General features: G+C 42.8%; 101 protein-coding genes, 1 tRNA gene and 1 pseudogene (2 of these 103 cut by a window edge). 60 read left to right on the top strand and 43 right to left on the bottom strand.

Annotated elements, in window-relative coordinates; translation table 11 throughout:
- From FQV37_RS08905 to FQV37_RS08875, 7 genes and pseudogenes are all read left to right on the top strand, one after another.
- A protein-coding gene (locus FQV37_RS08905) for a chemotaxis protein CheW (RefSeq protein ID WP_160022438.1) crosses the window boundary here: on the top strand, positions 1-452 show its 3' portion. The gene continues 79 nt to the left of window position 1, outside the view; 452 of the gene's 531 nt are visible here — the last part of the coding sequence; its start codon lies off the left edge, out of view; the stop codon is at positions 450-452.
- A gap of 303 nt (positions 453-755) precedes the next feature.
- Positions 756-2,042, top strand: a pseudogene (locus tag FQV37_RS08900) (methyl-accepting chemotaxis protein); the annotation flags it as partial.
- A 185-nt stretch (positions 2,043-2,227) separates the two neighbouring features.
- Positions 2,228-3,085: a CheR family methyltransferase gene (locus FQV37_RS08895; RefSeq protein ID WP_160022434.1), complete on the top strand. Its 858-nt coding sequence runs from the start codon at positions 2,228-2,230 to the stop codon at positions 3,083-3,085.
- A 30-nt stretch (positions 3,086-3,115) separates the two neighbouring features.
- Positions 3,116-9,991 carry an Hpt domain-containing protein gene (locus FQV37_RS08890; protein ID WP_160022432.1) on the top strand — a complete coding sequence of 2,292 codons (6,876 nt, stop codon included), beginning with the start codon at positions 3,116-3,118 and terminating at the stop codon, positions 9,989-9,991.
- On the top strand, positions 9,981-10,976 hold the full coding sequence (locus FQV37_RS08885; RefSeq protein WP_160022430.1) for a chemotaxis protein CheB: 996 nt from the start codon (positions 9,981-9,983) through the stop codon (positions 10,974-10,976). The genes FQV37_RS08890 and FQV37_RS08885 overlap by 11 nt, the downstream gene beginning before the upstream one ends.
- A gap of 17 nt (positions 10,977-10,993) precedes the next feature.
- Complete coding sequence (locus FQV37_RS08880) at positions 10,994-11,491, top strand: hypothetical protein (RefSeq protein ID WP_160022428.1); 498 nt, start codon at positions 10,994-10,996, stop codon at positions 11,489-11,491.
- A 138-nt stretch (positions 11,492-11,629) separates the two neighbouring features.
- Positions 11,630-12,157: a cytochrome b gene (locus tag FQV37_RS08875; RefSeq protein ID WP_160022426.1), complete on the top strand. Its 528-nt coding sequence runs from the start codon at positions 11,630-11,632 to the stop codon at positions 12,155-12,157.
- Positions 12,158-12,242: 85 nt separating this feature from the next.
- Here FQV37_RS08875 and minE read toward each other — a convergent pair whose 3' ends face one another.
- The 5 genes from minE to FQV37_RS08850 all read right to left on the bottom strand — a co-directional run bounded on the left by minE (position 12,243) and on the right by FQV37_RS08850 (position 16,975).
- Complete coding sequence (minE, locus tag FQV37_RS08870; RefSeq protein WP_057762631.1) at positions 12,243-12,533, bottom strand: cell division topological specificity factor MinE; 291 nt, start codon at positions 12,531-12,533, stop codon at positions 12,243-12,245.
- Positions 12,534-12,535: 2 nt separating this feature from the next.
- Complete coding sequence (gene minD / locus FQV37_RS08865; protein ID WP_057761560.1) at positions 12,536-13,348, bottom strand: septum site-determining protein MinD; 813 nt, start codon at positions 13,346-13,348, stop codon at positions 12,536-12,538.
- A 289-nt stretch (positions 13,349-13,637) separates the two neighbouring features.
- Complete coding sequence (gene minC, locus FQV37_RS08860) at positions 13,638-14,462, bottom strand: septum site-determining protein MinC (protein WP_160022424.1); 825 nt, start codon at positions 14,460-14,462, stop codon at positions 13,638-13,640.
- A gap of 71 nt (positions 14,463-14,533) precedes the next feature.
- Positions 14,534-15,631 carry a hypothetical protein gene (locus FQV37_RS08855; protein WP_227526578.1) on the bottom strand — a complete coding sequence of 366 codons (1,098 nt, stop codon included), beginning with the start codon at positions 15,629-15,631 and terminating at the stop codon, positions 14,534-14,536.
- A gap of 381 nt (positions 15,632-16,012) precedes the next feature.
- Positions 16,013-16,975 carry an acyltransferase gene (locus FQV37_RS08850; protein ID WP_160022419.1) on the bottom strand — a complete coding sequence of 321 codons (963 nt, stop codon included), beginning with the start codon at positions 16,973-16,975 and terminating at the stop codon, positions 16,013-16,015.
- A gap of 374 nt (positions 16,976-17,349) precedes the next feature.
- On the opposite strand from FQV37_RS08850, the gene FQV37_RS08845 reads away from it, so the two are divergent.
- The 7 genes from FQV37_RS08845 to FQV37_RS08815 all read left to right on the top strand — a co-directional run bounded on the left by FQV37_RS08845 (position 17,350) and on the right by FQV37_RS08815 (position 26,126).
- Positions 17,350-18,006, top strand: a complete 657-nt coding sequence (locus tag FQV37_RS08845; protein ID WP_057761553.1) for a YiaD family glycine zipper/OmpA-like lipoprotein — start codon at positions 17,350-17,352, stop codon at positions 18,004-18,006.
- A gap of 355 nt (positions 18,007-18,361) precedes the next feature.
- Positions 18,362-19,822, top strand: a complete 1,461-nt coding sequence (locus FQV37_RS08840; RefSeq protein ID WP_160022417.1) for an imelysin family protein — start codon at positions 18,362-18,364, stop codon at positions 19,820-19,822.
- Positions 19,823-20,225: 403 nt separating this feature from the next.
- Positions 20,226-21,782, top strand: coding sequence for a di-heme oxidoreductase family protein (locus tag FQV37_RS08835; protein ID WP_160022462.1), 1,557 nt, complete (start codon positions 20,226-20,228; stop codon positions 21,780-21,782).
- A gap of 69 nt (positions 21,783-21,851) precedes the next feature.
- Positions 21,852-23,003 carry an imelysin family protein gene (locus FQV37_RS08830; protein WP_160022415.1) on the top strand — a complete coding sequence of 384 codons (1,152 nt, stop codon included), beginning with the start codon at positions 21,852-21,854 and terminating at the stop codon, positions 23,001-23,003.
- Between the two features lie 3 nt (positions 23,004-23,006).
- Positions 23,007-24,569, top strand: a complete 1,563-nt coding sequence (locus tag FQV37_RS08825; protein ID WP_160022413.1) for a DUF1513 domain-containing protein — start codon at positions 23,007-23,009, stop codon at positions 24,567-24,569.
- A 96-nt stretch (positions 24,570-24,665) separates the two neighbouring features.
- Positions 24,666-25,319 (top strand): M48 family metallopeptidase, encoded by a 654-nt coding sequence (locus FQV37_RS08820; protein ID WP_160022460.1) that lies wholly within the window; start codon positions 24,666-24,668, stop codon positions 25,317-25,319.
- 204 nt (positions 25,320-25,523) lie between these two features.
- The gene (locus FQV37_RS08815; RefSeq protein WP_160022411.1) at positions 25,524-26,126 is read left to right on the top strand and encodes a methyltransferase domain-containing protein; all 603 of its coding nucleotides are present in this window, start codon (positions 25,524-25,526) and stop codon (positions 26,124-26,126) included.
- Here FQV37_RS08815 and FQV37_RS08810 read toward each other — a convergent pair.
- On the bottom strand, positions 26,104-26,775 hold the full coding sequence (locus FQV37_RS08810; protein ID WP_160022409.1) for an HD domain-containing protein: 672 nt from the start codon (positions 26,773-26,775) through the stop codon (positions 26,104-26,106). The genes FQV37_RS08815 and FQV37_RS08810 overlap by 23 nt on opposite strands.
- 40 nt (positions 26,776-26,815) lie before the next feature.
- Positions 26,816-27,727 carry a hydrogen peroxide-inducible genes activator gene (locus tag FQV37_RS08805; RefSeq protein ID WP_160022407.1) on the bottom strand — a complete coding sequence of 304 codons (912 nt, stop codon included), beginning with the start codon at positions 27,725-27,727 and terminating at the stop codon, positions 26,816-26,818.
- A 268-nt stretch (positions 27,728-27,995) separates the two neighbouring features.
- Between FQV37_RS08805 and ahpC the strand changes: the two genes are divergently transcribed.
- Complete coding sequence (ahpC, locus tag FQV37_RS08800; protein ID WP_057761534.1) at positions 27,996-28,562, top strand: alkyl hydroperoxide reductase subunit C; 567 nt, start codon at positions 27,996-27,998, stop codon at positions 28,560-28,562.
- Positions 28,563-28,731: 169 nt separating this feature from the next.
- Here the strand turns inward: ahpC and FQV37_RS08795 are convergent, their stop codons facing one another.
- Complete coding sequence (locus FQV37_RS08795) at positions 28,732-28,980, bottom strand: HP1242/YdcH family protein (RefSeq protein ID WP_057761532.1); 249 nt, start codon at positions 28,978-28,980, stop codon at positions 28,732-28,734.
- A 439-nt stretch (positions 28,981-29,419) separates the two neighbouring features.
- Here FQV37_RS08795 and ahpF point away from each other — a divergent pair, with 439 nt between their 5' ends.
- Both ahpF and FQV37_RS08785 read left to right on the top strand, forming a co-directional pair.
- Positions 29,420-30,997: an alkyl hydroperoxide reductase subunit F gene (gene ahpF, locus FQV37_RS08790; protein ID WP_102094098.1), complete on the top strand. Its 1,578-nt coding sequence runs from the start codon at positions 29,420-29,422 to the stop codon at positions 30,995-30,997.
- Between the two features lie 258 nt (positions 30,998-31,255).
- Positions 31,256-32,704 carry an alanine/glycine:cation symporter family protein gene (locus FQV37_RS08785; RefSeq protein WP_160022405.1) on the top strand — a complete coding sequence of 483 codons (1,449 nt, stop codon included), beginning with the start codon at positions 31,256-31,258 and terminating at the stop codon, positions 32,702-32,704.
- A gap of 84 nt (positions 32,705-32,788) precedes the next feature.
- On the opposite strand, the gene FQV37_RS08780 is transcribed toward FQV37_RS08785, so the two are convergent.
- From FQV37_RS08780 to FQV37_RS08755, 6 genes are all read right to left on the bottom strand, one after another.
- A complete protein-coding gene (locus tag FQV37_RS08780; protein WP_160022403.1) occupies positions 32,789-33,547 on the bottom strand; it encodes a glutathione S-transferase family protein in 759 nt (252 codons plus the stop codon).
- A gap of 181 nt (positions 33,548-33,728) precedes the next feature.
- Positions 33,729-34,586, bottom strand: a complete 858-nt coding sequence (locus FQV37_RS08775) for a bile acid:sodium symporter family protein (protein ID WP_160022401.1) — start codon at positions 34,584-34,586, stop codon at positions 33,729-33,731.
- 387 nt (positions 34,587-34,973) lie between these two features.
- Positions 34,974-35,306, bottom strand: a complete 333-nt coding sequence (locus tag FQV37_RS08770; protein ID WP_057761521.1) for a protein tyrosine phosphatase family protein — start codon at positions 35,304-35,306, stop codon at positions 34,974-34,976.
- Between the two features lie 63 nt (positions 35,307-35,369).
- Positions 35,370-35,696, bottom strand: a complete 327-nt coding sequence (locus FQV37_RS08765) for a protein tyrosine phosphatase family protein (RefSeq protein WP_057761519.1) — start codon at positions 35,694-35,696, stop codon at positions 35,370-35,372.
- A 236-nt stretch (positions 35,697-35,932) separates the two neighbouring features.
- Positions 35,933-37,636 (bottom strand): SulP family inorganic anion transporter, encoded by a 1,704-nt coding sequence (locus FQV37_RS08760; RefSeq protein WP_160022399.1) that lies wholly within the window; start codon positions 37,634-37,636, stop codon positions 35,933-35,935.
- Positions 37,637-37,682: 46 nt separating this feature from the next.
- Complete coding sequence (locus FQV37_RS08755) at positions 37,683-37,970, bottom strand: ArsR/SmtB family transcription factor (protein ID WP_057761516.1); 288 nt, start codon at positions 37,968-37,970, stop codon at positions 37,683-37,685.
- 378 nt (positions 37,971-38,348) lie between these two features.
- Between FQV37_RS08755 and FQV37_RS08750 the strand changes: the two genes are divergently transcribed.
- The 3 genes from FQV37_RS08750 (at position 38,349) to trxC (ending at position 40,598) form a co-directional block, all read left to right on the top strand.
- A complete protein-coding gene (locus tag FQV37_RS08750; protein ID WP_160022397.1) occupies positions 38,349-39,221 on the top strand; it encodes an MBL fold metallo-hydrolase in 873 nt (290 codons plus the stop codon).
- A 159-nt stretch (positions 39,222-39,380) separates the two neighbouring features.
- Positions 39,381-40,001: a class I SAM-dependent methyltransferase gene (locus tag FQV37_RS08745; protein ID WP_160022395.1), complete on the top strand. Its 621-nt coding sequence runs from the start codon at positions 39,381-39,383 to the stop codon at positions 39,999-40,001.
- 159 nt (positions 40,002-40,160) lie between these two features.
- The gene (gene trxC, locus FQV37_RS08740) at positions 40,161-40,598 is read left to right on the top strand and encodes a thioredoxin TrxC (protein ID WP_160022393.1); all 438 of its coding nucleotides are present in this window, start codon (positions 40,161-40,163) and stop codon (positions 40,596-40,598) included.
- A 207-nt stretch (positions 40,599-40,805) separates the two neighbouring features.
- On the opposite strand, the gene FQV37_RS08735 is transcribed toward trxC, so the two are convergent.
- The 4 genes from FQV37_RS08735 to FQV37_RS08720 form a co-directional block, all read right to left on the bottom strand.
- Complete coding sequence (locus FQV37_RS08735) at positions 40,806-41,201, bottom strand: hypothetical protein (RefSeq protein ID WP_102091853.1); 396 nt, start codon at positions 41,199-41,201, stop codon at positions 40,806-40,808.
- 166 nt (positions 41,202-41,367) lie between these two features.
- Positions 41,368-41,727, bottom strand: a complete 360-nt coding sequence (locus FQV37_RS08730; protein ID WP_102094089.1) for a SirB2 family protein — start codon at positions 41,725-41,727, stop codon at positions 41,368-41,370.
- Positions 41,728-41,801: 74 nt separating this feature from the next.
- Entirely contained in the window at positions 41,802-42,122 is a 321-nt protein-coding gene (locus FQV37_RS08725) for a BolA family protein (RefSeq protein ID WP_160022391.1), read from the bottom strand.
- 274 nt (positions 42,123-42,396) lie between these two features.
- Positions 42,397-43,209: a M48 family metallopeptidase gene (locus FQV37_RS08720; protein WP_160022389.1), complete on the bottom strand. Its 813-nt coding sequence runs from the start codon at positions 43,207-43,209 to the stop codon at positions 42,397-42,399.
- A gap of 529 nt (positions 43,210-43,738) precedes the next feature.
- On the opposite strand from FQV37_RS08720, the gene FQV37_RS08715 reads away from it, so the two are divergent.
- Positions 43,739-43,813, top strand: a tRNA-Gly gene (locus FQV37_RS08715).
- Between the two features lie 210 nt (positions 43,814-44,023).
- On the top strand, positions 44,024-45,430 hold the full coding sequence (locus FQV37_RS08710) for a Na+/H+ antiporter NhaC family protein (RefSeq protein WP_160022387.1): 1,407 nt from the start codon (positions 44,024-44,026) through the stop codon (positions 45,428-45,430).
- Between the two features lie 34 nt (positions 45,431-45,464).
- Here FQV37_RS08710 and FQV37_RS08705 read toward each other — a convergent pair whose 3' ends face one another.
- A complete protein-coding gene (locus FQV37_RS08705) occupies positions 45,465-46,370 on the bottom strand; it encodes a LysR family transcriptional regulator (protein WP_160022385.1) in 906 nt (301 codons plus the stop codon).
- 137 nt (positions 46,371-46,507) lie between these two features.
- Between FQV37_RS08705 and FQV37_RS08700 the strand changes: the two genes are divergently transcribed.
- The 3 genes from FQV37_RS08700 (at position 46,508) to FQV37_RS08690 (ending at position 48,665) form a co-directional block, all read left to right on the top strand.
- Positions 46,508-46,888, top strand: a complete 381-nt coding sequence (locus tag FQV37_RS08700) for a DoxX family protein (protein ID WP_160022383.1) — start codon at positions 46,508-46,510, stop codon at positions 46,886-46,888.
- Positions 46,889-47,234: 346 nt separating this feature from the next.
- Positions 47,235-47,948 carry a pirin family protein gene (locus tag FQV37_RS08695; protein ID WP_160022381.1) on the top strand — a complete coding sequence of 238 codons (714 nt, stop codon included), beginning with the start codon at positions 47,235-47,237 and terminating at the stop codon, positions 47,946-47,948.
- A 105-nt stretch (positions 47,949-48,053) separates the two neighbouring features.
- Entirely contained in the window at positions 48,054-48,665 is a 612-nt protein-coding gene (locus FQV37_RS08690) for a nitroreductase family protein (RefSeq protein WP_160022379.1), read from the top strand.
- A gap of 199 nt (positions 48,666-48,864) precedes the next feature.
- On the opposite strand, the gene FQV37_RS08685 is transcribed toward FQV37_RS08690, so the two are convergent.
- From FQV37_RS08685 to nadR, 3 genes are all read right to left on the bottom strand, one after another.
- The gene (locus FQV37_RS08685) at positions 48,865-49,299 is read right to left on the bottom strand and encodes an Mpo1 family 2-hydroxy fatty acid dioxygenase (RefSeq protein WP_160022377.1); all 435 of its coding nucleotides are present in this window, start codon (positions 49,297-49,299) and stop codon (positions 48,865-48,867) included.
- Positions 49,300-49,520: 221 nt separating this feature from the next.
- The gene (gene pnuC / locus FQV37_RS08680) at positions 49,521-50,252 is read right to left on the bottom strand and encodes a nicotinamide riboside transporter PnuC (RefSeq protein ID WP_160022375.1); all 732 of its coding nucleotides are present in this window, start codon (positions 50,250-50,252) and stop codon (positions 49,521-49,523) included.
- Between the two features lie 108 nt (positions 50,253-50,360).
- Positions 50,361-51,419 (bottom strand): multifunctional transcriptional regulator/nicotinamide-nucleotide adenylyltransferase/ribosylnicotinamide kinase NadR, encoded by a 1,059-nt coding sequence (nadR, locus tag FQV37_RS08675; protein WP_160022373.1) that lies wholly within the window; start codon positions 51,417-51,419, stop codon positions 50,361-50,363.
- A gap of 745 nt (positions 51,420-52,164) precedes the next feature.
- Between nadR and FQV37_RS08670 the strand changes: the two genes are divergently transcribed.
- The 4 genes from FQV37_RS08670 to FQV37_RS08655 all read left to right on the top strand — a co-directional run bounded on the left by FQV37_RS08670 (position 52,165) and on the right by FQV37_RS08655 (position 56,569).
- The gene (locus tag FQV37_RS08670; protein ID WP_160022371.1) at positions 52,165-52,377 is read left to right on the top strand and encodes a PspC domain-containing protein; all 213 of its coding nucleotides are present in this window, start codon (positions 52,165-52,167) and stop codon (positions 52,375-52,377) included.
- Between the two features lie 475 nt (positions 52,378-52,852).
- A complete protein-coding gene (glyQ, locus tag FQV37_RS08665; protein ID WP_160022458.1) occupies positions 52,853-53,854 on the top strand; it encodes a glycine--tRNA ligase subunit alpha in 1,002 nt (333 codons plus the stop codon).
- A 9-nt stretch (positions 53,855-53,863) separates the two neighbouring features.
- Entirely contained in the window at positions 53,864-55,981 is a 2,118-nt protein-coding gene (gene glyS, locus FQV37_RS08660; protein WP_160022369.1) for a glycine--tRNA ligase subunit beta, read from the top strand.
- 297 nt (positions 55,982-56,278) lie between these two features.
- Positions 56,279-56,569 carry a hypothetical protein gene (locus FQV37_RS08655; RefSeq protein ID WP_227526580.1) on the top strand — a complete coding sequence of 97 codons (291 nt, stop codon included), beginning with the start codon at positions 56,279-56,281 and terminating at the stop codon, positions 56,567-56,569.
- A 77-nt stretch (positions 56,570-56,646) separates the two neighbouring features.
- Here the strand turns inward: FQV37_RS08655 and FQV37_RS08650 are convergent, their stop codons facing one another.
- Together FQV37_RS08650 and FQV37_RS08645 are read right to left on the bottom strand one after the other, a co-directional pair.
- A complete protein-coding gene (locus FQV37_RS08650; RefSeq protein ID WP_102091863.1) occupies positions 56,647-57,108 on the bottom strand; it encodes a cell division protein ZapA in 462 nt (153 codons plus the stop codon).
- 108 nt (positions 57,109-57,216) lie between these two features.
- Complete coding sequence (locus FQV37_RS08645) at positions 57,217-57,657, bottom strand: hypothetical protein (RefSeq protein ID WP_057761479.1); 441 nt, start codon at positions 57,655-57,657, stop codon at positions 57,217-57,219.
- 212 nt (positions 57,658-57,869) lie between these two features.
- Between FQV37_RS08645 and FQV37_RS08640 the strand changes: the two genes are divergently transcribed.
- The 3 genes from FQV37_RS08640 (at position 57,870) to FQV37_RS08630 (ending at position 60,769) form a co-directional block, all read left to right on the top strand.
- Positions 57,870-58,523: a UPF0149 family protein gene (locus FQV37_RS08640; RefSeq protein WP_057761477.1), complete on the top strand. Its 654-nt coding sequence runs from the start codon at positions 57,870-57,872 to the stop codon at positions 58,521-58,523.
- A gap of 48 nt (positions 58,524-58,571) precedes the next feature.
- On the top strand, positions 58,572-59,864 hold the full coding sequence (gene argE / locus FQV37_RS08635; RefSeq protein ID WP_240990991.1) for an acetylornithine deacetylase: 1,293 nt from the start codon (positions 58,572-58,574) through the stop codon (positions 59,862-59,864).
- 176 nt (positions 59,865-60,040) lie between these two features.
- Positions 60,041-60,769, top strand: a complete 729-nt coding sequence (locus tag FQV37_RS08630) for a LysE family translocator (protein WP_160022367.1) — start codon at positions 60,041-60,043, stop codon at positions 60,767-60,769.
- A gap of 719 nt (positions 60,770-61,488) precedes the next feature.
- On the opposite strand, the gene FQV37_RS08625 is transcribed toward FQV37_RS08630, so the two are convergent.
- Positions 61,489-62,001, bottom strand: a complete 513-nt coding sequence (locus FQV37_RS08625) for an IS630 family transposase (protein WP_240990993.1) — start codon at positions 61,999-62,001, stop codon at positions 61,489-61,491.
- Positions 61,982-62,329 carry an IS630 transposase-related protein gene (locus FQV37_RS08620; RefSeq protein WP_101204407.1) on the bottom strand — a complete coding sequence of 116 codons (348 nt, stop codon included), beginning with the start codon at positions 62,327-62,329 and terminating at the stop codon, positions 61,982-61,984. Before FQV37_RS08620 ends, FQV37_RS08625 begins: the two co-directional genes overlap by 20 nt.
- Positions 62,330-62,466: 137 nt before the next feature.
- Here FQV37_RS08620 and FQV37_RS08615 point away from each other — a divergent pair, with 137 nt between their 5' ends.
- On the top strand, positions 62,467-63,681 hold the full coding sequence (locus tag FQV37_RS08615) for an RtcB family protein (protein WP_160022365.1): 1,215 nt from the start codon (positions 62,467-62,469) through the stop codon (positions 63,679-63,681).
- A 148-nt stretch (positions 63,682-63,829) separates the two neighbouring features.
- Positions 63,830-64,066, top strand: a complete 237-nt coding sequence (locus FQV37_RS08610; protein WP_240990990.1) for a hypothetical protein — start codon at positions 63,830-63,832, stop codon at positions 64,064-64,066.
- A 95-nt stretch (positions 64,067-64,161) separates the two neighbouring features.
- Here FQV37_RS08610 and miaB read toward each other — a convergent pair whose 3' ends face one another.
- Positions 64,162-65,655 (bottom strand): tRNA (N6-isopentenyl adenosine(37)-C2)-methylthiotransferase MiaB, encoded by a 1,494-nt coding sequence (miaB, locus tag FQV37_RS08605; protein ID WP_160022363.1) that lies wholly within the window; start codon positions 65,653-65,655, stop codon positions 64,162-64,164.
- 347 nt (positions 65,656-66,002) lie between these two features.
- Between miaB and FQV37_RS08600 the strand changes: the two genes are divergently transcribed.
- The 4 genes from FQV37_RS08600 (at position 66,003) to FQV37_RS08585 (ending at position 71,198) form a co-directional block, all read left to right on the top strand.
- Positions 66,003-68,135, top strand: a complete 2,133-nt coding sequence (locus FQV37_RS08600; protein ID WP_160022361.1) for a lytic transglycosylase domain-containing protein — start codon at positions 66,003-66,005, stop codon at positions 68,133-68,135.
- Between the two features lie 488 nt (positions 68,136-68,623).
- Positions 68,624-69,304, top strand: coding sequence for a T2 family ribonuclease (locus tag FQV37_RS14400; RefSeq protein WP_240990989.1), 681 nt, complete (start codon positions 68,624-68,626; stop codon positions 69,302-69,304).
- 370 nt (positions 69,305-69,674) lie between these two features.
- Positions 69,675-70,664 (top strand): malate dehydrogenase, encoded by a 990-nt coding sequence (locus FQV37_RS08590; protein WP_179797575.1) that lies wholly within the window; start codon positions 69,675-69,677, stop codon positions 70,662-70,664.
- 294 nt (positions 70,665-70,958) lie between these two features.
- Complete coding sequence (locus FQV37_RS08585) at positions 70,959-71,198, top strand: DUF2789 domain-containing protein (RefSeq protein WP_160022359.1); 240 nt, start codon at positions 70,959-70,961, stop codon at positions 71,196-71,198.
- 76 nt (positions 71,199-71,274) lie between these two features.
- Here FQV37_RS08585 and ribF read toward each other — a convergent pair whose 3' ends face one another.
- The gene (gene ribF, locus FQV37_RS08580; protein WP_160022357.1) at positions 71,275-72,357 is read right to left on the bottom strand and encodes a riboflavin biosynthesis protein RibF; all 1,083 of its coding nucleotides are present in this window, start codon (positions 72,355-72,357) and stop codon (positions 71,275-71,277) included.
- A 241-nt stretch (positions 72,358-72,598) separates the two neighbouring features.
- On the opposite strand from ribF, the gene FQV37_RS08575 reads away from it, so the two are divergent.
- On the top strand, positions 72,599-73,219 hold the full coding sequence (locus tag FQV37_RS08575; RefSeq protein ID WP_160022355.1) for a GNAT family N-acetyltransferase: 621 nt from the start codon (positions 72,599-72,601) through the stop codon (positions 73,217-73,219).
- Positions 73,220-73,230: 11 nt separating this feature from the next.
- Here the strand turns inward: FQV37_RS08575 and FQV37_RS08570 are convergent, their stop codons facing one another.
- The gene (locus tag FQV37_RS08570; RefSeq protein ID WP_160022353.1) at positions 73,231-73,854 is read right to left on the bottom strand and encodes a nuclear transport factor 2 family protein; all 624 of its coding nucleotides are present in this window, start codon (positions 73,852-73,854) and stop codon (positions 73,231-73,233) included.
- 129 nt (positions 73,855-73,983) lie between these two features.
- A complete protein-coding gene (gene murJ, locus FQV37_RS08565; protein ID WP_160022351.1) occupies positions 73,984-75,534 on the bottom strand; it encodes a murein biosynthesis integral membrane protein MurJ in 1,551 nt (516 codons plus the stop codon).
- A 202-nt stretch (positions 75,535-75,736) separates the two neighbouring features.
- Here murJ and FQV37_RS08560 point away from each other — a divergent pair, with 202 nt between their 5' ends.
- The gene (locus tag FQV37_RS08560; protein WP_160022349.1) at positions 75,737-76,396 is read left to right on the top strand and encodes a hypothetical protein; all 660 of its coding nucleotides are present in this window, start codon (positions 75,737-75,739) and stop codon (positions 76,394-76,396) included.
- Here FQV37_RS08560 and ampD read toward each other — a convergent pair.
- Positions 76,386-76,997, bottom strand: a complete 612-nt coding sequence (gene ampD, locus FQV37_RS08555) for a 1,6-anhydro-N-acetylmuramyl-L-alanine amidase AmpD (protein ID WP_160022347.1) — start codon at positions 76,995-76,997, stop codon at positions 76,386-76,388. The genes FQV37_RS08560 and ampD overlap by 11 nt on opposite strands.
- A 151-nt stretch (positions 76,998-77,148) precedes the next feature.
- Between ampD and FQV37_RS08550 the strand changes: the two genes are divergently transcribed.
- The 12 genes from FQV37_RS08550 to lpxC all read left to right on the top strand — a co-directional run bounded on the left by FQV37_RS08550 (position 77,149) and on the right by lpxC (position 92,437).
- Complete coding sequence (locus tag FQV37_RS08550) at positions 77,149-79,296, top strand: Lnb N-terminal periplasmic domain-containing protein (RefSeq protein ID WP_160022345.1); 2,148 nt, start codon at positions 77,149-77,151, stop codon at positions 79,294-79,296.
- A 125-nt stretch (positions 79,297-79,421) separates the two neighbouring features.
- Positions 79,422-80,261, top strand: a complete 840-nt coding sequence (locus FQV37_RS08545; RefSeq protein WP_160022343.1) for an SDR family oxidoreductase — start codon at positions 79,422-79,424, stop codon at positions 80,259-80,261.
- An 87-nt stretch (positions 80,262-80,348) separates the two neighbouring features.
- The gene (locus FQV37_RS08540) at positions 80,349-81,383 is read left to right on the top strand and encodes a hypothetical protein (RefSeq protein ID WP_160022341.1); all 1,035 of its coding nucleotides are present in this window, start codon (positions 80,349-80,351) and stop codon (positions 81,381-81,383) included.
- 62 nt (positions 81,384-81,445) lie between these two features.
- Positions 81,446-82,159, top strand: a complete 714-nt coding sequence (gene pyrE, locus FQV37_RS08535; RefSeq protein WP_160022339.1) for an orotate phosphoribosyltransferase — start codon at positions 81,446-81,448, stop codon at positions 82,157-82,159.
- A gap of 65 nt (positions 82,160-82,224) precedes the next feature.
- Positions 82,225-83,196, top strand: coding sequence for a glutathione synthase (gene gshB, locus FQV37_RS08530; RefSeq protein WP_160022337.1), 972 nt, complete (start codon positions 82,225-82,227; stop codon positions 83,194-83,196).
- Between the two features lie 296 nt (positions 83,197-83,492).
- On the top strand, positions 83,493-84,578 hold the full coding sequence (gene murG, locus FQV37_RS08525) for an undecaprenyldiphospho-muramoylpentapeptide beta-N-acetylglucosaminyltransferase (RefSeq protein ID WP_160022335.1): 1,086 nt from the start codon (positions 83,493-83,495) through the stop codon (positions 84,576-84,578).
- Positions 84,579-84,644: 66 nt separating this feature from the next.
- A complete protein-coding gene (murC, locus tag FQV37_RS08520; protein ID WP_160022333.1) occupies positions 84,645-86,084 on the top strand; it encodes a UDP-N-acetylmuramate--L-alanine ligase in 1,440 nt (479 codons plus the stop codon).
- A 23-nt stretch (positions 86,085-86,107) separates the two neighbouring features.
- On the top strand, positions 86,108-87,100 hold the full coding sequence (locus FQV37_RS08515) for a D-alanine--D-alanine ligase (RefSeq protein WP_240990988.1): 993 nt from the start codon (positions 86,108-86,110) through the stop codon (positions 87,098-87,100).
- A gap of 377 nt (positions 87,101-87,477) precedes the next feature.
- On the top strand, positions 87,478-88,266 hold the full coding sequence (locus FQV37_RS08510) for a cell division protein FtsQ/DivIB (protein WP_160022331.1): 789 nt from the start codon (positions 87,478-87,480) through the stop codon (positions 88,264-88,266).
- Between the two features lie 164 nt (positions 88,267-88,430).
- A complete protein-coding gene (gene ftsA / locus FQV37_RS08505; RefSeq protein WP_057761435.1) occupies positions 88,431-89,723 on the top strand; it encodes a cell division protein FtsA in 1,293 nt (430 codons plus the stop codon).
- A 265-nt stretch (positions 89,724-89,988) separates the two neighbouring features.
- Positions 89,989-91,194, top strand: coding sequence for a cell division protein FtsZ (gene ftsZ / locus FQV37_RS08500; RefSeq protein ID WP_057761433.1), 1,206 nt, complete (start codon positions 89,989-89,991; stop codon positions 91,192-91,194).
- A 325-nt stretch (positions 91,195-91,519) separates the two neighbouring features.
- Positions 91,520-92,437 carry a UDP-3-O-acyl-N-acetylglucosamine deacetylase gene (gene lpxC, locus FQV37_RS08495; protein WP_167514310.1) on the top strand — a complete coding sequence of 306 codons (918 nt, stop codon included), beginning with the start codon at positions 91,520-91,522 and terminating at the stop codon, positions 92,435-92,437.
- 298 nt (positions 92,438-92,735) lie between these two features.
- On the opposite strand, the gene FQV37_RS08490 is transcribed toward lpxC, so the two are convergent.
- The gene (locus FQV37_RS08490; RefSeq protein WP_160022327.1) at positions 92,736-93,251 is read right to left on the bottom strand and encodes a hypothetical protein; all 516 of its coding nucleotides are present in this window, start codon (positions 93,249-93,251) and stop codon (positions 92,736-92,738) included.
- A 249-nt stretch (positions 93,252-93,500) separates the two neighbouring features.
- Here FQV37_RS08490 and FQV37_RS08485 point away from each other — a divergent pair, with 249 nt between their 5' ends.
- A complete protein-coding gene (locus FQV37_RS08485; RefSeq protein ID WP_160022325.1) occupies positions 93,501-94,229 on the top strand; it encodes a CHAP domain-containing protein in 729 nt (242 codons plus the stop codon).
- Between the two features lie 155 nt (positions 94,230-94,384).
- Here FQV37_RS08485 and FQV37_RS08480 read toward each other — a convergent pair whose 3' ends face one another.
- Both FQV37_RS08480 and FQV37_RS08475 read right to left on the bottom strand, forming a co-directional pair.
- Complete coding sequence (locus FQV37_RS08480; protein WP_160022323.1) at positions 94,385-95,158, bottom strand: DOMON domain-containing protein; 774 nt, start codon at positions 95,156-95,158, stop codon at positions 94,385-94,387.
- Between the two features lie 219 nt (positions 95,159-95,377).
- Positions 95,378-95,689: a YhbY family RNA-binding protein gene (locus FQV37_RS08475; RefSeq protein ID WP_160022321.1), complete on the bottom strand. Its 312-nt coding sequence runs from the start codon at positions 95,687-95,689 to the stop codon at positions 95,378-95,380.
- Positions 95,690-96,023: 334 nt separating this feature from the next.
- On the opposite strand from FQV37_RS08475, the gene FQV37_RS08470 reads away from it, so the two are divergent.
- From FQV37_RS08470 to FQV37_RS08445, 6 genes are all read left to right on the top strand, one after another.
- A complete protein-coding gene (locus tag FQV37_RS08470) occupies positions 96,024-96,656 on the top strand; it encodes an RlmE family RNA methyltransferase (RefSeq protein WP_160022319.1) in 633 nt (210 codons plus the stop codon).
- Positions 96,657-97,057: 401 nt separating this feature from the next.
- The gene (gene ftsH, locus FQV37_RS08465; RefSeq protein ID WP_160022317.1) at positions 97,058-98,953 is read left to right on the top strand and encodes an ATP-dependent zinc metalloprotease FtsH; all 1,896 of its coding nucleotides are present in this window, start codon (positions 97,058-97,060) and stop codon (positions 98,951-98,953) included.
- 456 nt (positions 98,954-99,409) lie between these two features.
- Complete coding sequence (gene folP, locus FQV37_RS08460; protein ID WP_160022315.1) at positions 99,410-100,303, top strand: dihydropteroate synthase; 894 nt, start codon at positions 99,410-99,412, stop codon at positions 100,301-100,303.
- Positions 100,304-100,423: 120 nt separating this feature from the next.
- On the top strand, positions 100,424-100,705 hold the full coding sequence (locus tag FQV37_RS08455; protein WP_160022313.1) for an FAD assembly factor SdhE: 282 nt from the start codon (positions 100,424-100,426) through the stop codon (positions 100,703-100,705).
- A gap of 52 nt (positions 100,706-100,757) precedes the next feature.
- The gene (locus FQV37_RS08450) at positions 100,758-101,216 is read left to right on the top strand and encodes a hypothetical protein (protein WP_160022311.1); all 459 of its coding nucleotides are present in this window, start codon (positions 100,758-100,760) and stop codon (positions 101,214-101,216) included.
- Positions 101,217-101,457: 241 nt separating this feature from the next.
- Positions 101,458-102,171, top strand: a complete 714-nt coding sequence (locus tag FQV37_RS08445) for a YidB family protein (RefSeq protein ID WP_160022309.1) — start codon at positions 101,458-101,460, stop codon at positions 102,169-102,171.
- A gap of 186 nt (positions 102,172-102,357) precedes the next feature.
- On the opposite strand, the gene FQV37_RS08440 is transcribed toward FQV37_RS08445, so the two are convergent.
- From FQV37_RS08440 to trmB, 3 genes are all read right to left on the bottom strand, one after another.
- Complete coding sequence (locus tag FQV37_RS08440) at positions 102,358-103,449, bottom strand: regulatory protein RecX (RefSeq protein ID WP_160022307.1); 1,092 nt, start codon at positions 103,447-103,449, stop codon at positions 102,358-102,360.
- 40 nt (positions 103,450-103,489) lie between these two features.
- Positions 103,490-104,542 (bottom strand): recombinase RecA, encoded by a 1,053-nt coding sequence (gene recA, locus FQV37_RS08435; RefSeq protein WP_101205782.1) that lies wholly within the window; start codon positions 104,540-104,542, stop codon positions 103,490-103,492.
- A 1,058-nt stretch (positions 104,543-105,600) separates the two neighbouring features.
- On the bottom strand, positions 105,601-106,440 hold the full coding sequence (gene trmB, locus FQV37_RS08430) for a tRNA (guanosine(46)-N7)-methyltransferase TrmB (protein ID WP_160022305.1): 840 nt from the start codon (positions 106,438-106,440) through the stop codon (positions 105,601-105,603).
- A gap of 201 nt (positions 106,441-106,641) precedes the next feature.
- Between trmB and FQV37_RS08425 the strand changes: the two genes are divergently transcribed.
- A complete protein-coding gene (locus FQV37_RS08425; protein WP_160022303.1) occupies positions 106,642-107,571 on the top strand; it encodes a DUF2628 domain-containing protein in 930 nt (309 codons plus the stop codon).
- A 58-nt stretch (positions 107,572-107,629) separates the two neighbouring features.
- Here FQV37_RS08425 and FQV37_RS08420 read toward each other — a convergent pair whose 3' ends face one another.
- From FQV37_RS08420 to FQV37_RS08395, 6 genes are all read right to left on the bottom strand, one after another.
- Complete coding sequence (locus tag FQV37_RS08420; RefSeq protein ID WP_102092778.1) at positions 107,630-109,516, bottom strand: monovalent cation:proton antiporter-2 (CPA2) family protein; 1,887 nt, start codon at positions 109,514-109,516, stop codon at positions 107,630-107,632.
- Positions 109,517-109,607: 91 nt separating this feature from the next.
- Positions 109,608-110,312 (bottom strand): hypothetical protein, encoded by a 705-nt coding sequence (locus tag FQV37_RS08415; RefSeq protein ID WP_087815101.1) that lies wholly within the window; start codon positions 110,310-110,312, stop codon positions 109,608-109,610.
- A 307-nt stretch (positions 110,313-110,619) separates the two neighbouring features.
- Positions 110,620-111,801, bottom strand: a complete 1,182-nt coding sequence (locus tag FQV37_RS08410) for a cation diffusion facilitator family transporter (protein WP_160022301.1) — start codon at positions 111,799-111,801, stop codon at positions 110,620-110,622.
- Positions 111,802-112,030: 229 nt separating this feature from the next.
- The gene (locus FQV37_RS08405) at positions 112,031-114,319 is read right to left on the bottom strand and encodes a primosomal protein N' (RefSeq protein ID WP_160022299.1); all 2,289 of its coding nucleotides are present in this window, start codon (positions 114,317-114,319) and stop codon (positions 112,031-112,033) included.
- Positions 114,320-114,480: 161 nt separating this feature from the next.
- Positions 114,481-114,861, bottom strand: a complete 381-nt coding sequence (locus tag FQV37_RS08400) for a RidA family protein (RefSeq protein WP_160022297.1) — start codon at positions 114,859-114,861, stop codon at positions 114,481-114,483.
- Between the two features lie 105 nt (positions 114,862-114,966).
- A protein-coding gene (locus FQV37_RS08395; protein ID WP_160022295.1) for a RelA/SpoT family protein crosses the window boundary here: on the bottom strand, positions 114,967-115,343 show its 3' end. Its footprint extends 1,822 nt past the window's final position; only the last 377 of its 2,199 coding nucleotides appear in the window; its start codon lies beyond the right edge, outside the window — the gene reads right to left on this strand; its stop codon occupies positions 114,967-114,969.

The following is a 115,343-nucleotide window of genomic DNA, read 5'->3' as shown; positions in this document are numbered from 1 at the left end:
AAGAGTTTGATTGGCAAGGTGTGGTATTTGAAATTGGTGGGCAGCGCTTAGTTGCCCCTATGGGTCAGGTATCAGAGGTATTATCTATGCCAGAATATACTAGCCTACCTCTAGTAAAGCCATGGATGCTAGGTATTGCCAACATTCGTGGGCGACTCTTACCTTTAACGGATTTGTCGCATTTTTTGCAAGTCCCTAGTCGCTTGACACAAATGAGCCAACGGAAAGTTATCGTCATTGATTATGACAATAACTTTTCAGGACTGCTGGTGGATCAAGTACTTGGTATCGAACAGTTCACACAAGAACAGTATCGTCCAGAAGCCATAGATCCAGAGTCGCCGTTTGCGCCTTATAACCATGGCAAGTTTTTCAAAAATGACCAAGACTGGTATGTATTTATGCCAAGTTTGCTCGCACAAGATCCTCAGTATTCAGATGCTGCAATATAATTGTCGATAATAGAAGACCTGTCTGTTAAGTAACGACAGAGAAATAGCGACTGACATAATAGGGTTCGATGTCAGCATTTATACAGGCTTTGCTAATCATTGTTTAGATAACAATACGATTGTCAAAGTCAGCCACAATTAGACTTTGATGACTGTTTGAAAGGAAGACGCAAGATGAGTGATGTGATAAAAAAACCTGTAGCTGGTATGGCTAAAACATCAGCAGATGGCAAAGACGCTGATAGTACTTGGAAGCTATTGTTAGGATTTTTTGTTCTATTAAGTTTGGCTTGTCTGATTTGGCTAGTTAACTCGCTATCATCGGTAAGTCAGTATTTCGATAGTTTCAATCAATCCGTTATCTTGCCAGCGGCTGTATTTGCAATCGGCGCATTAGGGATTCTGTTTGCTTTGTACCAGCTACTGAAACACCGTGGTGGATCAGAGCGATCACTTATTGAGAAAGAAACCTTGCGTCGTCGCCAAGAAGCAGAAGCTGAGTCTGAGCGAGCGCGTCAAATCCAAGAAGAAAACGAACGTAACCAGATCGCTATTTTACGTCTACTTGATGAATTGGGTGATTTGGCAGAGGGTGATTTGACCGTCAATGCGACTGTATCAGAAGACTTTACAGGGGCGATTGCTGATTCAGTCAACTTTGCGATTGACCAATTACGACAGTTGGTACTGGTTATTAACAGCACTGCTGACCGTGTATCGCAATCTTCTGATCAAACGCAGATGAATGCTGTTGAACTGGCCGAAGCTTCTGAACACCAAGCACAAGAAATTGCTGGTGTATCAGCCGCTATTAATGAGATGACTGTCTCAATTGATCAGGTTTCAAACAACGCTGCAGAATCTGCAACGGTTGCCCAGCGTTCAGTTGCTATTTCTCATAACGGGGCAGAAGTTGTACAACGCTCTATTGAGGGTATGAACGTTATTCGTGACCAGATTCAAGAAACATCAAAACGTATTAAGCGCCTTGGTGAATCTTCGCAAGAGATTGGTGATATCGTTGGACTAATTAACGATATTGCTGACCAGACCAACGTTTTGGCATTGAACGCCGCTATTCAGGCATCGATGGCAGGGGAAGCGGGCCGAGGCTTCGCGGTTGTTGCTGATGAGGTACAGCGTCTGGCTGAGCGTTCAGCGAACGCTACTAAGCAGATTGAAACATTGGTAAAAACCATTCAGGCCGATACCAACGAAGCAGTTATGTCGATGGAGTCAACAACTTCTGAAGTTGTACGCGGTGCGCGCTTAGCGAAAGATGCGGGTGAAGCACTAGAAGAAGTACAGAGCGTTTCTAATACTTTGGCTGATTTGATTCAAAACATCTCAAATGCTGCTTTACAACAGGCTGAGTCTGCTGGTCACATTTCTCACACCATGAACATCATTCAAGATATTACCTCGCAAACTTCTTCTGGAACGATGGCAACAGCCCGTTCTATTGGTGAGCTAAGTGAAATGGCAGCAGCACTACAGGAATCGGTAACGGGCTTTAAGGTATCGAACGACGACGAGCTAGTAGATTATGAAGTGTTAGATACGGAAGCCCCATTGAAAGAAAGCGTTTAGTGATTAGTTATTCTGTTAGAGCAAGATTGGTAGCATTTGATTGTTCTTTATATTGAACAAAACTGCTGTATCAAGAATGATAGAAAGAAGCCGTAATTATAGTAGACGATTTGTCTGGCATAGATGGTGTTAATTAGTTAAACCATCTGCTTAATACAGTTGATCTGACATTGGGTAATACTTTGATGAAAGTCGACAGTTTGGATGTGCAGCGATGGCAGAATTACATAGAGCAAGAAACTGGATTTGTGCTGCCAGACATACAGCTACAGTGGCTGGCTAATGCAATCGACTGTACGGCGATGTCGAACGGATTGAGCGTTCAACAATTATGGTATCAATTATCGAGAAACAATGAGTTGCGTCAGCAGTTGTTAGACAAAGTGCTCATTCATGAGAGTCGCTTCTTTCGACATAGACCCTCTATCGACTTTGTTACAGAGTATGCATTACAGCATCATAAAGCAGGCAACATTGATAGTTTATTTCGTATTTGGAGTGTTGGCTGCGCAAGTGGACAAGAAGCTTGGTCACTGGCCATGAGCTTGGCCGCACAGCGATGTCAAGACTATGTCATATTAGGGACAGACATCAGTGAAGAGGCTATTAAAAGCGCACGGTTGGGGCAGTATGATAACAGGCAGCAAACTTTAATCCCGCAATCATGTCAGTCGTTTGTTCAGCCGCTGCCATCTAAAGGTAGATTAAACAGATTGAAGCCTAGCACATCAGAAGCGGCTAATAGTATGCAGGAGAATTGGCAGGTAGCACCTGTATTGCAGCCACATGTCAGTTTTTCTGTACATAATATTATTGAACAAAAACCACCCACTACGCATCTTCAGAATGTGATTATTTGCCAAAACATGCTGCTATATTTTCGTAAATTTGATCAGCGTGATATTTTGGCACGGTTATCAGATCAATGCGCGTTAGAGGGATATATTGTATTGGCTCCAGGTGAGGCGTTGTTCTGGCGTCCTTCAAATATGCGCCGCATTGCGCACCCACAGGTTAATGTGTGGCAAAAAATTAGTGCCTAAATTAGTGCATAGACGAGTTAGGATAAACCTATGAAAAACCAGCCCAATGACATAGTGACGTTTCAGTGGTTGCTACCATTATTCAATCAGCAGTTAGCGCAGATATCTGACGGTTGGCAATTAGGTGAATCTAGCATCGATAATGAACAGATGATACCAAGTTATCATCAGATTAGCGGTGCGCTCATCATACTTAAACTACCTTTATTAGCAGATGTTGCTAGTAAGTTGAGTCAACTTGCAGGATTAAGAAATTATGATGATTTTTCTATTAAAGAGCGTCGTATAGGTCAGTTCTCTCATCGATTGTTGCAACGAGAGATCAATCAGTATGCGCGTACAGGGATCTATCATATAGAGCTGATAAACAGGGCAGTTGATGAGCTGACCCAAGCTTTGTCTCAACGAGACATAGAAACTGACATTCCTGTAAAAATTAGTGATATTGAGCATGAATACACGAATGATCATGCGAATAACGAAAATATTATCAATAGTATTGAAGCGGCCGTGCCGACAGAACAAGCTACCGCTAGATTGACAAGTGAACAGTGTCAGCAGTTGCTACTCGTATGGCGTCAGCAAGTACAAGCATTACTGATCACTAATACAAATCAGTCAGCAGCACTCAGTACCTTAGAAAAAGCTAGCCAGTATCTTAGGCAGACAACACAAGATAGTGGTTTACAAAGACTATGGTATTTAACCGAATTACTGCTAAGTGAACTGGCTCAAAATGAGACGCCACTTCCTGAGCGTTATGCACCATTATTAGGTCAGCTTGATCAAGTTATAGAATCTTATGCCCAGTCAAATGAAGTACCTTCAACTATAGTTGTAAGATTGACCACCGCAATCTATGTTGAATTGAGTTATCTAGCGCACAGTAGCAAACGTACTCAGTCTATTTTGGATAAAGTATCTCAAAGTACCACGACAGCGTCTCGTTTTTTACCGCAATTATTAACTCAGATTGATGCGCTTATTTTCAAACTGGATGAGCCAGATAGCTTGGTAGCTCCTTTACAACATATCAGAGAGCAGCTCAAAAACCGAGGCTGGACTTACTACGTGTCTCAGGTGGAATCCATCCTTGCAGATTTGAAACAGTCTCTTGTATCAGAAACAAGTTTTGCGCAAGAGCAGTGGCAAATTGAACGCAAGCTGCAAGAGCTATACAACGCTATTTATAGTACTGAGCAAACCATTTCTCTTAAGATTGGTGATGCGACCTCTTTCGCTACTATGCCTGAAGTGATAAATAGTAACGAGACAGAATTAACAAGTAAACATGACTCTATTCCTACCGATGATGGCCTACGTGAGCTTCGAATTGCAGTAGAAAAGATAAAGCAAAATTTCAACGATTATATACAACATCAAGATATAGGATTATTACCAGCGTCTACTGAGTTTACCAGTATTGGTCAAGCTTTTGACGATATGGAATTGCCAGAAATTCGTCATACTATGGATGATATCGGTAGTCTATTTACACAGTTAACTACTCGTAATATCACTACCCCGAGCTGGAGTTTGGTGCAGGCGTTGGCTGAGAGCTTAACGTCTATTGAGCTATTACTTGATTATCTTGCGCAGCAGGTTTTTGATCAGCAGTTGCTCACTTTAGCAAATGAACATACGGCCAGAGCAACACAGCTTCTTGATACTGATATCAATTCACCAGAAACGCTTAACGAGACTGTATTCGCTCAAGAGTCAACTGCGACGAATGTTGTACGTTATGATGATAGTGGTGAAATTAGCCCTGTTATCAATACAGACGATGCAAATGTAGTTGAACAAGATAATGTGAGTCTGTCCAACAGTACTGAAAGTGCTGCACTAAAGCAAGCTCGTGAACACGTGAAGCCTGATAACTTTGAAACAGATGAAGATGTCCACGATATCTTTATTGAAGAAGTGACTGAAATTATTACTGATCTTGAAGATTTTCTTCCTATCTGGGCGCAAGACTCACAAGACCTAACACCATTGACTGAAGTGCGTAGAGGTTTTCACACTCTAAAAGGCTCAGGTCGTATGGTTGGTGCCTTTAGTATCAGCGAGATAGCATGGTCAATCGAAAACCTACTCAATCGTTTATTAGATAAAACATTGCCAGTAACAGATGATGTTGTAAATCTAGTGGTTGATACCACAAAAATTCTACCAGAATTGGTAGCAGATTTTTCAGCGCAGCGCCCACCAAGCTTTGACCCTGCGATTGCTATCTTACAAAGTAGCAATCTTATGAATCAGCAGCCGGTCAACACTGGACTGACGCTAGCTGAACTTGCTCCTAAAGAGCTTATGTCAGATGATGCAGAATTAGAAAAATCTCTACTAGAGATTGATGATGTTGATAACGATTCTAATAACGATAGTACCGAGTTAGTCACTGACTCGAATAACGAAGACGCAAATATCAACGAATATCTATCTACATTGGATATTCCAGAGAGTCTTGCACCTTTTATTAGAGAGACTAATCAACTACCAGCCGATGCCGACGATGCAGATCCTGATATCAAAGAGATATTTATAGAAGAGGCCAATGAAGTATTGGCAGAAATTGTGCCGTTGTATGAAAGCTGGCAGAAAAATTCGACCGATCTAGAGGGATTAAAAGATATTCGCCGTGGTTTCCATACCTTGAAAGGTTCGGGCCGCATGGTAGGCGCTAACTATACAGCGGAATTGGCATGGTCTATAGAAAACATGCTCAACCGTATTTTGGATAAGAGTGTCGCTATCTCAGCTGATATGTGTCAGTTAATTACAGATGTATTGGCAGCTTATCCTGATATGCTCATAGCATTTGAACAAGGTACTCAAGACTATCCAGCTGTTGTCCCAGTATGGATTGCATGTGCTGATGCGTATAGCAAACAGCAGGGTAATGGATTTAGTTATTCTGCGTTGTTTGCACAATCAGTAGATAGCTCTATAGATGAGATGGAAGAAAAGACGCCATGGTCTGATACGACTGAGACTGGCAATGCTTATGATGACCACAGTAATGAAGCAATAGACTCTACTTTACAGACCTTTCATTCGGTCAATGAAAAAATGGCAGAGGCAACGGTTGTCCTTACCCCTCAAACCGAAGAAGAAAAGGCATTTTGTAAGATATTTATTGATGAAGCAGAAGAGCTGCTTGATTGTATCGAACAGTTTGTCAAAGACAATAGAGAACAGCATCATATAGAAATCACAGATGAAATCGTACGCGCATTTCATACTTTGCGCGGCGCTTCGGGTTCTAATGCTTTGGCTGCTATCAGCGAAGTCAGTGCGACCATCGAGCATAGCTTGGAGTCGTTACAACAACAAGATATAGGCATGAATGCTCAGCACTTAGCAGCATTAGCCCAGTCAGCCACATTAATAGAGGGTTATCTAAATAACTATAAGCAAAATATAGAGCAGCACGATGTATCAACAGAGGACGATGGGTCGCAGAGTCAGCATGATATAGCGTCATTGCAAGCCATGCTCGGTGAGCAATACGTGACTAATGACACTACTGTCATGACCAATAAGAAACCGACGATAGAAGAGTTATTAGACAGTAATATTGATACGTTACTCGATGCTGAGTGGGAATTAGATGATGCGTTGAATCATACTGAGATAGAGCATATTCAAGACTATATAGAGCAGCAAGTTTCACAAATAGCTTCTCTTATGGAAAAAGCGCAAGCATTTCCAAAATTTGTCACAATTTTAGATGAACTGGGTAATGCGTATCGTTATTTAAGTAATCATATCGATATAGCTCAAAATCAAGACATTCAAGCAATATTGCACGCAGGTCATGCTCAGCTGATAGGCTTGTTTGATGCTTTAGCTGGAAGTACCTCCTTAAAAATAGATAAACAAGTCATTGATGATCTACAGAGTATTTATCAAGAAAGGGATGAGAACGAGGACGTTGGCTTCACCGTTAGAGTTGTTCCAGCAACTGAGCTACAGTTTGAAACCATTGACACTGATATTGAGCTATTAGAAATATTTTTAGAAGAAGCACAAGAGCTTGATACTGCACTAGATGAAAGCTTCAATAAGTGGCGTGCCGATATCACCAATATCAATGCGCTGAAAGTTCTACAGCGTCATTTGCACACGATTAAAGGCGGTGCACGGATGGCCGGTATCCGTAGTATTGGTGATTTAACCCACGAAGCAGAAAGCGTCTATGAGTCGTTTGTAGAGAACCGAAGAGCGCCAACCGCGCAGTGGCTTGAAATCATGCAAATGGTGCAAGATACGATGTCACTACAAGTGATGCATATTGTGAGTCATAAGAAATCTTTCTTTACTCCAGAGCTCATTGAGCAGTTGCATCAGCTTGAAAAAGCAAAAACGTTACCAGAGGTAGTCGATCTAGTCATACCAGTACCAAAAAATCACTTTGAACCTACAGAGCGTAGCATTGCTGCCAATGTTGTTGATAGTGATAATGAGGCATTGAGTACCCTAAGTCTGGATAGCATGATTAAGCAATCATGGGCCAATGGATTGCCTGATCCTGATATATTAGCGGTATTTTTAGAAGAAGCAGAAGAGCTTACCAATCGTAATAAGTATCTGCACTTGTTCTTAAAAGATACGAGTAATACCACAGCGTTACAAGCGCTCCAACGTGACTTGCATACCATAAAGGGTGGCGCACGAATGGTTACTGCCTCTGGTATTGCTGATTTGGCGCACGAGATGGAGTCGGTCTATACGGATTTTGTCAGTAATCGACGTCCAGCCACCAAAAAAGTATTAGAGTTGCTGGTTGCAAGTCATGACTGGCTGGCTGATGCAGTATTTATTCTTCAACAACATGTTAATCCACCGACGCCTACGCTGTTAATTGAAGCGTTGGAGCAATTTGGTAGAAACCCTGATAGCCTAAAAACGATACCTAAAGAGTCTCTACAAGCCCAGCGTGAAGCAATCTTGATTGCCAAAGAAAACCAAGATTCGCAGTATCTTGCAAAAGATATCAGTGAAATGCCGTCTATGCTTAGAGATACTCATGAGGAAGATCAGAGCGCTAGTAGCAATGAGATGATTCGTATCTCGGGTGGTTTAATTGAGCACATGATTAATTTATCTGGTGAGTCAGCGATTAACCGTGCTCGTATCGATATGGGTATCAGTAGTCTAACAAACAGTATTGAAGAGATGGGTACGACAGTACAACGTTTGGCAGATCAGCTACGTCGTATGGAGATCGAGCTAGAAGCACAGATTCTATCTCAAATAGATGAGGAACTCATCGATAATGAAGACTTTGACCCTCTAGAGATGGATCAATACTCATCTTTGAATCAGCTGTCTAAATCTTTAACAGAGTCGGCCTCAGATTTGGTTGATATTAATCATACATTATTAGAAAAGACACGTGATAGCGAAAGCCTGCTGCTACAGTTATCTCGTACCCAGACGGAACTGCAAGACGGTTTGATGAATTCACGTATGGTGCCATTTACACGCTTGACACCACGTCTGGAACGTATCGTACGTCAAACAGCTAACGAGCTTAATAAGTCTGTTGAACTGACCATTGTTAATGCTGATGACGAGATGGATAGAGCCATCCTAGAGCGCATTACGTCACCGCTTGAGCATATGTTACGTAATGCTGTCGACCATGGTATTGAAACCACGTCAACCCGTCTGAAGTCAGGCAAAGAGCGTAGCGGTCGTATCACCCTTGAGGTCCGTCGTGAAGGTAGTGAAATCGTCATTCAATTAACAGATGATGGGCGAGGTATTGATGTTGAAGCAGTACGTAGTAAAGCCATCTCTCAGGGTCTAATTGATGCAGATGATAATAGTCTGTCAGACCTTGATATTATGCAATATATTTTCAACGCTGGATTAAGTACTAGTCAGCAAGTGACTCAGATTTCTGGACGCGGCGTTGGTATGGACGTTGTTATTAGTGAAATTCGTCAACTAGGTGGCTCAGTATCCGTCGTTTCAGAGTTGGGTAAAGGCTCTAGTTTCACAATGCGTCTACCATTGACGGTAGCCGTGTCTGACGCGTTGGTTGTTCGTGCTGCAGATCGCTACTATGCGATTCCATTGGTACAGATTGAGCGCGTGGTTCGAGTGAACCCAGAGAAGCTCTATGACTATTATCAATCAAATGATGCCACATTGAATTTTGAAGACACAGAGTATCGAGTACGCTATCTAAATGAAATTTTATCAGGCAATAAGTTAAATGAGTTGGTGGTAAATACCAATACCAGCTTACCGCTTATCATTATTAAAAACCGTACTGGACAGAATATCGCTTTGCAAGTGGATCAGATTGCAGGTTCGCGCATAGAAGTTGTTGTCAAACCTTTAGGCCAACAGTTATCAAATATTCCAGGGGTTTCAGCTGCTACTATTATGGGTGATGGCTCGGTCATGCTCATCTTAGATTTGATTGCCCTTATGCGTAATGCGCAATTGGTCAAGAATATTACGAAAGCTGCTGATGCTAAAAGAGGACGTATAGAGTCTAAATCTACCATTCTAGTCGTCGATGACTCCGTGACGGTACGTAAAGTAACCTCACGTTTCTTAGAGCGCCAAGGGTTCAATGTGGCAGTCGCTAAAGATGGTATTGATGCAATTGAGATATTGCAAGATATGACACCAGACATGATATTGCTTGATATTGAAATGCCTCGTATGGACGGCTTCGAGGTCGCCACTCAAGTCCGACATAATAGTCGTCTAAAGCAAATTCCAATTATTATGATAACGTCACGTACTGGCGAAAAGCATCGTGAGCGTGCCCTAGAGATTGGTGTAAATGACTATATGGGTAAACCATTCCAAGAAAAAGAGCTGCTTGATAAAATGCAAAAATTACTAGGTGAAGGGGTCAGCCTGACTAATGAAGGATAATGCACGTGTTTTAGCGCTGCGAAAAAAAAATAGAAACGATATTAAAGTGATGGTGGTGGCAGAAGACCATCGCCAGCGCATGGCTTTTTCAGATACGGTACGTGGTTTTGGCTTTACGCTGGTCGGCTGTGTATCACGAGCACAGTGGCAGGAAACAGGTGAGCTTTCTAACTCAGCTATCGATATTTGGCTGATAGACAGTGATTATGATGACAGTGTGGCAATAGCGACGGTGGCATCCAAACCAGCAGCAGTACTGGTAGGCTTCAGTCAGGCTCCGTACCTAAACGAATCCCAAGAATATGCAAAATGGCAGCGTAAGTTGAAGCGTAAATTTGCCCAATTGCTTGACTTGCCAATATTGGTAGATGCTCCAGCTTACAAGAGTGCTGATACTGACTGGCATTATGTCGTATTTTTGGGTGCTTCTATGGGTGGTCCTAGCGCGGTCAAAGAGTTTTTAGATAACGTACCAGCCACACTGCCAATTTGTATTTTATTGGCACATCATTTTAATCAGGCTATGATTGGTACGTTGCCCCGCATACTTAATCGTCATAACGACTGGCGCTGTAAGATTATTGCTTCTTCACAGCGGATACGAGCAGGAGAGTGTCTGATAGTACCTATTGATAAGCAGGTTGTCTGTGATTCAACAGGTCGCGTGATACTATTGGATCAAGATTGGCATGGTGAATATAAGCCTGCAATCGGGCAGCTGCTCAAAAATACCAGTGATGTTCATGGTAGCGAGCTTATTAATATTATATTTTCAGGTATGGGTAATGATGGCTCTCAGTATCTAGACTTAATCCAAGACAATAACAGTCAATTATGGGCACAAGATCCGAGCTTGAGTGCATGTCCAAGTCAGCCTCAGGCTATCATTGACTCAGGGTATTGCAATTTTGTTGGTAGCCCTACCGATTTAGCAAAAAAACTAACCGATTACATTGGTGAAAGGGCAGCTAGCCATTCACATTAACTTATTGCGAGTGACGTATGACACAAATTTTAAAACATTCGTTTGAGGCTGTGAGTCTGTTGACTACCAACAACGGTATGCTTGACGTCACTATTGTTCCAGCAGTTAACCAGCCGGACTGGATCATTCCAAGTAGCCTAATTTTGAGTGTGGATGAGTCCCAGCAGCAGGTTTCTAGGTACGACTGGCAACAGCAAGATTTGGCTGTATTTCATTTGCTACTGCAAGATCAAATCCCAGACAAAATGGTTGTTTTGGAAGGTAATACGACTGATCACCGTTTTGCCTTACAGACAGCAGGTGATTTGCGTCAGCTGCAAGCACGAATTTCTGAAGTCAAAGATGTAGAGACACCTGAACAGTTTAGTACTGCCAATGGCGAAGATAGGGAAGAGTACTTTAATAAAAATGACGTCTCATCCTACCTATATCAAACAGTGATGATTGATGACGAGCTATACTTAGTGCCAGATTTGGATAAAATTGCCTATCACCTGATTGATTCGGATAGCTAGATTCTTATCGCTATTTAAGGTATTCTCCGTTCTATAAATAGTAAGCCAGTAATGTTAATGACTTCATCTGTTGAAGAGCATTAGCTGGCTTATAAAATCGATTAGAGATAATTCCTGATAAAGGTAGTAGAGTCACTCATGAATAATGCCAACTCGAATGTATCAAAGTGGTCGGTTAGTAGCCGTATTTTTCATTGGATTAGTGCAGCCTTACTGTTAGTCACATGGCTAATGATACTGCTATATGAGAATTTAGATAGCAATGTGTTTATTGGATACCATAAAGCGTTCGGCGTGAGTCTATTATTTTGGATGATTGCCCGAGTCATCAACCGCATTTTTACCAAGGCACCACCACCGTTAGCCATGCCAAAATGGCAAATGCTCGTATCTCAGCTGTCACATTTTGCTCTCTATGCCATACTGATTGCTATGCCAATGGTTGGCTTATTGATGGCAGTATATGGCGGTCGACCAGTCGATATTTTTGGTACTTTTCAGATACCTGTATTCGTGACCCCAGATAGAAGTTTGGCTCGTTTTTATAATAACTTGCATACTGAGATTATCTGGCCAATGATTATTGGTTTTACGGTCTTGCATATAGCAGCCGCGTTATATCATCAGTTTGTCAAAAAAGACAATCTCATTGCCCGTATGAAATAATCTTTAATCGATAAACATCAAAAAGCCCCAAGTATCAAACTTGGGGCTTTTTTTATTCATTGTAGAAATACGTACTGTTAGAATGCTATTTCTTATGCTCAGGTAAATTGATATTCATCTCTAACACATCTAAGCTGTCTTCAGAACGATGGTTAATATTGACATCATCAATTTGCACACCGTTAACGTATTTGTTCACAACTTCTAAGATTTCACGTTTCATTTTTTCGATACGATCAACCGTTAAGCGATTGTTCAATCTGTTTTCGCTAGCAACGATAACTTTTAAACGCTCAGTTGCTAAATTTGCGCTACCTGCGTTACTGTTGTCGTCAGTACCAAATAGGCTACTCCAAAATCCTTTTTTCTTAGTCATCATTATCCCCCAAACCAGCGCTGTAATAGACTCTTTTTCTTCACGTCAATATGACGTAATGGACGCTCTTCACCCAAGAAACGGGCGACAATGTCTTCATAACATTGACCAGCCACAGAGTCGGTATAATGAATAACTGGTTCGCCATGGTTGGACGCTTCAAGCACAGAATGGCTCTCAGGCACAACCCCAAGTAGTGGAACTTTTAGGATATCATTTGAGATAGTATCAATATCCATCATCTCATTGGCAGCCGCACGTTCAGGATTATAACGAGTAATAATCAAATGCTCGCGAACAGTCCCTTGGTTCTCTTCTACTTTTTTCGTCTGACTTTGCAGAATACCGATGATTCTATCTGAGTCACGCACTGAAGAGATCTCAGGGTTAGTGACAATAATAGCTTCATCTGCATGATACATCGCTAGCTGTGCACCGCGCTCGATACCGGCAGGTGAGTCACAAATGATATAGTCAAACTGTTTAGAGAGTTCAGCCATTACCTCTGATACCCCTTCGTCTGTCAGTGCGTCTTTATCGCGTGTCTGACTGGCGGGCAGGATATATAAGTTTTCAAGCTGTTTGTCTTTGACAAGTGCTTGCGACAAACGCGCGTTTCCAGTGATGACATCAACGAAGTCATAAACAATTCTGTTTTCGCAACCCATGATTAAGTCTAGATTACGTAGACCTACATCAAAGTCGATAACAACTGTTTTATAGCCACGTAACGCCAAACCAGCGGCAAAAGAAGCACTTGTCGTGGTTTTACCCACACCGCCTTTACCTGAAGTGATTACAACTATCTTCGCCACAATGGCACACTCCTATGAATCAATGGGATATCTTTTATATAAATAGCAAAATTACATGTTATTCACCTAACATATATACACTATCTTCGAAGCTAGCCTAGCATAAATAAACAAAAATTTATAGCAGCTCGATACTAAAGCAGAAAAACAACCTATGTATCGCTAAATTAGCCTCTCTGCGTAATATTAGTAGGGTTATAACTATGGTTTTTGGCTTGTCGAATAGAGCAGCTTAACTACCTTAGTTTTCTATAAAGTCACTTCACGGTGTATTATTTTTAATGGCGTTCTAAACTTCATCCATCACAGTAAATACTAAGCCTTCGCCTTCTACAAATTTCACTTGCACCGACTTGTCGATGACATGCTCAGGTAAGTTGTCTCGTAAGCAATAGGTTCCTGCTACTGATACCAATGACGGATTAAAGACTTGGCAGAATATACGGGCATCTTTATCCCCTGTTGCGCCTGCCACCAAACGCCCTTGTGCACGGCCATATACATGCAAGCTATTGTCAGTAATCGCTTCAGCACCACTATTGATACTACTGGTCAAAATCAAGTCGCCACCAACGTGATTGAGGCTTTGTCCTGAACGCAGCATTTGATCATAGATTAAGCTAGTAATATGCTGAGTACTTACCAATGTCTCGGTTGGCATATTAGATAGTGTGGTTTCAGTGGCAGGTTCGCTCGTGGTAGAAGTATCATCGACGTTGTTAGCACTAACTGCTTCGGCGTTATCGTTTTCTACTGCCTTTTGAGTAGGGATGGGAGCTTTTTTACTTGGTAATATACGCTCAATACGCTTACCATCTGCTGGGAATATCGCTAAGCGCTGCTCACGTGCTTGCGCATCAAGCATACCTGTCACCACGCCAATAGGCTGCAATCCCCATGCCCATAACAGCTCTACCAATGCTGATAAATCTTGTTCAACGTCACTATCAATAAGGATAGGGATATTGCTCGATTTATTACTGAGCGTTTCAGTTAGCTGAGCTTCTATAGCTGCTAGATCGCTTGTACTAAACTGTACGCGTGAAAACGTCAGCATCTTGCCATAGAAAGCTAGCGCTGGTGCAGTCTGGTTATCGTTAGCTGAAACTGTCATATACAAACCCTTAAAAATAATTCTGTCACGGTATTATGTCTCTTATTACGTCATGCTATTAGATAGCTAAACTATAGATTTAGTATATCTTGGTGCTTCCATTGCTGCACTTTTACTTGCGCTTCAAACGCAGTCAAACTGTCATCAATGATACTAGAAATTAAGGTATCTAGCGCTGTATTATTGGTATCTATTTGCGCAATACCGCTAGCAATTTCCATCATTAATATATCCAAGCGCTTAGGGTCTAAAAGTCGCTTGTTTAATGCATTTACGACGTTCTCACCGATATTGTGCCCGACGTGATGTAGCTGTGATTCAATAAGGCTGCCCGCGATCGGTATCATGCGTAGATAGCGGCGCAACTCAGGTGTGTTGGCCAATCCTTCTTCAATAGCATTACCCATTTCGCTCGCCAATATACTGCCGCCACCTGATGAGGCAGTCAGTTCCTGCAGCTTTGGTGCAAGCTCTGTACGCAGTACGGACAATACGGCCGCTTCAATCTCATTTCGATTTTTTGCAATCGTCGACTCGATGAATGATTTATGCGTGTCTGAACTGGTTAGCTCTTGTCGAAAGTTTTGTATCGCTGTCAAAATAACGCGATCGGAGAGTTCTTCTAACAGTAGGTCAATGTAGAACTTGATTCGATTGATCCACGCCTGCGGCAGTACTTGATAGCCAAGCTGATATAGACGTCGTCCAATAACGACCGCTCGCAGCAGTCGCAAAGCACGTAGCTGCGGAAAACAGCCTAATACTTCGTACCAATGAACGAATGGGAAAAAGAACCAGCGATAATAGACTTTTTGTTTGATGGCAATCGCCCAACGCAATAGCAACTCAACGACCAAAAAGATAGTAAAAAATCCTCCAGCAGTGCGTAGAGGATCATGTAGGGTTGTTTGATACCAATTGAGCGCTTCACTGATGGTTAGCCATTCTGCAGCATTACTACTAAAATTGCTCATCAAAATAGCGTCGATACTGATCAATAGCAGATCAATACTGATGGCAATAATCATGACAATATCGTAAGTGAGCTTAAAGCGACTCGGCTTTGGATGGTTCGGTTTTGGTGGCTCATCACTTATTGGATAAGGAGGCTGACTCAAAACAGATTCGGTAGCTAACGGCGAGCTAGTAGTAGAGGTGGGCACAGTCATACCTTATAAGTAATAAATGGCACAAAAAATGGGTCAGAATTCGATATTTACTACCATTTACTATCAAAGTAGACATCGAAAATCTATGAGTTCATGATTAGTCACATTATCAATGAATAAGGCTAAAAAACAACCCATCCTTAATTAAAATTTACTTATGATGCATGGCTGTTTTAACAGTAAACATCATAAGTAAGATATGACTATTGTGACATTTGTACCCGTAATTTTGTTGTCCAATAACTTTTTATCTCGTGCTCGATACTTATTACATTAACGTTTGTTACATCGATATTTAGTACTTAGTATGCTTGTATAGACTGTGCTTGGTATTTGATAAGATTTGACGGACAGCCAGTTTAGTATTGCTGAGCGTCTTTGTTAGGCATCTTGCGTTTTAGGATTGGTTTCAAAATCTACCAACATAGTGCTAATACGTTCATCTTTTTGACGCCACACTTGCTCAACCCAGTCGAACATTTGAGCTTTTGTGTCTTCATCATTTTCGTAGCCACCTTGTTTGATACTTTCGAACAACGCATCTGGTATGTCGATGTAGCGCAAATCAACGCCCAAGCGTTTGATATTACCTTTCCAAAGATCCCCATAGCTTGGCACACCATCAGGGTATACGATGGTCATGTCTAATATGCCATCGATATCTTCACCTAGCGCGCTGATAGCCAATGATAATCCGCCTGCACGAGGTTTTAATAAGTGCGTATAAGGCGATTTTTGCTGAGCTTGTTTGGCTTTGGTAAAACGAGTACCTTCCAAATAATTTAATAAGGTAAAAGGTTTGTCTTTTAGTAGGGCGCAGGCACGTTTGGCTTCTTCGATGTCTTTGCCTTTTAGCGCAGGGTTTTTGGCGATGGCTTCTTTTGAGTGTCGGCGCATCATTGGAAAATCTAAAAAGTAAAAAGCTTGACCAACGATAGGGATGTAGATCAGCTCAAACTTGGTAAAAAATCGCGTAAGTGGCAAACGTTTTTCGCCAATATACTGCACGATGCTAGTATCGACCCATGATTGGTGGTTGCTCACTAGCAGGTATTTACCATTGGTATGGATATCGTCCGGTAGGTTGATACGCCAATCTTTACGAGGCAACATGTTATCGATCAAGGCACTGTTGCTACTGATCCAGTGAGTAGCAATTTTTATGACGGCTTTGTCTGCAATAGAGGCGCCAGTAATGACTTTACCGACGCCCATTAGCCATAAAGGAATACTACCACCGAAGCTATTGGCGGCGATGACACCAGTGGCTGTTGCAAGCGACACAGCTTTACCCAATTTAGGCGAACGTTTATGCATTTTTCGAATGGTAGATGTCAATCGCATGCTCAATCCTTTTCAGTCTATCTGATTAATAATAAGCCGTATGCCGCTGAATCTGTCCTAGTCAAGTCAGGAATATTATGAACGTAAAGCTTCAAATCATGACTATTTAAAGCCGACAAATTCAGCAATATAATTTTAGCAGAAACATGTTGTAGTGTACGGTTGTAAACGTGACTAGTGGTAGCAAGGCGCGAAAATTTGACCTATAAAATCATTGAAATATAACCTGCACTTCTCATACATAGGTATGACAAAATATTACACAGAGATAGGTTGTAGTTGCCATAATAATAGGGAATGTAGATAAGTACTTAAAAAAGATTAATGGACAATCTTTATAAAAAGCACGATTTTTAAACTTAAGAGGAAATATTATGCGTAATACTTTAATGATTGCAGCAGTAGCATCAGGTCTAGCACTTAGCGGCTGTACAACAGATCCAAACACTGGACAACAGCGTCTAAACAAAGCTGCTCTAGGTGGTCTAGTTGGTGCAGCAGGCGGTGCAACTATTTCAAAAGCAACAGGCGGCGACAAAACTGGTCGTGATGCGGCTATCGGCGCAGCACTAGGTGCAGGCGTTGGTTACTACATGGAGCGTCAAGCTCGTCAACTTGAGCAGCAAATGGCTGGCACAGGCGTAACTGTTGAGCAGAACCCAACCACTGGTAACATTGATTTGGTTATGCCAGGTAGCATCACGTTCTCATTTGATGATGCAACCCTTAGCTCATCATTCAAGCCAACGCTTGATAAGCTTGCTTCAACGATGAACCAGTATAACCAAAACACAATTACTATCGCTGGTCACACTGATAGCAAGGGTTCTGCATCTTACAACATGGGTCTGTCACGTGATCGTGCTTACTCAGTTGCTAACTACTTAACAGCTCGCGGTGTTGCTTCAAACCGTGTAAACGTTGTTGCTTACGGTGAGTCACGTCCAATCGCAGACAACAACACTGAATACGGCCGTGGTCAAAACCGCCGTGTTGAGCTAACAGTTAATGCACCACAGAGCGTAAACTAATAAATAGCTATAACTAATAAATAGTTATATAGCTATTAAGTATGTGCTAGATATTTGAGCACATATATTTCAAAAAGAGTCAGCGATATGCTGGCTCTTTTTTTATGTTTTCAGTCTGAATAAAACAGTGAGTATTGATAGATATAGTTAATATTAAATTAAATATTGATAATGATTATCAATAACACTATAATTTGTCAGTGTTTGCTATCAATGCAATATTAAACGTCTTATCGTGCGCACTGAGAGTCAATGTGCATGGCTAAGATAGCCTGCTGTAACATGGCTTGATTATCAAAATAATTGAGGCTACTTAACCAAAACGAATTTTTTGCTATATTTCTTGAGGATATGTATGACGATTACCACAGTAACGAGCCGTAAGCTTTTACCAACTACTTTAGCTGTTGCACTTGCAGGATTGTTAATGGTGTCGGGCTGTACAAAGCAAGCCGATGAAGACACCAATGCTGCGACAGAAACGCAAACAGAAGTAGCAAACACAGAGACAACTGATAATACAGAGATGACTGCTGCCGAAAAAGCACATATTGATAGATTGATTATCAGTTATGCAAATATGGCACACGCCGCCTATAAAGACTCGTTGGACACTGCTAAAGCGCTACAAACTGCGGTAGAAACTTACGTGGCCACTCCAACACAAGAGAACCTTGATGCTGCAAAGGCTGCCTATAAAGCAGCACGCCAACCATATTCACAAACTGAGATTTTCCGTTTTGATGAAGGCTTTGTGACTGCCAATGATAAACGTGCTATCAACAGCATCGATAGCTGGGAAGGGCAGATCAATGCTTGGCCACTTGATGAAGCGCTGATTGATTATGTTGGTGACGACTACGAAGGCGAATATAACAGCCAAGAAAATATCATCAATAGCGACAGCATTACTGTTGGTAGTATCAAGCAAGATACCAGTACGATTACGCCTGAGCTACTCGCAGAAATGAATGAAATCGGTGGTAGTGAAGCCAACGTAACGACTGGCTATCATGCGATTGAATTTATGCTGTGGGGTCAAGACAACAATGGCGTAAAAGAAGGCGCAGGTAATCGCCCAATCACTGACTATGCGACTGAAGCCGGACAGTGTACTAGTGGTGAGACCGTCAATGAAGATGCCAGTATCTGTGAGCGCCGTGGTGAATTCCTAACCGCTGCAACTCAACTATTGGTTGATGATTTGACCGCGATGGAAGCTCAGTGGCAGCCCGACACTGAGAATACTTTGCGTAGTGATTTGATAGCGCGCAAATACGATAATGGTCTGCGCCAAATTATGTATCAAATGGGCAGCTTAGCATTAGGTGAGCTTGCGTCTGAGCGTATGCAGGTCGCTTTTGTTACGGGTTCTACCGAAGATGAGCACGAATGCTTTAGTGATTTGACTCATTTAAGCTATGCCAATAATGCGCGCGGTATCCAAAACGTCTTTAATGGTAGCTATACAACAGTCGCTGGCAAGACAGTGGGCGGCTACGGTATCAAAGACTATCTAACGGATAACGGCCACACAGAAGCTGCTGATAAATTGGCTGCTGAGTTCAACAAAGTAGAAGGCGCGTTCAACGTTATCGTTGAAAAAGGCGAAAAAGACGGCATCAAGATTGACCAGATGATTGCAACTGTCGGTCAAGCTAGCCAAGAAGGTATCTCTGCTGAAGAACAAAACGTCCGTCGTGGATGGGTTGAAGCGGGTATCACTAGTTTACAAGAGCTGACGGCCAGTATCGAAAACGCTGCAAAAGCAGTTGGAATCGATAATTTAGACGCAGATGCTGGGTCACAGTTTTAAGAAAAAATTTAAGCTAGCGGCCCTTATCTATAAGCTAGCGGCACTTATTTAAAAGCCTTTCATTGGCTTTGCGACGTTTTATTAGTCGTTATAGGTCAGCAACCGCTGTTTATTGGATACTTAGATTAGATATAATACGTGCGTTGTCAGCCACCGTTGGCAACGCATTTTTACGAGCATTAAATAAGCCAATTGGCCAGTGTACCATTTCATTATATGTCGATAAGCAATGATTGTGACGACATATAATGAGATGGTATGACAAAATTTTAATGGTTCTACTCTAGCGCTAAGGCAATTAATTTCTATGAACGCCAATTATGTTAACCCCTCTGATTCCCCTCTTGCTACTCAAATCCTACGACATATACCTTCTAAGCTTGCGCTAATTATCGCCAGTGCAATGGCTATCAGTGCGTGTCAACCATCTGACAGCGTTTCAGACGATACTTCAGAGCAGGCCTCAAATAATGAAAGCAGCAGTGAAAACAGCCAAGCGCTGTCATCTGAACACGCCAAAAATATAGAAACACTGGCGGGCGTGCCGATGCAGCAACTGGTGAGCTTTGACCCTCAAGAGATCAAGCAGGGCGGTGACTCTGGTATTAGCATTAGCAGTGCTGAGAGCTACTCGAAGCCCTCATCAAACCTAGCTGCTTCTCGTAAAGGATCATTCTTTATTGGTAACGCGTTTTTCAAGCAGCCGTGGGTCGTCGCACCTGCTAGTACTGATAGTCGTGATGGACTGGGCGCATTATTCAATGTGGCCGCTTGCCAGTCTTGTCATGTCAAAGATGGGCGAGGTCATGCGCCGATGACTGCCGATGACGATGCTGATAGTTTATTGATTCGTCTGTCTATGCCAGCGACGACCGATGAGCAGCGCCAGCAGCTACAGGATTCGCTGATTGAAAAGGTGGCTCATCCTATGTATGGTGGCCAGCTACAAGATCGTGGTATTCAGGGCGTGCCTGCTGAAGCGAGAATTGCGGTGCAGTGGACAGACACACCAGTTACCTTTGCTGACGGATATGTCGAGACACTACGTGCGCCAACGTTTAATTTGACCAAACCTGGTTACGGTGCTTTTGACGATGACATGATGGTATCGCCGCGTGTGGCGCTACCGATGATTGGGCTTGGGCTACTAGAGCAAATACCTGACGATGACATTAAAAAACAAGCCAGCGACAGTAATGATAGCGATATCAGTGGTAAGTTTAACTGGGTGATGGATCCACAAACGGGCAAGCGTGCGCTTGGACGATTTGGGTGGAAAGCGGGTCAAACCAAGCTGATTACCCAAAACCAAAGTGCCTTTAACGAAGACATGGGTTTGACGTCGAACATCCGTCCTAACGAATCCTGTATGCCAACGCAGACCGCTTGCCTAAATGCAGCGACAGGTGCTGATGAGCAGGGTAATGGTAAGCCACCTGTGGAAGTAAACGATGAGGTTGCTAAGTTTGTAGAGTTTTATACTCGCAATCTAGCAGTGCCGCATCGCCGTAATGCAGATGATAAGCTTGTGCTGGCTGGCAAAAAGCGTTTTTATGACATGGGTTGTCAAAGCTGCCATACGCCAAGATATCAGTTGCCAAAAACCGACGATGATCATCTTGAGCAGCATGGACAAGTGATTTATCCTTACACAGATTTGCTATTGCACGATATGGGCGATGATCTCGCTGATCGTACGATTGCTGGCAAACTACCACCGAAAAGTGCCCAAGTTGAATTTTTAGCCAACTCTTATGAATGGCGTACGCCAGCACTTTGGGGCGTAGGACTTGCTCAAACAGTTGATCCTCAAGCGACGTTCTTGCATGATGGCCGTGCCCGTACGTTGATGGAAGCTGTTTTGTGGCATGGCGGAGAAGCCGAAAAGCAAAAGCAACAAGTATTAAAGTTAGACAAACAAGGTCGCGCAGAGCTTAATGCGTTCCTAAAGTCGCTGTAATAAAGTCGCTATTATAAAATCAGTATAAAAACGCTATAAATTACTAGCTATAACATTACCGAGAAACCTATGAAAATAAACCACGCTTTGGCAATGGCGCTATCTGCATTGAGTGCTGGACTGCTGATCAGTTGTGTCAAACCTGCCGATGACAACAAAGCTGCAGATGTAGACAGCCAAAAAGTTGTGCAAGACAGTGCAGCTACTGACAGCTCAATAGAAAACAGCAAAGAAAGTACTGAGCAAATCGTTGCAGTAGATATCAGCCCTGAGACTGCAAAAACGTATTTGACGCATGTGGCAGACGATATCGTGATTCCTGCGTATGCTGATGCAGCCAAGCAAAGCGATCTGTTGAACGAACTGGCGCAGAAGCACTGTACCCAAGCGCCAGTAAGTGGCGATGAGCTACAAGCATTACGTGCACAGTGGCTAGTATTGGCACAAGCGTGGTCAAGTGCTGAGATGGTCAACTTTGGTCCTGCGACTGCTAGTATGAGCAATCTATACATCAACTACTATCCTGACGAGCGCGGACTTGTACACAGTGGCGTGGCTGATTTGATTGCTGCCAATCCAAAACTAACGCCAGAACAACTTGCTGGCGAGAGCGCTATCGTACAAGGCGTACCAGGGTTGGAAGAGGCTTTGTTTGCCAATGACAGTTTAGACGCTGGTCAGTGTGCTTACGTGATTAGTGCCAGTAGTGCGTTGAGCACGCGTCTAAAAGACATCGAGAAAAACTGGCAGCAAAACGTGACTGATTTATTGGCGATAGACAAAACAGCAGAAAGCGATAGAGGTCTAAATCAGTGGATTAACTCTCTATTGTCATTGATTGAGACCATGAAGTCTAATGCCATTGATCAGCCACTAGGTCTGACAGGTAAAGCAAAAGGTCATCTGCCTGCTGCTACTGCTGGTCAGAGCCGCGCTATTATCAATGCTAAGTTAGATACTATCAATAAAGCCATGACTGACCCAGTACTGACGGCTATTCTTGGCAGCAATGATGAAAACAAAGTTTCGGATAATTTATCGACCGCATTAGCTGATACAACCGCATTATTAGCACAAATGCCAGAAGATTTATCAGAGGCTAATAAGGATGATCAACAAGCGTTATACGATCATCTGACTGATGTCACTCGTCTGATTAAGCGCCAGTTAATCCCAGCACTTGGTATCCGTGTGGGCTTTAACAGCACTGATGGCGATTAGACAATGTCTACTATCGAAGCGGGTACAGCAGTGTCAGCAGTCCAGACTCATGACCAGATGAACAGGTCTAATCGGTCTGGGAGAACTTCGTCAGCTCATGAGCTTTTGACGACTTCAGTGCTGACAGCAGTGGGTACGGCGGCGCTAGTCGGTATTCACCATCGTTATCGTAAGCAGCAGCATCCAGATGCCAGTCTGCAAGATTATGTAGATGGTATTTGTACGCAGTTGCAAGCATTACGTGCGGCACCTGTTTCAACGCCGAAGCTTTCGCGATTGCGCTATGCTTGTGAGCAAGCAGCGGCAACCTGGAAGCAGGCTTATCATGCTGTAGGTGATGATAATAGTGATGTACCTGATTTTGCTGTCATGCATACGACAACGATGCTGGCACGACCAGTCAGTTGGGTCAGTGGCGTCGCCTCCATGCCAAAAGGTCAGGCTACATCAAGCCAGAATGAGCACGACTTTGGTGTGGTAGGTATTGATGCCGATAGACAAATCGTTTGGCAAACGACTATGCCTGAGCGTGTCCACGACATCGTTGTTCAGCCTGTATCTGTCAATGTGTCTGAAGCTCAAACTCAGCATAATAATGTCGAGCAGAGACGTGATGTCGTCGTCATGGGTCGTCGTCCAAGTGAAAGATTTTGGGTGCTTAATACGTCAAATGGGCAAGTACAACATGCGATCAAAGCTGATGTAAACCGTCACTTTTATGGTCATGCTTGCTATAGCTTAGATGGCAGCTTGCTTTACGTAACCGAGAACGACACAGTGAGTTTGGCAGGTAAAATTGGTATCTATGATGCCAATGATGCTTATAAAAAAGTAGCAGAATTTGACTCATATGGTATCGGCCCGCATGAGCTGATTATGCATCCTGATAGCGAAACGCTCGTCATTGCAAATGGTGGCATCAAAACTGAGCAGGCCTCACGCGAAGAGCTCAATCTAGATACCATGCGACCCTCACTAGTTTATTTGAATCGTCACGATGGCACACTGCTTGAGCAAATAACTCCCGAGCATAATCAGATGAGTGTGCGCCACTTAGCCATGCACAATAACGGCACTGTCATGATCGGTATTCAGTTCCAAGGTGAAAAGCATATCAATGTACCGTTAGTGCTGACTCATAAACGTGGTGATGCCAGCTTTACACCACTCACTATGCCAAATAATCAATGGCAACGTTTTCACCAATATATCGCTAGCGTGGCGGTGGATAGTGAGTGTAACTTACTGTGTGTGACCACGCCGATTGGTGGCTGTGCGGCGATTTATGATTTGCATACTCGCGAGCTGATTGATGATGTAAGCCTGCCAGATTGTGCAGGGGCTTCGGTGTTAGTTAATTCTAGTGCTTCAGTGGGTGAAATTGATAAACATACCGAGCCGACAGGATTTATCGTCAGTGATGGTCAAGGGCAGTTAACAGCGCTAAAAGTAAATGCTTTACCAGAAGTAAAATTGAACGTAAACGATGTTGAAACTCATGAGCGGATTATCAAAGACAGTCAACTGCATATGATGTCGTTTGACAACCACTTACAAGCGTTATAATAAGTGACGCTAAGAAAGAGCTACAGACGAATAGGCATGGCGATTAATAATGACTATTGCTAGAATGGCAGTAATAGTCAGCCAAGGAGGTAGAGCATTAGCTTAGACACCAATTTAGATACTGTCAGACAGCAGCTTGCACAGGCAGGCATCGAGCTAAACATCAGTAAAAAGCGTGTTAAAAATATCAATTTTCGCTTAAAGCCTTATACGTTGATGGTCTCTGCACCGATGCATGTCAGCGCATCACAAATGTTGCATGCTGTGGCTAAGCGGGTGCCGTGGGCTATTGCAAATCACCAACAAGTATTAGAGCAATACAAACGTAGACAGAATACGTCATCAGACTTTTCAACTGCTAATAATTCAGTGTTGTTATGGGGTACAGAGCAATCATTTAGGCTCAGCCCCGATCAAAAAATCACCTATTATCGGCAACAACTCTCCGAAGTCGCACCTGCACTATTTAAAAAGTGGCAGCCAATCGTTGGCGCTTATGCCAATGAAATACGGTTAAAAAAAATGCACACGCGTTGGGGCAGCTGCAACACGCGCGCAAAACGAATTTGGCTATCGGTTTATCTTCCTGCCTATCCTATCGAATGCACCGAATACGTAATCGTTCATGAGCTGTGCCACTTGCATCATGCCAATCATAGCCGAGCGTTTTGGCAAACCGTTGCCACAGCGATGCCAGATTATCAGCAATGGCATAATATCCTAGCGGGCAAGACAGGACAGCTGGACTAAACCTATCATCTAACTATCTAATCAGCTAAATAGTTCTAGTAAGCACCTCGATATCATCTGTGTAACTTTCATTATGCAGAGCATTAAGTCCTATTTTTATCATCATTTTTAAAATAAGGACACACCTGGATAAGCCTGATATTATAAGAAATAACGGTACAAATCGTGTCGTTTAATTAACAAGTTTATATACAGGGATGTCATATGGAAAACGTCAACCAAGCGGAGTTTTGGCAGCAGCGTTATGAGAAGAACAGCATCGGTTGGGACATGGGGCAGGTGTCACCACCGCTAAAAGCTTATATCGACCAGCTACCTGAGAGCGCGAAAGATCAAGCGATACTAGTGCCAGGTGCGGGTAATGCTTATGAAGTAGGCTATTTATATGAGCAAGGTTTTACCAATATTACGTTGGTTGACTTTGCCCCTGCACCAATTGAAGCATTTGCAGAGCGCTATCCTACTTTCCCTTCTGAGCATCTGATCTGTGCGGATTTTTTTAGTTTGTCAGCTGAGCAGTGTCAATTTGATTGGATACTTGAGCAGACGTTTTTTTGTGCGATCAATCCATCGCGACGTGATGAATACGTGCAACAGATGGCAATGCTGTTAAAGCCACAAGGTAAACTGGTTGGGTTGTTGTTTGACACGGATTTTGGACGCAAAGAGCCACCATTCGGCGGCAGCAAGGAAGAGTACCAGCAGCGTTTTCAAAGTCATTTTGATATCGATATTATGGAGCCCAGCTATAATTCACATCCAGCACGGCAGGGTAGTGAGCTATTTATAAAGCTGCGAGCGAAGTAAGCTCGCGCTTGATATTATCTCGAGCTTGTGTTTCCAACTGATTGTAGTAATGGTCAGTTAGATAAAGCTTGGGATGTGCTAGTAATCCTTGCAACACTGCAGTGCGCCCATCACGGTAGTTGTCAGCGGCAACATGCTTATATTCTTGACGTATCGCCTTTGCATATTGCTCATATGCAGTCCACGGCGCGCCCAAGATACTTAAATCCATATCTAACAGATATGCCGCATCGTTATATTTGTCACTGGCTACCAACGTATCTATCTGATGATTAGCGGTCATCATAATGAGAGCGTGAATCTGTTGGTATTGCTCTGGACTGAGATAAGGGCTCAAGGTATCTGTTGCAAATTCTGCACTTCTCAACTCGTTGTCGGAGCGTGTTGGGTCGTAAATCACATCATGATAGTACAGTGCCAATGCAATGATATGCGGCTCAGACAGAATGTGATTAATATTCTCAAGCTGTACCAATAACTGCTCAATGTGATTGAGTGTATGGTAAGCACGTTGTGGTTCACCATAGCGCATTACGATATCCTGCCACAGCCTATCTATTTGCTTTGGCGTGATAGCACTGGTCATAGCTGACAAGTGCTGTGCAAAGTACTTGCCAAGATCATCATGTTTATATAAGACAGTTTTCATATGTCATTTTTGCACTATGACCGTGGTAAAGATGGTTTGATTATTCTTTGTTAGCCACTGCGTCTTTAAATGCTTTGTTGAATACATCACCGAGCAAGCTAACATCATCGACACGCGCATAGTTCAGACGGGTGACAAAGGCAATATGGCGATGCGGCCCGTCTTCAGCCAATGGTATGGCGACGGCATTCTGGTTTTGCAGGTGTAGCTGATCGAGCGCCATTTCAGGCACTAGCGTTGTGCCCATATTGGCAAGTGCCATTTGAATCAAAGTGTTTAAACTGGCATCTGAGAAGCTTGATTTCATTTGTGCGCGGTCGAAATGACAAACAGACAGGGTCTGGTCAGTTAGGCAGTGTCCTTCACCAAGTAGCATGAGGTTGGCAGTTGCCAGTTCATCAGCATTGATGGTCTCAAGCTTGGCATGTATGTCATCTTTTGGAAATACAGCAAAGAAGTCTTCACTCCAAAACTCAAAACTGTGTAGCCCATCTACCGCATAAGGTAGCGCAATGATAGCGGTGTCGATATGACCGTAGCGTACCTGTTCAAGCAAACGCTCTGTCTGTTGTTCGACGATGGTCATACGGAACTCTGGATATTGTGCACGCAGCGCAGGCAGTACTTTTGGCAGCAAATAAGGCGCAATCGTCGGAATGATACCGACAGTCATGGGATAGGCAAGCGGCGTCTGATGGCTATGAGCACGCGTGGTCAAATCGCTGACCTCAGAAAACACTCGCTGCGCCCGTGTGAGGATGTCTTGACCGATAGGGGTAATCAATACCTGTTTATTGTTGCGCTCAAAAATCTGAGTATCTAGCTGTTTTTCTAATTCTGCGATACCCAAACTTAGTGCAGATTGCGAGATATTGCAATCTTCAGCCGCACGTTTAAAATGACGATGTTTGGCGACGGCTAGGGCAAACTCAAGTTGTCGTAAAGTAATCATAAAACCTCTCTGTTAGTGGGTTTTTAATGCAATTTATTATGTTTGGTCAACCTTTATAAGGTAGCAAATTACCAATTAAGCACCAATGATAAAATGTAGAGATAATAGTTTAACAAGTTTAATAAAACAAAACATCACATTAAAAACTTTTAACTGGATTAACCGTAGAATTCGCGTATAGTTTGTCAGGTAGCCCAGAGAGCTAGAGGGCTAATTGAAAAAACCATATAAATAATTTCCAATTTACTTAACTATAGAGGAGCCAACCATGGCGTCTATCATCAATCAAGAAATCCCAGAATTTTCAGCAGATGCATACGTAAACGGTGAATTCAAAACCATCACTTCAGAAGACGTAAAAGGCAACTGGGCGATTTTCCTATTTTACCCAGCTGATTTCACGTTCGTTTGCCCAACTGAGCTAGAAGACATGGCCGCTCATTATGACGAGCTAAAAGGTCTTGGTGTTGAAGTATACTCAGTATCTACTGACACGCATTTCACGCACAAAGCATGGCATGATTCTTCAGAAGCTATCGGTAAAGTACAATACCCAATGATCGGCGATCCTACTGGTAAAATCACTCGTGGCTTCAACGTCATGATTGAAGAAGCAGGCTTGGCTGAGCGCGGTACGTTCTTAGTAGATCCTGATGGCTTGATCCAAGTAGCTGAAATCCATGCTGGCGGTATCGGCCGTAGTGCAAAAGATATGCTACGTAAAGTGAAAGCAGCACAGTATGTTCGTGAAAACGACGGCGAAGTTTGCCCAGCAGCTTGGGAACAAGGCGGCGACACATTAAAGCCAAGTCTTGACCTAGTTGGTAAAATCTAAGTAGATATTTCATACTTAGATAAAAGTAGCGCTGTATCTTAAACGTCTGATTTAAGTCAGTGCTACAAATAAAGACCCCATTAACATAAGTTGATGGGGTCTTTTTACGTCTTAAGCATAGATATTGTTAGTATTATTTTTCAGCATATCTCTAAGTATAGACGCAATATTAAGCGCGAGACTGTGCTTTATTTTTATCAATGGTTTTATAAATCTCGTCTTTAAGCTGTAGCTTTCGTCGTTTCATCTGTTCGATTTCTTCGTCGCGACTGGCATGCTTGACCACATCGTTTTCAAGCTTATTGATTTGCCTATCTAGAGTTGTATGCTCGTCAAAGATACTCGCAAAATGCGTGTCCTTTTGCTTGAGCTCATCGATAATATCACTGTGATCTTGCCATGTGTCTGTCATTGTCATGTTGTCATCCTTGTTATTTAGTGCAAGCTTAGAATAAGCGTAAGCACGTTATGGTTAAGACGCTTATGATGGTGAGATTTTTTTTGGAAGGGGTGAAAGTTTAATGGTAATAAAGATAGCTACTTCACGATATTGATAATGCATATTGCTATCAATACCATTCGATTGTAGCGAAAAAATAGACCATGTACCATCACTATCATTTGTTTGTGTATTTGTATTTAATTATTTAAAGCAATAAACGATTTGTTTTATAAAACATAAAGTTTGAGTTTCTCAGCTTGCCGAAACTCGCTAAACGCTTGATAATAGACACATCAAAGGGCAAGAGCCCACTATATATAACCTTTTATACAAAATTATCAACACCAACTATTTCATATTTAGACGCGTAGCATGACAGCTGCCGTTACATATTCAGTCATAATGAGGAACAAACATGATAGATCAAAATTTATTAGATGCCGTTAAGAGCTATAGCGAAAACATGACACGTCCAATTACCTTTGTATTGGGTAATGGTACGCATGCGAAACGTGCAGAATTGGTAGATTTTTTGACCAAGATTGCTGGAACGACAGACAAAATCAATTTCGATGCAGAAGCAACTGACGATAGTTTGCCTAGTGCGATTAGTTTTAAAGTAGTCAGTCACATTGATGGCGAATCAAACGATACTGGTATCGTATTCAGCGGTATCCCAGGTGGTCATGAGTTTACGTCATTGATTTTGGCGATTTTGCAAGCGGGTGGCCATACGCTAAAGTTGGATGAAGGTATCCAAAAGTTAGTTAAGCGCTTTAATAAGCCATTACAGTTCCAGACCTACGTGTCATTGTCATGCCATAGCTGCCCAGAAGTCGTTCAGGCATTGAACCAGTTTGCGCTATTAAACGATGGTATCAGCAACGAGATGATCGATGGTGCATTGTTTCAAGAGCAAGTAGAAGCGAATAAAATTCAAGGTGTACCAGCTGTATTTTTGAATGGTAAGCCATTTGCTAATGGTCTAATCGACACTGCTAAATTGATTGGAAAATTGCAAGAGCAGTTCCCTGATTTACTGTCAGAAGTAGAAGACGATGCTGAGCAATTAGAGCAGCAAGACGTCACTATCATCGGTGCTGGCCCTGCAGGTGTGGCTGCAGCCATTTATACAGCGCGTAAAGGCTTAAAAGTCACGATGGTCGCTGATCGTATCGGTGGACAGGTCAAAGACACGCAAGACATTGAGAACTTGATTTCAGTGCCGCTAACCAATGGTACAGATTTATCGACCAACTTTGTTAAGCACTTGGCCGAATATAATATCACGCTAAAAGAGCATGTGAGCGTTAAAGAAATCGGCGAGACTGAAGAAGAGAACTACAGTATCCATCTAAATACTGGTGAGACGTTCGAGACTCGTAGTATTATCTTGGCGACAGGTGCCCAGTGGCGTAAGCTTGGCGTACCAGGCGAAGAAGAAAACATTGGTAAAGGTGTGGCTTTCTGTGCGCATTGCGACGGCCCATTCTTCAAAGGTAAAGACATCTCAGTGATCGGTGGTGGTAACTCAGGCGTTGAGGCAGCCTTAGATTTGGCAGGTATCGTCAATCACGTTACTGTACTCGAGTTCGCTGATGAGTTAAAAGCTGACCAAGTACTGATCAATAAAGCTAAAGAGAAAACCAACATTGAGTTCATTACCGGTGCAGCGACACAAGAGATCAAAGCGACTGATGGCAAAGTATCGTCTATCGTCTACCAAGATCGCAGCACAGGTGAGACTCATGAGCGTGATTTATCAGGGGTGTTTGTACAGATTGGTTTAGTACCAAACACTGGGTTCATCAAAGGCTTCGTTGATCTAAACCGCTTTGGTGAGATCGAAATCGATGAGCGCTGCCGTACAGATCGTAAAGGTATCTTTGCTTGTGGTGACGTAACCACCGTACCATTTAAGCAAATTAACATTGCGATGGGTGAAGGTAGTAAAGCGGCATTGTCAGCGTTTGAATACTTGGTCATGCAGTAAGCTGTTCGGTTTAGTTTCAGTATAAAAAGCCACCTCGGTTGAGGTGGTTTTTTTGTGCTATCGCATAAATACGTCTATATAAAAAAATCCTGATAATTAGAAAATGGACTCTTAAGTAAACAAATAACGCGATTTCACTCAGAAAATATCAGTATTTACGTTACAAATTCGACATTTGCATTACAAACTCGTGTTGTTGATGCAATAATGTATGCAATAAAACCTATCATAGCGTCATGAACTATAAGGAAAATAGGCATGGAATACATTGAAGCTTTTTTTGCCCTAGTCGGGGATCTAACGTGGGGCTGGGCGCTCGTGCCTATGCTAATTATTTTTGGTTTATTGTTTACCATCGTAGGTAGGTTCGCTCAGTTTAAATATTTTAAACGTATGTTCCGTGTGTTCAAAACGGATGAAGTAGGAGACGACGGAATTTCTGCTCGTCAGGCGTTGCTCGTTTCTATCGGTGGACGTGTGGGCGGCGGTAACATTGCTGGCGTTGCTGTTGCCATCTCTTTAGGAGGACCGGGAGCGGTATTCTGGATGTGGGTTGTGGCCTTAATTGGCATGATGACCAGTATTGTCGAATGTAGCTTAGCCCAGCTTTACAAGCGTAGAGACAATGATGGTAACTTTCGCGGTGGCCCTGCGACCTATATTTTACATGGGTTAGGTAAAGACTATCGCTGGCTTGCCGTCATTTATGCTATTGCTTTACTACTGTCTTTCTCTATTGGGTTTATCGCGTTCCAAGGCAATACGGTAGCAGGCTCAGCGCTTGAAAGCTTTGGGATTGACCGCTGGATAACGGGTGTAGTACTGGTAATTGCAGGTGGATTTATTGTCTTTGGCGGTATTCAGCGCATTGCAAAAGTAGCTGACGTTGTCATTCCTGTTATGGCATTAATCTATATTGGTATGGCACTTGTTGTTATATTGCTCAATGTCACAGAGCTGCCTACGTTGATGGTAATGATTGTTAAAAATGCATTTGGTATTGAGTCTGTCGTGGGCGGTGGTATTGGTGTGGCGATTGAGCAAGGTATGAAGCGTGGTTTATTCTCTAATGAAGCAGGTCTAGGTTCTGCGCCTAATATTGCTGCCACCGCTTATGCCACTCATCCTGTGAGTCAAGGTATCTCGCAGTCATTATCTGTATTTATTGATACGATAATCGTATGTAGTGCCACCGCATTTATGATTTTACTGAGCGGCGTGTATCAACCAGGTGCTGAAGTCGATGGTATTGTACTGGCACAGCAAGCGCTCACGACCCAGCTTGGGGATTGGGCACAGTATATCCTGACCATATCGATATTGCTATTTGCCCTAAGCTCTATCATGTATAACTATTATATGGGTGAAAATGCCATTAATTTCTTGGTCAAAAAGAATATCAAAATGGCGACTCTGGTTTTGCGAGTTGTTGTGATTGCGGTATTATTCTTGGGCGCAGTGGCTCCTGCAGCAACCGCAGTGTTCTTCTTCGCTGATCCGTTGATGGGCGTGCTAGCGCTAGCAAACTTATTGGCCTTGATAATGTTATTTCCACGAGCTAAGCGTCTACTTGACGACTTTGCAAGTCAGTTAAGATCAGGGGTTAAAGAGCCGTTATTTGATGCACAAGAGTATGAAAAATTGGATCTCGATCTGAGCGCATGGGGCAAAAAAGCGGTAAAAGAAGCGTTAGATCAAAAACAGTAGTACTCGTACGCTTTATTTCTCATGAAAGAAAAAACCACTTTAGCTAAGCAGAAGTGGTTTTTTTATGTAAGATATTATTTATGCCTAAAATGAATGGTTATTCGCCAATACGCCAGCTATCGACATGATCTCGCCTGCTTCGTCTTCTTCAATAATTCGAGTTTCTGTCAGTGCTGATTGTTGCCACGCCTGTATGTGTGGATGATTTAGCATAGTTTGGCAATACTGCTTGGTCATTGGCTGCAAAGCAATATTGGACGCATCAGCATAAGTCTGTAATCGCAGCACCACTGGAGCAAAAAACACATCGGCTGCTGTGAAATCTCCGAATAAGAAACTGTCTGCTGAGCGACCTTTTAAACAATCGTCAAAGATGTCTTCGATACGAGTGATATCTGCTAAGCAAGCACTACTTGGCTGTATCTTAGCCGTTGCTCGTATATTCATCGGCATTTCATTACGAATACCTGTCAATCCCGAATGCATCTCAGCTACGATGCTTTGGCAATAGGCGCTATTTATTCTACTTTGATTATTATTTCGTGTTTCAGTGTTAGGTTTATCAGTGCCTGTCCAAATATCAATATCCGTAAAGTACTCATTAACATGCATCGCAATCGCTAAGGTGTCCCAAACGGTTACTTTATTATCTTTTTCACCATAGACTAAAATAGGCACTTTACCCGTTGGTGAATGCGTTTCGAGCGTTGGACGTGCTGATGGATGAAACAACTCAACAAGCTGCTCATCAAAATCAACATTGAACGCTTTGAGCAATAGCCATGCTCGTAGCGACCAAGATGAGTAGTTTCTATTCCCAATAATTAATAACGGTTTTTCCATCATAGAGTCCTATTAAGCGATAACAGTAGCATTTTATTATGTACTCAATCTTGAGTATTGACCAGTCTATAAACCGAGCTATATTTTTATCATTTAAATCCTATTTCAAGAAAACGCCTATCTAATATTTAGACGGGCACCTATTTAGAAGGACGCTTTTTATTTCTCGTACTTACTACAATCAGTTCTTGTTTTTGATTAGGAAAATAACGGGCAGCGCAACGACATACATCAGCACACCGTACAAAGCAGCAGGCAGCGCAATAACAGGCAGTGTGCTCACGCCCATGATGATAGGCGCTAAGGTAATAGCCGTCGTACTATTTTGGATACTGGTTTCTATCGAGATGGTTTTAGTATCAAACCAGCTAAGCTTTAGGACTCTAGAGATCGAGATGCTAATAGCGAATAAAATAGCAATGATAAAGATCAGCTCTAAACCAATTTGAGTGAATTGTGATTGTAGTAGTTGCCAGTTAGAGGCAATAGCAGCAAAGACAATTAGTACAAAAAACACGCTAGCCAAGCCGTTTAGAAGACTGCTGCGACGTACCATAAAGTCAGTAAATTTGTGGCGAGCAAGCATACCAAGAGATACGGGCAATGTGGTCAATAAGAACATGACTAGGCCAATCTTTATCGCGCTAATAGAGTTCGCCTGATCTTTCATAAAATGATCAAAAGCCAACGTAATTAGAATGGGCAGCGTAATTACCGACAATATGCTGACCACACCAGTCAACGCGATAGAGAGCGCGACATTTCCTTTGGCATAGTAGGTCAGCATGTTGCTAGTGACGCCGCCGGGGCAAAAACTAATCAGCATAATCCCAAAAGCAATCGCTGGTGGCGGAGCCGTTACTAACACGACTGCTAGCGCAACCAACGGTACCAACACAACTTGATTGATTAAGCCAACAAAGAACGCTTTTGGATATTTGGCAATGACCTTAAAATCACTCAGTTTTAGCCCTGCTCCTAGAGTGAACATAATGTAGGCAAGGGCTAGTGGCAGTAATGCTAGCGCGGTATTATTCATCAAACATTCCTTGTGAAACTAAAATACCATATCAAGATGGCGTTTTGAAAGTAAATAGCAGCGGGGCAACCTTGTCACCATATAGCTGCTCACATTCCATGTGTTTAGGTATTTAATCGTCTAGCTAATGAGGTGTCTTAACCACCAAGCTAGATCAAGCCTATCAAATGATAATAGCGGTATTACGCTCGTATAGTAACCCACTTGTCGTGACTATCGAGGTTGGTCGAAGTTGTTGGAAGCTATCGGGAGGTGATTAGGCAGTGACTAGGTAGTGATTGGGTTGTTTGTGGCTAATGACACTTTGAGCATAATGATACGCACAGTAAAAAGCCCACAAGATTCTGTGGGCTAAATACGCTAACTTTCTAGTCTACTTATGCTGCACTAGTCGTCTAGTAAATCCATTTGCTTGGCTGCTTCATAGATACCGTTTGAGCGGTTACCCGTGCGGCAAAAAATCAGCATTGGCTGCTCAGCTTGATTAAAGAAATCTGCAAACGTTTCGACGTGAGTTTGATTTAGCTCATTACCTGCAAAAGAAATCTCTTTATAAGCAAGACCAGCTTCTTTGGCTGCTGCTTCGATTTCGGCACTGGTTGGCTGATTTGGCTCTTCACCATCAGGACGGTTATTGATAATGGTTTTGAAACCATTTTCGGCAATCATAGGCACTTGGTCAGGCGTGATTTGTCCGGTAAAGCTAACTTCATGGCTCATAAGAGCTCCTTTTTTTATTGGTGTTGTTGGGTTTATAAAACGTGTTAGTTCGAGCGATGGTTGTTATAACAGGCCTTGCATCAATGCGCTTTGGTACAGTAGCTTGGCACGTGCCCCAGTACCGCAAAACATCAATATAGGTTTGGGCATTGAGTGATAGAAATCGGCAAACTGCTCGACCGTCAGCATACTTAGGCGCTCATCATCAAACGGTAGATGTTGATACGCTAGGTTTGCCTGTTCGGTAGCCGTTGCCAAATCGCAGCTATTAGGCTGTGTTTCAATCTCGGCATCTGGGCGAATATTAAGCACTGAGCGATAACCAAGCTCAGCAATCTTAACGCATTGGCTTGGGTATATTTGCTTATAAATCGTTAAATCATCGGTCATAAAATAGGTTCAGTTATATTTGTTAAAGTATATTTATTATTGAGGGTTGGGCTAAGAATATCAAAGGACTATAAATCAGCATTTTTTAGGCCGATTTCTAGGTTAATTGATTCCCTATTTAGTGCGTCTAGCATAACACAGGCGCTATCATAGCGATATTGTGTTGTAGGCGAGAATAGTAATTGAGGTTGAGTGAAATTAATGTAGCAGCAACTTTGTTGTGGTCAAACTATAGATTATTTTAACGCATCGACAGCATCTAAGGTGCTTAGATAGACTTGTCCTGATAGCTCGCTAATCAATGGGGTGTGACCGATGATGTCCATCACAGGACCTTTGATAAAGCTAAAATGTAAGCGCTTATTCTGTAACGCCAACTCGTGGTTTAAGGTACAAAGCATTTCTTGAGCGGTCAAATCTATGTGATTGACAGCGGCCATAATCAATATGATTTCATTGGCATCGGGATATTGCTGCATGGCATTGAGGATACGTCGATGTACGGATTCACTATTACCAAAGAACAAACTCTCATCGATACGTAACATCAATAAGTCGTCAAAAGTTACGACGTCATGGCGATTGATATTACGAAAATGTCCTGTACCGCCCAACTGTCCAACGACAGCTACGTGAGGCTTACTTGACTGCCAGATAAGACTGGCGAATGACACCATTAGACCAATGACCAGCCCTGTGTTTAGACCAAATATCAGAACACCGACGAACGCTGCTAAAAAGCTAGCACAATCTAAGCGATCGCGCTGCCATGCAGATTTCAACGTCGCAATATCTATCAGGCCAATGATGGAGGCCATGATGGTTGCGCCCAGTAGTGCATAGGGTAGTGGGGCAAGTGCATTGCTAAAGGCTATGAGCGCGGCAATCATTACCAGTACGGTAACGAGACTGGCAAGTGGTGTCTTCGCACCTGAGTCGGCATTGATAGCCGTACGCGAAAAGCCACCCGCAACCGCAAAACTTTGGAACAGTCCACCAGACAGATTGGCCAGCCCAAGTCCAGTCAGCTCACGATTGGCATCAAAGCTCTCACCACGCAAGCGAGCATAGGTACTGGCAACTGAGCTGCTCGACACAAATACGATTAGTGCCATCAACCCTGCTGTCGGCAATAGCTTTAGCGCCTCTTGTAGATCAGAGATATGCGGTAACGTAAAGCTCGGTAGCCCTTGTGGAATACGACCGATGGTCGCCACACCATGTGTGCTCCAATGCAGTGCCATACTGAGTACGATAGCGATGCCAAGTAAAATAAGCGGGAATAAGCGCTCTGCCCATTTGGCATATGACGATGATAGCCACGTCTGCCATATCCACTCACTTGCATAGCGATTGGCAACCAATAGCGTAAATGCGGTCACACCAATAGCTAAGGTCAATAGATGCAGCTGGCTGGCATAGCGCTGCATGGTGGATAAATATCCAATCAAACTATTGCCAGTGACCGGAATGTCGGTCAGATATTTGAGCTGACTGACAAATATAAGGACTGCTGCACCGCTTACAAACCCTGCGGACACGCCGCGACTGATAAACTGCACGATCCAGCCAAGTTTTAACCGTCCTGCAATCCATAGCAGTGCACCTACCATCAGTGCCAATAGACTGGCCATCAGTGCGTACTGTTCAGTGCCTTGCTCAGCATAAGGCAGTAGACCACTGGCGGTCATGATAGCGGTAATGGCAACGGGTCCTACGGCTTGTACATTGCTAGAGCCGAGCCAAGCATAAACGAGGACAGGTACGATCGCTGCATATAGGCCATAGACAGGTGGCAGTCCTGCCAATACCGCGTAACCTAGGCTCTGCGGTATGACCAACACGCCCACCACTATGCCTGCGACGAGATCAGTCGGCAACGCTGAGAGCTGGTATTGACGCAGCCAAGCTGGAATCAGACGAGCGACGATAGAGGACATATCAATCACCACAGTAGATAGTATAAATAATTAGGCGAGGGCGGCGTTATTCTGCTTTGGCACAAAAACGTTGATACAGCAGATCGAGTACAGCTAGCGCATCCTCGCTTGCGATACTATAGTAAATTTGCTTACCTTCGCGGCGTGTGGCGACCAGCTCGTCTTTGCGCAATATACCCAATTGCTGCGATAAGCTCGGCTGTCCAACCCCGACCAAATCCTCCAGCTCACCGACGCAATATTCACCTTGGGTCAATTGACAGAGAAGAAGTAGGCGATCAGGGTGCGATAGCGACTTTAGTAGTTGGCTGGCTTGTAGCGATGCTTGCTGCATTTGCTTGGCAAGATCGGCAGGTACTAAATCTGCAGTATCAGATGACCCATCGTCAGTGGTACTGCGAGTAGGTGTACCTTCGGCTGAAATAGAAGTAGTCAGAACAAATTCCTTACATTAGATGGTAACAAATGCCATGATTTTTTGAGCAATATATAGTTGATTATCAATGATATCACGCCACATAGCAAGTTATCATTAATTACATTATATAAATTGATAAATTGTATGGTGGTTGTTATATTGGTGGCATCAGATAAGTCGTAGGAACGCATTATATACGACTGAATATCATACTTAAGGGTTAATTAAAGATAAAAATCCCTATGTCCAAAATATGTATAAATAACTTATGTATAAATAATCAAAGAGGCCGCCATGCAAGTTCATTCTTTTTTAGATAGCGATACAGAAACCTATACCCACGTACTTGCTGATACTGAGCAAAAATTATGTGCTATTGTCGATCCTGTATTGAACTTCGATGCTAAGTCAGGCCGAACCAATACCAGCAGTGTCGATGAAGTGATTGAGTTTGTACGTGAGCAAGATTGGGCGCTCAAGTACATTATTGAAACTCATGCGCATGCAGATCATTTATCAGCGGCCATCCATGTAAAAGAAAGCCTTGGCGGACAGTTAGTCATCGGTCAGCATATCACCGAAGTACAAAAAATCTTTAAGCAAATTTTTAACTTTGACACCAGTTTCAGCACTGATGCCAGCCAATTTGATATTTTGACAGACGAAGGCGAGACCTTAGAGCTTGGCAACATTACTATCACTGCGATGTATGTACCCGGTCATACGCGTGCAGATATGGCCTATCTAGCCGCTGATGATGAGAAAACAGTGGTATTCGTTGGGGATACGTTGTTTGCACCTGATGTCGGTACAGCACGCTGCGATTTCCCTGGTGGCGATGCCAAAACGCTTTATCAATCTATTCAAAAGCTGCTAGCACTTCCTGAAGATACGGTCATGTATCTGTGTCATGATTATCCGAGCAAAGGTCGTCAGCACTGCCCAACGACAACAGTAGCCGCGCAAAAACTAGAGAATATCCATGTTAAAGACAGTATAAACGAAGCAGAGTTTGTACAAATGCGTGAGCGCCGTGATGCGACTCTAGATATGCCTCGCCTCATAATTCCCGCTGTACAAATCAATATCGATGCAGGACATTTCCCCGAGCCAGAAGACAATGGTACACGCTATCTAAAAGTTCCGATCAATGTCCTCGGTGGATAAGTTAAACAGTTTAATAAATGAAAATCATTACCCGATGCAGCTCTACGTAAGTATCGTATGATTGATATCTATAAGAATGCTAACCTGTAGACTGTCCGTTTTTAGATACTGTGTATGACCAACTGCAAGCGCTAAAGGCGGCAATAACTGGAGAGAACAATGAACCCTTACGAGCGCTATGTGTTGCCAAAGATGATAGATATTGCCTGTAGTACGGGCAATGTCATGAAAGCACGTTCCAAAATTGTTCCGCAAGCGCTCGGTAAGGTGTTGGAGATTGGCATTGGCAGCGGTTTGAATTTGCAGTTTTACGATGCTAATAAAGTCTCTTCTATTATCGGTGTGGATCCAGCAGCTCAGATGCAGTCGCTGGCTCGTGAGCGTGCAGCTGACATTGGCATTCCGGTTGAAGTGATAGCTGTCGATGTACAAGGTATTCATGCTGATACAGATCAATTTGATACGATTGTAATGACTTTTACCTTGTGCAGTATTGATGACCCAGTAGCCGCGCTCCGAGAAATGGCGCGCGTGCTAAGACCTAGCGGTCGCTTACTATTTTGTGAGCACGGACTGGCACCAGATTCTTCTGTTGAGCGTTGGCAGCATCGATTGACGCCTTTTTGGAAGCCTATAGCAGGTGGGTGTCATTTAAATCGCGATATTCCGGCGCTTATTAGAGAAGGTGGTTTTGCTATTGATGAGTTGAGCGAAGCGTATTTGCCCGGTCCACGGCCGATGAGCTATGTGTATAGCGGTGTGGCACAGCAACTCGCATAAAGGATAAGCCCAATTAACTATGCTAAAATTATTCATGTAATCAATCAACGCAACGACGACTACAGCTATAACTACAGCAAGCAACGTAAATAGCCTTTAGATAAGAGCGTTCATGAACAGTATTTGAAATAACAAAATAATTAGAATAGGAATTAAATAATGAGTGAGCAAAGTTTTCATCTAGTATGCCCACATTGCCAAGCAACCAACCGTGTGCCTGCTGCACGACTAAGCGCTGCGCCAAAGTGCGGTAAATGTGGCCAGCCATTATTGACTGCCAGTCCACATGAGCTAAATGCGCAAACAGCCAATAAGGTTATCCAAAAGAACGATGTACTGACTATCGTAGATTTTTGGGCGAGCTGGTGTCAGCCTTGCATCATGATGGCGCCAGAGTTCAAGAGCGCTGCTAGCCAATTACCGCAGGTGGTCTTTGCAAAGGTACAAACGGATAAATACGAGCAGGCAGCCGCTCCTTATAATATTCGCAGCTTGCCAACGATGGTTGCTTTTAGAAATGGTCAGGAAGTCGCTCGACAATCAGGCGCGCTACCAAGTCATCAAATCATCCAATGGGTGCAAAGCTTACAGTCGTAGTATTAGTCAGGCTAGATTACTTTTTCTCCAAGCTATCTATCTAAAAGCTCATGTTTTCTTATAAAAAACCGTAGCAGTAAAAAAGCCAATACGCGATCTGCATATTGGCTTTTTTGCTATTTCATGTACTACTTTATGGTGTCATGTACTATTTTACGGTGTCATACACTATCTTAGTCGTTCAGATAGCCTTGCATTTTCTTAAGCTTACTCACCATAAATCTTGATGCCATTGGCAAAACTGCAACGCTGAATGCGTGCTGACTGGACAATTGCATCACGCTCACCGTAGAGACGCGATAATTTTGCATCACGTGCTTTGGTATTGTTGCTCTTGCCTAGACCAAAGCTGATATTCGGCGAGATACCCCAGCGTCCAGCAGAGACGCCAACACCGACGCCTGATGCCGATAGGGTAGATTGCTCGTTACGAGCCGCTTCGACATAGCGGTTGACGCGAGTGTACTCTTGGCCAAGTGCTTGGCAATTATAATTTTGATAAGTACTTGGCGGTACATATTGTGGGGTGATGTTACCAGTAGAGGCACAGCCTGAGAGCGCAAAAATACCAGCTAGTAGTGTCGCTGTCGTAAACGTTTTCATAATGGCTCCAGTAGGCTAAGTGATTGTATTTATATCTATTTAAGATAGCAAAAATAGCGCAATTAAGATATTGAAAATCCATCGATGATGAAAAATTTTCGCATCATATCATCAACACACCGACAGCTTTCTAAAACGGTTGCTTATTAATAAAGCAAATCGCTTATTAAAATAAGTTTGCGGGCTTAGCAAAGGCAAGTATCACGATCCCGATATAAGCAACGGCAGCGATAAGAATACCTGTTTTTCTTTGCACTGGTGTCGCATCAACTTTAAACGCTTTAATACTTGAGCTAATAGCCGCGATAAGTAAGATGATTTTGGCAAACACCCACTGTACAGGAGCATTGGCACCCATCAATTGCATTAGCATCATCGCACCTGACAGGATAAGCAGGGCATAGATAATATGCGTGGCTATTTTGACCACACGTGGTGCGCGGCGGTCTGCGCTGAGTACTAAGTAGCTTTGATATAAAAATAGCGCAACAGTCAGCGCTGCCATCAGCATATGTAGGTGTTTCATTGAATATTGCTCCCTCTAAAACTGCAGTATATAGGCTAATCTAAAATATGTAGTTGCGATTCAAACATAGTCGGCTATTTGTTTTGACCAGCACATAATGGACTCGCAGGGCTTTGACCTTGCCATTCTGTCGGAGTATAGGCATGGATAGCGAGGGCATGTACTTGGCCGCCTTGTGAAGTAAGTAAAGGCGTAACTAAGCCGTATATCAGCTGATGACGCCCGACCAGTCGTTTGCCTTCAAATGCATCGCTAACGATAGTGAGCTTAAAGTGGCTTTCTTTACCTTCAAAGTAACCAGCATGAGACATCGACTCATTGATCAGTTCGATATGCTGCGGCGCAAGCGCCTGTAGTTCGGCATGAAGTGCGTCGGCAGTAGGTGTAGTACTCATAACAATCCTTCAATATATTTTGTGCAATTTGATTGGACAATCTTCAAATAATATTTATCGACATTATAACAGACACAATAAGTGCGATTGCCAAATCGAACAATTGCAAATCCTGCCCATTACAATGCTTATCAACTGCAATACTTGTCAATTATAAAACCTGTCATGTATAGCTATAATTAAAAAAGCAAAGCACAACGCTTTGGCTGTACTTTGCTTCTATGATATCTAAACATGCACTGCTAAAGCGTAGGAGTAACTAATTATCTACTTATTAGCGGCGCGACTGTTGATATAGAGGCGTAACTTTTGGCATCAATGACTGTAACTCTGCGATACGGCTGCTGCTCGTTGGGTGAGTACTGAGGAATTGTGGTGGCTCACCTTGGCTTGCTTTTTGCATTTTTTGCCAAAGCGTAACAGCAGCCTGAGGGTTATAACCTGCACGTGCCATCAGCTCAAGACCGATCTGATCGGCTTCGCTTTCTTGGGTGCGGCTGTGGGGTAGGCTCAAGCCTAAATTACCAGCAGTACCAGCTAACTCAGCCTGTCCTTGCGATAGGCCAAATATACTAGCAGCCAGACCGATACCAGTTTGAGTCGCATACTCGCGTGACAGACGCTCGCGTGAATGCTCACGTAGTGCATGAGAGATTTCATGACCCATGATGGCAGCAATCTCATCATCAGTAAGGTTCAGACGATCGATGATGCCTGAATAAAACATAATCTTACCACCCGGCACTACAAATGCATTTAGATCATTAGACTTGATGGTGTGTACTTCCCATTGCCACTTCGCTGCATCTGCGCGGTAGACACCAACTTGACCGACTAGACGGTTGGCAATATTTTTTAAGCGGTTTAGCTGAGCGGTATTGGTATCTAGCACACCTTTTGATTTTGCGTCTTGTATTGTTTTGGCATAGCTTTGAGCAGATAGCGCCAATATTTGCTCACTAGACACTAATAGCAACTGCTGACGATCAACACCAACTGCGCCAGAATTGGTAGTGCTGGTACAACCAGTTAAGGTCAGTGCTGACAATGAAGCGGCCATCACTGTCGTGGTTAATAACTTCTTCATAAAATATCCTCTCTATAAGATGGAAAAACGTAAAGTCAAACAAGTTAAAAAATAGTGCAGCAGATGTGGGAGCCGTGTTTATTGATCTTTTAGTAGTGCTTATTCATCCGCTTAAACAGTAAAAGTTTACCTTAACTGCCATTGGACATAAGTATAATAATGTTAACCACCTAAAACCAAGATAGGAAAAGTAACAATAAAGCGTATGATTGTAAGTGCGATATCCTTTTATTAGAGTGCAAATAGTGAGTTTTCACTTTATCGATTGTCTTATGACCGTTATAAAGCTAAAGGAAGTAAAGCCCAGACTTAAGGTTCTATAATTAATGTGAAATATTTTTTATATTATCAAAATTAATTCCTGTTTTTAAATCAATTGCTTATGTTGATTTATCCGATAAAAAGGGCATTTAGCTAAAAATATTAGAAATAAATTCTAAAAAAGGTGTTGACACCCACAGAATATTTGCTAAAATAGCCAGCCTATCGAGACGGAGTGGTTGTTAACAACGCTACGGATTGATACTAAGCGGGAATAGCTCAGTGGTAGAGCATAACCTTGCCAAGGTTGGGGTCGAGAGTTCGAATCTCTTTTCCCGCTCCAAATATGGCTTGAAAAAGCGCAAAAAGCCTCACTTCACAGTGAGGCTTTTTTTTATGTGTAAAATCTGTCCTAAGTCAGCTAATAGCGAAAACATAGAAATCAAAAACTAAAGCTAACTATCAGCAAGACAGAGATTATCAATATTGAAGAATAGATGCGTACCCCCGAATACCTGAGCAAACTAAACCTATAGCAACATAAGGGCATCCAATGCCACCAAAACCCCTCACATTAATCAGTGCCAAACTCGCCTTTATCATATCTGCCATCGTCATCGGTATCATGGGCATCACCATGATTGGCTTTGGCTGGGTACCGCACCTGTCTCTTATCTTAGCTATCTGTGTACTACTGGCTATCGGTATGTATAAAGGACTCAGCTTTGATGACATGCAAGCGCAAATGGCCTCAGGTGTCATGCGTGGTATTGGTGCCATCTATTTGTTCTTCTTTATTGGACTGATGGTGGCGGCTCTGATGATGTCAGGAGCAATACCTACACTGATGTATGTAGGCTTTCAGCTGATCTCACCTGAGTACTACTATATCTCTGCCTTTATCTTGACCTCTATTATCGGTATTGCATTGGGTAGTAGTTTGACGACTGCAGCGACTTTGGGCGTGGCCTTTATTAGTATGAGTAACGCCTTTGATGCCAATGTGGCGATAGCAGCGGGGGCTGTGGTGTCAGGGGCGTTCTTCGGTGATAAGATGTCACCATTATCTGATACTTGTACTATTGCGTCCTCTGTCGTTGGTATCGATCTGTTTGAGCACATTCGCAATATGATGTATACGACAGTCCCTGCATGGATATTGACGGTTATCTTGTTTTGGATGTTCTCAGGACAGACGACCAGTGCTGATTTGAGTCAAGTGACGATATTGCAAGGTCAGCTCATAGACAGTGGTCTGGTACATGGGTATTCGGTACTGCCGTTTGTGGTATTAGTCGGATTGGCACTGTTTCGGGTTAATGCGATTTATACGATTATCTGTACTATAGCAGTGGCACTTATCATTACTTATGTACACAGTTCACCAAGCTTTGGACAATTGGGTGGTTATCTGTTTGCAGGCTATGCCCCTGCTGAGTCATTAGAGCTAGGTGAGGTAGGTGGTATGCTGTCGCGCGGCGGTGTACAGAGTATGTTCTTTACCCAGGCGATTGTGATACTGGCATTAAGCTTAGGTGGTCTATTGACGGCACTGGGGATTCTGCCTGCACTGCTATCTGGTATTAAGGACACATTGACTACTTCAGGACGAGCGATATTTGCGGCAGCGATGTCGGCACTAAGCATTAACGTACTAATCGGTGAGCAGTATTTGAGTATTCTATTATCAGGTACGGCATTTCGTTCAACGTTTGAGCGCTTACACTTACATCCTAAGAATTTATCTCGGACGATTGAGGATGCAGGAACGGTGATTAATCCGCTGGTGCCTTGGAGTGTCTGCGGGGTATTTATCAGTCAGGCGCTAGGGGTGCCGGTATTAGACTACTTGCCTTATGCGTTCTTCTGTTATTTGTCATTGCTATTGACGCTGCTATTCGGGTTTACGGGGCTGACGATTAGTCGGGTTAAAGAAGGGACGGCGACCCAAAATCAATAGCAATTGATATCGTTATGGATAATAAGAATATTGACTAATACTGATCCCAGTACGGATTGTCACCGAATTGCTCGGCAATAAAATCAATCAAGTAACGACAACGCTGCGACAAAAAACGATTCTTTGGATAAACAGCATAAGCAGTTAGGGTTGGCAATTGATAGTGTTGGAAGACAGGTACAAGCTCGCCAAGTGCCAATTTTTTATAAGCGATAAAAGTCGGCACAAAGGTAATGCCATGTCCTTTAACTGCCAAATCCACTAAGAACTCACCATTGGTGGCTTTGATTTTGGCATCTATCGTACGATGATGACTTCTGCCTTCAGTATCCACCAAGTTTATACTATTGGTTTGACCGAGACTGTATTGCAACAGCGCATGGTTGTCTAAATCGTCTAGCGTCTCAGGCGTGCCCATTTTTGCCAAATAATTGGGACTGGCGCAAATCACACAACGAATCAATGCCAACTTTTTTGCTTGATAGCTAGAATCTTGTAGCTCTCCGATTCGAATGGCCAATTCATAGCCTTCTTCAATCAAATCGATACGTCGGTCAGAAAAATCCAGATCAAATCTCAGATTGGGATGCTTATTGGCGTATTTATCAATTACATCGTTCAGATGCATGAGTCCAAAGGACAACGGCGCTGTCATTTTTAGCGTACCTTCAATACGCATAGGAGCGTCAGTAGCATGCTCATTGACAGCGTCAACCGCACGCAAGATATTGTTCACTTGCTGATAATATTGCTCACCAGCCTGCGTCAATTTAGATTGGCGGGTAGTACGGCTAATTAATTGACTGCCTAAACGCTCTTCCAATTCTTTAAGTCGGCGACTGACGGCTGATTTTGCAATATTTAACTGCTCAGCAGCCTTGGTAATACTACCTGCCTCAACAATGCGTACAAACATCGCCATGTCTTCTAATTGACCCATTATCGATGCCTCATGATTGTTCTTACACCAAGAACTTATACTTGTGATTATTGCTGTTTATCCCATGCTAGTCAACGCCTATAATCGCGCTATTCTCTACTTAGAGACATGATTAAACACACTTTTGGAGCATTATTATGGACAAGTTACAGCAATTTAGCGCACCGCTTGGTCGTCTATTATTATCAGTCATTTTCATCTTTGCAGGCATTGGTAAAATCACAGATTATGCGACTACTCAAGGCTATATGGAATCAGTAGGTGTGCCTGGTATGTTATTACCATTGGTAATCGCGTTTGAGGTACTAGGTGGTATTGCTATCTTGCTAGGTTATAAAGCTCGCCCAATCGCTTTCTTGTTTGCTGGGTTTAGCATCGTGTCAGCTATTATTTTTCATCAGTTCTGGACTGATGAATCACAGATGATCTCATTTATGAAAAACATTTCGATCGCAGGTGGGTTTTTGATGATTTTTGCTCATGGTGCGGGTGTTTACTCAATAGACAGTAAGCGATAAACAATCAGTAGCTGATCTACCTCTTATACGTTTACGAAGAACAATCATAAAGGGGTAGTTTCAAATAAAGAGCGTCATGTACATTTTCACAGGAAATTTCAACAGCAGACAGTTTTTTATATAAGCATAACTTAAAGTAATTTATATACAGTTAGCTATGCTAATATATGTAAAAAATCTATGTTACGTTAGAACTGCTCCGATTGTTCTACAAAACAGAATAGTTAATTGCATTTAGCGTTGTTTATCTATGTAGAATTAATAATTATAATAAGCCCATTGTTTAAATAGATTAATCGATAATAAGTATATAGAGGATTAATCTGTTGATAGCTAAGGACGAATTATGAAAACAATCTATCATGCAGCAGACTCACGTGGCGATGCCAATCATGGCTGGCTTAAAAGCAGACATACCTTTAGCTTTGCCAATTATCATAATCCTGAGCGTATGGGATTTGGTGCCTTACGCGTTATTAATGATGATTTTGTCATTGGCGGTCAGGGGTTTGGCAATCACTCGCACCGTAACATGGAAATTATCAGTATTCCTCTATCCGGCAAGCTCGCTCATGGCGATAGTATCGGTAACGAGGGCGTCATAGAGACTGGTGAAATTCAAGTGATGTCAGCGGGTACAGGCATTACCCATAGTGAAATGAATGGTGACGATGCAGAGGCTGTGAGGTTTTTGCAGATTTGGGTGATACCAAACAAAATGGATGTCGCACCGCGTTATCAGCAGGTACATATGGGCGATATAATGCGACCTAACGAGCTTAGCCAAGTGCTGTCACCTAATGCCGATGATGCAGGTGTTTGGATTCATCAAGATGCTTGGTTTAGCATGGGTGGTTTTGACGAAGGTATATCGCAAACTTATCAGTTAAATGACTCTAACAACGGTGTCTACGTATTTGTCATCAGTGGTGAAGTCGTGATAGATGGCCAAGTCCTGTCTATTCGTGACGGCCTTTGCATTTGGGATATTCAGAGCTTTATGATGGACGCAACGGTAGCTAGCCGTGTGCTAGTGATGGAAGTACCGCTATTTATGTAGTCAAGAACAAAGCTCTTTATCAATTAAAGCACTTATATCAATAACCATTAACGCTAAAAATTATTTTTATTAATAACTATTTTACTAACAACATGGAGAAACACTATGTCAGATTTAACAACATTACAGCAGCTAGCAGAAAAACGTCGTTCTATCTATGCGCTAAGCAACAAACTGCCAGTAGCTAACGACGAAATCGTGAAAATAGTTGAGCATGCTATTTTGCACACGCCATCATCGTTTAACTCGCAATCGACACGTATCGTTGTATTGTTCGGCGATGACCATCGTAAATTGTGGGACATGACCGAAGATACGTTACGTGAAATCGTTGGTGATGAAGAGAAGTTCAAATCGACCAAAGAGCGTGTCAATGGTTTCCGTAATGGTGCTGGTACGGTACTGTTTTTTGAAGATCAAGCAGTCGTCAGAGGCATGCAAGAAGCCGCGCCACTATATGCTGACAACTTCCCAATTTGGGCAAGTCAAACCAGCGCCATGCATCAGTATGTTATCTGGACGGCACTAGCCAGTATCGATGTTGGCGCAAACTTACAGCACTACAACCCAGTAATCGATCAAAAAGTAGCTAGCGCTTGGGATATCGACAAAGACTGGACGCTAAATGCACAATTGGTATTTGGAACGATTGAGCAGCCAGCGGGCGAAAAAGCATTTAAGCCAGTCGAAGAGCGTATGAAAGTGTTTGGTGCGTAGGATAGGGGAGTCTGTTCTATATAGCCCTAAAATCTTAATAGCCCCAAAAGCTTACGTAAAACAAAAAGCGCCACTCAGTAATCTCTGGGTGGCGTTTTTTTATTGATGATATTCTTTTGTTGAGGGTGAGAATTGTAGAGGTTGTTGAGTAGCCTAAAGCTAATCTACGTTCTTACAGAGATTACGCAGAGATTGACGACTATTTGCGTTGCATCAAACTATTAGCCACCCATGCTGGACCGATTAATAAAAACTGTAAATCCTTAAAGAAAGAAGGTTTTTTGCCTTCGATTTTATGACCAATGAACTGGCCAATCCACGCAACGATAAATACCGCTGCCCATGCTTTAAAGCCCCATGGCATCGCTGCTATCACTGACAGACAGATAAGAATAAACATCCCCATCGCTAAAAACAGTGGCGTAGATAAACGCATATAAAACAGTAATACTAATGCGCTAAGCACCAAGGTAAACCACACAGATAATGACATGCCCATACCTAACAGGCTGACAAAGATAGTTGGCACACATAGCCAATGGATTTTTTTATTGACCAAGTTTTGGTGACTGACAGAGTACTCACTAAGCCATTGCTCTAGCGTACGTTTAGACATTTTTGGTTGACGAGACATACTAACCTCCCTGTTAGTAAATAAGATAAGTAACTGATACTAGCTAATGGACTCGCTACTAAGCTAAATGCGAAGATGATTGTTAATATCAGTTGTAGCACTAATTGTGCCTGTCTACCATATTATCTGATAGACCGCACAGTCAATTTCACTCGTACTATTGATGCTATATCAGCAAGATTTTATTCAAACTCCCAAGGGGTTTTTCTATAAGAGACACATTATCCTTGCTCGCTGCGATGCCACTCATAAAGGCCGATAAAGGCGTTTACTTGATACACCATAGTCTGAATAGCAAAGATATAGTTGCCAGACATAAGGTTCACGATGAGCCAGACAAAGTTGACGATAATCCACAACCACCAGTTAAATGAATAACGCAGAATCATAGCTGCCTGAGCGGTAATAGAAAGCACAAAGGCAATCACATTAATCCAAAAGAAAGAGATAAATCCCAAAAAAAGACTACTATCATCCTCTACGACCGCATAGCCGTAGCTTGCTAGCAAATCATTTATCGTGGGAAAAAGGGCAAGACCAATGATAATAAATGCCGCGGTGATTAACCAGACAGCTTTGCTTGCTGATTTAGGTATCATGTCGCCATCAGGATCGGTGTGCTTCGACCAATAAAAAATACCATAAACATGGGTAAAAAAGTTAAATAATGGAGCAAGCATCAAACCAACTGCGCCAGACGTTGCTTGCACGATGACTTCGCCAGCCGTTGCTCCCATACCAAAGCCATTGCCCATGACGTTTTTGCGGAATGATAGCGAGACCACGCAAACCAAACCAATAAATGAGACCGCTAAATAAAACCAATCAAGCGTGGTATGGTCTGTCGTGAGCCAAAAACCTGCGGATAAGGCAATGACACCGCAAATAAACCAAATGATAATCCATTGCATCGCCCATTTTCCGGTGATGTTGTCCAATAGCTGAATACGCATCGCTTTTCCCCTAAAGTAAATACTGATACCAATATAGTGCTAACTACCATATGCTAGTTAAATAACGTGTGCTAGTGAATAAATTATTATAAATATGCTCAGTACAGTTTATGATTTTTTGCCATAGATATATTGATCAATCAATAATAATGCTTGCTGGTAGCGAGCATCATAGTCAGGCTGATCAATCATATGCGGTGTAATATCGTGACGCGCAAAAATATCTATCAAGCGCTGCTCAAAGCGTCCACGCGCTTCAGGCGTACCCAAAGATCGCATACCATCATCAACCCATGGCGTATTGTTATCTAACATAATGGTGTGGTCTAAACGAAACTCATCAATACAAGCAGCCACAAAGGGATGCGTACGACCCTCATACTCTTCACAAAATGCTTGCGTAGTGACAAAGTCAGTATCAACGATGGTGATAGGGGCAGTCGCACGGGCTTTGGCTTCTCGGATTGCCTCAGCATGATCAAGACAAATAGGGCCATAATCACTGTACTGTAATCCAACCTCGCTACCGCCCAAATCCGTACCGACATACAGACGCCCCATTTCTAGGGCAAAGCTGGCACCATAATAATTGGCAAGCTTATGTACCAGCGTTGTCTTACCTGAGCTTTCACCGCCGACGATAGCGACAGTCTTGGTGTAGTCGGCGCGGGCTTGCGGATGAAGTGCTGACCAATGGGCAACTGGATCACGCGCAATCTCATAAGAGTCAAATTCGAGCTGTAGCGGCGTAGTAACGACTGGCAAAAGCAGCTGCTCTTGTATGTCATTGCGAGTGAGCGGATGGTTGTCCGCCATAAACAATACAGTCTCTGCTGATAGCGATAATGCATTCATTAAGCGTTGCAATTTAGCATTACTAGCAGCGACATCGATACTGACATCATCACTGGCACTATACAGATGTTCGTGTAGCGGTAGCTCTATCTCATGAGTAGTATGAATGTGAATAAATGGCAAATCGGCACAGGCCATCTGTAGCCAACGCGCTTTGTCTTGTAGGGTAATGGTAAAATCAGGATGTGGCGATGGATGCGCCATAATAACGATATGTAAGGTTTTGGCTTGTCCTGCTGCATCCAATATGCTGCGCATCTGCCCTAAGTGCAGGGGCTCGAAATGTCCAATCATCAATCCAGTGTCGTACATAGTTATCCTTATTATTTTTTTATTTTAATCTCAGTGTTCCATCTCTATTCCAAAAATACGGCTAATGCTGTCTAAGTTGAATGATCCAAACTAGATATCTATCAAGATCCAAATCAGCAATCTATTAAGAATCGTAATACCAAACACGTTCCTTACTTTTAATCTTCTTCGTAAAGGTATTCTTATCTAATAGTTGAGCAGTGTTCTAACTTTCATCATAGAATATCTGAAATCTGAGTTGCTTATCAGCATGGTATAAAGGTTTTGGATGATTTGCAGGTGGGTTATTGTAAAAATAAGGTATATCGCACGTACACGGAATTGCACGTTTTTTAATTGAGGATTCTTTTAATCGAGTAAACTTGGTTAGCTAAAAGATTATTCAGACTATCAAAAGTTTGACTCGATTTTAGCGTTATAAAGCAAGCTTATCTCTTTGATTAAATTAAAAATAACAAAATACGTGAAGCGAGATTGCAAGGTTATAGCAACAAAGATGATTTTGAAATATTTTGAAATAACTATTTAAAATCAGGGGCTTGCATGGTGTTATGACAGATTAGGGTAAGCTTGAGTAGCATAAACTCACAAAGTACTGCTATACCTTCAACAGATAAATCCTGAATTATTGATATACTGATTCGTAAGTTAGCAAAGCAAGCTAATGTTTTAGCTAAATATGTAAGATTGTTAGAAAAATAGAATAAAAAAATAAACAAGAATAGAAAATAGAGAGGTATTTGATTTGGCTAAGTTAGCAAAATTACATCGCTCACCAAACAATCGCATGATAGCAGGTGTGATGAGTGGCATTGCAGAATATGCTGGCTGGTCGCCAACATGGGTGAGAGTATTATTTGTCATCATCTCATCGTTAAGCGCAGCAGTACCAGGCATTTTAATTTATATCATCCTATGGATAATTATGCCAAAAGCCAATAGTCAGTCTTATCAATAATAGGAGTCTGATAGTTATTTTTAAAATTAGCTTTTTTAAAATTAGGTTTTCTGAACCAGTTAAAGAGCCAAATTTAAGTTAGACGTAATTGCTAAAAACAGTAAACCTTCAAAAAATAAAAAGCCTGACCAATCAGGATGCCCAAGACACAATTTTCCTCCTGCCCGAATGCTAGCGCATTTGGGTATTTTTTTATTTATTGTATTAGTACTACTTCCATGATGATTTGCCTGAAAATACGCTATACAACCGAGGTTTTGTGCCCACTATGCAAATTTAGTTGATGTAAATATGGATAAAATAGTCAATTTTTAGTAAGGTGAGCAGGCAGATAGAGTCGTTGCCGAATAGGTCGCGCGTGCGCTATCAGAGATTTATTTAATAATACTCATTTCACAGTGGCTTTACTATGAAAACCGAAACTATGACATCCCAAGCGATAACCCCGATGATACAAGATAAAGACTCTCAACCGATGACTTTTCAAGATTTAATCTTAACTTTGCAAAATTATTGGGCCGATAAAGGCTGCGTTGTATTACAGCCCTACGACATGGAAGTCGGTGCAGGTACTTTTCATACCGCGACGTTTTTGCGCTCGTTAGGTCCTGAGCGTTGGAATGCGGCTTATGTACAGCCATCACGTCGTCCTACTGACGGGCGCTATGGTGATAACCCGAACCGCCTGCAGCATTATTATCAGTTCCAAGTCGTGCTAAAGCCAAATCCACCGAACATCCAAGAGCTGTATTTGGACTCACTACGAGCCATTGGTATTGATCCATTGGTGCATGACGTGCGCTTTGTAGAAGACAACTGGGAATCGCCAACGCTTGGTGCGTGGGGACTTGGTTGGGAGATTTGGCTAAACGGTATGGAAGTCACGCAGTTCACGTACTTCCAGCAAGTCGGTGGTATCGAGTGCTTCCCAGTCACTGGCGAAATCACTTACGGACTTGAGCGTTTGGCCATGTATGTACAGGGCGTTGATAGCGTTTATGATTTGGTCTGGGCAGATGGTGAGTTTGGCCGTGTCACTTATGGCGATGTTTTTCATCAAAACGAAGTCGAGCAGTCTACCTACAACTTTGAGCACGCTGATGTGCCGATGATGGGCGAGATGTTTGATTTTTATGAGCAACAAGCCGACAAATTGGTCGATGCAGGATTACCATTGCCAGCTTATGAGATGGTGTTAAAAGCATCTCACGCGTTTAACTTACTTGATGCACGCGGCGCTATTTCAGTGACTGAGCGTCAGCGTTTTATCCTGCGTGTGCGTACGCTTGCTCGTAAGGTTGCCTTTGGTTATGTCGAAGCTCGTGCCAAATTGGGCTTCCCGTTGGCTGATGAAGAACATCGCCAAGCCGCGCTTGATAAGTATTTGCCAAAAGAAGATGTGTCAAAGGACAGCTTAGCAGCAGACGGCATAACAAAAGAAACTACTGACACTAACCAATCTACTAACGATAAATAGGAGCATCCCATGAGTACTATTCTATTTGAACTGGGGTGTGAAGAGCTACCTCCAAAGAGCCTAAAACCATTACGTGATGCGCTACAAGCCAGTGTTACCGAGCAATTGACGGCAGCAGATATTACCTTTGATAGCATCAAAGCCTTTGCTGCTCCGCGCCGTTTGGCAATTCAGATTCAAGGTATTAGCGATAAGCAGCCTGATCGTACTGAGCAAAAACGCGGACCAGCGATTAAAGCGGCGTTCGATGCAGAGGGCAACCCAACGCGTGCGGCCATGGGTTTTGCCAAAGGTTTGGGTATTGAAGCCAGCGAGCTTACGACGATTAATACCGACAAAGGTGACTATGTCGGTTTTGAGCAGACTATCCGTGGCCAAGCGACCACTGAGTTACTGCCTGCTATTTTTCAGACCGCGCTAGATAATTTGCCGATAGCCAAACGTATGCGTTCAGGCGATAGCCGTAACGAGTTTGTGCGTCCAGTACAGTGGGCGGTATTGATGCAGGATGATACTGTCATTGATGCCACTATCCAAGGTCATCAGACTGGTACACAAACACGTGGTCATCGCTTCCACAGCCCTGATTATCACAATATTGCTCATGCTAATGATTATGAAGAATTACTAAATGGTCTAAAAGTAGTAGCAGATTTTGATAAGCGTCAAATGCTGATCAAAAACCAAGTTAAAGCTTTGGCAGATGAAGTTAATTCTGATGCCATCGTACCGCAGGATTTGTTGGACGAAGTCACCGCATTGGTCGATTTTCCAATTGCGCTACGCGCAAGCTTTGAAGCGCGCTTTTTACAAGTACCGCAAGAAGCGCTTATCTCGACCATGCAAGCGGATCAAAAGTATTTTTGCTTGACGGATAAGACTGGCAAATTGCAGCCGTATTTCATTTTTATTACCAATATTGAATCAAAAGATCCTAACCAGATTATTGAAGGTAATGAAAAAGTCGTGCGTCCACGTTTGGCTGATGCAGAGTTTTTCTTTTTACAAGATCAAAAGCAGCCGTTGTTTGCACTCACAGAAAGCCTAAAAAATCGCGTATTCCAAGATAAATTGGGTACGATTTGGGAGAAGTCTGAGCGTATAGCCAAGCTAGCTGCATTCATCGCCACGTTGATGCAGCAGCAGGGTCACGATATCAATGTCGATGAAACCGTACGTGCAGGTATTTTGTCTAAAGCGGATTTGGCCAGCTCGCTCGTCGGCGAGTACCCTGAATTACAAGGTATTGCAGGTACTTATTATGCGCGTCTAAATGATGAGCCTGAAGCGGTCGCAGCCAGTTTAGAAGAGCAGTATCTGCCGAAATTCAGTGGCGATGTATTACCACAGACACCGATTGGCATTTGCTTAGCCTTAGCGGATCGTTTGGATACATTGGTTGGTATTTTTGCGATTGATCAAGCACCGACGGGTTCAAAGGATCCGTTTAGCTTACGTCGTTCTGCTATTGGCATCTTGCGTATTTTAATCGAAAAGCAGTTATCGATTAATTTGGTAGCACTTGTCGAAGAAGCTATTAAAAACTATGGCAGACAGAACGCAACAAAGCTTATCAATGAAGAAAAGACTATGGATTTGAGTATTAGCGATACTTTTACCCAAGTCATGGCATTCCTAAACTCGCGCTACCGTGCGATGTATACAGAGCAGGGCGTTAGCGTCGATACGATTCAAGCAGTGCAAGCGATTAACCCACATATGCCGCTTGATTTTGATCAGCGTATCCGTGCAGTGCAAGCATTTAGCGAGCTATCACAAGCGTCGATGTTGGCTGATTCAAACAAACGTGTTGCTAATATATTGGCCAAGTCAGAAGTGAGCGTGGCTGATACAGTCGATGAGGCACTACTGTCTGAACCTGCTGAGCAAAACTTATATGCAAATGTGCAGCAAGCACAGACAGTGGTACAACCATTGCTGGAGCAAGCGGACTATACCCAAGTATTGCAAACGCTGGCTAGCTTAGATGAGCCGCTGACCCAGTTCTTTGATCAAGTAATGGTCAACAGTGAAGATGCTGCGCTTAAAAACAATCGCTTGGCATTGCTAAAGCAGGTTCGTGCCTTGTTCTTGACGGTAGCTGATATCAGTGAGCTACAGCTGTAACCCTGCTAAAACCTGATAGTTACTTTAACCTGATTGTTGTTTTAAATTGACGGTTACTTTTGATAAAAAACCTGGCTTATCATGGCCAGGTTTTTTGTTATGAAGTTGACTGGTTTACTCATACAGTTATCCGTTAGATATAACCAGTCAATTAGTGCAATCAGCAATTAAACGGTAAAAGCATTGTATTATCGCTATTATTGACGGTAAAATTTATGCTATCAAAACGTATTAAATAATCTTATTTAGTAGATTTCGTTATTTCTCGCGTTTACCCTTAATCGAAGGAGCACTGCTGTGTTTGCTGTTATTATTGTCATCCTTATTATTTGGGCTTCAATGTGGGCTTTTTATAAGTTTATGTACCCGCGCGCACCTAAAAGTATGATGCCAAAAGAAGGAGATGTGACCACACCGCGTCAGTGTAATTTTTGTGGCAACAGCTTGGCTGAATATCGCGGTGTACTCGAAACCAAACCAAGTACAGCTACCGATGGCAATATTGAAGCGAACCAAGAGTTATTCTTTTGCAATTATGAGCATCAAGCAGACTTTCATGCAGGCAAGACCTACACGCCTTATACATAAATAGATAAATGATTGACCAAAAAAAGCGCCTAACTTTATTAACTAGGCGCTTATATGTTTAATACAATACGATGCATCTACAGAATAGAATGAGCATCCTTCATAATTTTATTGAGCAATGCCTCAGACTGTTTGTCTTTCTGCAAACGATCTTCATCACTTCTTTGATTGGCATGGATTTTTTCATATAGGTTTAAGCAGCACAGTACCAGTATGCTTTCTTGACTTAGGCTTGGCGCATCTCTTTTTAGATCGAGCGCATAGTTGTTGATATATGAAACCGCTGACAGTAGCTCTTCTTGCTCATGTACTGGACAAAAGATTGGATAAGTAACCCCAGCAATCGCAATATCAACTTTTTTAATTTGTGGTTCTGGCGCTTTAGGTGTTTTGGTATTAGATTGTGCCATGGCGCTTGATATATTTGATGCTGCTGGTGTCGTTTTTTGCGCTGGTACTGGCGCGCTTGTTACTGGCACACTTGGCGCTTGAGTATTTTTTAGTTGTTTTTCTATCGATTTGCTTTGGTCATCGGTCATGATAAATCCTACAATGTCTGGTCAGTGAAATGAGTGATATCAGATTTTACAAATAGCATTTGGCAGTTGAATAAGCAGTACGTCTTTGCTATCTGTTACAAGTAAACGTTAGCCTTCTGCTTGATCGATACGAGTTAGGCGCTGTAATACGACTTGCGTACGCTCGGCTGCCAATTGGTTCTTCTTTTGCAGCTCACTGTTTTGTTGTTTGATATCGCTATACTGCTGCTTTAGCTCGTTATTGTGTTGTTGCAGCTCACTGTTTTGTTGTTGTAATTGGCTGATCTGTTTTTGCAGTTTGTCTTGTTCTTCACCGATCATATGGTGCGCTTCTGCAAGACTTTGATAGCGCTTGTCGAGATCGTTCAGTTGTTTTTTGGCACCGTCACGTTCGTTATGACTGTTATCTAATTTGGTTTTTAGAGCGGCAAATTCTTTTGAATCAGTAACAGGGTGTTGTTTTAAGCTGCTAAGTTCAGCACTGACAAGCTGATACTGTTTTTTGATGTCGAGTACCATTTTTTCTAATATTCTAAGTTGATCATACATAGTCAGTTTTTATCCTTAACAAGTAAGCGTGAATGAATTTTGTTCGCTGCATTTAATAATGCCATAGGTGACCGCATAATATCTATATCAACAAAGTAATTACAAGCATCAGGCTTTGTCTTTTCACTTTTATTTATCGATGATTTGTCCATGACATTTTATCGCGACTATTTTTATTTTATGAGCAGTAATCAATTACTAGGACATCTATTATGAATGATAATATCTCTGGCTGGAATACTTGGCTGACTGCGTTTGATGATTGGACTGACGTGTCTATCAGCGAAGTGCATGGCATGATGACAGGGCTTATGACGGCTTGTAATGCGCCTGATGAAGCAACTTGGGCTAAGGTGTTTGAGGAGCTCAGCTTTGCCCCATTACCAGAGCCTGCATTGACCTTGCTGACAGAAGAAGCGGAAGACATTGTGTTTCAGCTAAAAGACAAAGATGATGCCTACGCGTATATGCCGCTCATCCCAGATGATGAACATGATTTATACGAGCGCGTGATGGCGTTGAAACAGTGGGCAAACGGTTTTATGACCGGTTTTGGTATTACCGATTGTGGTTTGACCAGTGAAGAAAACGAGATGCTATCTGATTTGGCTAAGATTGGCGCAATTCGTCTCGAAGATGATGAAGATTTTGAAGGCGGCGAAGAGTCTTATCTTTATATCTATGAATTTGCTCGTATGGTACCCGTAAGCTTTGCCACGCGTAAACGCAAGGCTGTCAAAGATATCGCGCTCATCGCTGGTTTGTCTATCGATGCCAAAACAACCAAAGAGCTACAGGCAGAAGGCAAGCTACCAAAACCAATGCCGCCAGTGGTTGATGTGATGAATCATAACAATCCATCGTAAGGCAGCTCTGACACATCATAGTTCTGAAAATTGTAGTAAGGATATTTTATGATCCAAAATAATAGTAGTAATAGCGACAACGTCAGTAATAGCGATAACGTTAGCAGTAGCAGCGATGTCCAGCTGAAAAGTGTCGAGCATCCTACTCAGAGTCTCGATTGGCTAACACGTCTTATCGCCTTTGATACGGTCAGTCGCCACTCTAATTTGGCTTTGATTAATGATGTAAAGTCTTATTGTGAGCAGTTGGGTTTGACGGTAGATTTGACCTTTAATGAAGCTGAGACTAAAGCTAACTTGTTTGTGACCGTACCAGCTGGTGAAAACGCTGATATTATTAATAACGGTCTGGTCTTATCAGGCCATACCGACGTTGTACCTGTCGATGGACAAGCGTGGTCTTCAGAGCCGTTTACGGCGACGATACGTGGTGATAAGCTATATGGTCGCGGTGCGTGTGATATGAAGGGCTTTATCGCTTGTGCGCTAACGGTATTGCCGCAAGCCGTGCAGTTATCGAACAGTGGTCAGCTACGTCGTCCATTGCATTTGGCATTGTCGTTCGATGAAGAGGTTGGCTGTTTGGGTGCGCCATTGATTTTGGCAGACCTAAAAGCACGCGGTATCACGCCTGATTATTGTATCGTCGGTGAGCCGACCAATATGGCTATGGTGGTTGCACACAAAGGCATCGCAGTTTATCGTTGCCGTGTACATGGCAAGTCGGCGCATTCTTCATTAATTGCACAAGGTGTCAATGCTATTAGCTACGCTAGCAGATTGGTCGGCTATGTAGATACGCTTGCTGAAGAGCTGAGCGCTCGTGATGACACTTTAGAAGACGGGGATGCATTATTTACAGTGCCTTATTCGACATTGTCAGTAGGTACCATACATGGTGGTACAGCGACCAACATCGTACCCAACCTATGCGAGTTTACTTTTGACTATCGTAACCTGCCGCACATGACGCAAGACGATATACTAGCGCCTATTCAGGTAAAAATCGCTGAGCTAAATGCGCAAATGCAAGCGCGCGCGCCAGAAACTGGCATTGAGCTGATGCAAGAAGAAAGCGTCCCAGCAATGACAGATGACGATAGTGCTGAGTTGCAATCACTAATCGCTGCGCTGACAGGAGATGATGAGCGTCATAAAGTGGCTTACGCGACTGAAGGCGGTCAGTTTACCAATGCAGGTATCCCAACGATTATCTGCGGCCCTGGTAGTATTGAACAGGCGCACAAAGCGGATGAGTATGTGGAGCTTAGCGAAATTGAACGCTGTGATGCGTTTTTAAAGAAGCTATTAGATAGCTGTACGACTCAGCCGTCCACGTAGTCATAATTCTTCAGAAGGATGCGTATCGTTCCTTTGAGAATTTTTTCGAGACTTTTTTGACATATAGGTATAAGTGACACCGTCTGAATGGCGGTGTTTATTTTTTAGTCGCATATTTAAGTCGTATAGCCTTTCATATTAGAACCATTTACACATGACAAAGTAGGGGTGGATTGATGTCTTGGCATCTGTTTGCAGTGTTTTTCGCAAGTACGTTTTTTATCTCAGCGACCCCTGGTCCTAATATGTTGCTGGCATTTCAGTATGGCATGAACTATGGCGTCAAACGAACCTTATGGACGCTGGCAGGTCTGAGCCTTGGCTTGTTTGTATTACTGCTATCGACACTGCTTGGATTGGATGTAATCAGTCGTCAGTCACCGTGGCTACTGACAATCATTAAAGCCGTAGGTGCAGTATACTTAATCTATTTGGGTATCAGCTCTTGGCGCGATGCTGGCGACAGTAGCTTGATGAGCGATGCTAAAGAGTTGAGTGCCGAGGTAGCAGCAGACTATGCTGCCACTGACGGCGTACCTAGTACACCGCAGCCGCGTTCGCTTTCTAGTGCTGCTACTAAAATAGCGCCGAGCAACATGACCTTGTTTCGTACTGGTGTTTGGGTGTCATTATCTAATCCGAAAGCTATCTTGTTCTTTGCGGCATTTTTCCCTAAATTTATCAATTTTAGCGCGCCACTATGGCCACAATATGTCCTACTGACCATCGGCTTGTTTTTGAGTGAAACGATTTGGCAAATCGTATATACGCTAGGTGGCAAAAAGCTAGCAAGTTGGCTCGATGTGGGTAATCGCTTAGCGTGGCTCAATCGTGGTTGTGGGGTGATATTTATAATTATCGCTACCGCCTTATTGGCTGAAGTGATAAATAGTTTTATGGTATAAAAACTACCGATAAGATTTCAAATTAAAGTGATTAACTAAACACACGTTTATTAAATTATTTTCTATACAAGCCAAATTAATTATTGACTTTAATTTTTAAATCGTTATTATTGGCTCATTGATTTATATGGCTTGTTTTTCATAAGCGATAAATCGTTTCAATTAATCTGCTATTGTCGCCCTGACATTAGCCACAACCTATGGAGGAATCATCGTGTCCTATATAACTACCAAGACGTTTTTAAAGATTAAATGTGTAAACCACATGACAGCAATGACACCTTCGAAAAGGTTTGGCTAAATTTTTATATAAGCTATTGAGTGATATCCCATCTATCGATATCAACGAATAGCTTTCTGTATCTACTTGCGCTATCTCTTTTCTAAGTGTACTGTGCCAAATTTGCTCTGCGATTGCGCTAAGCCATATTACGCATGCTGTTATCTGTTTGCCTAACATTTTTCTTTACCGTTATTGCTAATAAAGCGACTCAGGCTATGATTTAGCTAAAGCTTTTCTATGCGTATAATATTTACGCTGTGGCCGACGGTTCTGATCTATATTATCTTTCTTTAAAATGTCTATAATAAATTAACCATGAATTCTTATTAATTTTTTAATTAATAAGAATACGGTTTTTCATTGCCTAGATTTTATAATTTATTAATTTCATTTCTTATTAAACGTTTCGTTTAATTGAGATAGATAAGTAATATAGTCAATCCAAAATAAAAGAAGTACAACCCATATTATGAAATAGTTTAGGTAGATTATTCTCCATCCAACCTTGGCGTAAAAACTTCACTTGAGCCCACTTTTTCTCGATGGGATTTAAGTCAGGACTATAAGGAGGTAAGAATAATAGCCTGTGACCATGCCTGTTAAGCAGCTTTTGAACGCGCTTATGAAAGGCTGCATTATCCATAACGATTACGCATTTAGTTTTAAGGCTTGGAATGAGCCTGTATTTGCACCAGTCATAGAATATATCGCCATTGATGTTTTTCTCAAAGTAATCAAGCGCAAAAAGCATCTTTTCATACAGAGCACCGATGACATTGGTACGTTTTTTAGCTTGCCAATTGTAGCTATCAATACAAGGTTTACCTATCGGTGCATAGCCATAAGGACGAATAGTTTCAGCCTCAAAGCCACTCTCATCCATATAGACAACGGGATAGCCTTGCTGCTTAAAATGATCAAGCTTATTCTTATATACCGCTCTTTTTATTGAACACGCTTTTGGATGTGCTAAGGTCTTTTTTTTGGCTGATATTTAATCTTTTTAAGGCATAGCCAATACCTGATTTACTACAGTTTAAACGACGAGCTCGCTCATATAGATAGTCATCTGGGTATTGATTAACGTCTTGTAGAAGAGCTTCATTGGGTATACTGCTTGGCGTTTTGACTCTGGTCGTTTGGATGCTTGGGTCTATAAGCCAGCGCTGTAGTGTACTCTTGCTGATATTATAAAAAATACAGGCCTGACGGATGCTCATGTCTTTTTGCTCAATGTTTTTGATAACTTGTGCTCGAAAATCTGCTGAGTAGGTCATCTTTTATATTTCTCTTTGCTTGGTTTAAAAGCATTGTACCTTTTCTATTTTGGACTGACTATATCTAAAAATTGTAAAAACTGGTAATGATAAAAAATGTATGGCTTTAAAAATAAAAAAAGTGGAAGAAATAAATAATGAGCATTCAATTAGTATTAAATAAAAATAGTAAACATGGCGTACCTGTCAAGATTTACACCTCTGATATCGAGCAAGGTGCGATGCAGCAGTTACGCAATTTAGCCCAGCTAGAGTTTGTACACTCGCATATTGCAGTGATGCCCGATGTGCACGTTGGCAAAGGCGCGACAGTCGGTAGCGTGATTCCGACCAAGTCAGCCATCATTCCTGCCGCAGTTGGGGTAGACATTGGCTGCGGTATGAACGCAGTACGTTTGTCCCTAACGGCGAGCGATCTGCCTGATAGCTTACGGTCGTTACGATCGATCGTTGAACAACAAGTGCCAGTCGGCTTCAACATGCACAAGCAAATCCAAGCGAAGAACTCCACACTTGATCCATTAGGCAAACGCCTAAAGCCAATTACCGATAAGCATCCGGGCTTGCTCAAAATGCTTAAAGGTTTTGAGCGTACTTGGGCGAAGCAGTTAGGAACACTCGGCGGTGGCAATCATTTCATTGAGCTGTGCTTGGATGAGAACAATGATGTCTGGGTCATGCTGCATTCTGGCAGTCGCGGCATCGGTAATTGTATCGGTCAGTACTTTATTAACCTTGCCAAAAAAGAACGTCAATCGCGCTTCGGTCATGTGCCAGATCAAGATTTGTCTTACTTTGCCGAAGGGTCTGATAGTTTTGCTGATTATGTCGAAGCAGTGGGCTGGGCGCAGGACTACGCGTTAGAGAACCGCCGCGAGATGATGCGTTTGGTGATTAAGTCCTTGCAGTCGCCACAAGCGGGATTACCACGATTTCAGCTGACCAAAGAAGCCATCAATTGTCATCATAATTATGTCAATGAAGAGGTGCATTTCGGTGAGCAAGTCTATGTGACGCGTAAAGGTGCGATCAGTGCTTATGCAGGTGAGCTTGGTATTATTCCAGGCTCTATGGGCGCAAAGTCTTTTATCGTACGTGGTCTAGGCGCGGCAGAGTCGTTTTGTTCTTGCTCACATGGGGCAGGACGACAGATGAGCCGTGGTAAAGCTATGCGAGCGTTCACTATCGATGAGCTAAAAGCGCAGACGGATGGCGTCGAGTGTCGTAAAGATAAAGGCGTAATCGATGAAATACCCGGAGCGTATAAAGACATCGATGAAGTGATGGCCAATCAAACGGATTTGGTTGAGGTGGTGCATACGCTGAAGCAGGTCATGTGTATTAAAGGCTAACGAGTAAAACCAAGCGGGCCACGACGGTGTCAATCGAGCTAAATGTACTAAGTGTACTATTTGCGCTCGATTTCCTAATCGTGGTCTCACTATGGGGTCACTCGAATATATAAAATAGATTTAGATAGATTAAAATATAGGTAACAATATGAGCTTAAAACAAACCTTAAAAAAGGCCAAACAGATTGAACGACAGTTAGAGCAGCAGGCTGAGGCTAGTGCGCAACACTCGCTAGGCACAGTCAAGCCGCGCAACTATTTGGCATTGGATCCACTATTAAGAAAAGGTGGTATTCACGAAAAGGAAGATATCGATATCGTCCGAAAAAAACGTCGCCGCGAGACCAAGCAACAGTTACGGAAGACGGATTGGTTATCAGAGTAATGATGATTAATATTCACGCACAAAAAAGCCGTTCGCTATTATAGTGAGCGGCTTTTTTATTCAAGCTTATAACTTAACCATTGTTATCTTAACCACTATGCCAATACTTCGATTAGCTCACCTTTTACCATGTGCGGGCTGACGAAATCAGTAATACGTACGCTCACAAGTTTACCCAACAGTTCATCCATTTTCTCAACATCATGAGGGAACATAACGGTACGAGTGTTATCTGCCGTACCGATTAAGCAATCAGGATGACGGTTGGCAACTTGTTCAACCAAGACGCGAGTCGTAGTGCCGACCATCTCATGCGTTTTGGCAAGCGTTGAGTCAATGATGACTTTCTGGAATTCAGCCAAGCGAGCTTTTTTGGTGGTGAAGCTTACATCATCTGGCAACTCAGCGGCTGGCGTGCCTGGGCGCTTAGAGTAGATAAAGCTGTAAGAATGATCGAAGTTCAACTCTTTTGCCAAGTTTAAGGTATCTTGGAAGTCTTGATCGGTCTCACCAGGGAAGCCAATAATAAAGTCGCTTGACAAGTGAATATCTGGACGAATGGCTTTTAGCTTATTAATCTGATTGATGTAAACGTCGATTGTATGGTTGCGCTTCATCGCCGCTAAGATAGCATTTGAGCCACTTTGAACCGGTAGATGTAAGTGCGATACTAGCTCTGGCAATTGTGCATAGGCATCAATGATGTCATCAGTGAACTCTAGCGGATGGCTGGTCGTATAGCGAATACGCTCAACACCGTCGACATGCGAGACATAGTGCAATAGTTCAGCGAAACGGCAAATACTGCCATCGTCTTTTTCGCCGCGATAGCCGTTGACGTTTTGACCCAATAAGTTGATTTCACGGATACCTTGAGCGGCAAGGCTGTCAATCTCTGCCAATACGTCATCAAGTGGACGGGATAACTCTTCGCCGCGAGTATAAGGTACCACGCAGAATGAGCAATATTTTGAGCAGCCTTCCATGATAGAGACAAAGGCTTTATAGCCTTCTACTCTTGGCTCGGGTAAGAAATCAAACTTTTCGATACTCGGGAAGGATACATCAATTGTACCAATACGATTTTTAGGCGCAATTTCACGTTGTTCGTTTGATTGATCATACAGCTCTGGCAGGCGATGCAAGGTTTGCGGGCCAAATACCATATCGACGTAAGGCGCACGTTTTTGAATGTTGTCGCCTTCTTGTGATGCCACACAACCACCAACGCCAATGACGAGGTCAGGGCGTTTTTCTTTTAGCTTGCGCCAGCGACCCAATTCTGAAAAGACTTTCTCTTGCGCTTTTTCGCGGATAGAGCAGGTGTTCATCAGTAGTACATCGGCCTCATCGATATCATGAGTCACTTCCATACCATGCGAATCGCCTAGCACGTCTAGCATTTTGCCAGAGTCATAGACATTCATCTGGCAGCCTTGAGTCGTGACAAAGACCTTTTTTGTCGCTGCTTTTTCGACGGGTGCTTGGGCTGAACTTGCTTCTTTGAGTGCAGTGACAGCACGTGCGGTGACAGTCGTCTCAGCAACAGCATCGTCATCGATGCGGGGATTGAATACAGTAACACTCATAAGGATAAGTCCATGATTGACCAAAAATATAGCGGAGTAGCCGATTAACAGGTGGCGTATTTTATCACAACCCTGTGCCAATGTGAAAAATTAGCACGAGCGATAGCTCCTCAATATGATAAATAATTCATAGCAGTATCAATTATTTACTGCCGTTCATATTACTATTCATAAAAACTGCGGCTCGTTATCACTTCTATGTTACACCGTGCTGTCCTATTTATTAACAAAAGGTAAAGGAGATAGTTGAAAGTACAATGAGTATAGTATGATGATTGCTATACCCTTGGCGGTACTTAGCGAACCGTTATTCACATATTTGTAGAGATATCATAAAGAGAGTCAGTATGACAAAGTTGCGTGTTGCGCATAGCATCAAGGATGAAGAGTCTATCAGTCAAAAACACGCGTCAAAGCGAATCACAGTAGGTACGCTGCGGCTGAGCGCGTTGAGCGTGGCAACAGCGGTAAGTGCCCTTGGCGTGTCACAAGTCGCTTGTGCCGAGTTGACGTGGGGCGATGAGGAAAGCTACCAACAAGAAAGTAACTATCAACAAGATTATCAGCAAGACAGTAGTATTGACTCATTTATGGCAGCCGCTATCGCCGCAGATCGCGGTGATGTAAGTGCGCTCTATAACTATGAGCAAGTCATGAGTGGCGGCTTGTTTGCGATGTATCCGACCTATTGGCGTATGAATCTAGATCTCAATTCACAGAGTTCAGCGGCCGTCTCGCAGTTTGTGCGTCAGTATCCAGACACGGTTATGGCTGAGAAATTAGTGGCTGATTTTGCAGAGACCAAAGCAGGGTCGAATGATTATGCCTCGGTTAGACAGGTAGCCAATTTGATTACCAATGCGGATGCCAGTGAGCGCTGTGCCGTTGCGCTTGGGTTTAATAATGGCGGTGATACTATGCGTGCCATGGCAGCCAAATCTGATGTTTGGCTAACCACTAAAAAGCAACCAGCATTGTGCGATCAGCTAGCGATGGAGATGAACAACAACGCGCTGATTAGTAATCAAGATCGTGCGGCTCGTCTCAAGCGTATGCTACGTAAAGGCAAGACAGGCGATATTATGGCATTGTCCTCACGCCTTGGTACGCCAATTGCTTATTCGGCGCTCAGTGAAATTCAGCTAAATCCGTCTTCTTTCTTTAGCCGTTTTGGTCGTGAGCCTGCTAGCCAAACCAATCAATACCTATATATGTATGCAATCGGCCGTATGGCTGACAAGTCTTATCGTGAGGCGGCGCTACAGTTAGACTTTGATATCAAGCAGGACAATCAGCGCTCCGTTAGATTATTAAATGACGAAACACGACGCTATGCTTATCGTACGCTTGGCGTACAGCGTATGAATCACAACACTGACGACGGCTTTAACGCTGAAGCAGTCGATTGGTTCCGCAACAGTTTGGACAATGACTTTAATTTTGAAGAAGCTGAAGATTATGCTATGGCAGCGATTCGCTTCGGTCGTTGGGATGATGTGGTAGAAGCTATCTCAAAAATGGATGGCGAAACGCAAAAAGAAGCCCAGTGGCAGTATTGGCTAGCTCGTGCGTATGAGCAGTCAAGCGATAGTAGCAAGCGCAATACGTCTAAAAAAATGTATCAGAACTTAGCAAAAAGTAATGACTACTATGGCCTGATGGCAAAAGACAAAATAGGGCAGCGTTTCGATGCTAGCCGTTTAGGCGGTAGTAATTTGCCTAATGTCAGTACCGCTGATCGCGCGCGCGTCATGCAAGATGCCAACTTTGCCCGTGCGTTTGCGTTATACAACTCTGAAGCTAGTCGTGCTTATGCCAATCGCGAGTGGAACTGGGCGGTGAAGCAAGCTCGTGATAATCGTGATGACAATTTAATTATTGCCGCTGCTCGTCAAGCCTATGATATGGGCTGGCTCGATCGAGCGATTTATGCGGTTGATAATACTGATAGAGTGGATAGCTTAGCACTTTCGCATCCGATGCCGCATCAAAGCGCAGTCGTACGTTATAGTGAATCAGCAGGTATTGATCCAGCATGGGCGTACGGTATTATGCGTCAAGAAAGTCGTTTCGTATCTTCTGCGCGCTCAAACGTAGGCGCGAGTGGACTGATGCAAGTCATGCCTGATACCGCAAAATATATCGCTCGTAACCTAGGCGAGACTTATAGTGCGAGCCGTGCTAACAGCGGTGATACCAATATCCGCTATGGTACGTGGTATATGGGTGATATCTTGGGCAAACTCAATTATCAGCCAGTATTGGCAACCGCAGGCTATAACGCTGGTCCTAATAACGCCAAACGCTGGCAGCCAGTTTATGGCTCACTGGCCGCAGATCAATATGTAGAGTCGATTGCATTTCCTGAGACACGTAACTATGTCAAACACGTAATGGAAAACGCCACTATCTATAGCAGTCTGTTGGGTCGTGGTCAGCCGATTACTCAGCGTATGGGTACGGTGCCAGCTGGATTTTAATCACTGAACTTGCATTTGATAAACCACTAATGATTTATTGTTAGTGGTTTATTTTTATCTGCTAATTTGCTTTGTCAATTGATCAACTCTGATTTGCTCAGGCAGCACTCATCTAGCTAAGACAAATTTTACAGTCTTTATCTTTCAGTGCTTTATCAACATTTATCGAGATTCCTGACGATGTCGTCAACGTTTACGTTTTTGCTATAGATTAAAAAAAACGTTTTGTTACCATTGCCTTAATGGGAAACCCTATTTTTCAGTCTTGTTCTTAGGTCAATGCGTGTTTTATGTATCGCGTCTAATGATTTAAGTTATAGCCTATGTCTTATCATTGCTAACTAACTGCCTTCAGTCCTATGATCAAAAAATATTTTAGTCTGTCTACGTCGCCAAAAACCAAATATTCGTTATCTAATCGGATATGCTTTTTATCGAAGGCAAATACAAAGACAGATACAAACCTGAGCAACAAGGCTGCTAACTCTATGATGCGATTGCGTGCAGAGTTGGCTAGCAAACACCGTGTAGGTAGTATTAAAGCAACGATGAGCTTCGGCGCTTTACTGCTTATACAAGGTGTTGTACTGCTACCAGCACAGGCGGCTAACACGGTTAAGACTGGTCAGCGCGTATTGATGATTGAGATGACCCCAGCATTATGTAATATGCAGCCAACGCGGGCACGTATGCGTCAGTGTTTAGAAGGATACTCGTTAACCGTATCTGGTCTAGATATGGGATATGGCGAACGCTGCGGTCGTGGTAGTGAGCCACGCCTTACCCCGCTACAACTAAAAGTCGTCAACCGCATCATGCCTGACACAACGGTACGTAGCCAAACGTGGCAACGTTATGGAGCTTGTAGTCCGCTTAGCGCCAGCAGTTACTTTCGACAGATTACTAACTATGCAGGTGGATTAAAACTACCGAACGAGTTAAATACGGGTAATAGTTATACCGTTTCCAAATCACGTTTTATCAGTCAAATGACCCGTCTCAATAGTGGTATGTCTTCCAATAGCGTGGACCTCATCTGTCAAGAAGGTAGCCGTCGCCAATCGATACTTACTGATATACATGTGTGTTATGAAGGTAGTGACTTTGGTACTTGTCATGACGTTGTAGACAGCTGTGGCAGTAAATTTATCATTTCAGGTGGACGATAGTCTTTACTTAGTTACCTGCTTAAACTTCCTTTTCGATACCGTTTTTCATTTCACTTAATCGAATTTGATGGTGCACATTGCCTATTTTGACCATTATATCTACGTATAACACAGTGAAAATATGCTTTAGTTATCATGTGCTAAAGCCATCTAGCGCTTTATCTATAAGCGCTTAGCCTCTATAGAACTCCTCTCGTATAAAATGTAACAATATAATCCCTGACGGGTCTATGACTGTATCTAGACGGTCACTGCGATGAAATGCTACACTAGCTCTCGGTTTATACATGCTGCTATGCGGCAAACAAGTCGATATCTAAAATGATAATCGTTCATTAGAATTATCTAATAATTAATTAGGGAGTATTCAATGTCAATGAAACAGCCTTTACGTGTTGCCGTCACTGGTGCCGCTGGTAATATCAGCTACGCGATGCTATTTCGTATTGCATCTGGCGAGATGCTAGGTAAAGATCAGCCAGTTATTTTGCAATTACTTGAAATTACGCCAGCTCTTGACGCCCTAAAGGGTGTGGTCATGGAACTAGAAGACTGTGCATTCCCATTGTTGGCTGGTATTGTCCAAACTGACGATGCTAATGTCGCATTCAAAGATATCGATTATGCTTTACTGGTTGGTGCACGTCCTCGTGGCCCAGGTATGGAGCGTAAAGATTTGCTAGAAGCCAACGCTGCGATTTTCTCAGCACAAGGTAAAGCATTGAACGAAGTCGCTAGCCGTGATGTAAAAGTATTGGTAGTCGGTAACCCTGCCAACACCAATGCACTTATCGCTCAACGTAACGCACCAGATCTTGATCCACGCAACTTCACTGCAATGACTCGTCTAGACCACAACCGTGCTATGGCACAGTTGGCTGGTAAGACTGACAGCACTGTAAATGACGTGAAAAAAATGATCATCTGGGGCAACCATTCGTCAACTCAGTATCCAGATCTAACCGCTTGTACAGTAAACGGCAAGCCTGCGCTAGATTTAGTTGATCGCGAATGGTACGAAGCTACTTATATCCCAGAAGTACAACAGCGCGGTGCTGCGATCATTAAAGCTCGCGGTGCATCATCTGCGGCTTCTGCTGCCAACGCTGCTATCGCACACATGCGTACGTGGGCATTAGGTACTGATGAAAACGATTGGGTATCTATGGGCGTTTACTCAAACGGCGAATACGGTATTGCTGAAGGTTTGATCTACTCATTCCCATGCACATGCACTAACGGCGACTGGTCTATCGTAGACGGCGTTGATGTATCATCAGATTTCTCGAAAGAGAAAATGGCTGCCACTGAGCAAGAGCTTAGTGAAGAGCGTGATGCAGTAGCACATTTACTACCGTAAATCTAAGCTGCTATCCAGTAAGCTATGATTTAAGTAGTAAAGATAAGTAGTAAAAAAAGCCCTCTGAAATATGAGGGCTTTTTTTATGTCTATAAGAAATAGGCAAATGAGAGCAATTTAGCTTACTGTCTTAAATGGATAAAAGCAGTTTACCGTTAATACAATTGATAACGTTAGATAAACGTTGATTAACAGCTATTAAAATAAAGCTTGCTACAATGAATATGTCAATTTGAATAACAAGCACATTAAACAATAAGTACGATCATATTCGTATCATTTAAGGAGAAAGTTATGTTGGGTGAACCAGAATACAGTATGAATGAATTATTTGCTCAGTTAGGCCTAGACAGCTCTGATGAAGCAATCGATAATTTTATCGCAGAAAACCAACTAGCTAGCGAAGAAAAACTGACAGAGGCTAGCATTTGGACAGATAATCAGCGTATGTTCCTGCAAGAAGAATGGCAAAAAGATGCCGCATGGGTAGAAACCATTGATGAGTTAAATGTTCGTTTGCATCCTGACGCATAAAGACTTATAGACATAAAAAACCCCGCGATAGTCTTAATAACGCGGGGTTTTTTTATGTCTGGAGTAACACTGAATTTTAAATTTGCTTGTCGCGCCACTCAAGTAAGTCTGCGACGTCTTGATGAATACCGGCTTTTAATGCTTCTAATCCATCATAGCGACGCTCACCATGCAAGAAGTGTAGGAAACGTACGTGTAAGTTCAGTCCGTATAAATCAGCTTGCAACTGTGGAAAGTGGACTTCTAGTCGCCAGTCATCACCTTTATCAACAGAAGGTCTTTTGCCAATATTAGCCGTGCCGAACACACTATGTGGACGCAAGCCGGCAACACCTGTATGACCGTCGGTGGCAAGCGCAGTCAAACCATCAGCGATCACATTACCATTGTCATCTAAGCTCACCACATCGACTGCAAAAATACCATACAGGGCAGGCTTTATACGTTGCAAATCGATATTTGCGGTAGGGAAGTCTATCGTACGACCTATCTGATCGCCGCGCACAACCACTCCAGTGATTGCATAGTCACGACCAAGTAACCTGTTGGCTGCTTGAAGATCACCTGCTAATAGTAAATCACGAACACGAGTAGAGCTGATACGGGCAGCGTCGTTATCGGTCGTATCAACATTGTCGCTATCAGTATTATCGTTATTAGTATTGCTATCAGTGACCGTATGCAGGTTGGTCACATCCAAACCATAACCACGCAAAAACTGACTGTCGCCAGTACGATCATGGCCAAAGCGAAAGTCATCGCCCAGCACCAATGCTTTGACGTTCAAACGCTTGGCTAATATATCGGCAAATGCTTGTGCTGATAGCGAGCGAAACTCTGTATCAAAACCTGCTACGATCAATGTTTCAACGCCATATTCTGCCAGCAGTGCTTGTTTTTCTGCCAGATTGGTCAAACGTGCAGGCGCTTTAGCAGGTGCAAAAAACTCGCGTGGCTGCGGCTCAAATATCATGACCGCCGCACCCAAGTTTTGGGTATGCGCAATTTCACGAACCTGGGCTAACATGGCTTGGTGACCAAGGTGCACACCGTCGAAATTACCAATAGTGAGCACGCAAGATGCCAACTCTACTGGGACAGTGTCCGTAGATGAAGCGTGTGGCGACGAAATCAGTTGCTCAAGAAAATAGGTTTTCATAAGTTTTCAGCTATGATGAGACCAAATAAAAAACGAAAAAACACATCTATGCTTAAAATTGATGTGTCTAAAACCAGCCATTATAAAGTAAAATAGCCACACTAACATCCTAAGTCTACCTGTAATGCAAGTAATGCAAGTAATGCAAGTAATGCAAGTATGGCACGTAGGGTAGCTATTCTTTATTGCCAATGATGCTAATACCAATCCTAACAACAATCCCGACAACGATGGAGATCTTATGTCTGCTGCTGCCTTAAATACTATACCAACTGACCTATCGACATATCAGCTTACCGATCAGTTCGTTGTGCAGCGTGCAAATAAAGAAGATTTAGCAGAAGTTTTAGCCATTTATAATCAAAGCATACCGGGCAAACAAGCAACAGCCAATCTTGCATTGGTTACGCTAGAGGAGCGTGCCGCTTGGTTTGAGGAGCATTTGGATAGCGCAACCAGACCGATATATGTGGTTAAAGCACTACCATCAGATGATGTAGATCAAAACAAGGCACCGATAGTCGCATGGGGTAGTTTTAGTGATTTGTACGCACGTACGGCCTATAATATCAGTACCGAGATTAGCATCTATCTACATCAAGATTATCAGGGTAAAGGATTAGGCAGTTTGCTGACCCGTTGGATGTTGACGCAAGCACCAAGCCTAGGTATTCGAAATATTATCGCCCTTGTCTTTGCTCATAACCATCCAAGCTTGGGGCTATTCCGTAAGCTTGGCTTTGAACAATGGGGTTATATGCCCGAAGTTTGCGATATGGAAGGGTTTATCGCTGATGTTGTGATGCTTGGTAAATCAGTGACATCAGACGATATTTTAGATAAAGCGTCTGAAACAATTTAACTTAAAACGCTCTAACCCAAAATCTTCCATTGACCTTCTATCTTTTGTAGCTGGTAGGTCAGTGGTGCAGGTTCGCTCTGTCCTTTTAGCATCAGCTCGCCAGTGATGGTGGCACGAGTTTTGTCATTATTGTATTTGGTATCAGTAATCGTAACGCCATCTACCGTTTGCTGAAACGCAGACTGGGTATTGGCAAGCTCTTCTTCGAAGTTTGCCATATCAACTTGGTAATATGACGCCGCATCCTTCACGTCACCATAATATAAGCTGTTTAGTGCTTGCTTGACAGTATCCTCTGGCGTACCGGCTTGAGTTGGATTGGTCACTAGGCTTTTCTGTTTGGTCGCATCGGTGACTGGATTAATATTGTCACTCTCAATCGCTGTCTTATCTTCATCGCTATCTGTCATTTCGCCTGTTTCGCTAGCACTGTCATCGGTCATTGCTTGGTCAGTTGTATCATTGTCTAATGTGAGGTCTTCTGAGGTATCAACAGTCGCTGCCACATCTTCATTATCGGTAGCAGTTTCAGCCGACTCATTATTGCTACAACCGCTAATAAGGAGTCCAGTGCTTAGTACACCAGTTGCTAGCAGAATTGGTAAGCGCTGAAAGATTGGCTGTTTCGTTGTCATATCAAACCTCAAATGTCATTTATTCATTAATGATCTATTATGACAATTATTAGCAGCACGCATTGTCATTTCTCATAACAGGCTTGTTTTGGTTTCGTAAGCCCGTCATGAGTTTGCTTATACTTTATCCTAACCGTGCTTTAGCTGACGCGGACGGAAACCAGTCGCTAGCAATACCACACCGTAAACCAGCGCTCCGACGGCACACATAATAATCAGCGCGACGATACGTTGCCACTGAGCCTCATCGGTAGGAAAATAAGGTAGCATAAAATAAAGCACGCCAATCATAGAGCCAGTCGAGATAACAAACTGCGTAAATAATTTTTTCCAATGCGGACCGAAACGGAAAATATCACGCTTATGTAAGAAGTAATATAGCAAGCCTGCGTTTACAAAAGCCGCGCCAGTCGTAGCCAATGCCAGACCACCATGTAGCGGTATCTCTAAGAAGTAAAATATCCCGATAAAAATAACACTAAAGATCATATTGGCGATGACAGAAATGATACCGATTTTTACAGGGGTTCTGGTGTCTTGACGCGCAAAAAATGCAGGGGCAAAAATCTTAATAAGCATAAACCCTAAGATACCACCCGCCATACTACGTAGGGCCAGTGAGCTCATCTGGGCGTCACGTAAGGTAAACTCACCGCGTAAGAACAGCGCTTGCATCAATACATCTGCCAGTACAAATAGGGCAGCTGAGGCGGGGACCCCGACCAAGATGATAAGACGTGCTGCCCAGTCGATGGTCTTTTTGAAACTGACATCGTCCTTTTGAGCTTCGCTTTTTGATAGGCTTGGTAATATGACGGTACCAATCGCCACACCAATCAGACCCAACGGCAGCTCGCTCATACGTTCAGCTGCATAGAGCCAAGAGACGGAACCGCCAATCATCAATGAGGCAAAAATGGTGTTCAACAGTAAATTAATCTGAGTAACAGAAACACCAAAGATAGCAGGTAACATCAGTTTCAAAATTCGACGAACGCCTTCGTGCTGAAAATCAATCTTTGGTGCGACAAGCAGCTTTTGTTGCCAGAGCTGCGGCAGTTGAATCAAAAACTGTAGCAAACCTGCGATAGCAACGGCATAGCCAAGGGCCATAATAGGCGTATCAAACATCGGCGCAAAAATCAGTGCGCCACCAATCATACACAGGTTCAACAGTACAGGTGCAAAAGCGGGTGCGGCAAAACGACCGTAGCTTTGCAAAATGCCACTCGCAAAAGCTGTCATAGAGATAAATAGCAAATACGGAAAGGTAAGACGCAATAATTCAGCAGTGATGGCAAACTTATCAGGCTGATCGGCAAACCCAGGGGCAAACAACGTTACCACCCAGGGTGCGATTAAGATAACCACCACTGTCAGCATCGATAATACTAGCAATAATGCACCCGAGGTTCGACTGACTAAAATCTGTACTTGTTGCAAGCTGTACTTTTCTTTGTATTCGGAGAGTACCGGCACGAAAGCTTGGCTAAACGCGCCTTCTGCAAACAATCGTCGTAAGAAGTTTGGGATTTTGAAGGCGACCAAAAAGGCATCCATCAAACCACCTGCACCAAAAACCCCTAGCAATACAACATCACGTACCAAACCTAAAATACGCGATAACATGGTCATACTGCTGACCACCATGGTTGAACGAAATAACCGACTTTTTGCCATGAGAACCTATCTTGCTAAGTTGTATATTGAGTTATGTGCCGATGTGATATGGATGAAAAACTGACGAATTATATCACTTTCACCATTGAGATAAATGGATTGAGTGTGGAAATAAGTCCTTCTGTTATTATGAACAGTCACTACTGTACAAATATTAATTACTACTAGTTATTTTCCGACATATTATTCTAAGGTTAATTTGATGGAATCATCTATTCAAGCAGTACACTCAATGTCTAAAGTTGCTTTAAAAACTTTCGATCATCTGCACACTGCACATATGAACAGACAAAAAAAGCGTTTAGGAGAGTTCGTACAATATTTCGAAACTCGTTATGAAGTGATGAATTATGAAGATAAACAAAAACTAAATAAATTTATTGAAAGCGAAGCAGGTGAAAGTCTCCTCGCAGACTATGCCGATTCAATATTAAAAGTATCTAGTGATAGAGTAATGATGGCAATGGCTTTATTATTCTGTAATGGTGCAGACTTTTCGGACGTAGAAAAGTCAAGCTTTATTAAGGCTTCGAAAAACCTTGATGACGATCTAATTAATTTCTATACGTTAGCTCATAATAGAAAGAAAATTGAGCGTGACAATATTCCTTATTCACGTTGTACAGTTTCAAATGTAGATTGCGAGGATTTTACTAGTAGAGGTTGGGATAAAGAGACCATAGCAGTTTATATTTATGAGCTAATACAAATGAGGCTACTATTGCCAGATCCTTCATCTCATGGATCCTATGCTGGGGCTGATAATTCTTGGTCAATTCATTACGGTATTAGCACTAGAACACAGAAAATAGTGAATTTACTTGTAAAGTCTCAAGCGTTATTAATTGACTCTAAATCATAGTTATTTTTGAAATACCTTCACGCAACCTTGCCCATTCAAAAAAATTACCAGGGTCAGTCTTACGCCCAGGCGCGATATCGCTATGGCCCGTCAAGTGGCGACGTGTTTTGGGGTAGGCCTTATAGATGGCGACAATTACGCCGGCTAGCTTCTCATATTGAGCAGAGGTGAAGGACACAAAATCCGACCCTTCAAGCTCGATGCCAATGCTATAATCATTACATTCAGGTCGACCCAAGTAGCTAGACCGCCCAGCATGCCACGCCCGTTCGTTGAAATTGACAAACTGAGTGATAGCGCCATCACGTTCGATAAATAGGTGCGCTGATACTTCCGCGCCTTTAATTGTTTGAAAATAAGGATGAGCATCCCAGTCTAATTGATTGGTAAATAATGCTTTCACATAATGTCTGCCATTAGCGTCGCAGGCACCAAATTCATTCGGTGGTAGGCTGATATTGTGTACGACGATTGCGTCAATGCTCAAACCTTTTGGCCTTACATTGTAATTGGGTGAGGCTAGCCAAGTAGCTGTTGATAGTAGACCGTCTTCGATGGTCATTGGCGACGCAGATGATAAGTGTGGCAATGATGCAGGCATAATGCTCTCTTTTTATACTAGTATTGATAATGGTGTGATAGACAATCTATCTAATTAGCTAAACGATAGTGGGCTATATGTTTGGTTTTTTGGAATAGAAACTTTAATAACGCTGATAGCGTATGAATAATAACGTGCGAGATTTTACCTCATGTCTATAAAACTGACGTCCATACCTATCGATTGTACGCTAATGACTATTAGCCTGCGAGCACGTCTACCATTAGCTATAGCAGGGTTGCTGCTCTCGGCTCAAACACAGGCATTTCTACCAACGCCGTTGTCCGTCCTTGAATTAGATACATTGTCACCTGACACATCTAGCACCGCACCTACTTATTCTAATTCAGATGTATTAGCTGAGTCGGACAATATTAATAGTGCTGAACCTAATATTCAAAATAGTACTTTATCTGAATCAAGCGTAGCGACAGATCAGCTGCTATCGACATGGCGTCAGCAAGTAAAAACAGACAAGTTGGCACAGCATACAACATGGCGACGCTTGTTGTATTTTTACGATGATAAAAACAGTGTATTGGGTAAAAAGAAAACCGAAAGTTTGGTTGACGACCCGAGCTTTTTTCTAAGTAAAAATGGTCAACGAGATTCAGGTGCAGAGTTAAATGCGATGCTCGTTGCACTTGCACAAGAGTTGGCGTTATCATCAGCAACTGATAACGACCAAGCCAAAACTGATGCCAATAATAATTCTGTCTTATGTCGTTTTCCAGCGCGAGTGGCATGGCTAGCAGAGGTGCTAGCGATCGATGCTACAAGTCTATCTGCTGACTGTCCAGAATTGGATGAATGGATGTCGACATTGGCGCCTGAGCAGCTATCTATCATGTTTGCGCAGGAGTACTTGGACAATCCGCTCTCTGCATTTGCTCATACGCTGTTACGCATTGACTCAAAAGCAAGCATCGCTGATCCAAACCAAATTGATAAGGCTTATGGGCTGAACTATACGGTAGACGGTGATCCAAACGACAGTTTTCCAGTCTATGCTACCAAGTCAATGATTGGTAGCTACAACAGCGCTATCGAAATTGACCCATATCCAGAGATGCTAGCGAAATATCTGCAAGATGATGAACGTGATACGTGGACATATCAGTTGAGTCTGACGCCCGCAGAAGTGCAGCAGATTATGCACCACGTTTGGGAAACCAAAGCATTAAAGATGCCGTATTACTTCACCACGGACAATTGTGCTTCTGAGATTCTGCGTCTTATTGATGTGGTCCGTCCGCAGCAAAACTTACTGAGCCAATTGTCTTACGCAGTCGTGCCTTCTGATGTGATTCAGCTATTAAATGATGAGCAGTTGCTGGCAAATACCACTTATACGCCCGCTGATAATACCTTACGTCAAGCTCAGCTCAATGATAAAAAACAACAGCGCGCGCAGTTGGGCTATCATAATAGTGCCAAACAAACCGTGAATGAGATCAAGTCTGCGCAGCTCAACCCTGTATCTAGCATGTCAGCTGATGGGCAAACACTACTCAAGCGTCAAATCGACGTATCGGATAATAATCCGATAGACAGGCATCCGCTACAATTGGGCACCATAGGTATAGGGCAGCGTGGTGACGATGACTATATGGATATTGGGTTTCGAGCGGGGTTTCATGATACGCTTGACTACGCCTCAGGGTATCCACAATTTTTTAACTTAGAAGGGCTAGCTGCGACATTACGACTGTATGACACAGATGATAATAAGTCCAATCAGCCAGACAATGTGGTCTTGCAAAACGTCACTTTGATTCGTGGCCGCTCTTTTAACCCTGTCAATGCAGCCAAAAAAGGCAATACTTGGGGTGCCAGTATTGAGGCGACGCGAGTAAATGATGGATCGCAAGAGGCAGGTACGGATCATTTGGTCGGTAGCATGGGTTACGAGAAAGGCTGGTCATGGGCATTTGGTACACCAGCCTCAAATACTGGTGAGATGCCGCCGCAACTGTGCTATACGTTTTTGGCAGGTACAGGGCAAGTAGGACGCGGTATCAATAAAGGCTTTCGTCTAGGCGCAGGCATCAATGCTGGCTGTCGCTATCAGATTAACAATCAGTTACGCGCGCAAGCTGAATTGCAATTGCCATATTGGTATCATGGCAACAGCGATGAAACCAACGTCCGTGGTCATTATTGGCAACCAATCTCAAGCTTAGGGCTGCAATACGACATTGATAAAAAACAAGCATTACGTATTAATGCAAATTACGAATGGCAAGATCGTATCGATGCCAATGATGATATCCAGCTATCGTACAGACGATACTTTTAGTCACTGATTTAGATATTGGTTTAGACACTGATTTAGCCGTTGATTTAGGCATTAATTTATACAAAATGGCTTCTAAGTGCTGTAATGGTTGTATAAAGAAAGTTGTATAAAGGAAAATATGCTTTATGAGTACGCAAAATTTACTAATTATCGGGCAAGGTGATATCGGCCTGCCAGTTACCAATAAACTCGCCCAAGATGGCTATTGTGTGACTGGGCTGGCTCGTAGTGAGCGTGAATACTATGATTTGGTAGATAGTGCAGATTTTTTGCAGGCTAATGCGTTGACTTTGACTGCTGAGCAGCTACAAGCATTTACTCATATTGCGATTATCGTCACCCCTGACGAGTATTCAACCAGCGGTTATCACGACAGTTATCTAGCGATTAGTCAGCATTTGGCAACGCTTGCTCCACAGCTTACCAAACTTGAGCGTGTGGTATTCATTTCTTCTACTGGTGTCTATGGTCAAGACGATGGTGAGTGGATTGATGAGCATACTGCACCTGTTACGCCAGCGCGCGCTGCGTCAAAGGTCATATTGCAAGCAGAACAAGCGCTGCAACAAGGCTTCGGTGATAAAGCCATTATTATTCGCCCCAGTGGTATCTACGGTCGCGAGCGCTTAATGCGACTACGTAAGGCTCGTGAGTCAAATAAAGATCCAGTGCCAGCTGAGCATTGGAGCAATCGCATTATGGATCGCGACTTGGTCAATATCATCACTAAAGTGTTGACGATAGAGACACCAAAGTCTGTCTATTTAGCGACGGACTATCGACCTGTTACTACGTTTGAGCTAGAGGTTTGGCTTAGTGAGCAGGTTGGCGAGACACCTCCTACTATTGATAATACAAAAACCTCAGTGACAGGAAAACGCTTGCACAGCAACATTCCGTTAGCTTGGCTTGATTATGCTGATTGGCAGACAGGCTACCGAGATATTTTAAACCATCAAGAGTAAGCCTTTAGAGTTAAGCCCTAAAGAGTAAAATAGCACTTGGTATAATCGTTCTTATTTGTTTCATACTTTACAGTCTATGGAGATTTCATGTCCCAGCCTTCTACTTCTGATGACCGTTTGTCTCATGCTAATCTGGCAACAGAGGGCGGGCAGCTGGCAGAAGGTCACGTCCAAAAAAAGGCTGAGCAATCGTCTATATTAGCTGATTCACAGCAGCCTGCGATCGTACATCCTAACTTTGATCCCAAACAGTCTCCTCTTGATCCTGCCAGACCATTAAGTGATATACCTGAGCCTGCTCGTCGCCTAAATGGTCAACTGCGCAGGCTTTATGGTAACTCTACGCGGTTCTATCAGCCCAATGCAGACAGCTTATCGAAGTGGTCGCTGATTGCTTCAGAAGCACTGGCTGAGCATTTATCATTGCTGAATGCGGCCCAGCTTATCGAATTGCCGGATAGCTTTTATCAGAATCATAGTGAGCAGCCACTAATATCGACATTATCGGATATGACGTTGTTAGATATGTCAGATATTCAACAGGCGATTCGCGCTTATCCAAAACTGAACCGTTACGGGTTTTTGCCTATTGATAGCGCTACAGGAGTTGAGTCAAACAACGATTCAGATGATGACTCAAATAATTACAGAAAGGCTGAGAAGCTTGTATTATCTATGCGCGCATTGACCAAACGTTATAATCCGGATGAGCTACTAAACAGTCTGTATGCCGACGATTGGCAAGTGATACTACAACCGCAGCAGTTTGAAACAGGCCAGGGCAGTTTGGCCACGGATATCATGGCATGTAGCGTGGCTGTCCATGCGCTAAAGCAGTGTAGTACCCGTAAGAGTATCAATCATAGTTATAGCGCCGCAGAAATCTGCCAGCATGTGCGTAGCTATTTGCTCAGTCAGATCGTTTGTGAGCCGTCACAGCGCCATGCATATCGTCAGATTCGACTGTTTGCTGGCCATATTATTGTTGCCGCTTATCATTTGGGCTGGGAGATACAAGTCCGAGCAGATGGACAAAGCTATTTTAATATCTCATCGCGTAGTGGTTTGCTGACTCGCTATGCCAATATGCAGGATTATGAGATCAATGGTTGGTCAAGCTGATCAATAATGCGTACAATAATGCAAATTTTTTGCCCCCTCTTTTTGCTGATAGGAATGTCATAATGTCTCATGTAACACGCCCTCAAGACCCTACGTTTTCATCTCATCAATTTATTCAACTGGCTCTAGACAACCAAGTGCTTAAGTTTGGTGAGTTTGTCCTAAAGTCTGGTCGTATCAGTCCATACTTTTTTAATGCAGGTTTGCTTGCGACTGGTGAGATGTTGTCGTTACTAGCACGTGGTTATGCAGATGCCTTAGCTGAACAAATAAGTGCAAATAATGGCGATAATGAGCAAGAGCTGGTCATCTTTGGTGCGGCTTATAAAGGTATTCCTTTTGTCGCAGCGACGGCGCAAGCGTTATGGCTACATCATGGTATTAACGCCAAGTGGGGCTATAACCGTAAAGAAGCCAAAACTCACGGCGAAGGCGGCAATTTGGTCGGTGCTGACGTAAGTGGCAAGGCCGTTTGGGTGCTCGACGATGTCATCACAGCGGGTACAGCCATGCGCGAAGTGGTCGAGATTTTAGAGCAAGCAGGCGCAAGCGTTGCTGGTATTCTCGTCGCACTTGATCGTAAAGAAAAAGGTCAAGCAGAGCACTCTGCTATTCAAGAGCTTGCCGCGACACTAGAAGTGCCCGTACGTGCATTGGTCGATATCGATGATTTGATCAGTTATTTGGCTGATGCCCATGGTGCACAAAACGGCCAGCATAAAGACGCGACCCAGTTAGCCAAAATGCAACACTACCGTGAGCAGTACGGCGTATAGTTGGGCACTGATGTTGTTTAATAGGTGTGTTTCATATTAATAATATAACGTAAGTGAGTCTTATCATGAGCCAACGAAAACAAGAAAAGTCGCTAAAAATACTCGTTATTATGGATCCTATCGAGCGGGTCAATTATAAAAAAGACACCAGTCTCGCTATGATGTGGGCCGCTCAAGACCGTGGCCATCAGCTCGGTTACTGTCAGATTCATGACCTGTGGTTGGACCGTGGTCAGTTGATGGTCGATACGCAGCCACTGACAGTAAAGCGTGATCCTGCAGATTTCTATACATTGGGTGATAAAAGCACAGGGCCAGTCGGCGACTATGACGTGATTTTGATGCGCAAAGATCCGCCGTTTGATATGCGCTTTATTTATGCCACTTATATGCTTGACCATGCCAAAGCAGCAGGCGTGCTCGTGGTCAATGACCCACAAGCGATTCGCGACTGTAATGAGAAGCTATTTGCGACGTGGTTTAGCGATTATATGAGCCCAACGATTGTGACCAGCAAACAAGCACACATTCGTAAGTTCATCGCTGAACAACAAGACGTCATCGTCAAGCCACTAGATGGTATGGGCGGCACTGGCATCTTCCGTTTGACTGCTGATAGCCCAAACATCGGAGTGACGTTAGAGGTACTGACTGAGCTTGAGACTTTGCCTATCATGGCGCAGCGTTATTTGCCAGAAATCAAAGAAGGCGACAAACGCGTATTAATCGTCGATGGAGTCGTGGTAGATTATAGTTTGGCCCGTATTCCAACCAAAGGCGAGACCCGTGGTAATCTAGCAGCTGGTGGTAGCGGTGTTGCCATGCCATTGACTGATATCGAACGCCAAGTAGCAGAAGTTGTGGCACCAATCGTCAAAGAAAAAGGCCTAATGTTCGTTGGTCTAGACTTGATCGGTGGGCGTATCACTGAGATTAACGTTACTAGCCCAACATGCGTACGTGAGATTGATGACCAGTGCGGTACAGATATCGCAACCGACTTTATCATGGCGATTGAGAATAAATTTACTGCGTAGCTTTAGCTATGTTCAGGAACGTTTTGAGTTCAGGAATGTTTTGACTACGTAAAACCCATATTTTGAGGTATTGTTAGTCATTGATTTTTCTTACCATTTATTAGTATTACACGACGCCAAGCTGTGACCAATCATGGCTTGGAGTTTTGTTATTTTTGCTGCATAAAGTACTGTATATAAGACAATGATTTCCTCTATACTATGCGGGCTTTGGCTAGGTCATTATTTTTCATAATTGTTACCGCCGCAGTGAGATAAACCCTTCATATAAATAAAGTAAAGATAGGCAGGCGTTCATGAAAACACCGCACATATTGATGATGGCAGCTGGTACGGGCGGGCATGTTTTTCCAGCGCTTGCAGTGAGCGACGAGCTGACCCAGCGCGGTGCGGTGATTCATTGGTTAGGAACGCCAAACGGTATGGAAAATGGGTTGGTTGAGCCGGCAGGTTATCCCTTTCATGCCATTAATATGCAAGGGCTTCGTGGCAAAGGCGTTGGTCGCCTATTGAAGCTGCCTGTGACTCTGCTATCGGCGACGATGGCAGCCGTAAAAGTGATTCGTAGTAATCAGATTGACGTGGTCATTGGGTTCGGTGGTTATGTGACTGCACCTGGCGGTATCGCTGCGCGCATGACCAACACACCATTGATTATCCATGAGCAAAATGCCATTGCTGGCATGAGCAACCGCTACCTATCTAAACTGTCGACCAAAACATTACAAGCGTTCGAGAATACCTTTGCTAATAGTCAGCAAGATGCCAAGCTTGAGACAGTGGGCAATCCTGTGCGTAACGCCATTACTGGTGTCGCAGAGCCAACGGTACGCTACGATGTAAATGACAGTTCACCGCTTAAGCTGTTGGTAGTAGGTGGTTCACTTGGCGCTCAGGTATTAAATGATACAGTACCAAAAGCGTTAGCATTACTAGATCAACCATTTGAAGTCCTACACCAGTGTGGACGCAACAATGAAGCAGCCACGCAAGCAGCTTATAGCGCACAAAACCTAAACAACCATCAGTTTACTGTACAGCCCTTTATCAATGATATGGCTGCAGCTTATAACTGGGCAGACATCATTGTTTGCCGCGCAGGTGCGTTGACCGTGACCGAAATCCAAAACGTCGGAATTGCCGCTATTTTTGTACCATTGCCACATGCAGTGGATGACCATCAAACAGCTAATGCACGCACGTTGACCTCGCATGATGCGGCAATTCTATTACCGCAGTCAGAGCTAACTGCCAAGAGTCTAAGTGACGAGCTTGGCGTACTCAATCGAGAGAAATGCTTAGCCATGGCAAAAAAAGGCCATGCCTTAGCCAACCGTAGTGCGAGTAAGCAAGTTGCTGATATCATTTGGCAAGCACTATAGTCTGTCATCTATACCCCTTATTCGAATTTACTAAGTTTTATTGACCTTTAATAAAGAGAGATCCTTATGCCTACCTCTGCGAAAGCTCTACCTAAGCGTTTGATTGAAATACCAGAAATGCGCCGTATCCAGCATTTGCATTTCATCGGTATTGGTGGCTCAGGCATGTGCGGTATCGCTGAGGTAATGAACAATCAAGGCTATCAGGTCAGTGGTTCTGACATCGCAGAAAGCTTGGTGACTAAGCGTCTACAGCAGATTGGCATCGAGATATCGATAGGCCATGACTCCAAAAATATCGCCAATGCCGATGTTATCGTTGTTTCTTCAGCGATTGATCGTAGCAATCCTGAAGTAAAAGCAGCGCTTGAAGCTCGTCTGCCGGTGGTACGCCGCGCCGATATGCTTGGTGAGCTAATGCGCTATCGTCATGGCATCGCAGTTGCTGGCGCGCATGGCAAAACGACGACAACCAGTTTGCTCACCACGATGATGGCAGAAGGACAGCTAGATCCTACTTATGTTATCGGCGGTAAGTTAAATGCGTCAGGCAAAAACGCGGCATTGGGTAGCAGCCGTTTCTTAGTAGCAGAAGCTGATGAGTCTGATGCATCATTCTTGTCATTGCATCCGATGGCCGCGATTGTGACCAACATCGACCAAGACCATATGGAAACCTACGAAAACAGCTTTGATAAATTAAAAGCCGCTTATATCCAGTTTCTACAAAATATGCCGTTTTACGGTTTGGCAGTGGTTTGCGGTGATGACCCTGAACTGTATGCAATGATCGATGATATCGGTCGTCCAGTATTGACCTTTGGTCTTGAGCCGTTCAATGATGTACAAGCTGTAGACTTGGTGACAGAAGGAACCAAAACTCACTTTACCGTATTGCGCCGTGACCGTGAGCCATTACGCCTGACGTTGAACATTCCTGGTACACATAACGTTTATAACGCGCTTGCTGCCATCACGATGGCGACTGACGAAGGCGTCGATGATGCAGCGATTGAGCGCGCCCTGCAGAAATTTGAAGGCGTGGGTCGTCGTTTTGAGCAGCATGCCTCTGTCGATATCGATGATGGCAATGTCTTATTAATTGATGATTATGGTCATCATCCAAAAGAAGTTGATGCGACCATTAAAGCCGCTCGTCAAAGCTTCCCTGATCGTCGTTTAGTGATGCTATTTCAGCCGCATCGTTATAGCCGTACCCGTGATTGCTACGACGATTTTGTAGAAGTGCTATCGAGTGTTGATGAGCTATTATTATTAGATGTTTATTCAGCAGGTGAGAACCCGATTACGGGCGCTGATACCAAGTCACTAGCTCGCAGTATCCGTTTACGCGGTGAAGTTGAACCGACTATTATTGATAAAGACAATCTAGCCCCTGTAATGCAACGTTTGTTAAAAGCCAACGATATGCTGATTACCCAAGGCGCTGGTAATGTCGGGCAAATTGCTATCGATTTGGCTGCCAATAACCTTTATATTAAGTAAGCTAAAATTTAGGGACGATCCTCATGACAACTGATAATAAAGACAATAATAGCACTCAAAATGCCGCTATCAATGATACATCTTTGGACACGACGACTCATACAAAAGACGCCAGTCAGTTTGGCAAAGTAGCCGTTATTTATGGTGGCAGTAGTAATGAGCGCAGCGTGTCTCTGGACAGTGGTGCGGCAGTATTACAAGCGCTCCAAAACCAAGGCGTTGATGCCACTCACTTTGATCCAAAGCATCAAGACATCACTGAACTACGCAAATATGACCGCGTGTTTAATGTGTTGCATGGTCGTGGCGGCGAAGATGGCTTGTTGCAAGGCGTATTACAGTGGTTTGATATACCGCAAACTGGTTCAGGGATTCTAGCGTCTGCACTAGGTATGGACAAAGTACGTACCAAGCAACTGTGGCAAGGTTGCGGCCTCTCAACTGCACCATTTTCATTATTGACGGCTGATACTGACTGGCAGCAAGTGGTTAACATGTTAGGTTTGCCACTTATCATTAAACCAGTTCATGAAGGTTCAAGCATTGGCATGACCAAGGTCAACCACCTTGACGAACTGCCTGCTGCTTATGCAACTGCAGTGGAATGTGGTGATGCGGTGATGGCTGAGCGCTGGATTACAGGTCGTGAATTTACGATTGTAATTATCGATGACGAAGCCTATCCAGTTATTCGTCTCGAACCAGCTGATATCACTAATTTCTATGATTTTGAAGCCAAATATAATCGTAACGATACCAGTTACTACATCCCCTGTGGATTGAGCGCTGCTGATGAAAAGCACTTGCAAGACTTAAGCCTTGCAGCATTTCGTGCAGTAGATGCAAAAGGCTGGGGGCGTATCGATGCCATGCAAGACGAAGCAGGCAACTTTTGGTTGCTCGAAATCAATACCGTACCAGGTATGACCAGTCACAGTTTGGTTCCGATGGCGGCCAAAGCTCGGGGACTAGATTTTGATGCACTATGCTGGCATATTTTGGCGCAAACGCTATAACTGTCAAATCAACTAAATTGAGCAGATAGTGATGACTCTTTGTGTCACTAGAGCTGCTATACCACAGCTTCGTGTAAACTTGTGTAAATTCGCTGCTGCTAGTTGGTGTTTGGCTATTGTTTAACCATAAAATACGTTAATATTGTAAGAATAGGTCTATTTCGGCGATATTTATGTTGTTTTGTGAATACAGCTGATAACTTATTCATAATTTAAGAAAAATGTTACGTTTAAATCAACGTAATCGCTGTATATAAGCTATATTTTTAATAAAATTTGATAACATATCGACTTAATAAGCTTCTGCCAAAAATACGCAGATTTATATCAATAAATAGCATGATCAGTTTTATGCAAATATAGGGACAAAGGTCGTTATGGCTCAAACTGTCAACGAGGTAACTGACTTGATGAGTGATAAAGCCGGTCGCCCAAAATCTAAGATCCAAATACCGGCAACGGTAAAGTATCTATTTATGGTACTGGTCTTAGGTTTGCTAGTGCTAATATTAATGATGGGCGGCAAAGCGCTGCGTGATGCACCGCCAGCAAATATTTATGTCAGTAATCAAGGTTTGTCTGCTGCTCAATATCGCTCATTACAAGACGTGATGGAGCAACAGCAAGTAAGTAGCTTTTTTACTTCTGATTTGCAAGCATTGCGAGACATTACGATGGGTTTAGCTTGGGTAGACCAAGTGAGTATCTCTCGTGATTGGCAACGTGGCATCGTCGTCAACGCATTACCCAAGCAAGCAGTTGCTAATTTTGGTACAGAACGTTTGGTCGATGCAAAAGGCGCTGTGTTTGTTCCTGCTGATAGTAGAGATTTAACACAAGAACGTTTTGCGACCTTACAGGGTGAGATGTCTCAAGCGCCAGTTATTATGCAACAAATGCAGCAGGTCAATGATTGGTATGCACCGCTTGGTATGCAGGTCGAAGATATCATTCTGTCACCGAGAATGACTTGGCTAATCCGCTTTGACAATGGATTACGTGTGATTGTAGACAATGAAAATACGGCGCAAAAACTACTGAATTTAAGCCAGCTGCTTGGCAATCAGTTAAGTACGCGTCGAAATGAAATACAGTCTGTAGATTTACGATATAAAAATGGCTTTACCATCGCTTGGAACGTGACACAGAGTGCTGAATCAGAATAGCCTAAGTAAGCACTACATCTATAGATAACCGATGTGGTCTAATACGGTTTATTTAGTTTGAAGAAAATATATACAACATCATAGCGTATTAGTAACGCTTTTTTTAATGATTTAATAGAAGAGCATCACTTGCTCTTCTATTTAGCGATAATTTGTCTGGTACCATGAAAAATAATGAAAATCTGGTTGTTGTCCATCTAAGTGCCACGGCAGTATATGTCGTCATAGGCAATGTTGTCTCTGCAAAAGACATTCGTATTTTGGGCGTAGGACAAGTTAAAAACAGCGATTTTTATCAAGGTCAAATAAAGCATCGTGAACGTCTGCAAGGTGCTATTAAGCAAGCTATTCAAGAAGCAGAAGACACCGCTAACTGCCGTGTGCATAGTGTTTGGTTAACGCTTGCGACCCCTGAGCTATCTAGCAAAAACAGTGCTGGAGAGGTCAAAGTAGAAGATGAAGTTGTACGTGCCAAAGACATGGTACAAGCATTGGCCAATGCAAAGTCGCGTGATTTATCATCTGACTATTATTTGATGCATTGCTGTCAGCAAGGTATTTATGTCGATGAGCAAGACTTTATGGTGGATGATGTCATCGAAATGATGGCACACAATATCACCGTGATGTACCACATGATGATGATGCCTGTTGCCAGCCGTCAGAATATCCAAAAGCTATTGCAAAGTTGTGACGTCGGCATTGATCATATTGTTTTCGATGCAGTGACCAGTGCTGAGTATAGTTTGATGACTGAGGAACGCCAGCAAGGGGTATGCTTGGTCGATATCGGTGCTAGTACGACCAGCATTTGTGTGTATAAAGAGAATAAACTGATTTTTACACATTGTATAGCAACAGGCAGTCATGAAGTGACAATGGATATTTCAGCTGATTTTGGTATTTCCATGATTGAAGCTGAAAAGCTGAAGAAGTCTCATGGTACAGCAGATGTTAATAGTGTCGATCCAAGCGCATTCTTTTTATTCAAGCCTCAAGGATCGGGCGACGAAATCAATATTGGCATCTATAACCTAGCACGCATCATTGAGGCTCGTTACGTTCAGATATTCACTGAAGTAGCGCGTCAATTACACGAAGCAGGTTTGATAGGCTATATCGATAAAGGGATTGTGTTGACTGGCGGCGGTAGTACGATTAAAGGTATGATACCCTTTGCCAAAAAGCTACTAAAAATGCCTGTTGTATTGACCAATACTCATCCTGCTATCAGTGCTTATAATCATTTCGATAATGACGAGTCATTTAAGCTATTAAATAGTCAAGTAAATGATCGTGCTTATCAGACCGCTTTTGGCACATTGCTATATAGTCAGAGTGAGCAATTCCGCCGTAGCGAAAAAAGCGAACCTGAAGCGATTCAAAACAATCGAGTATCAGGCGTGTTTCGGAGTGCGGGTCAACGGTTTGCAAATGTTTTGAAGAAAATATTATAGACTTGTTTAACCTCATATCTAAAGCATCCATACGTTATGGAATGTCTCTAAGTTGGTTAAGCAAAAAATAAAGTAACATTGCGAATAAATTCGTTTTAAAAATAAAGTATTAAGTGATAATGACATATTATTGTCTATACTGATCGATTTTAGTCATACCCTGTTTTATTTAAATACATTTATATATAGTATGTCGATAGCGCGCCACATGAGTGCGTTACTATGTATCGACTTACACGCTATCTGCAACTGGAGAATCTTTTTTATGTCAAAATACACCATGCCAGATGATAATCAGCTTCAAAACAATGGCCAAGCAAGCTTCACTGTATTCGGTGTTGGTGGCGGCGGCGGTAATGCAGTTGAACATATGGTACAGCAAGGCATCAGAGGTGTAACGTTCGTTTGTGCCAATACAGATAAACAAGCGCTAGATCGTCTTACTGCACCGCACAAACTGCAATTAGGTGCAAAAACGAACCGTGGTCTAGGGGCAGGCGCAAATCCAGAAGTCGGTCGTGAAGCAGCAGAGAGCGAAGAAGAAGCGATTCGCGCATTGCTTGAGCACTCAGATATGGTATTTATCACTGCTGGTATGGGCGGCGGTACTGGTACAGGCGCCGCGCCAGTTGTTGCTCGTATTGCGAAAGAAATGGAAGTATTAACAGTTGCTGTTGTGACTACGCCATTCAAATTCGAAGGTGGTAAGCGTATCAAAGCTGCTAAAGCAGGTATTGAGCAGCTGACTAACTTTGTCGACTCAATTATCACGATTCCAAATGATAAATTAATGAGTGTATACGGCAACATCTCTATGCAAGATGCTTTCAAAAAAGCGGATGATGTATTGCTGCATGCCGTTCAAGGTATTGCGGAAACCATCGCTAGCGAAGGTATGATCAACATTGACTTTAACGATATCCGTACGGCGATGACTGCTAAAGGTCATGCGATGATGGGTATTGGCCGTGCTAGCGGTGATGATCGTGCGCGTCAAGCGACTGAAAAAGCCATCAGATCACCACTACTTGATGATTTGCGTTTAGAAAATGCAAAAGGTCTACTGGTTAACGTTATTTCTTCAGAGTCATTGTCATTAGATGAGATGAGCAAAATCAGTGCAATAGTCGAAGAAATTACTGACATCGACGACGCTCACATTTTCTACGGTTCTGTGATTGATGAAAAAATGGGTGACGACTTACATGTAACTGTCATCGCAACTGGCTTAACATTAGACGAAAACGCAGGTCAAGAGCCAGAAGTAGTAGAGCAACCAGTCCCTTCTGTTAATAGCACGCAACCTGTCGATCCTAATGTGCATACTAGCGCTTTAAATAGTCAGAAGCAGTCACAAGCTCAGCAGTATCAAGATAGCGTTGCACGTCCTAGCGCAAGTGCACCTCAAGAGCAGCCTAAGACGAAAACAAACAGTATCCAAGACTACTTAAAGCGTCAACAGAATAAATAGTAATTCTAATTTACTGTGAGTAAGAAAAAGCCAGCGTTTTAATGCTGGTTTTTTTGTGTTTAAGGAAAAATGAACAGTGTCCTATAAGAAAACTTATGACAATCTTCAATGTGATTTAAGTATTTATAGTTTTCCAAAGTTTATATGATTCTCATTGTTTTATAGCATTAGATAGGTCATATAGAGTAAAAATCAGTAATATAATATTGACGATAAGTGTTATCAATCAAGGAGATAAGAAAATTAGCGCTTTTTATATATAGCGAATAAGGGGTCGGTAATGGTACACTATGTCAATTGTAACAAAATATGTGAGAAGACAGCCATGAACCAAAGAACCATAAAGACAGCGATAGCCGTTACAGGTACTGGTCTCCATAGTGGTCAGCCTGTTGACTTGGAGTTTCATCCACAGCCGGTTGATACTGGTATTGTTTTCGAGCGCTCTGATATTGTAGGCAGCGAGCCTATTCCAGCAAGTGCTTTTTTGGTGCAAGACACCATGATGTCATCAAACTTAGTATTTGGTGGTACTCGAGTGGGCACGGTTGAGCATCTGCTTAGTGCCATCGCTGGTCTAGGAGTAGACAACCTTTTAGTTCGGGTCTCTGCTTCAGAGATACCAATTATGGATGGTAGCGCTGCGCCTTTCGTTGCGCTCTTACTAGATGCAGGATTTTGTGAGCAAGAAGCGGCTAAAAAGTTTATTAAAATTATACGTCCAGTACGAGTAAAGCTAGAAGATAAGTGGGCAGAGCTACGTCCTTATGAAGGGTATGAATTAAATTTCGAAATTGATTTTGATCATCCTGCATTTGATAAGAACTTTCAGCATGCACAGTTGCAGTTCTCTACACAGAATTTCATCGAACAATTAAGTACTGCGCGTACCTTTGGGTTTTTACGTGATATAGAAGCGCTACGTCAAAATAACTTAGCACTTGGCGGCAGTATGGAAAACGCCATCGTTATTGATGATGCCAACATACTTAATGCCGAAGGCCTACGTTTTAATGATGAGTTTGTCCGTCATAAAATTTTAGATGCTTTGGGAGATTTGCATCTGATTGGCTACCCAATTTTAGGTCGCTTTAATGCCTATAAGTCTGGTCATGCTCTAAATAATTTATTGGTACGTGAAATACTGTCTGACGAAGATAACTTTGAAATTGTAACTTTTGATGACAATGTAACCTGTCCTATCGAGTATTTGCCACTTAGTGATTTGGTTATTGAAGGATAAATACAGGAATATACAGGAAGTATCGAAACATTTACGCAATATTACATAGGCGGCTCATAATTACATTTATATAATATGCTTTATTTTGAATATATAGTCTATATAAATATATGAATTTTCCGTTAAGGCACATAATACAAAAGCTGTAGATGGTTTTTAAGTCCTTCGTTAGCTATATCCATAATCTGGATGTAACTAATGAAGGATTTTTTTTACCTGATATATTACAAAAATCCATCTTTATCAATGCTAACACCTGCTCTTATTTACATAACTTTACATTTAAAGGTCGGTATTTTTAATGATTAATCAAACGCAAAAGGGCTTTTTTGAGATTTTCATCAGTGGTGACATGCTCTGCGGCCTGTGATATAGTCCGTTTTGTGTTCTGGCTAAGCGCCTGATTTTCATTGGCTTTACGAGAATTTGGCAAGTGCAGTGATGATGCTGATGATTGTTTAGATGAATAATTATCGGCAGAGCTTTTAGCCACAACGACGCGAATTTGCTTGAGTTGTTTAAATGTAATTGACTGCTCTGTTAGTATTTGCAAATACGAGCTATGTAAATAGCGAATATGATTTGCTGCTGTCATTGAGCTAACACTTAATATCAACTGCTCAGGTGATAAGCCTACAACCCAACAGGTATTGAGTATTTCTTCAGGTAGACAGTCTACCAATAGCTCTTTTATCTCGTTGGTTGCTTCTATATATAGTCGCATGTTGTTAGCAAGGGTTTGAGGTAGCGCGCTACCAGCAAATGCTTGATGATCTATAAGCTGGGCAAGCCGATTAGGTTGTTTTTTTGACATCGTAAGTACTCATCTAATAGGTGACAAACTCGATACTCATAATAGACATGCTAAAAGCAATATATAGCAGATGGCTTATAAGATAGTTGACTAGGTGGGAAGTACTACTGGCACTAGTCACTATTTGAAAAGAATGAACCGTTGTAATAGGGATTTTATCACGTCTATTTGATGATTATATCCTCTAAATTAATTGATGCTTCGTTACGGATGACGAGCAGACTTGTATTAACAATAGGTAGTAAATTTATGAAACAAGCTTTATTAATTTTGTCAGTATTGGGAATGGGTATCGCACAGACGAGTGGTGCTGCCGAAACAACCTTTCAACCAAATAATACCTTGAGTCATACCATCACAAATATTTCTACTTCTGCGAACTATGGTTCTAGTCGCAACATCTATAGCACTAACAGTGGTGCACATGTATATAGCAACGATGAGATCAGTCAAGCAATTGACAATCTAAGTGCTCATGCTAAGCAAAAAGAATATCAGCTCGCTTCACTGACCAGTCGTTTGTCTTACGAGCAGCGTCAGCAGCAAGCAAGCCGCGTACCTGACCGCAACTCTGCTCCTGCTATTGCAGCAGCAAATGCCTCTCGCGTCGCTCTATCTAGAAGCTCTGGCTACTGTGCTCGCTATGTACGTAAAGCACTACAGTCAGCAGGTTACGAATTTACGCCTAACCCTTCAGCCTATCAGTACGCCTCTCGTGGCACGCTAGCCCAAGCCGGCTTTACCAAGATCAGTAACGACATGGCACCACAAGTTGGTGATGTCGTTGTCTATAACCGCACGTCAAGCCGTCCACATGGCCATATCCAGATTTTTGATGGCAATGACTGGGTATCTGATTTCCGTCAAAACAGCATTAGCCCTTATAGCGGTACATACAGCTATACGACATGGCGTGATTCGCAGTATGTTGATGATGCATCAGATCGTGGTATCTACCTTGCGATGGCTGACAAATAAACATCGGTTAAATGAAGTAAGCATCAGTTAAATAAAACTAAGGTTTTCTCCAAACTCAGTAATGCTCTTTATGACATTACTGGGTTTTTTTTGTACTTTAAATAATTATATCTAAGAATAGCTGTATTTAAATGAGTACAGCTCATACAACCAAATCAAAGCTCAAACTTTGGCCAATAGTCGCGATTGTGAAAATCAGGCGGGGATGCATGGCCCGAGGCAAAATATAAGTCAGTTTTGCCAAACCATAAGATGACACAAGGATGTATTTGTTCAATATTCATGTTTGCAATAGCGTATTGTTGATTCGGTAGCTGCGTTATAGGTAGGCTAAAGCTGCGCTCATAATGAGCAGGTGTCTGCACTACCGTTGAAGTGCTAGATAGTAGGCTTGCTACTGATAAGGCTGTCAAATCCTTATGGTTGTTCCAACCAACAGATGCGCGTGTGGTTCCGTCGGTCTCGTACAACGGTACTGGCGGTAGTGTCACAGGGTTACGATAGCTCTCAAATTGATAGAGTGCATAGCGGCCGTCAGGGCTAGCATTAATCTCTATATAAGCGGTTGTTTGCTGAAGTGGTATCTTGTGCGGTTCTGTCTGGTCAGATGCCACGATATCTTCATTATTAATCTTACTACCATCGACCTCACTACCAGCAATAAAACATTCAAGGCACGTTTCTTCCCATAGGTAATCAGTGAAATTTACTTGAATTTGTTGCCATGTTCGCCAATTGAGTTGATTGGCTAGAATTTGGCTAGGCAGAGTCACTTCATAGGTCAGCACTAGTTGCAAAGCTGGTTGCTGGATGATCTCTGCACTTACTTTGATAGAGATATTCTCAAGCGCTTCTATAGACACGCCTAATTGCTGAGCGTCTTTTGCTATCGTCTCGGTGGCTAGACGGAGGTTAAAAGCTTGTTTCATTATGGGTACATCTCGACGGTAATAATAAAGAGGTGATAGTGACAAGAGAAAGTATACTGATTAAGGGCACTAATACTATATGGTAAATATAACCGAGACTATCGGAAAACATAAAAGCCGCGAGCAATAAGCGTCGCGGCCTTTGTATTTCATTATCGTTTGGCTATGATATAAGTGAATATAAAACCCAGTCACTTAATGCCAGTCTATCATGACATATTACTGCGCGTGACGTGCTAGGTTAGACAGTTTTGGGTTGGCATCTGGGTTTTTGCGTAGTAATAATGCCATACGACCAATAGAGTGAACCAAAGACGCATTAGCCGCTTTAGCAAGTTCAGCGCCAACGATGTCACGCTCTTCTTTCGTGCCAGCAGGCAATTTCACTTTGATAAGTTCATGATCTGTTAGCGCGCGATCAATCTCTTCGGTAATGGTTGGGGTAATACCCTTGTTGCCGATCATAACGATAGGCTTTAGCTCGTGACCGATGCCTTTTAGACGTTTGATGGTAGCGTTATCGAGTTGCATAGAATTCCTAGGTGTTGGTAAAAATAAAAATGGTACTGTCAAAAACAGTTATTGATCATTATAGATAATCTGTGACCATCTTGCATGAGATCAGCAGGATTTTGCACGATTTTACGTGACGAAAATGTTAAACTGAATGTTTGGTACATTATAAACGCTACTGCCTTATAAAACAGTTATTTAACCAATAGAATTTGGTCAGTTTGCAACCAACCATGAATAAAAAATCTGATTAACACCGTATTTAGAATAATCCGCAACGGATTAATATCAGTTTGTAAGTGATAGAGCAATTAAAGCAGCTAGATTTAGTAAAGCAATAGGAGCAGGTATTTTGGCCACGCGTATCGAAAACAAAAAACTATCAAAGAGCAGCAGTGCTTGGATGAAAGAGCATATTGATGATCATTATGTACAAAAAGCTCAAAAAGATGGCTACCGTGCCCGTGCCGCTTATAAATTATTAGAGATTAATGAAAAAACCAACCTGATCAAAAAAGACATGACGGTCGTAGATTTGGGCAGTGCGCCTGGTAGCTGGTCACAAGTGGCTGGTCGATTGGTAGGTGATGATGGTATCTTGATTGCCTCTGATATTTTGGCGATGGATACTTTGCCTGATGTGACCTTTATTCAGGGTGATTTTCGTGAAGCCGAAGTGTTTGACGCTATTATGGCAGAAGTGGGTGATAGACAAGTCGATGTCGTATTGTCTGACATGGCACCCAACACGGCTGGGAATAGTGCTATCGATCAGCCACGTATGATGTACTTATGTGAGCTGGCAGTAGACTTCGCGCTCGCAACCTTACCAGAAGGTGGCGCACTTATTATGAAAGTGTTTCAAGGTGAGGGTACACAAGAATTACGCAAGCAGATGCAGCAGGATTTTAGTAAGATTCGTAGTATAAAGCCAGGTGCGTCACGACCACGCTCAAAAGAGATGTTTTGGATAGCGATTAAATAGTTTTAACATCAATAGGTTGCTGCTCTTGTAAGCGTAAGGGTAAACCACCATAAAGTGTTATTATCGCGATATAAAATCTGCGTCAATTGTTAAATGAATAATCGTGAAACCTGCTTGAATTATGCGGGTTAGCACCACATATCATGGTATATTACCTTTGTTTTTAGCATACGTTTTAGGCAAAGTCGTCTGATAATAAGCGTTTTACAAGCTCAATGATCGTATATCTATGTTTATCTCATACTGATTATTTATAAAAACAATTTTTATGCTACCTATAAATCATATAAGTTTAATTTAGCAGCTTTTTATTATCAGGATATTCGTTAAAAATGAGCAATACGTTTATAGACGTCACGTGTTTAATAAACACACCAATAAGTAAGGGATGGGAATAACTAGTGAGCGACATGGTAAAAAATACCTTATTGTGGCTGGTGGTAATCGGCGTTTTGGTGCTGGTGTTTAGCGGCTTTGATCAATCCTCTGAGCCGGATAACCTTAACTACTCTGAGTTTGTGACCGCAGTGTCAGAGAACCAAGTAGCCAGTGTCGAGATCGACGGCGAACAGATCACCGGCGAAAAGAAAAATGGCTCATCTTTTGAGACCATTAGACCAGCTGTGTCAGATGACCAGCTCATGCCAATGCTACGTGAGAACCAAGTCGAAGTTCAAGGAACTGCACCGAAGCGCCAAAGCGTATTAATGCAATTACTGATAGCCAGCTTCCCAATTCTATTGATTATTGGTCTGTTCTTATTCTTTATGCGTAACATGCAGGGCGGCGCGGGCGGTAAAGGCGGCGGCCCAATGAGCTTTGGTAAATCGAAAGCAAAAATGCTAACTGAAGATCAAATCAACGTTAACTTCGAAGATGTGGCTGGTTGTGAAGAAGCCAAAGAAGAAGTCGTTGAAGTGGTTGAGTTCTTACGTGATCCAGACAAATTTACCAAACTGGGTGCAACGATTCCTCGTGGTATCTTGATGGTAGGTCCTCCAGGTACGGGTAAAACCTTGCTAGCGAGAGCTATTGCTGGCGAAGCTAAAGTGCCGTTCTTCTCAATTTCAGGTTCTGATTTTGTTGAGATGTTTGTCGGTGTTGGTGCATCACGTGTCCGTGATATGTTCGAACAAGCGAAGAAAAGTGCTCCTTGTATCATCTTTATTGATGAGATTGATGCGGTCGGTCGTCATCGTGGTTCCGGTATGGGCGGCGGTAACGATGAGCGCGAGCAGACATTGAACCAGTTATTGGTTGAAATGGATGGTTTTGAAGGTAATGAAGGCGTTATTGTTATTGCCGCAACCAACCGTGCTGATGTGCTCGATAAAGCATTACTGCGTCCAGGTCGTTTTGACCGTCAGGTACAAGTAGGCTTGCCGGATATCAAAGGCCGTGAACAAATCCTAAAAGTTCATTTGAAGAAGCTGCCGAATACAATCAGTGTAGATGCCAGTTCTCTTGCTCGTGGTACGCCTGGATTTAGTGGTGCACAGCTTGCTAACCTTGTAAACGAAGCGGCACTATTTGCAGCACGCCGTAACAAGACCAGCGTCGATATGAATGATTTTGAAGATGCAAAAGACAAGCTATATATGGGTCCTGAACGCAAATCCATGGTCATACGCGAAGAAGAACGCCGTGCCACTGCGTATCATGAAGCGGGTCATGCGCTAGTAGCTGAGCTATTGCCAGGTACAGATCCGGTGCATAAGGTTACTATTATGCCTCGTGGTTTTGCCCTTGGTGTGACTTGGCAGCTGCCAGAACACGATCAAACCAGTATGTATAAGTCGAAAATGCTGAGCGACATTGCTATTTTGTTCGGTGGTCGTATCGCTGAAGAGGTGTTTATCAATCAAATGTCAACGGGTGCTTCAAACGACTTTGAACGTGCTACTAAAATGGCACGTGCAATGGTCACGAAGTACGGTATGTCTGATGCACTTGGTATCATGGTGTACGAAGATGACGACAACTCGCAAGGATATTTCGGCGGTGGTGGACGTACTATCTCTGAAGCCACGCAGCAGAAGGTCGATGAAGAAGTGCGTCGTATGCTAGAAGAGCAGTATGATATTGCTCGTGAATTGATTGAAGCCAACCAAGACAAAATGCATGCGATGGTTGATGCGCTTATGAACTGGGAAACCATTGATCGTGATCAACTGCAAGATATTCTAGCAGGTGAAGAACCACGTCCACCGAGAGTTTATCAGCATAACGAAGTAAACTTGTCAAAAAGCGACGTTAAAACAACAGGTGCTACACCGCCACCACTACCAGCGATGTAAGTGCTAGCGTATTCATGTTTTATAAAAAGCCCTTTATGATAAAGGGCTTTTTTATTGTCATCATTTTATGAAGGGTTTAGAACCCTATAAGATTTACTGGTATCATAAGCGTAGATAATAATAAATAGAGCATGTTGAACATTCACAAATAGGCACTGATAATCGCTAAAACTGTTCCAGACAAGGTATAAAGTGACGGTGATGCTCCAGCCTTAACTAGGTTTGCAACGTACTGCTTGTATAGATCTGAGAGCAGTTTTAGGCTCAGCTCTAATATTAACAGAAGAAAATAGGACTCTTTTTTGCCATTTCATTGTTAAAAATACACGCTTAGAATGACTAAACTTACTATTTGTAACGTCGAACTGTCTAAAAAATAGTCTCTGTCAGTGCCATGGTCGAATGTTCAACACGCCCTAAAGCTGCATTATAAATTTTACTTGCGATGGATTATTCATGTCATTATTTCAACCTTTATCCAACTACCAAGTATCTAGCTGTGATAAAACCTTAGATTTGTCACAGCCGCATGTCATGGGCATCTTGAATGTAACGCCAGATTCGTTTTCAGATGGTGGGCAGTTTAACGCAATAGATAAAGCCGTTGCGCACTGTCAGCAGATGATAAAGGAAGGTGCCACTATTATTGATATCGGTGGTGAATCTACTCGTCCAAATGCGCAAACTGTGGCGACTGATGATGAGATACAACGAGTTGTACCAGTGGTTAGAGCCATTCGTCAGCATTGTGGTGATGCTATTTGGTTATCGATTGATACTAGCAGCCCTGAAGTCATGCAGGCAGCATTTAATGAAGGTGCTGACATTTGGAACGATGTACGAGCACTGAAACGTACTGGTGCGGCAGAGCTAGCGGCTAAGCTTGATATACCTGTTATGCTAATGCATATGCGCGGTGAGCCAACGACAATGAATAATCTGGCACAGTATGACAATGTGATCGATGAGGTGAGTACAGAGCTGATTGACTGTATTAACGAAGTAGTTAGCATCGGCGTCAAACGAAGCAGTATTATTATCGACCCAGGTTTTGGTTTTGCCAAAAACTATGAACATCATTGCGCGCTATTAAGTCAGCTGAGTAGCTTGCAGACATTAGGGTTGCCAATGATGTTTGGCATTTCTCGCAAGCGTTTCTTGGCAGAAGTATTGACCAAAAGTGGGGTGCAATCCGTAAGTATGACGCAAGCGGTAGAGCGTGATTCGGCAGGAACCGCTGCTGGACTGTTAGCCGTGCAACAAGGAGCAAGTATCATTCGTACGCATAATGTGGCGATGATGCAGCAAGCAGTGGCCTTATGGAGTCAACTGTCAGCATATCGTTGTTAATGTCACTTTATATATGCATAGTGAGATTTTAAGACTATAAATATTCTATACGCTATGCTTAGCGTCTATTTTTAAACTATCTAAACCAATAAAACTATCTCAATTAATAAGAGTAAATCTATGACAAGTACAACTCAGCCAGAACCAACCAATGAACAGCGCCGTATTATCTATCAAGCTCGCCGCGGATTAAAAGAATTGGATTTTTATATTGATCCTTACGTCAAGGAGCTGTACCTGACAGCAGATGCTACTGAGCAAGCAACATTTGCAGAAATGCTCACTCATGAAGACCCAGACTTGCTAGACTATTTTACCAATCAAAATCGTCCAGAAGAGGACGACATCTGGGTATTGGTCAATAAGATAAAAACATGGCGCCACACCAAAGACTTGGTTTAGGTCTTAAGGAACGGCTCAGCACAATATCTAACGTTTCCCATGGTACGCTTATATGACGCTAGTAACCTCGCTACGTATTGATACAGCTATCAAGCCTGCCAGTTATTTACGCGCGCTGCTATATGTAGGCTTGACTGGCGTTATGATGATATTGGCATGGTTTGCATCTTTGACTTTGTGGCAGTATTTACTAATCTTAATAGTCTCGGCAGCGGTCGCAAGTTATCTGATTATATCGAGACCGATACTATTACATATTAGTCAGCCATCGCTCAGTCAGCGTGTCGATAAAGAGTGGCAGTTACTGATACGAACGGGTCGCGGCGATGAGTTATGGCAAGCAGAGTTAGTCGATATCAATTGCTATCAGTGGGCAATGAGTGTCGAATTCAATATCGTTGAGCCTTATCAAAGAACGTTTTCGACGACTATATTTCGCGATCAAGTAAATCACGAGCAATGGCGACAATTAAATATTTTAGCCAATATCAGTAAGGGTGATATTAGTTAACTGAGTATTTATGGAGCTTAGGTTTTTCCTTTTACGATGAAAAATCCCTACACGTCATAACAAAATAGCTATCTCAAAGGACAAAGAGGTTTGTTATATTAAAATCTGTTATATTAAAAATAGAAAATAAAACTCGTAATTCTGCTGTCCTGTTATTAAAGAACATGTAGACAGATATGATGTTTCACAATTTTTAGCAGTATTTTTGTATTAAACAATACGATAAAAAGAGGAGTAGATAATGAGCTTATTAGGGAATTTAGTGAGCCAAGTGGCACGTAGTGCAATGAATCCAGACGACGCTCAGCGCAATCCAGTTAACCAACGTACTGAAACGCGGCAGACTGGCGGACTAGGTGATATTTTAGGTAGTGTATTAGGCGGTGGTAGTCAGGCAGGTGGTTATAGCCCTCAACAAAATAGCCGTCAAGCAGATAATGGTTTTGGCTTAGATGACATCATTGGTGGTCTCACGAGCGGTAGTCAGCGCGGCGGTATGAGTTCAGGTGCTGGCGGACTCGGTGATATTTTAGGTAGTGTATTAGGGGGTCAGCGTACTAATAGTGGGTTCGGTGGTAAAGGTATGCTCGTCGCTGCATTGATGCCTATGGTACTTAGCTGGATCAAACGTAATGGCGGCTTGAGCGGTGCATTGTCGAAAATCACTGGTATGGGTTATGAAGGTCAAGCACGTTCTTGGATGAGTAATAACGAAGCAAATGATAATTTAGACCCAAATGAAATCAACCGTTTGTTTGACGAAAATGAAATTCAGCAAGTAGCCGCTCATACTGGTGCTAATGAAACTGAGGTAAGACAGGGACTTGCTGAGCTGTTGCCTGAGGTAATGAATCAGCTAACGCCTAATGGTAATCTGGATAATGAGTCTGAGGCCAATGAAGAGATAGATCAAATCATTAGCCAGCTATCTAGTCGTCTTGGCAGTTTTAAGTAGTTTGTTCAAGGAGTTTGGTAGCTTAGAATTCGAAAATTTCTAATTGAATACTTGAAAGTCGTGTAGATTAAAATAATTAATAGTATTGATTAAAGGGCACGTTATATAACGTGCTCTTTTTTGTGTATATCACAAGAGTATGACTGTCGATAAATACCGCTTGGCAGTGATAGCGATAGTAAGCCCTTAAAATCGTTCGTCTAGGGTCTCTGTAGTATGGTTAAGTGCGGCAAAGCAGATATCGGTATTAAACCCTCTATACTGTAAAAAACGTAGCTGCTTAGCTTTTTCCTTTTGCTCAATTGGTATCTCATTACCGTATTTTTTGGTACGAGCTATCACCGCCAGTTTTAGCCAATCTACACCATCAACTAGGTTGTCTGCATCATCATCTACAAACTCACTAAATTCATCAGACTCAGTATTTGCCATATCGATTAGCTCATCGATGTTACCTGGCATAGCAATCTTCTTACGATAGAACTCTTGTTTGATCCGACCACGTCCGCGGCCTTTACGGATATTCTCACGTATCAGCATTAGGGTAGTGCGGTAGTCACTTTGATAACCTTTTTCTTCAAACTCATCGAGCAGGGCATCAATTTTCTCTGGGTCTTGCTCTTTGTCGATCAGCTTTAGCTTTAGCTCAGCTTTACCGTATTCGCGGCGTGATAAATAATAAAATGCGAGCCAACGCAATCGACTTTCTGCTTTAATCGCATCGATTTCTGCTTGTTTTTGTTCAGGGGTTCGTAAGTAGGCTTTGAGCGCAGCTGGTATATTATCGTTTTGACTGTCTGTTTCGTTATCATCAATAGCAAAAAGCTCAGCTTCATTTTCTGAGTTTTTGGATGGCGGCTCAGTGCTACGACCCTTATCTGTTGCTAAGCTATTGTCAATTTCGTCATTATGAATGTCGAGTTTGACTTCTGCCAGCATCTCTTTGATGGTTTGCGCTTCAGGTGGTTGATATATAGGGGTATCACTAGGCTCAGCGGTAAAATTAGCCGCTGGATGAAAACGCTTTTTACGTTTTTTAGATTTAGAAGTTTTCTTTGAGTTAGGAGAGGAGTCTTCGAAAAACGCTGTATCAATAGTAGAGTCGTTCGTGACTGAATCATCTTCACTTGAACGGATAGTCCGTTTACTGGATTTCTCTCGTTTTTTAGGCTCTTTCGTATAAGAATCTTTGGACGGTTTTTTTGGTTTACTATCAACAGAACTAGGTGAGTCGGCGCCCGACTCACCTAGGATTTCAGCTAAGGTTTTAATTTTCATAATGAATCATAGTGACTGACAACGGTTAATCGTTAAACCATTATTGTACAGGTTCAGAAGCCTGTTCTGCTTCTTCAGTTTCGTCGGCTTTGCTATTTTTCTTCGTACCAAGCTTTTCGTCACGGATCTTATCTTCGATTTCTTGGGCAATGGCAGGGTTCTCTTTTAAGAAAAGCACAGAGTTGGCTTTACCTTGACCGATTTTTTCGTCGCCATAGCTGTACCACGATCCTGCTTTACCAACCGCTCCAATCTCTACACCTAAGTCGATGACTTCGGCTAAATGGTTCGTACCTTCACCGTAAGTAATTTCGAACTCAGCTTGGCGGAAAGGTGGTGCCATTTTATTTTTGATGACTTTGACACGGGTCTGGTTACCGATGATTTCATCACCGTTTTTGACCGCACCAATACGGCGAATATCCATACGTACAGAGGCGTAGAATTTCAGCGCATTACCACCAGTCGTAGTCTCAGGGCTACCGAACATAACACCGATTTTCATACGAATCTGGTTAATAAACACCACCATACAGTTAGAGCGTTTGGCGTTACCAGTGATTTTACGTAGGGCTTGGCTCATAAGACGCGCTTGTAGACCCATGTGTGAGTCGCCCATTTCGCCTTCAATCTCAGCACGTGGCGTCAAGGCGGCTACTGAGTCAATCACGATCATGTCGATTGCGCCTGAGCGTACCAACATATCGGTAATTTCAAGTGCTTGCTCGCCATTGTCAGGCTGCGAGAGCAATAAGTCATCAGTGTTTACCCCAAGCTTGCGTGCATAAACAGGGTCAAGCGCATGCTCAGCATCGATAAAGGCACAGGTACCGCCTTGCTTTTGACACTCTGCAATAGCTTGCAGGGTCATCGTCGTCTTACCTGAGCTTTCTGGGCCGTAAATTTCAACGATACGGCCTTTTGGTAGACCACCAATGCCAAGCGCAATGTCTAATCCTAGAGAGCCTGTAGAGACCACATCGACATCCATAATGGCTGAGTCATCGCCTAGATGCATGATGGTATTTTTACCAAATTGCTTTTCGATTTGACCTAATGCCGCTTTGAGGGCTTTGGCTTTATTGTCGTCCATATTGGATTCCTTGTTTTCGGTAGTTAAGTTGATGCTATAAATAAAATATTGGTACTGTTAAAACCTTTGGCAAACGCATACTGACTGTTATGAAGTCGGCAATTATTGTCTGGCTGTTTTATCAAAAAATAGGTTGTCACGTGACTGGTATAGGTAGTAGTATCGAATGTATCGTTCTACTATACAGTAAAATTAAATAGCGAGAGAAGTAAAAATAAGTCCGTAATACACTGTCGTTATCGTTGTTTTTGAGTCAGACTTGGCGTGCTAATTACTCGACTCAACTTCTTAACGCTGTTGATTTGATAAGGTAATTATAACAAAAGCAAAGCACTATAATGAGCGTTGAGGGATGCTAGACGACACTATCTGTCGTATGGTATGACGCTGAAAATCTATAGAAATGATGCGATAGGTCGCTGTTGTTTTGAACCTGATAATGACTATGCTTGTCAATAGATTTAGGAGTTGTCCACAACAAATAAAAGGCTTATTTTCGCTAATTGTGAAACATTATGAAGAATTAAATTATTTTAAAAATTATTTAAAATAATTTTTTATGTGTGTGAATTTAATATAAGTATTTGATTTTAAAGGTTTTATAAATTGTACAAAAAATGAACGATTTTACCTTATCCTTTAAGTTGCTTAGCTATAAACTTGTCAAGTGGTGACTTATACACAGGGTTATCCACAGCTTATGGGGAGAACTCTGTAAAGCCTTATAATACATAAGTTTACGTAGATTATTAGTGTTGGGAACGGGTTCTATATCTCGTTTTTCATCACTTTACAGGTACTATTTTGTCTACAAACAACGCTATGAGCGCTATGTTTCACAAATTATAAATTTATCTTTTTTTACGCATAATCATACTATAGGCATTAAAAGTCAGGAGTATGACTCAAGATATACACCTAAGATGTCAGAAGACATAGTTATGCATATAATGTCTAGTATTTTTAGAGATATTTTCTATAGCCTATAGAAGGCCATAAAAAAGCGGCTACATCAGATAGCCGCTTTGTCAAAACACTTAAAAGTAGAGCTGTATTAATCAGTCTTTGATATAGATCAAATCCCAGACGCCATGCCCACGATCGAGGCCACGACGCTCAAACTTGGTCATTGGACGAAAGTCAGGACGCTCAGTGAAGTTACCTTTACCTGCTTTGTTGGTTAGTCCAACGAAACCATCCAATACTTCAACCATCCAAAATGCATAATGCTCCCAGTCAGTTGCTGTATGGAACCAGCCGCCTTGTTTTAAGCTGCGCGTAACGATAGTCATACGTTCAGGACTGACAAAACGACGCTTATAGTGGCGCTTCTTTTGCCATGGATCAGGGAAGTATAGCTGAATACGGTCGATATGGTTTTCTGGTAGCTGCTTGAGCAATTGAATGGCATCACCGTTGATGATTTTTACGTTGCTCAAATCTTGGGTGCCAGCCATATAAGCGCATTTACCAATACCAGGCTCATGCACTTCTACACCGACAAAATTACGAGTAGGGTCAGCGGCCGCCATTTCAATAAACGAATCACCCAAGCCAAAACCAATCTCTACCGTAAGCGGTGCATCTGCGCCGTTAGGGCTATCAGCAAATAACGTACGTAGGTTGTCAATACCGGTAAGATCGCCATCCCCAAAACTGTTATTGACCAAATACTCAGAAAATTCTGGAGCAGTTAGTGCAAGCTCAGCATTTTTGTTCATGTGCGTACGGCGCTTCATAAACGTATTGACGATGCGGATATGCTTGTCAGAGGTCGGTTCTATCTCTTGGCTAGTGCTGTTATCGTTATTGATAGGCTCGCTTGTGCTATTAAGGGTTTGCTCATCAGTAGTATCGGTACTATTGACGTTGTCATTGATATCAGAATGTTGACTCATAGGATTCGTAAGGCTTAATTAGGTGGGTGATGTTTGCTTATTATAAGTCAAATCCATACAACTGTGAACGGACAATCCTATTTTCGCGTATTTGCTGGTCAGTGCTGGGGTTTCTCTATGTTACACACGGGTTTTAGCGTTATCATATAATGGTATCTTTTAAATGCTTTTTCTAAGAGTCAGCAAGTAGAGCGTGTTGCCATGTTATTTATCGAGACAGATTCACCGCCACCATTTTATCAAGAATCGTTAACACCTGCTAAACGTAAGCAGTTAGACAAATGGTTCATCGGTAATCGTAGCCAGCGTTATTATCTCAAACGCTTTGAGCAGTTTGATCAGCAAGGTTATCTGTCACCAAAATGGCATTGGGCTGCATTTTTTATCACTTTCCCTTGGCTGCTATATCGCAAGCGCTATATGGATGCGATTGTCTATAGTGTCGCAGGGTGGTCTTTTATCCAGCTTAATGTGGCACTAGTGCTAGTCGCTTTTGAGTTTGTAGCGATGTCCTATGTCCCAGATGCTTATCAGATGGCAACACGTATCGGTATTGCCGCTGTTATTTGGCTATTTTGGTCGTTTATGGTGGCACGTTGGACAGATGCGTATTACTACCGAATGGCAAGGCGTGAGATCGCTGATGCGATAAATGACTATCCGCGAGATGAGGCAGCACAGAAGGCACATCTGCAAAGAGAAGGCGGTGTTAGCTTATTTGGACTGGCATTGGGGTTTGGTTTTTTTGCGTTTTCGCTATTGGTGATTAAGGTGCAGTTTTTACCGATTATTGCTAAGCCAAAAGCAAATGAAGTTTTGTTTGATGCTTATGATATTGCAAAGAATGCCCAAAATCGAGTGGCGTTGATTTATCAGCAGACAGGGCAGTGTCCAGTAAACCTGCCCCTGAGTACCGAACAGCAGCAAATACGCATGCATGTCGATACTCAGGCCGCTGGCGTAACAGAAACCGACTGTGCGGTAGTAGCAACGATTCAGAACGTGACGTTTCCGATACGCTATTTAAACGAGCAGACGCTGGTCTTTTATCATATACCAGACAGTGATAATTGGGATTGCACCAGCTCACTGAATAAAAAACAAGCCCCTAAAAACTGCATAGCTGATTAGGGGCTGTATTTGACGAGTGCTTGTAGATGTTGCTAGTGCTGAGAGCTACTGTTTAGGGTTAATGCTTAGGGTCCGTTGCAGTATCATTCTTTTCCTCAACTGGTGTTGCTTGGCTCTTTAACGCTTCATAAAAATCGGTCAAATCCATTTTACGTGCTTTACCAATATCTTCGTCAAACAAGCTTTCAAGCTCAGCCATTGCTGATTGCGCGGATTCAATCATGCTAGCTTCATCATCGTAGATAGCTTGTTGGCGTTCGATCAAGTCATCATCATAATCACGGAATGTTTTTACTGTTTCTCGCGCTTTTTCTGGTGAGATACCTAATAACTGTAGTGATTCACGTGACATGTCCAAAGACGACAAATAGGTCTCACGCCAAATGTGCCGCACGCCAACCTCACGCAAGCGATAATAGTGCTGACGATCGCGTGCTCTTGCTAATACAATCAGTTCAGGATAATTCTTACGAAGATACTGAGCAGTAGTGATAGAGCGTTCTAAGTCATCGATAGCGAGAATAAACACTCGCGCTTTTTGAATACCAGCCGCTCGTAGAATTTCAGGGTTTTTCGGATCGCCATAATAGACTTGGTTACCGAATTTTCTTACAAAATCTACTCGGTTTGCTGAGCGTTCAATGGCGGTAAATTCGATATTATGCATGCGCAGTACACGGCCAATAATCTGACCAACGCGGCCGAAGCCTGCAATAATGACCTGATGCTCATGATCGGGAATGGTATCGTATTCGCGGCTTGGTTTACTCTTGGCAAATAACGGCTCACCTACTTTTTCTAACAATAAGAATGCCAGAGGTGTTAGCGCCATCGAAATGGTAACGACAAGGTTAAGAGTATTAGCAAGTTCAGGACGCAAGACATTTTGGGCAGTGGCGACACTGAATAGGACAAAGGCAAACTCACCACCTTGAGCCAAGGTCACGCCCAATCGGATACTGGTAGGCCAGCGATTGCCCGATACTTTGGCAATACCTGCAATCACTGCAAACTTGATAAACATCAAGGCGAGGGCACAGCCAATAATAAAGATGGGCTCTGCCAAAATGAGTTTGACGTCGGTAAGCATACCGACCGACATAAAGAATAGACCTAGTAGCAATCCTTTAAAAGGTTCGATACTGGCTTCTAATTCGTGACGATACTCAGAATCTGCTAACAACACACCTGTCAAAAATGCACCTAACGCCATTGATAGACCGATTTGGCCCATCAAGATAGATACGCCCATCACGATAAATAGGGCGACCGCTGTCAGTAGTTCTGATGCACCACTGGAAGCCACAAATTTAAAGAATGGTCGAACCACATAACGGCTGGCAAAAATCAGACCGGCAAAGACAGCAAATACCTTACCAAAATAAATCAAATCGTAGCTTTGCTCACGCACCCCTGATAAGAACGGAATGACTGCTAACAACGGAATGACTGCAATATCTTGGAATAATAAAATGGTGAAGGCTTCTCGACCATGCGTGCTCGAAAGCTGCTGCTTTTCAGTCAGTATCTGTAGTACAAACGCGGTAGAGGATAGCGCCAAACCAAAACCAACAATAAAGGCGGTATCTAGTTGTAAGGAGAAAAACTGATGTAGGAGCCACATCAGTAGCGTACCAGTCAAACCGACCTGCAAACCGCCCAATACAAATATAGAGCGGCGCAATGCCCAGAGCCGCGAAGGCTGGAGCTCAAGCCCGATAATGAACAGCAGCATGACCACGCCAAACTCTGAAAAGTGCAATAGACTTTCAGCGTCGCCTGCCACATCCAAGCCACTTGGGCCCAATATGAGTCCAGTGATGAGGTAGCCTAAAACCGTTGCAATGCCGAAGCGTTTACCGAGAGGGACAAAGAGCAATGCTGCTCCCAAAAAGATAGTGGCTTGCAACATGAGATTTGGTGAGCCGGCGGCGGCAGCAAACATCTGGGCTCCTTAAAAATTTGAATAAAATACACAATATAAAATGAACGTGACTAAAATCAGTATGGCTAAAACGATATCGCGCTAGTATCTATTATTTTTTGCGATAAATTTTCCACACACCATTGTCTGCAAGCGGATTATTATAAGCATCGTTGCGGCGTTTACGCGGTGTCTGGCGACTGTCAACAATCTTAAAGTCAGGCAGGGCATGTACAATCAGACCAGTACGATAAAAACGCACCCGCTCAGGCTCTAACATCTCGCCCTTACTATCGCGACAAAAAACATAAGCACGCAAATCGATAAATTCACGATGCGCTACCAGTCGCGCTTCCTCGTCGTTATCTAGCACCGCTGTCATGCGCTCAATTTCATCATCCGTATATTGACCACACTTATCCGTCAGAGCACCTACTGATCCAAAGCTCTTAGATTCTTTAGCGCGTGTCTTAGTTAAATGTAGACGCTGAACGTGATAGATGAATTGTGGTATTTCAAGGCTGGCAGGGAGCGGTAGATAGTCAGGTGGCATGTTGGCCGCTGGATAAAAATCCTTGGCGCGCTCAAGCAGATTTTGCCAACACTGCTGATAAGTCTGGACTTCGGCTAAGTTGCCTTCGTAGATAGGCATATCGCGAATTTGTCGCAAAATATCAGGCGGAAACTGTTCATTACGAAAGTTTGCAATGTCTTCTTGCAATGTCGATAACAAAACTTTGGCGTGTTTTTTGCCATCTTTTGATGCAGGATCATCGATATAGTCTGGGGCGACAAAGGGTGCTGAGCGTCTAGACATAGTGTTGTATCATCAATAGATAGAGTGAAAATACCAAAAAGTATGATTATAAAAATTAACTGGGGTGCTAAACAAAACTTTATAATAGTTATTATAACCACATAAGCCGATTCGGACTTAATTTTTTTAAGTTGAATAAAACAAAAGATTGTCGCAAATCACGACTGCTTTAATGTGATCTAGATTCTAGTTCTAATTCTACGTAACTTTTAGTGTAAGCCAGTATCAGATGCCTATACTTGTATTTGTTAGGTCGTGTTTCAAGTTACTGACTTCTTTATTCAATCACTTAGCTGAAAATGTATCGTCAATGGTTATGACCAATATGACTATTACCATCAGACAGCTGCCCCGAAATATCACAAACCAATGCATCGCTATGTGAGATATTCTGCGGGTGAGACGAGCTTTCGACCTGAATAGTAGCATGGTGAATACCAAGCTCTAGCAGTCTTTGTTCTAGACTGGCAATTAGAATATTTGATTCATGGATACTCATTTCACCATCGACCACCACGTGACAAGAGAGTGCATTGAGACCGCTAGTAATACTCCAAACATGTAGGTCATGTACTTTTTGTACTTGAGCGTCTTCGAGTAATTTTTGCTCCAGATCGACTAGCGATATATTGGCAGGCGTCCCTTCCATCAATATATGCACAGAATCACGTACGACGCGGTAGCCACTGATTAAAATAAGTACGGCAACAATTACTGATGCCACTGCGTCTGTCCACACCCAACCAAAACCCATCATGAGTAGTGCAGCGATAATCGCAGCCACTGAGCCTAATAAATCGCTCAATACGTGCAAATAAGCACTTTGCATATTAAGGTTAACGGTTTCTGCATTATTCGGTTTCTGCTCTGTGACCTTGTCATCATCTGTACCATGATTATGACCGTGTGACTCGCCACCTTGACTACCTCGGTGCATTAGCCAAGCGACCAGAATATTGATTAACATACCGATAGTCGCCACGATAAGCATGCCTTGGGTCGCAATTTCTGGCGGTGAGTTAAAGCGTTTAATCGCTTCATAAAAAATCATTAAGGCGATTATCACAAGTGTCGCGCCATTTACCGTAGCGACTAATATCTCGAAACGCTTGTAACCAAAGGTTTTCTGGTGAGTGGCTGCTTTTTCGCCGATTTTAAATGCGACCAAAGTGGCACCAAGCGCTATCGCATCGCTTAACATATGCCCTGCATCAGATAGCAAGGCCAAACTACCGGTAAGCCAACCACCAATGGCTTCGATAAACATATAACCAGTAATGATAATAAAGCTGAACAGCAAGGTACGCTGATAGCCCTTGGTGTCTCGTGCTGTGGTGGTTTGCTCTAGATGCTCATCATGATCGTGATGGCCTTGGGTTTCCTGAGTGTAGTTATTTTCTTCATCTTCGCGAATGTACTTAGGCACATCCGTATTATCATGCGGTTGGCTATGATTGTGCTCGTCAGAGTTTGGATTATTTGGATTCATAATAATACTCAAATTCGCTGATAGTTGCGTTCGGTAGATGATGCTTACTGATAAGTGACGTTTACTAATAAGTGATGTTTGCTATAGGTAGGCGTAGAGCCTCTATCGCATACCATTTGATAGTTATAAATTTAACATAGCCAAGCATGAGAAGCTGTAACGACGAAGTAAAAATGATAAGGAGATGAGCAGAAAGATATGCGCCCATTTGTTGAGAGCTGAATGAGAACTACCAACCGACAGGATCAATGTCCAAAGTAAGTTTAAGGTATTTAGCGCTTGGTAGGGCAAGCACTGGCTGCCACCACTGTCCCAACACATGATGCAATTGACGACGATCTTTAGCCAGTAGCAAAAGCTGTGCATGGTAGCGACTGTTCTTTTTACTCATGGGCGCATCAATAGGACCGAGAACAGCGAGGTTATGAGCATTAGGCAAATGCGCAATAGCATCCTTGAGCGCTTGAGTAGTAGCTGCCAATGTTTTGCCTTCACAGCGTATTAAGGCAGCATGTCGATGAGGAGGTAAGCCCATCATTTGACGATCTTGCAGTAACTCACGTGCAAATGACAAGTAGCCATCTTTGACCAGTCTTAATAGTAACTCGTTATCAGGTTGCAACGTTTGGATCAATACGCGACCAGCTTTGTCACCTCGACCAGCACGGCCTGCCACCTGAATCATGAGCTGTGCGGTATGCTCTGGTGAGCGAAAATCTGCTGATAAAAATCCGCGATCGGCATTGGGTAAGCAAACCAACGTGACGTTGGGGAAGTGATGACCTTTGGCAACCATCTGTGTACCGACCAATATGGCAGGGTTGCCTTTGTTGATTTGCTCGTAAATATTTTCCCAGCTGTCTTTGCGTCTTGTGGTATCACGGTCTATTTGAATAATCGGATAGAGCTCTTTGCTGGTTTGAGGATTGGCAAAGATTGCGTGTAGATTCTCGCTGAGCCTTGTCGTTCCCATACCTTTAGCGTCTAGGTTTTGACTGCCACAATCAGGGCATACGGTAGGTATATAGGCTTGCCAATCGCAATGATGGCATTTCAAATAAGAGTTGCTTGAATAACTGTTTCGCTGGGATTGGCCGTTATAGTGAACGGTCAGGTGCGCGTCACAGCGCGGACAATCTGCTTGCCAGCCACAAGCCTCGCATAAGAGAACAGGCGCATAGCCACGACGATTCAAAAATATTAATACCTGATCACCGGCTTCTAGCGTTTGCCGTATCGCCCCGATCATGGCATCCGTCAGCCCTGTATCATAGCGCGCACCGTCATCTTGAGCCTGTTGATGGGTACTTTGCAAGCGAGCATCAATCAGCTGCATGGTTGCAGGCTTGGCATTACCTGGACGAGTAAGCAGTTGGTATTCTACTAGTTTGCCATCATCGACCAGTTTTAAATGCTCAAGAGAAGGTGTGGCAGTGCCGAGTATGACAGGGATTTTGTACTGCAAACCTCGATAGAGAGCAACATCAGCGGCATGATAACGTAATGTGTCTTGCTGCTTGTACGAGCCATCATGCGCCTCATCAACAACAATCAAGCCTAAGTCTGCAAAAGGATATAGCACAGCCGAACGTGTACCGATCACGATTTGTGCATGACCCGTGCGGCAGTCTTGCCAACCTTGTAAGCGATGAGTATTGGTCATGCCAGAGTGCAATAACACAATGTGGGCGGCGAACCGACTGGCAAATCTTGCTCGTGTTTGCGGTGTGAGGCCAATCTCTGGTACTAAAATAAGAACCTGTTTACCAGCCTCTAGTACAGCTTGCATCGCTTGCAGATAAACTTCGGTTTTACCACTACCAGTAATACCGTTGAGCAGAAAACCAGTATAAGTATCGGACTCATGGGCAGCAATAATAGCGTCGACAGCAAGTCTCTGCTCATCATTGAGATCAAGTGGCATTTTTGCCAGTTTAACTGGAGTAGGTGCTTGTTTTGGCTGAATATAGCGCTCGACTAACCCTTTATCTTCCAGCGTCTTTAAAAATGATCGTTGCATCCCTTCTAGTAGCAATACATCTTCACTTGCGCCGTGCTGACCATGTAGCTTTAGCATATCGAACTGCTGCTTTTGTTTCTTGGCATTGGCTCGAAAATCATCATCAGTGATATGAGGCAAAATGCGCCAATGGGTAATCAGCAAGTCTAATGGTTTGCCTTGACGAACAAGGCTTGGCAGGATAACTGCTAACACGTCGCCAAGTGGATAATGGTAATAGCGCGCTAACCAATAGGCAAGCTTGAGCATGTCCGAGTTCAAAATAGGCTCAGCATCTAGACATTTATTAATGGGTTTGATTTTATTGACAGGTACGCTGCTATCGTCTTGTGAAATATGAGCAATCACAATGCCAATCAGAGTCTGACGACCAAATGAAACTTCGACACGGCTGCCGATTTGCGGTATCGCACTGTTTGGCAAAGCAAGCATATCAGCTGGTAATCTATAGTCAAACACCCGATAAAGGGGAACGGGCAGAGCAACTTGTACCAACATAAACGGCTTCGCAGTCTTATTAGGTGAATATGAGATCAGAATAATAGAACGGAGACCAATAAGCTTAGCATGATGCTAAGCTTATTGTGATATGACTTATAGGCTGTTGCTAAAATGAGCACTTAATAATGAGCACCTAATATTAAGCATCAAATATCATCTTATTCGATATAAAGAATAGACTCAATTTCTACCACGCCACCTTTAGGCAAGGCAGCTACTTGGACGGCAGCGCGGGCAGGATATGGCTCGCTTAGATTGGCGACAAACACTTCATTCAAGACAGCAAAATCACTCAAGTCAGTCAAAGATACATTGAATTTGACCACGTCATTTAGACTGCCACCAGCTGCTTCACAGATAGCTTTAATGTTTTCAAATACTTGCTCAGCCTGTGCTTTAAAACCTTCTTTTAGCTCCATCGTGTCAGGATCAAAACCAAGCTGACCTGAGATATAGACAGTATTGCCGACTTTTACAGCTTGAGAATAGGTGCCGACTGCTGCAGGTGCTTTATCAGTTTGGATGGTTTGACGAGTCATGGGGTGTCCCTTTTATATTTTATGTGAGTGATTCATTGCTACTAGAATAGCAGTTCTATTTTAGCTATTTGCATCACGACTATAGCAGTGATGCAAATGTGCTTATTATAATTGATATAACCGTATAATGTTAGGGAAACCTAGCAGCGAGCGTAGTTCACGAATGCCCTGTGCTAAGTGGTTGCGACTACGTACTACGATATGAATAATGGTATCAGTATTGCGAACATCAACGGTTTCAACACCCATATTGAGCTGGCGTAATTGATAGATAACTTCGCTGATTTGCTCGTCACTAAGCGCAATAGAGAGCTTTAAATAAGCAGGAAAACGAATCTTACCGCTGTTTTTTAAGTCATGCTCGCCGATGTCACCTTGTTTGACAGCATTGTCATTGCGCCAACGCAATTGGATCACCTGATAAGGATTGTCTTTACGGATATCGTCCAGTGAGAAACATTTATGACGATGAACGACCAAAC

Origin of the sequence: Psychrobacter nivimaris, assembly GCF_009812035.1 — a bacterium.
GTDB classification, from domain to species: Bacteria; Pseudomonadota; Gammaproteobacteria; order Pseudomonadales; family Moraxellaceae; genus Psychrobacter; species Psychrobacter nivimaris.
This window is presented reverse-complemented; position numbering and strand designations above follow the sequence as displayed.

Excerpts from the sequence above, each read along its gene's own strand:
- FQV37_RS08895 (WP_160022434.1), top strand. The coding sequence starts at position 2,228 with ATGAAAGTCGACAGTTTGGATGTGCAGCGATGGCAGAATTACATAGAG.
- FQV37_RS08890 (WP_160022432.1), top strand. The coding sequence starts at position 3,116 with ATGAAAAACCAGCCCAATGACATAGTGACGTTTCAGTGGTTGCTACCA.
- FQV37_RS08885 (WP_160022430.1), top strand. The coding sequence starts at position 9,981 with ATGAAGGATAATGCACGTGTTTTAGCGCTGCGAAAAAAAAATAGAAAC.
- FQV37_RS08880 (WP_160022428.1), top strand. The coding sequence starts at position 10,994 with ATGACACAAATTTTAAAACATTCGTTTGAGGCTGTGAGTCTGTTGACT.
- FQV37_RS08875 (WP_160022426.1), top strand. The coding sequence starts at position 11,630 with ATGAATAATGCCAACTCGAATGTATCAAAGTGGTCGGTTAGTAGCCGT.
- minE (WP_057762631.1), bottom strand. The coding sequence starts at position 12,533 with ATGACTAAGAAAAAAGGATTTTGGAGTAGCCTATTTGGTACTGACGAC.
- minC (WP_160022424.1), bottom strand. The coding sequence starts at position 14,462 with ATGACAGTTTCAGCTAACGATAACCAGACTGCACCAGCGCTAGCTTTC.
- FQV37_RS08855 (WP_227526578.1), bottom strand. The coding sequence starts at position 15,631 with ATGACTGTGCCCACCTCTACTACTAGCTCGCCGTTAGCTACCGAATCT.
- FQV37_RS08850 (WP_160022419.1), bottom strand. The coding sequence starts at position 16,975 with ATGCGATTGACATCTACCATTCGAAAAATGCATAAACGTTCGCCTAAA.
- FQV37_RS08845 (WP_057761553.1), top strand. The coding sequence starts at position 17,350 with ATGCGTAATACTTTAATGATTGCAGCAGTAGCATCAGGTCTAGCACTT.
- FQV37_RS08840 (WP_160022417.1), top strand. The coding sequence starts at position 18,362 with ATGACGATTACCACAGTAACGAGCCGTAAGCTTTTACCAACTACTTTA.
- FQV37_RS08835 (WP_160022462.1), top strand. The coding sequence starts at position 20,226 with ATGGCTATCAGTGCGTGTCAACCATCTGACAGCGTTTCAGACGATACT.
- FQV37_RS08830 (WP_160022415.1), top strand. The coding sequence starts at position 21,852 with ATGAAAATAAACCACGCTTTGGCAATGGCGCTATCTGCATTGAGTGCT.
- FQV37_RS08825 (WP_160022413.1), top strand. The coding sequence starts at position 23,007 with ATGTCTACTATCGAAGCGGGTACAGCAGTGTCAGCAGTCCAGACTCAT.
- FQV37_RS08815 (WP_160022411.1), top strand. The coding sequence starts at position 25,524 with ATGGAAAACGTCAACCAAGCGGAGTTTTGGCAGCAGCGTTATGAGAAG.
- FQV37_RS08810 (WP_160022409.1), bottom strand. The coding sequence starts at position 26,775 with ATGAAAACTGTCTTATATAAACATGATGATCTTGGCAAGTACTTTGCA.
- FQV37_RS08805 (WP_160022407.1), bottom strand. The coding sequence starts at position 27,727 with ATGATTACTTTACGACAACTTGAGTTTGCCCTAGCCGTCGCCAAACAT.
- ahpC (WP_057761534.1), top strand. The coding sequence starts at position 27,996 with ATGGCGTCTATCATCAATCAAGAAATCCCAGAATTTTCAGCAGATGCA.
- FQV37_RS08795 (WP_057761532.1), bottom strand. The coding sequence starts at position 28,980 with ATGACAATGACAGACACATGGCAAGATCACAGTGATATTATCGATGAG.
- ahpF (WP_102094098.1), top strand. The coding sequence starts at position 29,420 with ATGATAGATCAAAATTTATTAGATGCCGTTAAGAGCTATAGCGAAAAC.
- FQV37_RS08785 (WP_160022405.1), top strand. The coding sequence starts at position 31,256 with ATGGAATACATTGAAGCTTTTTTTGCCCTAGTCGGGGATCTAACGTGG.
- FQV37_RS08780 (WP_160022403.1), bottom strand. The coding sequence starts at position 33,547 with ATGGAAAAACCGTTATTAATTATTGGGAATAGAAACTACTCATCTTGG.
- FQV37_RS08775 (WP_160022401.1), bottom strand. The coding sequence starts at position 34,586 with ATGAATAATACCGCGCTAGCATTACTGCCACTAGCCCTTGCCTACATT.
- FQV37_RS08770 (WP_057761521.1), bottom strand. The coding sequence starts at position 35,306 with ATGAGCCATGAAGTTAGCTTTACCGGACAAATCACGCCTGACCAAGTG.
- FQV37_RS08765 (WP_057761519.1), bottom strand. The coding sequence starts at position 35,696 with ATGACCGATGATTTAACGATTTATAAGCAAATATACCCAAGCCAATGC.
- FQV37_RS08760 (WP_160022399.1), bottom strand. The coding sequence starts at position 37,636 with ATGTCCTCTATCGTCGCTCGTCTGATTCCAGCTTGGCTGCGTCAATAC.
- FQV37_RS08755 (WP_057761516.1), bottom strand. The coding sequence starts at position 37,970 with ATGCAGCAAGCATCGCTACAAGCCAGCCAACTACTAAAGTCGCTATCG.
- FQV37_RS08750 (WP_160022397.1), top strand. The coding sequence starts at position 38,349 with ATGCAAGTTCATTCTTTTTTAGATAGCGATACAGAAACCTATACCCAC.
- FQV37_RS08745 (WP_160022395.1), top strand. The coding sequence starts at position 39,381 with ATGAACCCTTACGAGCGCTATGTGTTGCCAAAGATGATAGATATTGCC.
- trxC (WP_160022393.1), top strand. The coding sequence starts at position 40,161 with ATGAGTGAGCAAAGTTTTCATCTAGTATGCCCACATTGCCAAGCAACC.
- FQV37_RS08735 (WP_102091853.1), bottom strand. The coding sequence starts at position 41,201 with ATGAAAACGTTTACGACAGCGACACTACTAGCTGGTATTTTTGCGCTC.
- FQV37_RS08730 (WP_102094089.1), bottom strand. The coding sequence starts at position 41,727 with ATGAAACACCTACATATGCTGATGGCAGCGCTGACTGTTGCGCTATTT.
- FQV37_RS08725 (WP_160022391.1), bottom strand. The coding sequence starts at position 42,122 with ATGAGTACTACACCTACTGCCGACGCACTTCATGCCGAACTACAGGCG.
- FQV37_RS08720 (WP_160022389.1), bottom strand. The coding sequence starts at position 43,209 with ATGAAGAAGTTATTAACCACGACAGTGATGGCCGCTTCATTGTCAGCA.
- FQV37_RS08710 (WP_160022387.1), top strand. The coding sequence starts at position 44,024 with ATGCCACCAAAACCCCTCACATTAATCAGTGCCAAACTCGCCTTTATC.
- FQV37_RS08705 (WP_160022385.1), bottom strand. The coding sequence starts at position 46,370 with ATGGGTCAATTAGAAGACATGGCGATGTTTGTACGCATTGTTGAGGCA.
- FQV37_RS08700 (WP_160022383.1), top strand. The coding sequence starts at position 46,508 with ATGGACAAGTTACAGCAATTTAGCGCACCGCTTGGTCGTCTATTATTA.
- FQV37_RS08695 (WP_160022381.1), top strand. The coding sequence starts at position 47,235 with ATGAAAACAATCTATCATGCAGCAGACTCACGTGGCGATGCCAATCAT.
- FQV37_RS08690 (WP_160022379.1), top strand. The coding sequence starts at position 48,054 with ATGTCAGATTTAACAACATTACAGCAGCTAGCAGAAAAACGTCGTTCT.
- FQV37_RS08685 (WP_160022377.1), bottom strand. The coding sequence starts at position 49,299 with ATGTCTCGTCAACCAAAAATGTCTAAACGTACGCTAGAGCAATGGCTT.
- pnuC (WP_160022375.1), bottom strand. The coding sequence starts at position 50,252 with ATGCGTATTCAGCTATTGGACAACATCACCGGAAAATGGGCGATGCAA.
- nadR (WP_160022373.1), bottom strand. The coding sequence starts at position 51,419 with ATGTACGACACTGGATTGATGATTGGACATTTCGAGCCCCTGCACTTA.
- glyQ (WP_160022458.1), top strand. The coding sequence starts at position 52,853 with ATGACTTTTCAAGATTTAATCTTAACTTTGCAAAATTATTGGGCCGAT.
- glyS (WP_160022369.1), top strand. The coding sequence starts at position 53,864 with ATGAGTACTATTCTATTTGAACTGGGGTGTGAAGAGCTACCTCCAAAG.
- FQV37_RS08650 (WP_102091863.1), bottom strand. The coding sequence starts at position 57,108 with ATGACCGATGACCAAAGCAAATCGATAGAAAAACAACTAAAAAATACT.
- FQV37_RS08645 (WP_057761479.1), bottom strand. The coding sequence starts at position 57,657 with ATGTATGATCAACTTAGAATATTAGAAAAAATGGTACTCGACATCAAA.
- FQV37_RS08640 (WP_057761477.1), top strand. The coding sequence starts at position 57,870 with ATGAATGATAATATCTCTGGCTGGAATACTTGGCTGACTGCGTTTGAT.
- argE (WP_240990991.1), top strand. The coding sequence starts at position 58,572 with ATGATCCAAAATAATAGTAGTAATAGCGACAACGTCAGTAATAGCGAT.
- FQV37_RS08630 (WP_160022367.1), top strand. The coding sequence starts at position 60,041 with ATGTCTTGGCATCTGTTTGCAGTGTTTTTCGCAAGTACGTTTTTTATC.
- FQV37_RS08620 (WP_101204407.1), bottom strand. The coding sequence starts at position 62,329 with ATGACCTACTCAGCAGATTTTCGAGCACAAGTTATCAAAAACATTGAG.
- FQV37_RS08615 (WP_160022365.1), top strand. The coding sequence starts at position 62,467 with ATGAGCATTCAATTAGTATTAAATAAAAATAGTAAACATGGCGTACCT.
- FQV37_RS08610 (WP_240990990.1), top strand. The coding sequence starts at position 63,830 with ATGAGCTTAAAACAAACCTTAAAAAAGGCCAAACAGATTGAACGACAG.
- miaB (WP_160022363.1), bottom strand. The coding sequence starts at position 65,655 with ATGAGTGTTACTGTATTCAATCCCCGCATCGATGACGATGCTGTTGCT.
- FQV37_RS08600 (WP_160022361.1), top strand. The coding sequence starts at position 66,003 with ATGACAAAGTTGCGTGTTGCGCATAGCATCAAGGATGAAGAGTCTATC.
- FQV37_RS14400 (WP_240990989.1), top strand. The coding sequence starts at position 68,624 with ATGATGCGATTGCGTGCAGAGTTGGCTAGCAAACACCGTGTAGGTAGT.
- FQV37_RS08590 (WP_179797575.1), top strand. The coding sequence starts at position 69,675 with ATGTCAATGAAACAGCCTTTACGTGTTGCCGTCACTGGTGCCGCTGGT.
- FQV37_RS08585 (WP_160022359.1), top strand. The coding sequence starts at position 70,959 with ATGTTGGGTGAACCAGAATACAGTATGAATGAATTATTTGCTCAGTTA.
- ribF (WP_160022357.1), bottom strand. The coding sequence starts at position 72,357 with ATGAAAACCTATTTTCTTGAGCAACTGATTTCGTCGCCACACGCTTCA.
- FQV37_RS08575 (WP_160022355.1), top strand. The coding sequence starts at position 72,599 with ATGTCTGCTGCTGCCTTAAATACTATACCAACTGACCTATCGACATAT.
- FQV37_RS08570 (WP_160022353.1), bottom strand. The coding sequence starts at position 73,854 with ATGACAACGAAACAGCCAATCTTTCAGCGCTTACCAATTCTGCTAGCA.
- murJ (WP_160022351.1), bottom strand. The coding sequence starts at position 75,534 with ATGGCAAAAAGTCGGTTATTTCGTTCAACCATGGTGGTCAGCAGTATG.
- FQV37_RS08560 (WP_160022349.1), top strand. The coding sequence starts at position 75,737 with ATGGAATCATCTATTCAAGCAGTACACTCAATGTCTAAAGTTGCTTTA.
- ampD (WP_160022347.1), bottom strand. The coding sequence starts at position 76,997 with ATGCCTGCATCATTGCCACACTTATCATCTGCGTCGCCAATGACCATC.
- FQV37_RS08550 (WP_160022345.1), top strand. The coding sequence starts at position 77,149 with ATGTCTATAAAACTGACGTCCATACCTATCGATTGTACGCTAATGACT.
- FQV37_RS08545 (WP_160022343.1), top strand. The coding sequence starts at position 79,422 with ATGAGTACGCAAAATTTACTAATTATCGGGCAAGGTGATATCGGCCTG.
- FQV37_RS08540 (WP_160022341.1), top strand. The coding sequence starts at position 80,349 with ATGTCCCAGCCTTCTACTTCTGATGACCGTTTGTCTCATGCTAATCTG.
- pyrE (WP_160022339.1), top strand. The coding sequence starts at position 81,446 with ATGTCTCATGTAACACGCCCTCAAGACCCTACGTTTTCATCTCATCAA.
- gshB (WP_160022337.1), top strand. The coding sequence starts at position 82,225 with ATGAGCCAACGAAAACAAGAAAAGTCGCTAAAAATACTCGTTATTATG.
- murG (WP_160022335.1), top strand. The coding sequence starts at position 83,493 with ATGAAAACACCGCACATATTGATGATGGCAGCTGGTACGGGCGGGCAT.
- murC (WP_160022333.1), top strand. The coding sequence starts at position 84,645 with ATGCCTACCTCTGCGAAAGCTCTACCTAAGCGTTTGATTGAAATACCA.
- FQV37_RS08515 (WP_240990988.1), top strand. The coding sequence starts at position 86,108 with ATGACAACTGATAATAAAGACAATAATAGCACTCAAAATGCCGCTATC.
- FQV37_RS08510 (WP_160022331.1), top strand. The coding sequence starts at position 87,478 with ATGGCTCAAACTGTCAACGAGGTAACTGACTTGATGAGTGATAAAGCC.
- ftsA (WP_057761435.1), top strand. The coding sequence starts at position 88,431 with ATGAAAAATAATGAAAATCTGGTTGTTGTCCATCTAAGTGCCACGGCA.
- ftsZ (WP_057761433.1), top strand. The coding sequence starts at position 89,989 with ATGTCAAAATACACCATGCCAGATGATAATCAGCTTCAAAACAATGGC.
- lpxC (WP_167514310.1), top strand. The coding sequence starts at position 91,520 with ATGAACCAAAGAACCATAAAGACAGCGATAGCCGTTACAGGTACTGGT.
- FQV37_RS08490 (WP_160022327.1), bottom strand. The coding sequence starts at position 93,251 with ATGTCAAAAAAACAACCTAATCGGCTTGCCCAGCTTATAGATCATCAA.
- FQV37_RS08485 (WP_160022325.1), top strand. The coding sequence starts at position 93,501 with ATGAAACAAGCTTTATTAATTTTGTCAGTATTGGGAATGGGTATCGCA.
- FQV37_RS08480 (WP_160022323.1), bottom strand. The coding sequence starts at position 95,158 with ATGAAACAAGCTTTTAACCTCCGTCTAGCCACCGAGACGATAGCAAAA.
- FQV37_RS08475 (WP_160022321.1), bottom strand. The coding sequence starts at position 95,689 with ATGCAACTCGATAACGCTACCATCAAACGTCTAAAAGGCATCGGTCAC.
- folP (WP_160022315.1), top strand. The coding sequence starts at position 99,410 with ATGTCATTATTTCAACCTTTATCCAACTACCAAGTATCTAGCTGTGAT.
- FQV37_RS08455 (WP_160022313.1), top strand. The coding sequence starts at position 100,424 with ATGACAAGTACAACTCAGCCAGAACCAACCAATGAACAGCGCCGTATT.
- FQV37_RS08450 (WP_160022311.1), top strand. The coding sequence starts at position 100,758 with ATGACGCTAGTAACCTCGCTACGTATTGATACAGCTATCAAGCCTGCC.
- FQV37_RS08445 (WP_160022309.1), top strand. The coding sequence starts at position 101,458 with ATGAGCTTATTAGGGAATTTAGTGAGCCAAGTGGCACGTAGTGCAATG.
- FQV37_RS08440 (WP_160022307.1), bottom strand. The coding sequence starts at position 103,449 with ATGAAAATTAAAACCTTAGCTGAAATCCTAGGTGAGTCGGGCGCCGAC.
- recA (WP_101205782.1), bottom strand. The coding sequence starts at position 104,542 with ATGGACGACAATAAAGCCAAAGCCCTCAAAGCGGCATTAGGTCAAATC.
- trmB (WP_160022305.1), bottom strand. The coding sequence starts at position 106,440 with ATGAGTCAACATTCTGATATCAATGACAACGTCAATAGTACCGATACT.
- FQV37_RS08425 (WP_160022303.1), top strand. The coding sequence starts at position 106,642 with ATGTTATTTATCGAGACAGATTCACCGCCACCATTTTATCAAGAATCG.
- FQV37_RS08420 (WP_102092778.1), bottom strand. The coding sequence starts at position 109,516 with ATGTTTGCTGCCGCCGCCGGCTCACCAAATCTCATGTTGCAAGCCACT.
- FQV37_RS08415 (WP_087815101.1), bottom strand. The coding sequence starts at position 110,312 with ATGTCTAGACGCTCAGCACCCTTTGTCGCCCCAGACTATATCGATGAT.
- FQV37_RS08410 (WP_160022301.1), bottom strand. The coding sequence starts at position 111,801 with ATGAATCCAAATAATCCAAACTCTGACGAGCACAATCATAGCCAACCG.
- FQV37_RS08405 (WP_160022299.1), bottom strand. The coding sequence starts at position 114,319 with ATGTTGGTACAAGTTGCTCTGCCCGTTCCCCTTTATCGGGTGTTTGAC.
- FQV37_RS08400 (WP_160022297.1), bottom strand. The coding sequence starts at position 114,861 with ATGACTCGTCAAACCATCCAAACTGATAAAGCACCTGCAGCAGTCGGC.